This is a genomic window from Pseudomonas sp. GW821-FHT07G06 (genome assembly GCF_058986625.1).
In genome coordinates this window covers 1-83,684 of sequence record NZ_JBYSVW010000019.1, presented here as the reverse complement: position 1 = coordinate 83,684, position 83,684 = coordinate 1, and the positions used below count along the sequence as shown (strand labels likewise).

75 protein-coding genes are annotated in these 83,684 nt (G+C 60.6%); 22 read left to right on the top strand and 53 right to left on the bottom strand.

The window, feature by feature from the left end:
* Positions 1-223 precede the first annotated feature (223 nt).
* The 3 genes from nhaB to AC3WJW_RS25725 all read right to left on the bottom strand — a co-directional run bounded on the left by nhaB (position 224) and on the right by AC3WJW_RS25725 (position 3,646).
* Positions 224-1,726: a sodium/proton antiporter NhaB gene (gene nhaB / locus AC3WJW_RS25735; protein WP_493727926.1), complete on the bottom strand. Its 1,503-nt coding sequence runs from the start codon at positions 1,724-1,726 to the stop codon at positions 224-226.
* Positions 1,727-1,804: 78 nt separating this feature from the next.
* Entirely contained in the window at positions 1,805-3,094 is a 1,290-nt protein-coding gene (locus AC3WJW_RS25730) for an NHL repeat-containing protein (RefSeq protein ID WP_493727925.1), read from the bottom strand.
* A gap of 285 nt (positions 3,095-3,379) precedes the next feature.
* Positions 3,380-3,646 carry a hypothetical protein gene (locus tag AC3WJW_RS25725; protein ID WP_493727924.1) on the bottom strand — a complete coding sequence of 89 codons (267 nt, stop codon included), beginning with the start codon at positions 3,644-3,646 and terminating at the stop codon, positions 3,380-3,382.
* A gap of 342 nt (positions 3,647-3,988) precedes the next feature.
* Between AC3WJW_RS25725 and AC3WJW_RS25720 the strand changes: the two genes are divergently transcribed.
* Entirely contained in the window at positions 3,989-5,314 is a 1,326-nt protein-coding gene (locus AC3WJW_RS25720; RefSeq protein WP_493727923.1) for a sigma-54 dependent transcriptional regulator, read from the top strand.
* Positions 5,315-5,754: 440 nt separating this feature from the next.
* On the opposite strand, the gene fapF is transcribed toward AC3WJW_RS25720, so the two are convergent.
* From fapF to pnuC, 8 genes are all read right to left on the bottom strand, one after another.
* Positions 5,755-7,062 carry a fibril amyloid transporter FapF gene (fapF, locus tag AC3WJW_RS25715; RefSeq protein WP_493727922.1) on the bottom strand — a complete coding sequence of 436 codons (1,308 nt, stop codon included), beginning with the start codon at positions 7,060-7,062 and terminating at the stop codon, positions 5,755-5,757.
* Between the two features lie 45 nt (positions 7,063-7,107).
* Positions 7,108-7,869, bottom strand: a complete 762-nt coding sequence (gene fapE / locus AC3WJW_RS25710; RefSeq protein ID WP_493727921.1) for a fibril amyloid subunit FapE — start codon at positions 7,867-7,869, stop codon at positions 7,108-7,110.
* Between the two features lie 26 nt (positions 7,870-7,895).
* A complete protein-coding gene (fapD, locus tag AC3WJW_RS25705) occupies positions 7,896-8,576 on the bottom strand; it encodes a fibril amyloid maturation endopeptidase FapD (RefSeq protein ID WP_493727920.1) in 681 nt (226 codons plus the stop codon).
* A gap of 63 nt (positions 8,577-8,639) precedes the next feature.
* Entirely contained in the window at positions 8,640-9,467 is an 828-nt protein-coding gene (gene fapC, locus AC3WJW_RS25700) for an amyloid-like fimbrin subunit FapC (RefSeq protein WP_493727919.1), read from the bottom strand.
* Between the two features lie 64 nt (positions 9,468-9,531).
* Positions 9,532-10,146: a fibril amyloid subunit FapB gene (gene fapB, locus AC3WJW_RS25695; protein WP_493727918.1), complete on the bottom strand. Its 615-nt coding sequence runs from the start codon at positions 10,144-10,146 to the stop codon at positions 9,532-9,534.
* A 1-nt stretch (position 10,147) separates the two neighbouring features.
* Positions 10,148-10,594, bottom strand: coding sequence for a functional amyloid chaperone FapA (gene fapA, locus AC3WJW_RS25690; RefSeq protein ID WP_493727917.1), 447 nt, complete (start codon positions 10,592-10,594; stop codon positions 10,148-10,150).
* A gap of 346 nt (positions 10,595-10,940) precedes the next feature.
* A complete protein-coding gene (locus tag AC3WJW_RS25685; RefSeq protein WP_493727916.1) occupies positions 10,941-11,465 on the bottom strand; it encodes an AAA family ATPase in 525 nt (174 codons plus the stop codon).
* On the bottom strand, positions 11,462-12,025 hold the full coding sequence (gene pnuC / locus AC3WJW_RS25680) for a nicotinamide riboside transporter PnuC (RefSeq protein WP_493727915.1): 564 nt from the start codon (positions 12,023-12,025) through the stop codon (positions 11,462-11,464). The genes AC3WJW_RS25685 and pnuC overlap by 4 nt, the downstream gene beginning before the upstream one ends.
* A gap of 233 nt (positions 12,026-12,258) precedes the next feature.
* Here pnuC and AC3WJW_RS25675 point away from each other — a divergent pair, with 233 nt between their 5' ends.
* On the top strand, positions 12,259-13,089 hold the full coding sequence (locus tag AC3WJW_RS25675) for an undecaprenyl-diphosphate phosphatase (protein WP_116580419.1): 831 nt from the start codon (positions 12,259-12,261) through the stop codon (positions 13,087-13,089).
* Positions 13,086-13,514: a DUF1294 domain-containing protein gene (locus AC3WJW_RS25670; protein ID WP_493727914.1), complete on the top strand. Its 429-nt coding sequence runs from the start codon at positions 13,086-13,088 to the stop codon at positions 13,512-13,514. Before AC3WJW_RS25675 ends, AC3WJW_RS25670 begins: the two co-directional genes overlap by 4 nt.
* Positions 13,515-13,525: 11 nt before the next feature.
* On the opposite strand, the gene AC3WJW_RS25665 is transcribed toward AC3WJW_RS25670, so the two are convergent.
* Complete coding sequence (locus tag AC3WJW_RS25665; RefSeq protein WP_102700747.1) at positions 13,526-13,885, bottom strand: MmcQ/YjbR family DNA-binding protein; 360 nt, start codon at positions 13,883-13,885, stop codon at positions 13,526-13,528.
* On the bottom strand, positions 13,882-14,790 hold the full coding sequence (locus tag AC3WJW_RS25660) for a LysR substrate-binding domain-containing protein (protein WP_104447225.1): 909 nt from the start codon (positions 14,788-14,790) through the stop codon (positions 13,882-13,884). Before AC3WJW_RS25660 ends, AC3WJW_RS25665 begins: the two co-directional genes overlap by 4 nt.
* Before the next feature lie 131 nt (positions 14,791-14,921).
* Here AC3WJW_RS25660 and AC3WJW_RS25655 point away from each other — a divergent pair, with 131 nt between their 5' ends.
* Together AC3WJW_RS25655 and AC3WJW_RS25650 are read left to right on the top strand one after the other, a co-directional pair.
* The gene (locus AC3WJW_RS25655) at positions 14,922-15,533 is read left to right on the top strand and encodes an FMN-dependent NADH-azoreductase (protein ID WP_493727913.1); all 612 of its coding nucleotides are present in this window, start codon (positions 14,922-14,924) and stop codon (positions 15,531-15,533) included.
* A 169-nt stretch (positions 15,534-15,702) separates the two neighbouring features.
* Positions 15,703-16,740 carry an alpha/beta hydrolase family protein gene (locus tag AC3WJW_RS25650; protein ID WP_218499987.1) on the top strand — a complete coding sequence of 346 codons (1,038 nt, stop codon included), beginning with the start codon at positions 15,703-15,705 and terminating at the stop codon, positions 16,738-16,740.
* An 84-nt stretch (positions 16,741-16,824) separates the two neighbouring features.
* Here the strand turns inward: AC3WJW_RS25650 and AC3WJW_RS25645 are convergent, their stop codons facing one another.
* Both AC3WJW_RS25645 and AC3WJW_RS25640 read right to left on the bottom strand, forming a co-directional pair.
* The gene (locus AC3WJW_RS25645) at positions 16,825-18,012 is read right to left on the bottom strand and encodes an MFS transporter (protein WP_493727912.1); all 1,188 of its coding nucleotides are present in this window, start codon (positions 18,010-18,012) and stop codon (positions 16,825-16,827) included.
* Between the two features lie 229 nt (positions 18,013-18,241).
* Positions 18,242-19,828, bottom strand: coding sequence for an ABC-F family ATPase (locus tag AC3WJW_RS25640; protein WP_033044478.1), 1,587 nt, complete (start codon positions 19,826-19,828; stop codon positions 18,242-18,244).
* Positions 19,829-20,316: 488 nt separating this feature from the next.
* Here AC3WJW_RS25640 and lpxO point away from each other — a divergent pair, with 488 nt between their 5' ends.
* On the top strand, positions 20,317-21,216 hold the full coding sequence (lpxO, locus tag AC3WJW_RS25635; RefSeq protein WP_493727911.1) for a lipid A hydroxylase LpxO: 900 nt from the start codon (positions 20,317-20,319) through the stop codon (positions 21,214-21,216).
* 129 nt (positions 21,217-21,345) lie between these two features.
* Here lpxO and ku read toward each other — a convergent pair whose 3' ends face one another.
* Positions 21,346-22,197: a non-homologous end joining protein Ku gene (ku, locus tag AC3WJW_RS25630; RefSeq protein ID WP_493727910.1), complete on the bottom strand. Its 852-nt coding sequence runs from the start codon at positions 22,195-22,197 to the stop codon at positions 21,346-21,348.
* 193 nt (positions 22,198-22,390) lie between these two features.
* Between ku and AC3WJW_RS25625 the strand changes: the two genes are divergently transcribed.
* Entirely contained in the window at positions 22,391-22,738 is a 348-nt protein-coding gene (locus AC3WJW_RS25625) for a hypothetical protein (RefSeq protein WP_493727909.1), read from the top strand.
* 65 nt (positions 22,739-22,803) lie between these two features.
* Positions 22,804-23,955 (top strand): PQQ-dependent sugar dehydrogenase, encoded by a 1,152-nt coding sequence (locus tag AC3WJW_RS25620; RefSeq protein WP_493727908.1) that lies wholly within the window; start codon positions 22,804-22,806, stop codon positions 23,953-23,955.
* Between the two features lie 101 nt (positions 23,956-24,056).
* Here the strand turns inward: AC3WJW_RS25620 and AC3WJW_RS25615 are convergent, their stop codons facing one another.
* Complete coding sequence (locus tag AC3WJW_RS25615) at positions 24,057-25,154, bottom strand: GNAT family N-acetyltransferase/peptidase C39 family protein (RefSeq protein ID WP_493727907.1); 1,098 nt, start codon at positions 25,152-25,154, stop codon at positions 24,057-24,059.
* Positions 25,155-25,247: 93 nt separating this feature from the next.
* On the opposite strand from AC3WJW_RS25615, the gene AC3WJW_RS25610 reads away from it, so the two are divergent.
* Both AC3WJW_RS25610 and AC3WJW_RS25605 read left to right on the top strand, forming a co-directional pair.
* Entirely contained in the window at positions 25,248-26,834 is a 1,587-nt protein-coding gene (locus tag AC3WJW_RS25610; protein ID WP_493727906.1) for a RimK family ATP-grasp domain-containing protein, read from the top strand.
* A 7-nt stretch (positions 26,835-26,841) separates the two neighbouring features.
* Positions 26,842-27,765: a magnesium transporter CorA family protein gene (locus AC3WJW_RS25605; RefSeq protein WP_493727905.1), complete on the top strand. Its 924-nt coding sequence runs from the start codon at positions 26,842-26,844 to the stop codon at positions 27,763-27,765.
* A 75-nt stretch (positions 27,766-27,840) separates the two neighbouring features.
* On the opposite strand, the gene AC3WJW_RS25600 is transcribed toward AC3WJW_RS25605, so the two are convergent.
* Positions 27,841-28,176, bottom strand: coding sequence for a DUF2834 domain-containing protein (locus AC3WJW_RS25600; protein WP_493727904.1), 336 nt, complete (start codon positions 28,174-28,176; stop codon positions 27,841-27,843).
* A gap of 247 nt (positions 28,177-28,423) precedes the next feature.
* Between AC3WJW_RS25600 and ilvA the strand changes: the two genes are divergently transcribed.
* Entirely contained in the window at positions 28,424-29,437 is a 1,014-nt protein-coding gene (gene ilvA / locus AC3WJW_RS25595) for a threonine ammonia-lyase, biosynthetic (protein ID WP_493727903.1), read from the top strand.
* A 31-nt stretch (positions 29,438-29,468) separates the two neighbouring features.
* On the opposite strand, the gene eco is transcribed toward ilvA, so the two are convergent.
* A complete protein-coding gene (gene eco / locus AC3WJW_RS25590) occupies positions 29,469-29,951 on the bottom strand; it encodes a serine protease inhibitor ecotin (RefSeq protein ID WP_493727902.1) in 483 nt (160 codons plus the stop codon).
* Between the two features lie 293 nt (positions 29,952-30,244).
* Between eco and AC3WJW_RS25585 the strand changes: the two genes are divergently transcribed.
* Positions 30,245-30,511, top strand: coding sequence for a DUF1652 domain-containing protein (locus AC3WJW_RS25585; protein ID WP_493727901.1), 267 nt, complete (start codon positions 30,245-30,247; stop codon positions 30,509-30,511).
* Here AC3WJW_RS25585 and AC3WJW_RS25580 read toward each other — a convergent pair.
* The 12 genes from AC3WJW_RS25580 to AC3WJW_RS25525 form a co-directional block, all read right to left on the bottom strand.
* Positions 30,508-30,903: a hypothetical protein gene (locus AC3WJW_RS25580; RefSeq protein WP_095966704.1), complete on the bottom strand. Its 396-nt coding sequence runs from the start codon at positions 30,901-30,903 to the stop codon at positions 30,508-30,510. The genes AC3WJW_RS25585 and AC3WJW_RS25580 overlap by 4 nt on opposite strands.
* 91 nt (positions 30,904-30,994) lie before the next feature.
* Positions 30,995-31,261, bottom strand: a complete 267-nt coding sequence (locus AC3WJW_RS25575) for a DUF2790 domain-containing protein (protein WP_493727900.1) — start codon at positions 31,259-31,261, stop codon at positions 30,995-30,997.
* Positions 31,262-31,533: 272 nt separating this feature from the next.
* Positions 31,534-32,478: a carbohydrate kinase family protein gene (locus tag AC3WJW_RS25570; protein WP_493727899.1), complete on the bottom strand. Its 945-nt coding sequence runs from the start codon at positions 32,476-32,478 to the stop codon at positions 31,534-31,536.
* Between the two features lie 13 nt (positions 32,479-32,491).
* Positions 32,492-33,988: a xylulokinase gene (xylB, locus tag AC3WJW_RS25565; RefSeq protein ID WP_493727898.1), complete on the bottom strand. Its 1,497-nt coding sequence runs from the start codon at positions 33,986-33,988 to the stop codon at positions 32,492-32,494.
* Between the two features lie 146 nt (positions 33,989-34,134).
* Positions 34,135-35,607 (bottom strand): mannitol dehydrogenase family protein, encoded by a 1,473-nt coding sequence (locus tag AC3WJW_RS25560; protein ID WP_493727897.1) that lies wholly within the window; start codon positions 35,605-35,607, stop codon positions 34,135-34,137.
* 16 nt (positions 35,608-35,623) lie between these two features.
* Complete coding sequence (locus AC3WJW_RS25555) at positions 35,624-36,727, bottom strand: ABC transporter ATP-binding protein (RefSeq protein ID WP_493727896.1); 1,104 nt, start codon at positions 36,725-36,727, stop codon at positions 35,624-35,626.
* Between the two features lie 130 nt (positions 36,728-36,857).
* On the bottom strand, positions 36,858-37,688 hold the full coding sequence (locus tag AC3WJW_RS25550) for a carbohydrate ABC transporter permease (RefSeq protein WP_493727895.1): 831 nt from the start codon (positions 37,686-37,688) through the stop codon (positions 36,858-36,860).
* An 8-nt stretch (positions 37,689-37,696) separates the two neighbouring features.
* Positions 37,697-38,623, bottom strand: coding sequence for a carbohydrate ABC transporter permease (locus AC3WJW_RS25545; protein ID WP_493727894.1), 927 nt, complete (start codon positions 38,621-38,623; stop codon positions 37,697-37,699).
* 151 nt (positions 38,624-38,774) lie between these two features.
* Complete coding sequence (locus AC3WJW_RS25540; protein WP_493727893.1) at positions 38,775-40,085, bottom strand: ABC transporter substrate-binding protein; 1,311 nt, start codon at positions 40,083-40,085, stop codon at positions 38,775-38,777.
* A gap of 306 nt (positions 40,086-40,391) precedes the next feature.
* Positions 40,392-41,297, bottom strand: a complete 906-nt coding sequence (locus tag AC3WJW_RS25535) for a helix-turn-helix domain-containing protein (protein WP_493727892.1) — start codon at positions 41,295-41,297, stop codon at positions 40,392-40,394.
* A 145-nt stretch (positions 41,298-41,442) separates the two neighbouring features.
* Positions 41,443-42,744, bottom strand: a complete 1,302-nt coding sequence (locus AC3WJW_RS25530; protein ID WP_493727891.1) for a glycosyltransferase — start codon at positions 42,742-42,744, stop codon at positions 41,443-41,445.
* A 74-nt stretch (positions 42,745-42,818) separates the two neighbouring features.
* The gene (locus AC3WJW_RS25525) at positions 42,819-43,181 is read right to left on the bottom strand and encodes a response regulator (RefSeq protein ID WP_493727890.1); all 363 of its coding nucleotides are present in this window, start codon (positions 43,179-43,181) and stop codon (positions 42,819-42,821) included.
* Positions 43,182-43,438: 257 nt separating this feature from the next.
* On the opposite strand from AC3WJW_RS25525, the gene AC3WJW_RS25520 reads away from it, so the two are divergent.
* The 5 genes from AC3WJW_RS25520 to AC3WJW_RS25500 all read left to right on the top strand — a co-directional run bounded on the left by AC3WJW_RS25520 (position 43,439) and on the right by AC3WJW_RS25500 (position 49,983).
* The gene (locus AC3WJW_RS25520; RefSeq protein WP_493727889.1) at positions 43,439-46,930 is read left to right on the top strand and encodes a response regulator; all 3,492 of its coding nucleotides are present in this window, start codon (positions 43,439-43,441) and stop codon (positions 46,928-46,930) included.
* Positions 46,930-47,763, top strand: a complete 834-nt coding sequence (locus AC3WJW_RS25515; RefSeq protein ID WP_493727888.1) for a CheR family methyltransferase — start codon at positions 46,930-46,932, stop codon at positions 47,761-47,763. The genes AC3WJW_RS25520 and AC3WJW_RS25515 overlap by 1 nt, the downstream gene beginning before the upstream one ends.
* On the top strand, positions 47,760-48,353 hold the full coding sequence (locus AC3WJW_RS25510) for a chemotaxis protein CheB (RefSeq protein WP_493727887.1): 594 nt from the start codon (positions 47,760-47,762) through the stop codon (positions 48,351-48,353). Before AC3WJW_RS25515 ends, AC3WJW_RS25510 begins: the two co-directional genes overlap by 4 nt.
* On the top strand, positions 48,347-49,528 hold the full coding sequence (locus tag AC3WJW_RS25505; RefSeq protein ID WP_102701662.1) for a hybrid sensor histidine kinase/response regulator: 1,182 nt from the start codon (positions 48,347-48,349) through the stop codon (positions 49,526-49,528). Before AC3WJW_RS25510 ends, AC3WJW_RS25505 begins: the two co-directional genes overlap by 7 nt.
* 77 nt (positions 49,529-49,605) lie before the next feature.
* Positions 49,606-49,983, top strand: a complete 378-nt coding sequence (locus AC3WJW_RS25500) for a response regulator (RefSeq protein WP_007970583.1) — start codon at positions 49,606-49,608, stop codon at positions 49,981-49,983.
* A 4-nt stretch (positions 49,984-49,987) separates the two neighbouring features.
* On the opposite strand, the gene AC3WJW_RS25495 is transcribed toward AC3WJW_RS25500, so the two are convergent.
* The 3 genes from AC3WJW_RS25495 to AC3WJW_RS25485 all read right to left on the bottom strand — a co-directional run bounded on the left by AC3WJW_RS25495 (position 49,988) and on the right by AC3WJW_RS25485 (position 54,404).
* Entirely contained in the window at positions 49,988-51,658 is a 1,671-nt protein-coding gene (locus AC3WJW_RS25495; RefSeq protein ID WP_493727886.1) for a response regulator, read from the bottom strand.
* A complete protein-coding gene (locus AC3WJW_RS25490) occupies positions 51,655-53,157 on the bottom strand; it encodes an ATPase domain-containing protein (protein WP_493727885.1) in 1,503 nt (500 codons plus the stop codon). Before AC3WJW_RS25490 ends, AC3WJW_RS25495 begins: the two co-directional genes overlap by 4 nt.
* A 191-nt stretch (positions 53,158-53,348) precedes the next feature.
* Entirely contained in the window at positions 53,349-54,404 is a 1,056-nt protein-coding gene (locus tag AC3WJW_RS25485; RefSeq protein ID WP_493727884.1) for a tetratricopeptide repeat protein, read from the bottom strand.
* Positions 54,405-54,619: 215 nt separating this feature from the next.
* Here AC3WJW_RS25485 and AC3WJW_RS25480 point away from each other — a divergent pair, with 215 nt between their 5' ends.
* The 3 genes from AC3WJW_RS25480 to AC3WJW_RS25470 are packed head-to-tail and all read left to right on the top strand — an operon-like array spanning position 54,620 to position 57,900.
* A complete protein-coding gene (locus tag AC3WJW_RS25480) occupies positions 54,620-56,755 on the top strand; it encodes an FUSC family protein (RefSeq protein ID WP_493727883.1) in 2,136 nt (711 codons plus the stop codon).
* Positions 56,745-56,945 (top strand): DUF1656 domain-containing protein, encoded by a 201-nt coding sequence (locus tag AC3WJW_RS25475; RefSeq protein ID WP_015095039.1) that lies wholly within the window; start codon positions 56,745-56,747, stop codon positions 56,943-56,945. The genes AC3WJW_RS25480 and AC3WJW_RS25475 overlap by 11 nt, the downstream gene beginning before the upstream one ends.
* A gap of 4 nt (positions 56,946-56,949) precedes the next feature.
* Entirely contained in the window at positions 56,950-57,900 is a 951-nt protein-coding gene (locus tag AC3WJW_RS25470) for an HlyD family secretion protein (protein ID WP_493727882.1), read from the top strand.
* Between the two features lie 190 nt (positions 57,901-58,090).
* Here the strand turns inward: AC3WJW_RS25470 and AC3WJW_RS25465 are convergent, their stop codons facing one another.
* The 3 genes from AC3WJW_RS25465 to mexE are packed head-to-tail and all read right to left on the bottom strand — an operon-like array spanning position 58,091 to position 63,957.
* A complete protein-coding gene (locus AC3WJW_RS25465) occupies positions 58,091-59,512 on the bottom strand; it encodes an efflux transporter outer membrane subunit (RefSeq protein ID WP_041474859.1) in 1,422 nt (473 codons plus the stop codon).
* On the bottom strand, positions 59,512-62,691 hold the full coding sequence (locus tag AC3WJW_RS25460) for an efflux RND transporter permease subunit (RefSeq protein WP_493727881.1): 3,180 nt from the start codon (positions 62,689-62,691) through the stop codon (positions 59,512-59,514). Before AC3WJW_RS25460 ends, AC3WJW_RS25465 begins: the two co-directional genes overlap by 1 nt.
* 12 nt (positions 62,692-62,703) lie before the next feature.
* The gene (mexE, locus tag AC3WJW_RS25455) at positions 62,704-63,957 is read right to left on the bottom strand and encodes a multidrug efflux RND transporter periplasmic adaptor subunit MexE (RefSeq protein WP_007970593.1); all 1,254 of its coding nucleotides are present in this window, start codon (positions 63,955-63,957) and stop codon (positions 62,704-62,706) included.
* Between the two features lie 437 nt (positions 63,958-64,394).
* On the opposite strand from mexE, the gene AC3WJW_RS25450 reads away from it, so the two are divergent.
* A complete protein-coding gene (locus AC3WJW_RS25450; protein ID WP_493727880.1) occupies positions 64,395-65,402 on the top strand; it encodes an Ldh family oxidoreductase in 1,008 nt (335 codons plus the stop codon).
* 124 nt (positions 65,403-65,526) lie between these two features.
* Here AC3WJW_RS25450 and AC3WJW_RS25445 read toward each other — a convergent pair whose 3' ends face one another.
* The 16 genes from AC3WJW_RS25445 to AC3WJW_RS25370 form a co-directional block, all read right to left on the bottom strand.
* Complete coding sequence (locus AC3WJW_RS25445) at positions 65,527-67,107, bottom strand: aldehyde dehydrogenase (NADP(+)) (protein WP_493727879.1); 1,581 nt, start codon at positions 67,105-67,107, stop codon at positions 65,527-65,529.
* A gap of 154 nt (positions 67,108-67,261) precedes the next feature.
* The gene (abaF, locus tag AC3WJW_RS25440) at positions 67,262-68,656 is read right to left on the bottom strand and encodes a fosfomycin efflux MFS transporter AbaF (protein WP_493727878.1); all 1,395 of its coding nucleotides are present in this window, start codon (positions 68,654-68,656) and stop codon (positions 67,262-67,264) included.
* 72 nt (positions 68,657-68,728) lie between these two features.
* Positions 68,729-69,646: a dihydrodipicolinate synthase family protein gene (locus AC3WJW_RS25435; RefSeq protein ID WP_095966736.1), complete on the bottom strand. Its 918-nt coding sequence runs from the start codon at positions 69,644-69,646 to the stop codon at positions 68,729-68,731.
* Between the two features lie 125 nt (positions 69,647-69,771).
* Complete coding sequence (locus AC3WJW_RS25430; RefSeq protein WP_008018645.1) at positions 69,772-70,800, bottom strand: trans-3-hydroxy-L-proline dehydratase; 1,029 nt, start codon at positions 70,798-70,800, stop codon at positions 69,772-69,774.
* Between the two features lie 116 nt (positions 70,801-70,916).
* Positions 70,917-71,639, bottom strand: a complete 723-nt coding sequence (locus tag AC3WJW_RS25425; RefSeq protein WP_047530195.1) for an amino acid ABC transporter ATP-binding protein — start codon at positions 71,637-71,639, stop codon at positions 70,917-70,919.
* On the bottom strand, positions 71,632-72,282 hold the full coding sequence (locus AC3WJW_RS25420) for an amino acid ABC transporter permease (RefSeq protein WP_007997727.1): 651 nt from the start codon (positions 72,280-72,282) through the stop codon (positions 71,632-71,634). The genes AC3WJW_RS25425 and AC3WJW_RS25420 overlap by 8 nt, the downstream gene beginning before the upstream one ends.
* 10 nt (positions 72,283-72,292) lie before the next feature.
* On the bottom strand, positions 72,293-72,958 hold the full coding sequence (locus tag AC3WJW_RS25415; RefSeq protein WP_007997725.1) for an amino acid ABC transporter permease: 666 nt from the start codon (positions 72,956-72,958) through the stop codon (positions 72,293-72,295).
* Complete coding sequence (gene lhpI / locus AC3WJW_RS25410) at positions 72,951-74,729, bottom strand: cis-3-hydroxy-L-proline dehydratase (protein WP_493727877.1); 1,779 nt, start codon at positions 74,727-74,729, stop codon at positions 72,951-72,953. The genes AC3WJW_RS25415 and lhpI overlap by 8 nt, the downstream gene beginning before the upstream one ends.
* 10 nt (positions 74,730-74,739) lie before the next feature.
* Positions 74,740-75,558, bottom strand: coding sequence for an ABC transporter substrate-binding protein (locus tag AC3WJW_RS25405; protein WP_126045791.1), 819 nt, complete (start codon positions 75,556-75,558; stop codon positions 74,740-74,742).
* A gap of 407 nt (positions 75,559-75,965) precedes the next feature.
* A complete protein-coding gene (locus AC3WJW_RS25400) occupies positions 75,966-76,715 on the bottom strand; it encodes an AraC family transcriptional regulator (RefSeq protein ID WP_102701648.1) in 750 nt (249 codons plus the stop codon).
* 74 nt (positions 76,716-76,789) lie between these two features.
* Complete coding sequence (locus tag AC3WJW_RS25395; protein ID WP_493727876.1) at positions 76,790-78,046, bottom strand: FAD-dependent oxidoreductase; 1,257 nt, start codon at positions 78,044-78,046, stop codon at positions 76,790-76,792.
* On the bottom strand, positions 78,043-78,279 hold the full coding sequence (locus tag AC3WJW_RS25390; protein ID WP_493727875.1) for a 2Fe-2S iron-sulfur cluster-binding protein: 237 nt from the start codon (positions 78,277-78,279) through the stop codon (positions 78,043-78,045). Before AC3WJW_RS25390 ends, AC3WJW_RS25395 begins: the two co-directional genes overlap by 4 nt.
* Entirely contained in the window at positions 78,272-79,387 is a 1,116-nt protein-coding gene (locus AC3WJW_RS25385) for an NAD(P)/FAD-dependent oxidoreductase (RefSeq protein ID WP_493727874.1), read from the bottom strand. Before AC3WJW_RS25385 ends, AC3WJW_RS25390 begins: the two co-directional genes overlap by 8 nt.
* Positions 79,384-80,316 (bottom strand): 4-hydroxyproline epimerase, encoded by a 933-nt coding sequence (locus tag AC3WJW_RS25380; RefSeq protein ID WP_493727873.1) that lies wholly within the window; start codon positions 80,314-80,316, stop codon positions 79,384-79,386. The genes AC3WJW_RS25385 and AC3WJW_RS25380 overlap by 4 nt, the downstream gene beginning before the upstream one ends.
* Positions 80,317-80,430: 114 nt before the next feature.
* Positions 80,431-81,114: a GntR family transcriptional regulator gene (locus AC3WJW_RS25375; protein WP_095966743.1), complete on the bottom strand. Its 684-nt coding sequence runs from the start codon at positions 81,112-81,114 to the stop codon at positions 80,431-80,433.
* A 150-nt stretch (positions 81,115-81,264) separates the two neighbouring features.
* Positions 81,265-82,179, bottom strand: coding sequence for a LysR family transcriptional regulator (locus AC3WJW_RS25370; RefSeq protein ID WP_053160139.1), 915 nt, complete (start codon positions 82,177-82,179; stop codon positions 81,265-81,267).
* 268 nt (positions 82,180-82,447) lie between these two features.
* Here AC3WJW_RS25370 and AC3WJW_RS25365 point away from each other — a divergent pair, with 268 nt between their 5' ends.
* A complete protein-coding gene (locus AC3WJW_RS25365; protein WP_493727872.1) occupies positions 82,448-83,470 on the top strand; it encodes a zinc-dependent alcohol dehydrogenase family protein in 1,023 nt (340 codons plus the stop codon).
* Positions 83,471-83,684 lie beyond the last annotated feature (214 nt).

Genomic DNA, 83,684 nt, shown 5'->3' with positions numbered 1-83,684 from the left:
ATAGCGGTCTGTCAGGCACTTGGATGTGAATGTGCCGCCGCCATCGCGAGCAGGCTCGCTCCCACAGGGTTGGGGGGCTACAGCCAGTAGCTCACCGCATACTGTCTGGCACCGCCTCGGATAATGTGGGAGCGAGCTTGCTCGCGATAGCGGTCTGTCAGGCACTTGGATGTGAATGTGCCGCCGCCATCGCGAGCAGGCTCGCTCCCACAGGGTTGGGGGGTTACAGCCAGTAGCTCACCGCATACCACCCGAGCAAGCCCATGACCACGGTGTACGGCAACGCCATCCAGACCATCCGCCCGTAAGACAGGCGCACCAGCGGGGCGATCGCCGAGGTCAGCAAGAACAGAAACGCCGCCTGGCCGTTGGGCGTCGCCACGCTCGGCAGGTTGGTGCCGGTGTTGATCGCAATGGCCAGCGTCTCGAAATGTTCACGGGTCATCTCACCCGCCATGAATGCGCGCTTCACTTCGGTGATGTAAATGGTCGCGACGAACACGTTGTCACTGATGGCTGACAGCAGCCCGTTGGCAATGAACAGCATGCCCGGCTGTTGGTCCGCCGGCAGCGCCAGTACCCAGTGGATCAACGGCGAGAACAATTGCTGGTCATGAATCACTGCGACCACGGCGAAAAACACCACCAACAAGGCGGTAAACGGCATGGCGTCCTTGAACGCGGTGCCGAGGCGGTGTTCGTCGGTGATGCCGGTAAACGCAGTAATCAACACGATCACCATCAAGCCGATCAAGCCCACTTCGGCGATGTGAAACGCCAGCCCGGCGATCAGAATCAATGCGGCAGCGCCTTGTACCAGAAGCGCTGCGCGTTGGCGGGCGGTGCGCTCGGCATTGTCTTCGGCGGCGTAGTTGGCCAGCACCGCACGGACGTTATCCGGCAGCAGCGTGCCGTATCCGAACCAGCGCAGCTTTTCCAGCAGGACGCATGTCACCAGGCCTGCAAGCAGTACCGGCAGGGATACCGGCGCAACCTTGGTGAAGAATTCGGAGAAATGCCAACCCATTTCATGGCCGATCAACAGGTTCTGTGGCTCGCCGACCAGCGTACACACACCGCCCAGTGCGGTGCCCACGGCACCGTGCATCAGCAGGCTGCGCAGAAAGGCGCGGAACTGTTCGAGATCGCCCTGATGCAGGGTCGGCAGATGTTTGTCGTCGCTGTACTCGCTGTCCTGGCGCGGATCGTTACCCGAGGCGACGCGGTGATACACCGAGTAAAAGCCTACGGCGGCACTGATGATCACGGCGGTCACGGTCAAGGCATCGAGGAACGCCGACAGAAAGGCCGACAAGAAGCAGAACATCAAGGCCAGCGCGGCCTTGGAGCGAACCCCCAACAGCAGGCGGGAGAACAGGTACAGCAGCAAGTCCTTCATGAAGTAGATACCGGCCACCATGAACATCAGCAGCAGGATCACCGGGAAGTTGTGCAGCAACTCGTCATACAGCGCCTGGGGCGTGGTCATCTTCAGCAGCAGGGCTTCGACCAGCAACAGGCCGCCGGGCATCAGCGGATAACACTTGAGCGCCATGGCCAGGGTGAAGATGAACTCCAGCACCAGCAGCCAGCCGGCCGCCACCGGACCTGCGGTCCACAGGACCAGGGCATTGAGAATCAGAAAGCCGACGATGCAGGCCTTGTACCAACGGGGCGAATGCCCGAGAAAGTTGTGCGCGAACGCCTGGGCCATTGAACCGGACATCGGCTGCTCCTTGTTTTAAGAAGCGCGCAACTTGCCGCAAGCGGGGGAGAAGATCAAGCGCAGGAAAAATGCACGTGCCTACCCCAGATAGCGAGTGATGACCGCCCTGTAGTTTCCATGCAGTGAATAGCCGCCGACGACGATGTTTCCATCAGCCTGTGCCGCGACACAGGTGGCGGTATCCAGGCTCGGGCCGAGGCGGGTACGTGTATAGCCGCTGCCTTGGCCGAAACGGCGATCGGGAAGGCCGTCGGGCAGGTATCGCCCGACAATGAAGTCTGCTTCGATGCCGCCGATGGTTGCGCCCGCCGTCAGCACACCGCCATCGGGCTGTAACTGTGCGGTATTCCACTGGCAGCCGCTGTGGCCAATGACCAGGCGTTGCGGCTGGCCGCCGTTGCAGTGGTTGTCGGGGCGGCCGTTGCTGTGCATCTTGAACGTCAGGCAGTGCATCGGCTCGCGACTGCTGCCAAAACACAAGACGTCGCCATTGATTTGCTGGACCACCTGACTGACTTGGGCGCCATGCCCCTGCGCCTTGAACGTCAGGAATCCGTCCACGGCGAAACTGTCGTCGAGGCGGCCGTCGGCGTGGTAGCGCGCCAGCAAGCCTTCTTCAGGAAAGTTTATCGATCCGCCCACCAGAATCCGACCGTCACCTTGTATCGTCAGGCTGCTGAGCCAGGTATTCATCAGCAGGTGCCGGACCACCACAAAGCCACGGCCATTGAATGAGCAGTCCAGCGAGCCTTCGACATCCAGCCGTATCAACAGGCCCACGTGATCGGCCAGTTCGAAGTGATGGTTGGCCAGGATCAGGATCCGGCCGTCTTGCTGTACGCCCACATCGCAGGCTTCAGCGCCCGGCACACCTGGAGGCAGCCAGATATCGCGCACACCCTGGGACAGACCGCCAGGCAAGCGCACGACGCGGCGGCCATTGTCGCCAAAGCCTTGAACCAGGCGACCCTCCTGATCGAGCAATGCCAGGCCCGGGAGCGTACGGTGTGCGTTATCGTATTGCAGGCCGGCCAACAGGATATTGCCGTCGGGCATGACCAGGACCTTGGCGCCCATGGCTTCGAACCCGGGTTCGAATTGCCCGATGACGCTGCCTTGCCTGCCGAACGCCAGGTCTGCCGAACCATCCTCCAGCAAACGGGCCAGGCCAAAGTGGCTGCCATCGGCCATGGTGACCTTTGCTGCCACCAGCATACGGCCCCGGGCATCGATTGCGACGTCGTTGGCCATGCTGGAAAGGCTGTCGGCGAAATACACCTGGGTTTTGCCGTTGCCTGCAAACGTCGTATCTAGAGTGCCGGCAGTGTTCCGGACGGCGGAGCAGGCAATGGCGGACTGGATTGACATGAACCGCATCTCCTTGCGAGTCGTCCTGATCCAGAAGTTTGGTGGCGACTTTATAAGGAGAATATTCAATCCCTGAATGGGGAGACGCACAACTGTAAGAACTAACAGACGGAGAGTCGCTGTGTGCCACAACAGTGTCTTTTCGAACCAATGGCAAGCCTGCAAAGTATCAGGCGCACAAAAAGTTCAAACTAACGGGGCAATGAGTGCGTATGGGCGAGAACCATCAGCCCAACTAAAAGGCGGGGAAGGGCGCGGATTACCCCGGGGTAATCCGCAAAACGATTAGTGCGGCATCGACCACGACTGCAGTGCGTAACCTTCCTCGCTCAATTCGGCGCGGGCCTGTTCCAGCAGCAGTTCGAGTTGTGCAGGATCGGAATAAGCGCTGCTTGGGATCTGCTTGCGGCCAATGCTGGTGCTGGTGCGGTCGATAACGGTCAGGCTGAGTTCGCCATTACCGTCTTGTGGAGCCCAGGCCACGCATTTGAATGGTTTAAATGCGCGGTCGGCAATCAAAAGTGCTTCGTTGATACGGAGCGGGGCGTTCATAGGGTCTTCTCTCTGTGTGCCCAATCAAGTGATGTGCCGTCGGTTGGGCTTACCGTTCGGCTGGTTACTTGTACTGATGCCCGCAACCGGGGTTCGGGTCACACACAATCAGAAGAAATTTCGACTTTATTTCACAGGCTCAAGAATTAACCCGGCATTGAAAGCTGAATGAAAGAAAAGAGTCGATAGGTAACTATCAAACTCGCTTCTTATAACTGGATGTATCGCAATCCTATAGTCAAACGGTACAAGGAGCTGTCAAGTTCTTGCTAATGTTACAGTCAGGTCCGCCAAATGATTGTTTTTAATAAATTTTCTAATTTTTGGCGCCAAGGAACAGTCATGAGCGATGTGCCAGCTTCACGACGTCTATTAGTGGTGGACCCCTGTGACGATTGCTATCGTCTGCTCCCTGGATTGCGCGCTATCGGTTGGGATGTTGACAGCTGCACGCTGGAGCACGCCGCTGACCGAACCTGTGACGTGGGCTTGATACGCCTGCAGCCGTATCACCTTGAGCACCCGGAGCCCGTCAAGGAATTGATCGGCCGCAGTGGCGCAGAGTGGATAGCCGTACTCAATCAGGAAGTGCTGCGACTGAAAAATGTCGGCGACTTTGTCTGTGAGTGGTTTTTTGATTTTCATACCTTGCCGTTCGATGTGTCCAGGGTCCAGGTTACGCTGGGCCGGGCATTTGGCATGGTGCGGTTGCGTGGGCAGGGTACAGTGCATGTCGACCAGCCTGAGCACGAATTGCTCGGTGACAGCAAACCTGTGCGTGAACTGCGAAAACTGTTGAGCAAACTCGCTCCGACCGAGTCTCCGGTATTGATTCGCGGTGAAAGCGGCACTGGCAAGGAATTGGTCGCACGAACCCTGCATCGCCTGTCCCAGCGCCACAGCAAACCCTTTATCGCAATCAATTGTGGTGCGATTCCCGAACACTTGATCCAGTCCGAATTGTTTGGCCATGAGAAAGGTGCATTTACCGGCGCACATCAACGCAAGGTCGGACGAATAGAAGCCGCTAACGGTGGCACCCTGTTTCTCGACGAGATCGGTGACCTGCCACTGGAGTTGCAGGCCAATCTGCTACGGTTTCTCCAGGAAAAACACATCGAGCGGGTGGGCGGCAGTCAGCCGATTCCGGTCGATGTGCGGGTGCTGGCGGCGACGAATGTCGACCTTGAAGCCGCTATCGCCAAGAAACGCTTTCGTGAAGACTTGTATTACCGCCTGAACGTACTGCAAGTGCTGACCGTTCCGCTGCGCGAGCGCCATGGCGACTTGTCGATGCTGGCCAACCACTTCTCCCATTTCTACAGCCGTGAAACCGGACGTCGCCCCCGCAGTTTCAGCGAAGACGCCTTGATTGCCATGGGCAAACACGACTGGCCAGGCAATGTGCGTGAACTGGCCAATCGCGTTCGTCGCGGACTGGTATTGGCCGAAGGCCGGCAGATCGAGGCCCGCGACCTGGGGTTGATCAGTCAACACGCGATTGCCGCGCCGATGGGCACCCTCGAAGAATACAAGACCCGGGCCGAACGCCAGGCGTTGTGCGATGTATTGAATCGCCACAGCGATAACCTGAGTGTCGCCGCCAAAGTATTGGGCGTGTCGCGTCCGACGTTCTACCGGTTGCTGCACAAGCATCAGATTCGTTGAATTCCTGCTTCAAACAAAAAGACCGCTGCAATGAAAATTGCGGGCGCGGCGCGTTTGAGTCCATCGCCAGCAAGCCTTTGTAGGAGCTGGCCTGCCAGCGATGGTCGTTAACGATCGCGCGTGTGACCTGGATAAACGCGGCGCACTTGAATCCATCGCCAGCAGGCTGGCTCCTACAGTTTCGGCGTGGGCATGGTCCCCTGTAGGAGCTGGCGCAGCCTGCGATCTTTTGGCGGTTTCGGAATTTGCTTGAGATCAAAAGATCGCAGCCTGCGGCAGCTCCTACAGACACATCCGATACCTTGTGGAGCTGGCTTGCCAGCGATGGTCGTTAACGATAACGCGTGTGACCTGGATGAACGCGGCGCACTCGGGTCCATCGCCAGCAGGCTGGTTCCTACAGTTTCCCGGGATTGCGTGAAGAGCTTTTTTGGTTCGAGTCAGAAGTAGTAAGGGAATTTCAGGCTGAACTGGAAGTCCGGGGCGTCGTCCGTCATGCCAATGGACAGGTTGGGTACGATGGTCAGGCTGTTGGTGGCCGCAATGGTCATGCCGATGTTGAAGTAACCGGCGTTGGCATCGCTGGACACCACCGATTGCCAATCCCCGCCATCTTCCTTGAGCTTGCTTTTGCGTTGCACCAGGTCAGAGACCGAGAACGACATGCTCATCTTTTCGTTCAAGGCGAACGCAATGCCGGCGCCAATCTGGAAACTGTCGCCAATGCGTACTTTGCCCGGCGTCTCGAGCGCCGGGTTGGAGCTGATGTCGTCGAAAGACTCTTCCAGGTTGTGCGTGTACGACAGGCTGCCGAACAGCACTGCCGGATCGAAGGTCTTGACCAGAGAGATCCCCGGCGTAATCGACCAGACGCCGTTACCGGTAGGCAAGGATTCAGGCACGGCCAGGTTGGAGTTGGCGTCCACCCGAACCAGCTTGATGCCGAACGGGTCTTTGCCGGTCGGTGCCTTGACGCGCAAGGTCACCACGGCATCCGGCGTGTTGGCCGACTCGTCGAGGAATTTGTAGGCGATACCGAAGTTGACGTCGCCAATGGTCGGGTCTTCCTTGACGGTGTCTTCGGTGGTGACGTTGGCGGCGCCGCTATTGCCGCCACCGGACTGGTACGTGGACTGGCGGTAGACCACCGGCACGTTCAGGTCGAACTGCCAGCGATTGTTGAAGTTGTAGCGGCCGGTGAGGTCCAGCGTCCAGGTGTCGGCCTTGATCCGGTCCAGGTTGATGGCACCGAGAAAGATCGAGTCCAGGGCGAGAAAACCGTTGAGGACCAGTTGGCGGGTATCGTACCGGGAGTAGGTTATCCCGGTTTCGACGCTGAACTTGCCACCGCCGAAGAACCCGCTGGCCTCGTCATACAGGTTTGAAACGCTTTGCGCCGGTTGTGAGTCATCGGCCAGCGATTGTCCATACGAACTGCCGCTGCCTCCGGCGGCCCCCCCTGAAGCCGCTGCGGCACCGGTGCCGGTGGCGACGTCTGGATTGCCCTTCAGGTCCGCTGGCGACTTGGCCAGGCGTTTGGGTGGGGGTGGAGCGGGCTGTTCTTCGACCTGGCGGACCCGTTGCTCAAGAACCGCCAGGGCTTTTTGCTGGACTTCGTATCGTTGTTTCAACTCCAGAAGCTCTCGTTTGAGAGCCTCCAGTTCCGGGTCAGGTGCTGCCTGCACCATCGCCACCGGGAGTAGAGAGCACAAGCCTATAACTACACGCAGTGATACCGATCGGTACATGAAAAAGCCGTCCATTTGTGCCCAATGGTCGTGACTTAGCGTAGCTCAATACCCCAAGGTCCGTAATGCGGTGAGTTGGTTCAGGTTGTAGCCCAATGCACCAGCACTCGGGCTTTTATTGTCGAGCACGACGTTGAGTCGAGTCATGTTGTTGACCACATTGCTGCTGCCCAGCAACCGGGTGTCTTGCAGTAACCCGCCTTGGGCGACTTGCTGCAGGCTTGAGCCCTGGTTGTTGTTGGCGGTAATGGCCACCTGAACACCGCCGCCGGTCGCGGACACGGCGACACTGCCTGCAGCATTGCTGCCGGTGATGGTTTGACCGGCTGTCAGCGCCTGGCCCCGGCTCGGCACCGGCGCAGGGGCCGTGCTGGCCTCTTTGACGTTGATGGCGATCCTGTTGTTTGAACGGTTGTCATCGCCCGCAGCCCGTGTGACCTGGGTGATGCCCTGAGAGGTGCTCAACCCGGCGCCACCCGTTACACGACCGGTACCCGAGTTGGGCGAATCGCCTTTACCGCTGTGTTTGATGGTTGAAACGTAGAACTCGGGCTTGACCGTTTCGGCTTGAAGACGCATTGAGGTGGTTGCCCCGATCAGATCACCACTGGCGTTGCGCCAGGTACTGCTCATGACAACACCGAAGCTGATGACCCGCCCCGGCATCACATACCGGCCACGCATCTCGGCCAGTTCCTGGTCCTTGATTTCGATGGGTCTGAACTCATCAGCAAAACCTGAAGTGGTCGCTGCCAGACAGGCAGTGACCACCCAATACGAGGTTTTCATTTGCTGCTCCCGGAGCATCCTGCCCCCAGTTATCTTATTGGCGATTAAAAGAAGTCGCTCTGTATGAAACCAAATTCCATCAATTCAGCATCTTTGACCGGGTTGAAATTATCCATCTTGTTTTTGGCAGTCAGCGGTTCCGGTGGACTGCGTAACGCATTGGTTTTGTCGTAACCGGGACCGATGATGGCGAAGACAATGCCATTCCAGCCTTTGACAAAGTCATCATGGGAGTAGCGTTTGTGACCGAGTACCGGGTCGCCGATGTAGACCCAGTTCTTGTCCGCCCGCTGCAACACCACGAAGTGCTTGTAGCCGCGAATTTCCATCAGTACTACCACCGGAATCGTCACGGCATCGAGTCTTTCAGGCGGGATCTTGTAGCCCCGGGCGCGCATGCCGATGCTTTCTATGTAGCGCTTCATGTCCAACATGGAAAACCCCTGGGTACGGACCAGGTCCTGGTCGGCGAAGACCAGCATGCCCTTGATGATGTGCTCCTCATCGACGTCGAGCCAATAGGCCTGGCGCAGTATCGTTGCCAGCGCGGCGGCGCCGCAGCTGAAGTCGGTTTTCTGTTCGACGATGTCGCTGAACTTGCGCTCACGCAAACTCTGTACGTGCTTGTACACCAGCACGCCGCCCGGCAGGGCGGCAACCGGCATCTGTGCAGCCTGGGTCAGGCCAGACAGGCACAGCAGGGCGAAAAGGGCCGTCTTACGCATGGGCGATACGCCTTCAGACCGAGAAAAAGCGCCGTCGCCGAGGCTCTTTCATGGCGGTTGCGATTAGGGACATGATTTGCAGCCTGCGGCGATGGACAGCGAGTTGCTTTGCTGGTTGCCGACGCCGGACGATACGTTGGCTCCGCCATTGCCGGAGAAGTTGTTCATCGAGTTCGTGATCGAAGCATTGTTGGTTACAGGAGGTCTCCAGCCTTCCGGCGTCATCACTTGTTGAGTGGTTATGCCGGACAGGCCGAGTACACCCACGGGCACGAACTCGGTCCTGGCGTTGTTGCTGACGTGCAGCCCGGACGTGCTTTGGTTCGCCGCCGCCGCGGCGACTGCTACACGGCCGCCGGAAACGGCAATCGCCAGGTTGTTTTTCTGTTGGTTGAAGTCGCCGGTGGTGACGTTGATGCCGATGTTGCCGGAACCGCTGTTGCCCGCGTTATTGAGCGATGTGTTGTTGGTGTTGGAATGGTTCCTGGCGGTGTTGCCAGTGCTCCTCTGAGTCGCGCTGGAAACCGTAACGGCGGAGCCGAAGATGAAGGCTTCGTCAGCCGTGGCAAGGGCGGCGGCGTTGTCTTGCTGGTTGCCGTTGCCGGCTGCAACGTTGGCGCCCATGTTGCCGTTGGAGTTGTTCAGGGAGTTATCGATTCTGGCGTCGTTTTGGGTGCCCCGGTTCACTACCCCGCTGTCACTGCTTTCCTGCGAGTCCAGTACGGCGGCCCCGGCGCCTGAGGTAATCTGCAGAATCTGATCCAGCGACGGGCCATCAGGCGGTTGGTTGCTGCCCTGTCCATTGCCCTGCACGGGATCAGCCTGGGCTGCAAATGCCATCACCGCTGCCAGGGCGAAAGCCAGTGGTTTGAGAGCAGTTGTCGGGTTCATGGTGATTCTCCGTGCTCATTAGTTGTTCAAGTGTTGGTACTTCCCCATTCGCACTGTATCGGGGTCAGTCAGAGACCCGGATACTCAGGGTGTTAGCCATTCGGTTCCCCACCCCGGCACTCTGGTTCACCTGGATCACGCCCCGGCTGCCGGTGAAGGCCTGGTCGCTTGTCACGACCTGGCGACTGCCGTTTGGGGTGCCAGCTGCTCCCGAGTTCGGTAGCAACGCCACGTTCTGTTGAGAAAGAGCACTGTCGTCGATGGCTTGCGGTGCAGCGCCGATGCTGATGCGCAGGGCGTTGGCCATCTGGTTGTTCGCCCCGGCACTCTGGTTGACGCCCAGTACGCCGCTGCCATTGCTGAAAGAGGTGCCGCCGATAGTGGCCGTCGCATCCATCGACGCATTGGCGGGCGTGGTGATTCTTTGCCTGACGCTGGTGGTCGCACCGGCTTCGGTACCAATGGCGATCGCGCGGACGTTGGCCTGCTGCTGTTGATCGCCGGCCGCCTGGTTGACGCTGAAGTTGCCTCGGTATTGGGTACCGGAATCCTGGAGGGTGGCGTTGTTCACCGAACTGACGCCCGAATCGGCCATCACGCTGGTGCCGCCGAGCAGGGCAAGTAGCAGGGCAAATAACTGGGCAGTTAACAGGGCAGGTAAAAAAAGGGAACGATCCATGTCATTGCCCCCCCGCCATTCTGCTCAGTGGGCTGAGGCCGGAGCTCATGGCGCGGTTGATGGTTCCGGAAATGGCGCCGCCACTGCCACCCCCGTGGCCGACGGACATGCCGGGTAAACCGTTGGGGTTGGTGATGACATTCAGGCCGTGCATGCTGCCCGGGTTTTGCCCGAAGCTGTTATGAGGGGTTGTTCCGGTGGTTACCCCGGCGATATCGGCGTCGCTGAGTTCGCCGGTGACGCGGGCAGAAGGGTTGGCACTGATGGTGGCCGGGTTTGGATCCCTGCCGCCGCTGCGACCGATGAGCGTTGAGTGAACGGTACGATCAAGCACGATGACACCGTTGCCTTCGGCTTGAACGTTGAAACTGAGAAATGTGCCGGCAGCGCTCGCGATCAGCAGGAGGCACATCAAGCCTTTTTTTTTGAATATCTCCACGACATTCATTCCTTCATTTGTAAGCTGGCCCCGGTCAGCTGTGGGAGGAATAGAGCGAAAGCTGTGCCGCCTTTTGAATATCAAGTTGATTCAATGGCTTACAGACTTGGATCGGGAACCTTTTGTCGAGGGTGTACCAACGGTGAGACAAAACTCTGCGCAGGCAGCCCGTAATTGCGGACCAACCCCTCTGGAACAAGGGTTCTAGCGTCGTTGTAACAGCACCTTGACACATCCGGTGAGCAAACGATGCGGGGCGTTGAAATGGGTGGTTTCAGGCAGGGAGGGTGTTTCAGGATCGGACACTTTCCCCCCCGCAGCAGGGGGAGGATGGGGAAATTGCCCCAAACGGCGGTCAGGCGCCGAGCAATCGGGTCACGGCGTCCAGTGCCTGGATTCGGCGTTCTGCCCAATCTCCGTGCAGCACTTGAACTGGTTGTGCGTGGCGTTCGAGCCAGGCCAGGGTCTGCTCGAAAAATGCCTGGCGCTCACTCAATCGGGGCTGGCAACGCTGGCCGTCATCCGTCCAGTCGACGTGCTCCGGCGACAACAGCAGGTGCAAGTCGTAATGCCGGGCCAGTAGTGCTGGTTCAATCCAGGCGGGGCAATCGCCGAACAGGGTCTGGCTCCAGAGGATATTGCTCAGCAGGTGCGTGTCGAGGATGAGCAAAGGTGGTTGTTGCGCCCGCGCCTGGTCTTCCCATGCCAGTTGACCGCGGGCAATGGGCGTAATGTCGGCCAACGTGGTGTCCCGCGGATTCTGCTCGATGAACCAGCGCACGTATTCGTCAACCAGCATCCCGCCGAAACGCTGTTGCAACTCGGCCGCCAGCCAGCTTTTACCGCTGGATTCAGGGCCTGTGAGGACCAGGACTTTCATGCGCGCAATGCCGGATCGGCACGCCATTCGCGCCAGCCCTGTACGGCGATGACGGCGAACAACCCGTACAGGGTGGCGGTCAGGTACAGGCCTTTATAGACGAACAACCCGACGAATATCACATCCAGGGCGATCCACAACGGCCAGCACTGGACACGTTTTTGCGCCATCCAGACCTGCGCCACCAGGCTGAACCCGGTCAGCGCCGCATCAAGCCAGGGTTGTGCAGCGTCGGTCCAGTGGGCCATGGCCGCTCCCAGCAACAGACTGCCGACTGCACCAATGGCCAGGCTCAACACCACGGTTCGAGCGTCGAGGCGACTGACTTCGCGGCCATGGGTCGTGTCGCCAACCCGTGTCCACTGCCACCAGCCGTAAAGCTGCAAGGCGGCATAGACGACTTGCAGCAGCATGTCGGAATACAGCTTCACCTCAAAAAAGATCCAACTGTAGAGCAGCACCATGACCAGGCCGATAGGCCAGCACCAGGGATTCTGTTTGACCGTCAGCCAGACGGCAATGACACCGAGGGCGGCGGCAAACAGTTCAAGCCCGGACATGGAGATACCTTGGGGAAATCGAAGAGGGGCGGATTGTAACCGCCGATCGGACTTGTCTGATAGGATTTCGCCCCCCGCACGGGTAAAGCGGGTTCAAGTTGGTTTTTTCACGGGATTTTAACGGTCCTGTGGTGATCCTTGATGCGCGGGACCTCAGCGACGCTGAGCGCAATGAAAGCATTTGAAAAAATATCAACGGGGCATGCCGGCGTGCATAGCCTTTTGGGGGATTGATGGATCTTTGGACCGCCTTTCAGGCATTGATTCTTGGGGTTGTAGAAGGGCTGACCGAGTTCCTGCCCATTTCCAGTACCGGCCACCAGATCATCGTGGCCGACTTGCTCGGCTTCGGGGGCGAGCGGGCAATGGCGTTCAACATCATCATTCAGCTGGGTGCCATCCTGGCGGTGGTGTGGGAATTTCGACGCAAGATCCTTGACGTGGTCATCGGTCTGCCAACCCAGCCGGGTGCCCGGCGGTTTACCGCAAACCTGTTGATCGCGTTCCTGCCGGCCGTGGTGTTGGGCGTGATCTTCGCCGACCTGATCCACCATTACCTGTTCAATCCGATCACCGTGGCAACGGCGCTGGTCGTGGGCGGGATCATCATGTTGTGGGCCGAGCGCCGCCAGCATGAAGTACACGCCGAATCCGTGGATGACATCACCTGGAAAGATGCCTTGAAAGTCGGCCTGGCCCAATGCCTGGCGATGATTCCGGGCACTTCGCGTTCGGGCTCGACGATCATCGGCGGTCTGCTGTTCGGCCTGTCGCGCAAGACCGCTACCGAGTTCTCGTTCTTCCTGGCGATGCCCACCATGGTCGGCGCAGCGGTGTACTCGGGCTACAAGTACCGTGAACTGTTTGTCCCGGCGGATTTCCCGGTGTTCGCCATCGGCTTCGTCACCGCGTTCATTTTTGCGATGATTGCGGTCCGCGGGCTGCTCAAGTTCATCGCCAACCACAGCTATGCGGCGTTTGCCTGGTATCGCATTGTGTTCGGCCTGATCATCCTGGCGACCTGGCAGTTCGGCTGGGTCGACTGGAGCGCGGCCAAGCCGTGAGTGACTCGAGCTCGCGCAACAACCCCGGACGCCCGTCCGGGGGACAGATCCGCCATTCACGGCTGAAGTGGATGGTGTTTGCAATCCTGTGCGCGTTGCCGCTGTCGGGTTCGCTGTCGTCATGGCTGCACGGGGAGTCGCTGATTCCCCTCGCGGCCTACGGCATCGTCAGCGTCGTGACGTTTTTCCTGTACTGGAGCGACAAGCGCAAGGCGCGCGCCGAGCAATGGCGTACGCCGGAAAACGTCTTGCATGCGCTGGAGCTCGCCGGCGGTTGGCCCGGTGCGTTGCTGGCCCAGCAGGCGTTTCGCCACAAAACCCGCAAAGTCTCGTACCAGTTGGTGTTCTGGATCATCGTGCTATTGCACCAGGTGTTCTGGATCGATTACCTGTTTCTCGGCGCACATGTGTTCGCCTTGACCTGATAAACAAAGCCCTACAGTAACAGTCCGACTTGAGTGCGCTTGGGCAGTCTGCTCACCACCAATTGGTGGGAGCGCTGCAGCAAGCCCTGCAGTTCTTCGCTGCCGAGCGGGTAGGGCGTTTGCATGATGATCCACTGGGCCCGGGCCAGATACGGCGCCGGGTGAATGCCCGGGCGGTCGCAGTGACCGAGAAACAGGTCCTTGTCGACCTTGAAGGCCAGAGAATCACCCCTCAGGCCCTGCAAGGCGAACATCTTGTTCCCGGCAATCGAAAACACCCGCACGCCTCCCCATTTATAATCTTCCCGTGCACCGGGCAGGGCGAGGCAGAACTTCGCGACGTCCTCTTCGCTCATCCGTCCAGCTTTCATAACAATCGTTCCCCACAGGCATTGAAGGATTCGACCAGGTGATCAATCCAGGCGCGTACCGCCGGCATCACTCCGCGTCGATGAGGATAGACCGCCTGCAGCCAGCCACCGGGCAGCGACCACTCGGGCAACAACTGCACCAGTGAGCCGTTTTCCAGTTCCTGCTCGCAATACATCATGGGCAGCATCGTAAAGCCGAGACCAGAGAGGGTGCTGGCCTTGCGCACGATAAAGTCATCGATGCCCAGCCGGGCCTCGAGCGCCAGTTCACAGCTCTTGCCTTTTTGATCCAGCAGGCGGATGTGCACCATGCGGTCGGCTTCCAGTGCGCCGAGCACCGGCAGGCTTTTCAGATCTTCGGGGTGATTGATCTCACGCCCCGCGAGGAAACCGGGGCTGGCGACCATCAGCATCTGCGCCTGACGCAGGCGGCGGGTGACCAGCAGCGGGTCTTCGTCGCCCAGTTCCCGCACACGCAGGGCAACGTCAATGCCTTCGTTCACCAGGTCAACCCGGCGGTTAAGCAGCATGACCTCCAACTGGACCTGCGGAAAGCGTTCGAGAAAGTCGCTGATCACCCCCGGTAATATTTCGTGGGCCAACCCGACCGGGCAGGACACCCGCAAACGCCCTCGGGGTTCACTGGACATGCTGGCCACGGCCTCGTCGGCCATTTCCGCTTCCAGCAGCATCGCCTGGCAGTGCCTGAGGTAGCGTTCACCCACGGCGGTCAGTTTCAGCTGTCGGGTGGTGCGTTGCAGCAAGCGTGCACCCAGGCGCTCTTCCAGTTCGGCGATACGCCGCGACAGTCGGGACTTGGGGATCCCCAGCAAGCGTCCGGCTGCCGCGAATCCCCCGGCTTCCACGACTTTGGCGAAGTAATACAGGTCGTTGAGGTCTTGCATGATGTGAATCCGATTGTTCTATCTGTGAGACGAACTATCGCATTGTTGCCGACTAATCAGCTATTGGTTTCGTCTGTAGGATTAGTCCCATCAGATCGCCCTTGTGGGCGATCCTCACTTGGAGATCCCACATGAAACTGCTGCATATCGATTCGAGCATCCTGGGCGACAACTCGGCTTCCCGTCAGTTGAGCGGTGAAGTCGTCAAGGCCTGGCAAACCGCCGAGCCGACCGCCGTAGTGACCTACCGCGACCTGGCCGCTGACGCTATCAGCCATTTCTCTTCCACTACCCTGGTCGCCGCCGGCACCACCGCTGAACTGCGCAACGCCGCACAACAGCACGAAGCCGAACTGAGCGCCTCGACCCTGGCCGAATTCCTGGCCGCCGATGCCGTGGTGATTGCCGCACCGATGTACAACTTCACCATCCCGACTCAGTTGAAGGCCTGGATCGATCGCATCGCTGTAGCCGGCCAGACCTTCCGCTACACCGAAGCCGGCCCTGAAGGCCTGTGCGGCGGCAAGAAAGTGGTGATCGTTTCGACTTCCGGCGGCATGCACGCCGGCCAGGCAACCGGTGTTGCCCACGAGGAATACTTGAAGTTGCTGTTCGGTTTCATCGGTATCACCGACATCGAAATCGTCCGCGCCGAAGGCCTGGCTTACGGTGATGACGTCCGCAGCAAAGCAATGAGCGCTGCTCATGCGCAAATCAGCGAGCAGTTGTTCGCCGCCGCGTAAGGCTTGCGTAAAAGTTGGCAACCGTTCAGGTAAAGCCCAAAAAACTCTGTATTCTGGTTTACGCAAGTACCAGCTACGGAGTTTTTTGTTTCTGGTCGTTTCAGGATGTGGCCCGACTTATGCAGTCCAGGGTGTACGTCTCAAGTCCGGTAACAAGGTGGGGCATCCCATGGTGCGTCTTTGTGCAACTTTGCTGATTTGCCTGCTCAGCAGCCTGAATACAGTGCACGCCGCGCCTGCACCGCATCCGCACTGGAGCGTCGGCTTCCACGAGATGACTTTTCTTGACCCACTGGACCTGCAGCCGATGCGCGCCATCGCCTTCTATCCCTCCAGTGATTGGGAGCACACCAGTAAACTCGAGGGTTACACCGTCGAAGCCGGGGAGGACACCAAGGTCGCGATAGGCCGGTTCCCGATGCTGATGCTGTCCCATGGCAACACCGGAACCCCCCTGGCCTTGCACGACCTCGCCACCTCGCTGGCACGCAAAGGTTTCGTCGTGGTGGCGGTGATCCACCCCGGTGACAACTCCAGGGACCACAGCCGCCTCGGTACTTTGAGTAACCTGTACGGCCGGCCGATCCAGATTTCCGAAGCCATCACGGCCACCCTGGGCGACCGCATGCTGTCCCCCTTCGTCAACGCCGATCAGGTCGGTGTCATTGGTTATTCGGCCGGTGGCGAGACCGCATTGATTCTGTCCGGCGCCACGCCGGACCTGGATCGCCTGCGCCGTTATTGCCAGGAGCGTCCGGACGACCGCGACGCCTGCAACACTCAGGGTGAATTGATTGTCGACCGCGACGACTTGCAACCGGTGGCGGACCCACGGGTGCACGCCTTGATGCTGATGGCGCCGCTGAGCCTGAAGTTCGGTCGCCACACCCTGGCCGATGTGCACGTGCCGGTGCTGCTTTACAGCGGCGATGGCGACAAGCTGGTGGCAGTCGACAAGAACGCCGCGGCGCTGGCGCGCAAGTTGCCGACGGCGCCTGACTTCAAGTTACTGGCGGGAGCAGGGCACTTCGTCTTCATGGCGCCGTGCAATGACGAGCAGATCGCGATCATGCCCGCGCTGTGTACCGATGCCGATGGCGTCGATCGGCAAGACATTCACCGCAATCTGATCTCTGAAGCCGGGAGTTTCTTCTCGCGCACCCTGGGCAGGGCGACCCGGGCGGGGATGCAGACCGCCGATCAATAGATCCCTTTGTAGGAGCTGCCGCAGGCTGCGATCTTTTGATCTTGAAGTCAAAAGATCGCAGCCTGCGGCAGCTCCTACAGAGGTTCAAGCCATGGCGCGGTGTTTCAATAGCAGCGTCAGTCCCAGGCCTGTCACCGACAACAGCGCCGCACTGAAGAAAATCCACGAATACCCCATGTTCAATGCGATCGCGCCCATCAGCGGGCCGGCAATCGCCAGCGCCAGGTCGAAAAACACCGCATAGGCACTCAGTCCCGCCCCCCGGCTGGAATTGGGCACCTGTTTGATGGCCTCGACGCCCAGCGCCGGGTACACCAGCGACAGGCCGAAGCCGGTCAGGCCGGCGCCAATCAGTGCGTACCCGGTCGACGGTGCCAGCCACAGCAGCACCAGGCCCACTGTCTCGATGCACATGCAGGCAATGGCGGAGGTGAACCCGCCGAACCGGTTGATGGCGGAAATGAACAGCAGCCGCGACAGAATGAAACAGACTCCGAACACGGTCAGGCAATAGGCGGCACCGGTCCAGCCGCGATTGACGTAATACAGGGTGATAAAAGTCGTCAGGGTGCCGTAGCCAATGGAAGCCAGGCTCAGGCTCGCGCCAAACGGTGCAATGCGCCCGAACACCGCCCAAAACGGCAAGCGTTCACCGCGTACCACCGGTACCGAGGGCTTGTTGCGTATCAGCAGCAGTGCAGCCAGGGCCAGCAGCGACAGGGCGATGCCCAGACTGGCGAAACCGAGTTGTTGCACCATGACCACGCCCAGCGGCGCACCAATGGCAATCGCCCCATAGGACGCGATGCCGTTCCAGGAAATCGACCGCGCGGTGTGCTCGGCGCCCACCTGACCCATGCACCAACTGATGGTGCCGACGCCGATCAAGCCTTGGGCAATGCCCAGCAACAAGCGCCCGGCGATCAGGATCAGCAGGCTGAGCAACGGCAAATCTTGCAACAGCGTCGACAGCAGCGTCAGCACGCCACTGAGCACAATCCCGGACAAGCCATAGATGATCGCCCGCTTGGTGCCGACGCTGTCCGACATGCGCCCGGCCATGGGGCGACTGAGCAGGGTGGCGAGGTATTGCGAGCCGATGGTCAGCCCGGCCACGATGGCGCTGAACCCCAGTTGCTCGTGGACATAACCCGGCAATACCGCAATCGGCAAACCGATGCAGAGGAAGGCAATAAAGGTATAGAACACGATGGAGACGATCTGCAGGGTGATCGCCATGGAGCTTTGCGGGGACACTTGCTGCACAGACATGAGGGCTCTTCGCGGGCGGCGGTGGGAGAGCTGCATCATGGCGCGGCGGTGGGATAAAAGGAAGCAGGCTAACGATTAAAAGATCGCAGCCTTCGGCAGCTCCTACATTTGACGGCGTACACCCTGTAGGAGCTGCCGAAGGCTGCGATCTTTTGATCTTCAAAAAAACAAAAAGCCCCGTCACAAAGGACAGGGCTTTTCACTTACAGCTAAAGGCTTTTGGTAGCCCTTAGAACACCACACCCTGACTGCGCAGGTAGTCATCATAGGTGCCGCTGAAGTCGGTCACGCCGTTCGGGCTCAACTCGATGATGCGGGTGGCCAGGGACGATACGAACTCACGGTCGTGGCTGACGAAGATCAGCGTGCCCGGGTAGTTTTCCAGCGCCAGGTTCAGCGCCTCGATGGATTCCATGTCCAGGTGGTTGGTCGGTTCGTCCATCACCAGAACGTTCGGCTTTTGCAGGATCAGCTTGCCGAACAGCATGCGGCCTTGCTCACCACCGGAAATGACCTTGACCGACTTGAGGATCTCGTCGTTGGAGAACAGCATGCGACCCAAAGTGCCGCGAATGATCTGCTCGCCCTGGGTCCACTGGCCCATCCAGTCGAACAGGCTGACGTCGTCTTCGAAGTCATGGGCGTGGTCCTGGGCGTAGTAGCCCAGCTCCGCGCTTTCGGTCCACTTCACGGAACCGGCGTCCGGGGTCAGCTCACCCATCAAGGTACGCAGCAGGGTGGTCTTGCCGATACCGTTCGGGCCGATGATCGCCACGCGCTCGCCGGCTTCGACGGTGAAGCTGAAGTTCTTGAACAGGGTCTTGCCGTCGAAGCCCTTGGACATCTGCTCGATGGTCACGGCCTGGCGGTGCAGTTTCTTGGTCTGTTCGAAGCGGATGAACGGGCTCACGCGGCTCGATGGCTTGACTTCGGCCAGCTGGATCTTGTCGATCTGCTTGGCGCGGGAAGTGGCTTGCTTGGCTTTCGAGGCGTTGGCCGAGAAGCGGCTGACGAACGTTTGCAGTTCGGCGATCTGGGCTTTCTTCTTGGCGTTGTCCGACAGCAATTGCTCGCGGGACTGGGTCGCCGCGGTCATGTACTCGTCGTAGTTGCCCGGGAACAGGCGCAGCTCGCCATAGTCCAGGTCGGCCATGTGGGTGCAGACGCTGTTGAGGAAGTGACGGTCGTGGGAAATGATGATCATGGTGCTGTTACGCACGGTGAGAATCGATTCCAGCCAGCGAATGGTGTTGATGTCCAGGTGGTTGGTCGGTTCGTCGAGCAACAGCACTTCCGGATCGGAGAACAGCGCCTGGGCCAGCAATACGCGCAGCTTCCAGCCCGGAGCCACTTCGGACATCGGACCAAAATGCTGTTCTAGGGGAATACCCAGGCCCAGCAGCAGTTCACCGGCGCGGGATTCGGCGGTGTAGCCGTCCATTTCAGCGAATTCGGTTTCCAGCTCGGCCACGGCCATGCCGTCTTCTTCGCTCATTTCCGGCAGCGAATAGATGCGGTCGCGCTCGGCCTTGACCTTCCACAGCTCTTCGTGACCCATGATCACGGTGTCGATCACGGTGAATTCTTCGTAGGCGAACTGGTCCTGGCGCAATTTACCCAGGCGCACGTTCGGCTCCAGCATGACCTGGCCGCCGGACGGCTCGAGGTCGCCGCCGAGGATCTTCATGAAGGTCGACTTGCCGCAACCGTTGGCGCCGATCAGGCCGTAACGGTTGCCACCGTTGAACTTGACCGAAACGTTTTCGAAGAGCGGCTTGGCGCCGAACTGCATCGTGATGTTAGCTGTAGAAATCAAAGGTTTTTCCTGCGAAGCATTCAGAGTAGCTAGGGTTGCGGCAGTACCGGTTCAGTACCCGTTTCCACTGTCCGGACCGCGGGACATTCATCCCGGTCGGCAGTGGAAGTTCCATCTGGCATTAAGTGGACAGCAGCATGTGGCGCGCCTGGCCCGAGTCGACGTGCGCTGAAAGGGGATTTTCCCGCTTTCAACCTGGGGGCGCGTAAAGTTTGGCGGCGATTGTACTGGTCTGGCTCTTTAAACGATAGGGCGTTGAGGCCGCAGTGACGTTTCGGCGGATTTTGTAGACAGTTTTTCACAGTTACAGGTTAACTATTGGTTACAAACTGTGGCTAAAATGCCATCCGTCGGCTGAGCGCCGATCGTCGGCGTAGCTCGATGGCACTACAGGGCCGCTGTTTCGTTTTCAGCCGCTGCACAAGACCCGGGGACCGGCATGCCGGTAAAGGGCGCAGTTTGTTTTCTTCTGACGTGTGACGATTTCCGTGAAACTGATCATTGCCGTTATCTACGTTGTCTCTATTGCGTATGTCCACCTGCGTGGCCAGGTGCGCCATAAGCTGGGCCGCCAGTTGAGTGATCACTCGACGTTTCTGGCGCCGATCAATTGCTTTCTTTATCTGTTTTCGAAAATCCCCAACAGACCCTATCTCGACCCGGCCGACTTTCCCGACCTGAGCCCGCTGCAGGCGCATTGGGAAGAAATTCGCGCCGAAGGCCAGAATTTGCTTCGGGCCGGCGAGATCAAGCGTTCGGACCAATTCGATGACGTCGGTTTCAACTCGTTTTTCAAGACCGGCTGGAAGCGCTTCTATCTCAAGTGGTACGGCGACAGCCATCCATCGGCCATGAAGCTCTGCCCGCGCACCACCGAGCTGGTGCAGGGCATTGGTTCGATCAAGGCGGCAATGTTCGCCGAGTTGCCACCGGGGTCCAGACTGGTGCGCCACCGCGACCCGTATGCCGGTTCGTACCGTTATCACCTGGGGCTCGAAACCCCCAACGCCGAGGGTTGCTACATCAATGTCGATGGCCAGGACTACCATTGGCGCGATGGCGAAGCGGTGATGTTCGATGAGACCTACATTCATTACGCGGAAAACACCACGCAGCAGAACCGCATCATTTTGTTCTGCGACGTCGAGCGGCCGATGAAATACAGGTGGGCAGCGGCATTCAATCGCTGGTTCAGTCGCCATGTCATGTCGGCGGCGGGTGCGCCCAACGAGGCGGGCGACAGGACCGGTGGCCTCAACCGCCTGTTTGGCAAGATCTACAAGGTTCGCCTGCACGGCAAGCAACTGAAAAAACGCAACCGCAAGCTTTACTACCTCGAAAAGTGGTCGATCTTCGCCGGGTTGCTGGTGGTCATCATTCTGATCTGATTGTTTCGTTCAGGCGCAACACGCCTTCGCGAACGGTGTAAGGCACGATCTGCCTTACTGCGAAAATCCTTGTGGGAGCGGGCTTGCTCCGGGCGGCGTTCCGACGAAGAGGCCGGGACATCCAGCCAATCACTTGCTGGCTTTCTTCTTCGCGGCCGGTTTGCTGCTCGCTTTCGGTTTTGCCGTTGTACCCTTGCTGCCCAGGCTACGCTTGAGCAGCTCGGTCAGGTCAATGACATCTGCCGTTTTACGTAGCTCTTCACCCGAGGCGGTCTCGACGTCTTCAATCTTGCCTTCATGGGCCTTCTTGTCCACCAGGGCCATGATCTTGTCCTCGAAACCATCCCGATAGTCTTGCGGCGACCACTGGGCGCTCATGTCCTCCACCAGGCGCCTGGCCATGTCCAGTTCGCCCTTGGCCAGTTCCGGCCGGGTCACTTCGCTGCCCAGCGCCAACTCATCGAGGCTTCGGACTTCCGCCGGCCAGCGCAGCATCACCAGCACCAGCGCCGACTCCAGGGGCATCAGCGCGGCCAGGTGCTGGCGGGTATGCAGTACCACATGGGCGAGGGCGACCTTGCCGGTTTTGCTCAGGGTTTCGCGCAGCAGGGCATAGACCTTGCCGCCGCGCTTGTCGGGCGCCAGGTAGTAAGGCGTGTCGATGTTCTGCAAGGGAATCTGCTCGCCGTCGACAAAGGAAAAAATGTCGATGGTCTGGGTCGAGAGCGGGTGAGCGCTGCGGATCTCCTCCTCACTGAGCACCACGTACCGACCCTTTTCGTATTGCACGCCCTTGACGATGTGCTCCTTGGTGACTTCCTTGCCCGTGACCTTGTTGACACGCTTATAGCCCACCGGGTCCATGCTGCGGCTGTCGAGCCAGTCGAAATCGACGCCCTGGGAAGACGTTGCCGAGACCAGCGCCACGGGGATATGCACCAGTCCGAAGCTGATTGCGCCTTTCCAGATTGCCCGTGCCATGGTCGTCTACTCGCGAGTGATGTTCAGGTGACCTGCGGCCTCGAGCAAAAGTTTCCGTGGCCTGTGTGGCCGTTCCTTTAATCGGATCAACGTCGTGTTACATCTTGCCGGGGAGGTTTTTGTTAACAAATACGAACCCCGGGCGTAGCGTGATATCGAAGTCCTTATCCACGTGACGTAGCGAGGCACCCCCATGAACCGATACGTGTCTGGCGCCCTTGCGCTGGCCCTGAGTGCCGTACTGGGCCCAATGGTCGAGGCCGACACCTCTGCTTCGTTGCGCATGGCCCAGAACCTGCCGGGCAGCACCAACAACAATCCTTACAGCAGCCCGATCAACCGGGCCAACCCCAACAGCATGCAAGGCACCCGACCCAGTGCCCCGGCCATTCGCGGGCCCAATACCGTGCCGGTCCCGCGCCCGCCGACACTGGACAACGGCGGCATCGGTAATCGCTACCCCGAGCGGAGCGTTCCCGCCAGCCCACCGACATTCATTCCCAATCCTGCGCCGCGAGACACCGGCACCGGCAACCGTTGAGTGGCCGGCATGACCTGTGCCCAGGGTTTTTTCCAGGCCTCATGATCATCAGAAAAGGAGTCTGCATGTTGCGCAAAAACTCATTGGCAATCCTCTGTGCCAGCGTATTGATCGCCGCCACTGTCCCTGTGCTTGCCGCGCCCCCCCAGACGATGAAAAGCGAAGAGGGCACACTCGAGGTGACCCCCGTCGTGACGGGGCTGGAGCACCCTTGGGCGCTGGCATTCCTGCCGGATGGTAAAAGCATGCTGGTCACCGAGCGGCCCGGCAACCTGCGGCTGATCACCGCCGACGGCAAGCTGTCGGCACCGCTCAATGGCGTACCAACGGTCTGGGCCAAGGGGCAGGGCGGCTTGCTGGATGTCGCGCTGTCACCCGATTTCAAACAGGACCGGATGGTCTATCTGTCCTATGCCGAAGGGGGTGGAGAGGACAATAAAGCCGGTACTGCGGTGGGGCGCGGCCGGCTCTCCGACGATCTGACGGCGATCAAGGATTTCCGGGTGATCCTGCGCCAGGAACCCAAGCTCTCGGAAGGCAACCATTTTGGATCGCGGCTGGTGTTCGATCGCGACGGCTATCTGTTCGTGACGCTGGGGGAAAACAACGAACGCCCGACCGCCCAGGACCTCGACAAGCTGCAAGGCAAGGTGGTGCGAATCTACCCGGACGGCACGGTGCCCAAGGACAACCCCTTTGTCGGCCAAGCCAACGTGCGCCCGGAAATCTGGTCCTACGGCCAGCGCAACCCGCAAGGCGCGGCGCTCAACCCGTGGAACGGCACGCTGTGGGAAAACGAGCACGGCCCTCTGGGCGGCGATGAAATCAACATCATCGAGCGTGGCAGGAATTACGGCTGGCCGCTGGCGACCCATGGCATCAACTACTCCGGTAAACCGATTCCCGAAGCCAGGGGGGAAACCGTTGAAGGCACCGTTGCCCCGAACCATGTCTGGGAGAAGTCCCCGGGCCTGAGCGGCATGGCGTTCTACGATGCCGATCGGTTCAAGGCCTGGCAAGGCAACGTGTTTATCGGCGCGTTGGTCAGCCAGGAGCTGATTCGTCTCGAGTTCAACGGCGACAAGGTGGTGCACGAGGAGCGCTTGCTCGGGGCGTTGAGAAAGCGCATTCGCGATGTGCGGCAGGGGCCGGATGGGTATTTGTATGTGTTGACCGATGAAGAGGATGGTGAATTGTATAAAGTCGGATTGAAGTGAAGTTCACACGCCGCCTTCGCGAGCAAGCCCGCTCCCACAGGGGAATGCATTTCAAGTGTGGGAGCGCGAAGGCGGTGTGAGAACCACCACAGATGCAGCGACTACTTCTTTCCATACACAATCACAGCCGCCCTCAATTTGTCCCGGCCAAAGCTGCACATCTTCTCGAACTCCCCATGGCTGACCGGCAGGTGCTGGCAGTCCATGGCCTGGCGATGCTGGCTGTGGTCCACATCGGGATCGTGCAGATAGACAAATTCTTCATCGCAATCGGTCACTATCACCCAGTGCGGCGATTTGGAGCGGGTCAGGCGATAGCTGCTGATCAGCACCAACGGTTGCCCGCCATGCTCCAGCAGTTGCGCAAGATTCAGTGAGCCGCCGATCTCGCACACGACGTCGCTGGCAAGCAACTGCGCGGTGAACTCTTCGTGCACCAGGCGCATTACGTCTTTTTTATGCTCATCCCGCACCCCGTCAAGGAACAACGGCCCGGCCTTGCTCAGTTGCAGGCGCACCCGAAACTCGCGGCGCCAGGCCGCCAATGCCAGGCCTTGCGGGCTGCAACCACCGTGGCCGGAGGTCATGAACACGGTGGTTGCCTCGCGCCAGATTTGCAGTTCTTCACGCCGCTCCGGCAAACGCCCCGGCTGCAACGCGCCCATGGCCATGAGCAGGCAGGCCGGACCGCAGGTGAAATCGGTGGTCTGCGCGTAGTAGGGCACTTGAATGTTGCGTGATTCGCGGTGCTGGAGGATGCGTTTTTCCAGGCGCAGCGCATCGGCGTGGTCCTGATAGTAGTCGTGGACCAGGGCAAAGCGCCGGTACCCGTTACGTTCATACAGGGCAATCGCCGCCGGATTGTCGATACGCACCTCCAGACGCAAATAGGCGCAATCGTGTTCCAGGGCAATGGCTTCGGTGCGATCGAGCAGTTGCTTGCCCAGGCCATTGCCCCGCGCCTGTGCCGCGATGGCTATCGAATAGAGACGCGCCAGCGACGTACCGCGGTGGAAAAGCACCAGGGCGTAACCCAGCAGATGCTCGCCGCGCTGGGCCACGAGTAGTTGCCCGTTGGCGCGGCTGATCATCCATTGAAAGCTGCGGCTGTTGAGCCGGTCGGTGGTAAAGCATTGCTCTTCAAGTTGCAGCAGTGCGGGTAAGTCCTCTATTACCGCTAAACGAAAAACTGTATTCATAATGACCGCCGTAAAAGTTGCGTAACGAAACGGGACTTTCGAAAAAGTTCGTGCTTAATAGGAAAGGTCTTGTTCTCCAACGGATCAATCACTATGTCAGCGGTACAAGGTCATTGGCGCGAAGTATCCGAGCAAACTTTGCCGACGGCAATCACTTCGGCAACTTATTTAAATGACTCCAATAAAACTTCCAGTCAGTTGATTATCATCGTCGAACGCAAGGAAGACTGGGCCTCCTATTTTCCCAGCGAGGACATCGTCACGGCCCAGGAGTATCTGGAACAAACCCGCGACAATGGGCAGGGCAAGCGCGTGCAGGTCATCAACCTGTGCCGCAGCTACAAGTACCTGGGGCACGGTTACTACTGTTCGCTGCTGGCTGAAGCCCGTGGACACAAGGTGATTCCGTCGGTGCGAACCATCAGCGAACTGACCCGCAAATCCCTTTATGGCCTGGCGCTTGACGACCTGGATAAAACCCTGGAAAAAGCCCTCAGTCATCACGCTTACAGTGACACCGAAGGGTTTACCCTGACGTTGTATTTCGGCAAGACCAATATCGAACCTTTGCAGGATCTGGCCAGGCAATTATTTGAAGTGTTTGCCTGTCCGATCTTGTTAGTTGAATTCCGCCGAACTAACGGCTGGCATATCGAAGGCATCAAGTCGGGGGCGTTGCACAAGTTGCGGGAGGATCAGGAAGATCAATTTGCCCACTCCCTCGACAGTTTCAGCCGCAAGATCTGGCGCCTGCCGCGCTCACGACGGCTGGCCCGCTACGACCTGGCCATCCTGCACGATCCTCAGGAAGCCCTGCCGCCGTCGAATGCCAGGGCGCTGGACAACTTCGTCCGGGTCGGCAGGACCCTGGGCATCGACGTCGAACTGATCGAGCGCAGGGACTATGCGCGGATCGCCGAATACGACGGCCTGCTGATCCGCGAGACCACCAGCGTCGACAACCATACTTATCGCTTTGCCAAGAAAGCCGAGAGCGAAGGGCTGGTGGTGATGGACGATCCGACGTCGATCCTGCGCTGCACCAACAAGGTGTATCTGACCGACCTGCTCAAGAGTCATCAATTGGGCATGCCCGCCACTGAAATCCTCTACAAGGAGCGACCGGAAGACTTTGAACGGGTGGGCGAACGACTGGGCTTTCCGCTGGTGTTGAAGATCCCCGACGGTTGTTTCTCCCGGGGCGTGATCAAGGTCGAGAGCCAGCAGGCGTTGCTCGAAGCCACCGCCGAACTGTTCGAACACTCGGTGCTGTTGCTGGCCCAGGAGTTCTTCTACACCGAGTACGACTGGCGCATCGGTGTACTCAACCGTAAACCGATCTTTGCCTGCCAGTACTTCATGTCCAAGGGGCACTGGCAAATCTACAACCACAAGGCCAAGGGCCAGGACATCAACGGTGAATGCCGCACCCTGGCGGTTCACGAAGCGCCGCGTGCGGTGGTGGAACTGGCGGTGAAGACGGCCAACCTGATCGGCGATGGCCTCTACGGGGTCGACCTCAAACAGTCCGGCGACAAAGTGGTGGTGATCGAGGTCAACGACAACCCGAACATGGACGCCGGCATCGAAGACGCCTACCTGCAGGACGATCTGTATTCACTGGTGCTGGAGGAGTTCGTTCGGCGCCTGGAGCTTAAACGTCGCGGCCAGGCCTGGTGATGCAGCGATGATCAAGAGTTTTCAGTTGAGCGGTGGAACGCTGCAGGCCGTCGAGCGACTGGATGCCGAGGTGATGCTGTTCAGTGACCCCGATGCGGCCGAGCGCGACCTGCTGCACCGTCATTTCAAACTCGACGAACACGCCTTGGCCTCGGCGCTGGACCCGGACGAGGTGTCGCGCATCGAATTCCATCCCGACAACCTGTTCCTGATCTGGAAGCGTCCGGACAGTTACTCCGGCGCCGACAACCTGGGGTTCCAGGTGTCGTCCTGTGGCCTGCTGTTTTCTCCGGGGCGCTTGCTGGTGATCGCCACCGATGACGCACCGCTCAACGGGCTCGGCAAGCGCCAGGCGCTCGACACGCCACTGGATGTCCTGCTCGATCTGCTGTTCAACAACATCCACCACTATCTGGGGCACTTGAAGGTGATCAAGCTGATCGCCCGGGAATTGCAGCAGAAATTCAACGCCTCGATGCAGAATCAGCACCTGATCCAGATGTTCAACCTCAGCGAAAGCCTGATCTATTACATCAATGCGATTCACAGCAATGGCGCGGTCCTGAACCGACTGCGAAATCATGCGCAAAAGCAGGGCTTCAACGCCGAGGCCATCAGCCTGATCGATGACCTGATCATCGAAAACAACCAGTGTTACAAGCAGGCGGAAATCTATTCGACGGTGTTCTCCGGCCTCATCGACGCCCGGGGCAACCTGATGAACAACAGCATGAACAACCTGCTGCGCAAGCTGACGTTGATCAACGTGGTGTTTTTGCCGTTGAACCTGATTGCGAGCATCGGCGGTATGTCCGAGTTCAGCATGATGACGGCGGGGACACCGTGGTGGGTTTCCTACCCCTTGCTGCTGTCGACGATGATGATCGGGGCGGGGGCGATGGTGGTGGGGCTCAAGCGGTTGGCGAAGTGAGGGCGGTGCAGGTCAATCCCTGTGGGAGCGAGCCTGCTCGCGAAAGCAATATCAGCTTCACCGCAGGGGGCCGGGTCAGATTTGCCGAGTCGCGGCCGCCAATCTCTTACGATCCTGAACCCCGCGCACCACCAGATACAACAATGGACCAACCGACACAAACACAGCGGTGATCAATAGATAAGGCACCACCGCAACCGCCGACAGCCCGCGCTTTCGCGCATCCCGGTACATCCAGATACCCGCCAGCGTCGCCAGCAAGTAAAGATCGATCACCACTTGCGCAGTATCGGGACGTGACATCAGGCTGATGCCGAAGTCGATCAGCGATTGTTCGGCCTGGAGCATCACCGAAAGGGTATAGCCGGCAAAGGCGATCAGGGCGATAAGGGGCAGGGCAATGGCATTCATGTGTTCCTTCCTTGGGCAATGACTGGAATCGGCAGCCTAGAGGGATCTGCACAAATTTGCCATTGACTTGCCATCAACGCCCGGCTAATTTCGAGCCATGACTTCCACCGTATTGCGCTGCCAGCCAAGCATTATTACCGCCATTCCTCATTTGGCGGGCTAGCTCACGACTGCAGCACCCAACCCGCCCTCGAGGCGGGTTTTTACTTTCTGTCTCCCGGGCCCCGATCAATGTCAGGAGACGACCATGAGTTTTACAACCGACCAGCAAGCCTTGCTTGAACGCTACGTCAAAAAAATCCTTGCCGCGCCGGTGTATGAACTGGCGGTGCGCACGCCGTTGCAAGCGGCCCCGGCCTTGTCCGAGGCACTGGGCAACCAGATCCTGCTCAAGCGCGAAGACCTGCAACCGACCTTTTCCTTCAAGATCCGCGGCGCCTACAACAAGCTGGTGCAACTGAGCGAAGCGCAAAAAGCTCGCGGCGTGGTCACCGCTTCTGCCGGCAATCATGCGCAGGGTGTGGCGCTGGCGGCTCGGGAGTTGGGAATCAGCGCCACCATCGTAATGCCTTGCACGACGCCGCAATTGAAGGTGATCGGGGTTCGTAGCCGGGGCGCCGATGCGATATTGCATGGCGAGAGTTTTCCGTTTGCACTGGCCTATGCACTGGCGTTGGCCGGGGAAAGCGGTCGCACCTTTGTATCGCCCTTTGACGATCCGGATGTGATCGCGGGCCAAGGCACGGTGGCCATGGAAATCCTGCGTCAGCATCAAGGTCCGCTGGATGCGATCTTCGTGCCGGTGGGTGGCGGGGGGCTGATCGCCGGCATCGCCGCTTACATCAAATACTTGCAGCCGCAGGTGCGCATCGTTGGCGTCGAGTCGGAGCATTCGGCGTGCCTGCAAGCCGCGTTGCTGGCCGGTGAGCGAGTGATCCTGCCCAGGGTCGGGACCTTTGCCGATGGGGTGGCGGTGGCGCAGATCGGCGCTTACGGTTTTGAGGTCTGCCGGTTTTGCGTTGATGAGGTGGTGACGGTCAGCAATGACGAGCTTTGCGCCGCCATCAAGAATATCTACGACGATACCCGCTCGATCACCGAACCTTCCGGTGCGCTGGCCGTGGCCGGAATCAAGCAGTACGTGGCACGCAGCGGGGTCCGCGGCCAGACGCTGGTCGCCATCGACTCCGGTGCCAACATCAATTTTGACAGCCTGGGGCATGTGGCCGAGCGCGCCGCGTTGAGCCGCGCGCCGGCATGACCCGGGTGCAGGCCAACAGCAGATGCCCGGGTTATTCCTGAATGGCCTTCTCGACCTTGTTCGACGCCGACCAGATTCGGTAGCGCACTTCGATGTCCTTGGGCACATACAGCACGAGCGGCAGCTTGCTGTTGTAACGCAGCAGGAAGCCGTCACCGACCACCGGCACAAAATCCTGTTTGCTCGTGCCGTCCGGGCAGGCCATCAGCGTACTCATCGGGCCAATGACTTTTTCCAGGCGATAGAAAGGGTAGCCCCAACCCTCGAGGTTTTTCTCTTCGAGAATGCCGCCCAGACGAGGGCGGTTGCAATCTACGGTCATGGTTTTGCCGGCCAGGATCTCGACCTGGAAGTCGTCTTCCCGGGGCTGTGGCGCGAGGTGAATCACTTGGCGGGTAAAACCGCTCCCGGCTTTCGGATAGGGCGCGGTGTCTTCGAGTTTGGCGGCGTGCGCCATACCGGCAACCCCCAGTGCGAACAGCGCTGTGCAGGCGTTAACAGTCAAAGAATTCATGATGCCTCCTTGCTTGAAGTGAAGGGCGGCATTTTCACTGTCGTGTGCAGCGAATGCAAACCCGCGGCGCCCAACGTGCAAATTGCAGGGGCGCCAGGGGTGTACAATGCAAACTGCACGGCAGGTTTTACAGGTGACAGGCCTAAACCCTTGAATTGCCGATGAACTGCGCTCCGAGATCCGGGGTATGTTTTATGCTGTAGCTGTCCTTGAAGCTTGCCGAGCTTTTATATGAGAGCGCATACGAGCGAGCGTTGATGTTGATTGGCAGTCTCACAAAGGAGAAGGTCGCCATGTTTCTTTCTGCCTTGGAACTTCGCAATATCATCGAAGCCAGCTTTTTACCCAAACGTTGCGAGTGCACGTTGTCACCGGATCTGTCGATGACCGTGAAGATCTATGCCGACGGGCAAACCGATCAGCTCGATCTGATGGTCACCGGCATCGATGCCTCCGGACTCAATGGTTGTCGGGAAATAAACGAGTTGATCGCCCAACTGCGTTCCAGACAGCATCACGTAGAAGTCGAGCCACACTCGATGCTGGGCAGGGCGCTTTAACCTGCAGTTTCGAGTTCCACCGACACGCGCCGGGTCTGGAAGAACGCCAGGCCCAGCGCCAGTTCAAGCCCGACAGCCAGCAACATGCCCGGCCCGACATGGCCGGCGAGCCATTCGGCAAAACCCAGCACGGCCAATCCCCAGCAGCCGACGACGAAGCCGAGGCTCAGCGCATTGCGGGTTGCACAAGGGGGCGCGTTGCGAACCAGGTAAGAGATCACGCTAAACGCTGCGAACAGCACGGCGGTGCGGCGCGCGACCAATCCGGCCACGAATGAAAATTCGATCCCCCACAGCGACAGTAGCCACTGAGGTGCCAAACCCCAGACAAGGCTCAGCAAAAGACATAAGGCGGCGGTAAACATCGACAACGTGCGAAACGAAAACTGCATGGCCAATCCTTGCGGGCAGTGAGGGAGGCGCTAGAGCATAGCGCCGCAGCCCTCAAAGGAATACTGCCTGGTGTCAAATCAGACGTTTCGGTCAGCCTTGGTTCTCGCAGGCGTCGGAAAGTTTACGGTAGGTGATTTCTGCGGGTTTTCCCGTTTCATCGAGGTACTTCATGTCGGCCTTCACCACCTTGCACTCCAAGGTGTCTGGCTCGGTCAGTGAAATCACTTTGCTGACATGCAATGGCATGCCGTAGTGGTAGGGCACGGCCTGAGAAGTAGCGGTGTCATTGGCCTGGGCCAGGCCGGCAAACGCGGTGCAGGCGAAGGCGGCGGTAACCAGCAAGGTGCGAGTGTTCATCAGCGATCTCCAGTGCGTACGGGAAGTCAGTTCGATGTGTGGCTTGTCGAACCTGCCGCACCGGGCGTCAGAACAGTCTGAGGGCGTGCGGTCCAGTGAAGTGTTGGACCGCACGGTTAAACGAGGGTTAACCCGGCTGAACGCCGCCTGTCGCGAAGGCGCGATCCTGTGTATCAGTTAAGACCATCGAGCGCCTGATAGAAAGTCATCGCGAGCAAGCTCGCTCCCACAACCCTGTGGGAGCGAGCCTGCTCGCGAAGGGGCCCTCAAATTCAGTGCAGATTCAACTGCTCCCGATAAGGCAGATCCGGCCCGGTCTTGCTGCACGTCAACGCCGCCGCCTGCACCGCGAACTTCAGCATGCCGTCGATCTGTTCGCGGCCAAGTTGCTTTACACCCTCCACCGAATCCAGTTGCTGCTCGGTCAACCAGGCAATCAACGCCGCTTGAAAGGTATCCCCTGCGCCCACGGTGTCGGCGATTTTTACCGCGCAGGCCGGAGCCGACCAAGAGCCGTGAACCCGGCTGAACACGGTCGCGCCTTCGCCGCCCCGGGTCAGGAACACCAGCTGGCAGCGATGCTGCATCCAGCCCTCGATCACTTGCGCCGGGTCCTGGCCTGGGTACAACAGATGCAGGTCCTCGTCGCTGACCTTGATCAGGTCGGCCAATTCCACCAGGGTTGCGATCCGGTTACGCCACCGTTCAATGTCCGGTTCCGGGTTCAGGCGCACGTTCGGGTCGAGGCTGATCAGGCGTTTGCCGCTTTCCCGGCGCACCAATGCCAACAGGGTGTCGGCAACCGGCTGCACCACCAGGGAAAACGATCCGATATGCAGGCCGCGCACTTCAGGCCCGAGTGCCGGCAGGTGCTCCGGCTGCAACTGTCGATCGGCGCAGCCTTCGCCACGGAAGCTGTATTGCGGCGAGCCATTGGCGCCTACGGCGACCATCGCCAGGGTGGTCGGCGCGCCGAAATCCAGCAGGAAGTCCTGGCGCACACCTTCATCCTGCAGGACCTGCAACAGACGCCGGCCCAGGTAGTCGGTGGACAACCCGGCCAACAGCGCCGAATCCACGCCCAACCGGCGCAATCCCACGGCCACGTTGAACGGCGAGCCACCGGCGATGGCTTTGAAATTCACTTTGGACGCCAGACCGCTGGCGTCGTCCTCACTGAAAAAATCGAACAGCGCTTCGCCACACACCAGGTACATAGTTGTTCACTCTTCAAAGGGTTGCGACATGCTGTCGATAACGTTCATAAGCCTGCTGACTGGCACTTACATTGTCGGCGACCGGCAGGGTTTCACTGGTCGGGTCGAGCTTCACGCAGCGCTCGCACAGGTCTGCCAGGCTGAGTTCGTTCCCGTTTGTCCAGGATACGCACCAAGCCGCCTGGATCGCCGCACCCAGGGCCGCGGCCTCGCTTTGTTCAGTGCAGATCACCGGGGTATTCATGGTATCGGCGACGATCTGCCGCCACACCGCGCTTTTCGAACCACCACCGATCAGCCGAATGCTGCGGCTTTGTAAGCCATTGTGGCGTAGCAGGTCCAGTCCGTAACGCAAACCGAATGTCGTGCCTTCGACGACCGCGCGGCACAGGTTGGCCCGGGTCAGGTTGCTCATGGTCAGGCCCGACAGGCTGCCGCTGGCATGGGGCAGGGCGGGCACCCGCTCGCCGTTGAAGAACGGCAACATGCTCACGCCTTCGGCACCGATGGGCGCTTTGGCAACCAGAGCGTTGAACTGATCGATATCGAGGTCCAGCAGGTCGCGAATCAGGCCGGTGGCATTGGTCAGGTTCATGGTGCAGATCAATGGCAGCCAGCCGCCGCTGGAAGAACAGAACGTGGCGACTGCGGAATCCGGGGCGACGTTCGGCCGGTCGGCATAGGCGTACACCGTGCCTGACGAGCCGAGGCTCATGGTGATTGCGCCGGGCTGGATATTGCCGGTGCCGATGGCCCCCATCATGTTGTCGCCGCCGCCACTGGACACCCATGCCCGCGGGTTGATGCCCAGGTGTTCGGCAATGTCCGGCAGAATCGTGCCAACCGCCTGGTTCGCATCGATCAGTTCGGGTAGCGCCGCTTGCAGGCGTCCGCTGGGGTCGATGTCGCGCAACAACTGCACATCCCACTGCCGGGTACGCACATTGAAGTACCCGGTGCCCGAGGCATCACCGTATTCGCTGCAACTGCGGCCGGTGAGCCAATGGTTGAGGTAGTCGTGGGGCAGCAGGATACGGGCGATCCGGGAAAACACTTCGGGATGCTGCTCTTTGGTCCAGAGCAGTTTGGATAGGGTATAGCCCGGCGCGATGACCACGCCGAGGCGCTCCAGCGAAACCTTTTCGCCGCCGAGGTGGGCCAGGAGACGGTCATTCTCCGGCGTGGTTTCGGTGTCGCACCAGAGCTTGGCCGGACGCAGCACCTGGCCCTGATCGTCGAGCAGCACCAGGCCATGCTGCTGGCCGGAAACGCCAATGCCGAGAATCGACTGGCCATCGACCCTGGCCGCGAGCAATGCGCGGCGGGTGGCGGTGGCGAAGGCTTCCAGCCACTGCTGGGTGTCCTGTTCGCGGCGGCCATTGGCCGCGCTGATCAGGCTGTGGCTGGCCGCTCCCTGGCCGAGCACTTCACCACTGACCGCGTCGAGGATGATGGCCTTGGTGCCCTGGGTGCCGCAGTCGATGCCGAGGAAGAGTTGTTGGGTTGTCATGCAAGATCCTTCGATATCAGTAGACCCTCTTCGCGAGCAGGCTCGCTCCCACATGGATATCCGTCGAGCACAACATGTGTGTCCACTGAAGATCTCCTGTGGGAGCGAGCCTGCTCGCGAAGACGGCAGTTGTCACACCACCGTCCTTACGCCAACACCCGCTCCAGCGTCCGCGACACCCCCACCTCACGCAAACTGTTGCAGCACCACTCGAACGCCGCGACAAACTCCGCCGAGCGGGGTATCGCCGTACCGAAGATCTCCTCGACCGCCAGCAAGCGCTGGGTGATCAGCACATCATCGGCCACCAGCGCCTGGCAGAACTCGGCACGAGGATCGGGAATGCTGTACGTGTCGCCATGTTCATCCACGCCCTTCAGATACAAGGCCCACGCCGCCACCACCAAGGCCGCACGTTTGGTCTCGCGGCCATCGGCGATCAGGCGGTTGATGGTCGGCACGGTGAATTTCGGAAACTTCGACGAACCGTCCGAACACACCCGTTCAAGCTGGTCGGCAATCGCCTGATTGGAGAAGCGCGCCACCAGGGTGTTTTTGTACTCGGTCAGGTCGATTCCCGGCACCGGGGCCAGTTGCGGCGTCACGTCCAGGTCCATGTAGGCGCGCATATAGCGCACGAAGAGCGGGTCGTTCATGGTCTCGTGGACGAAACGGTAACCCTTCAGGAATCCCAGGTAGGTCAGCGCCAGATGGCTGCCGTTGAGCAGCTTGATCTTCATGTCTTCGTAGGGCGTGATGTCGTCGGTGAATTGCACGCCGACCTTTTCCCAGGCCGGGCGACCGTTGACGAATTTGTCTTCCAGCACCCATTGCACGAAGGGTTCGCAGACCACCGGCCAGGCATCGTCCACCCCGTGCCGGTCCGCCAGTTGCAGGCGGTGTCGGGTGCTGGTCATCGGCGTGATGCGGTCGACCATGGCGTTGGGGAAACTGACGTTGGCGCCGATCCAGTCGCGCAGGGGGCTGTCGTGCAAGGCGGCGAAGGCCAGCAGGGCCTTGCGGGTGACGGCGCCATTGTGCGGCAGGTTATCGCAGGACATCAGGGTGAAGGCCGCTGTGCCGGCGGCGCGGCGCCTGGCCAGTGCGGCACAGAGCAAGCCGAACACGGTCGTTGGCGTGTCGGGGTGCGCGAGGTCATGCTGGATCTGCGGCAAGTGCGCCATGAACTCACCGGTGCTGTCGTCGATGCAGTAACCGCCTTCGGTGATGGTCAGCGAGACGATGCGGATCTCGGGACTGGCCAGTTTGTCGATCAACGCCCGGGTGTCGTCTTCGGCCAGCAGCATGTCGCGGATGGCCCCGATCACCCGCACTTCGGTGTCGTCGCCATCGCCGAGCTCGAACAGGGTGAACAGGTAGTCCTGATTCTTGAGATCGTCACGGGCGCGGCGGTCCTCGGCACGCAGGCCGACGCCGCAAATGGCCCAGTCCAGGCCTTCTCCGGTGTTCATCAGCGCATCGGTGTAAAACGCCTGGTGGGCGCGATGGAAACCGCCGACGCCGATGTGCGCAATGCCCTGACGGGTATCGCCCAACGCGTAGGCGGGCAGGGCCACACCGGGTGCGAGGCGGTTGAGGTTCTGTTTATTGAGTTTCATCACAGTCTCTCTGGGATCAGGCGGCAACGCGCAACGGGCGGGGCAACGCCATGCCGTCGGCATCGAATAAATGGCAGTGTTGCGCGTCCAGGTGCAGGCTCAGGGTTTCGCCGTAGCGGCTGGCCAGGTCGCCGCGAACGCGCATGGTCAGGGCTTCGCCGGAAGAAGTCCGGACGTGGCAGAACGTGTCGCTGCCCAGGCGTTCGCTGACATCGGCGGTGACCTGCAAGGTGCAGTCGCCGGGCTTTGCCAGTTCCAGGTGTTCCGGGCGAATGCCCAGGGTCACTGCGCTGCCGACGCTCAGACGGGATCCGCTCAAGGGCAGGCTGATGCGGGTGCCGGCGTCCAGTTGCACTTCGCAGCCCTGGCTGTCGACGCGGGTGACCTTGCCCTTGAGGAAGCCCATTTTCGGCGTGCCCAGGAAGCCGGCGACGAACAGGTTGGCGGGCTGGTGGTAGAGATCCAGCGGCGAACCGACTTGCTCGATCTTGCCGCCATTGAGCACAACTACTTTGTCGGCCATGGTCATGGCTTCGACCTGGTCATGGGTGACGTAGATCATCGTCGCTTGCAGGTCTTTGTGCAGGCGCAGCAATTCCAGGCGCATCTGCACGCGCAGGGCGGCGTCGAGGTTGGACAGCGGTTCGTCGAACAGGAAGATTTTCGGGTTGCGCACGATGGCCCGGCCAATCGCCACGCGCTGGCGCTGGCCGCCGGACAGTTGCTTGGGCTTGCGTTCCAGCATCGGCCCCAGTTCGAGGATGCGCGCCGCTTCGCTGACCTTTTTCTCCACTTCGGCTTTGGCCACGCCGGCCAGGTCGAGAGCGAACGACATGTTCTTGCGTACGCTCATGTGCGGGTACAGGGCGTAGGTCTGGAACACCATCGCCAGGTCGCGCTTGGCCGGGCTCACTTCGGTGATGTCGCGGCCATCGAGTTCGATGGTGCCGCCGCTGACTTCTTCGAGCCCGGCGATCAGGCGCAGCAGCGTGGATTTGCCGCAGCCCGACGGGCCGACGAAGACCACGAATTCCTTGTCGTTCACTTCGAGGTCAATGCCCTTGATGATGGAGAAACCTTCGAAGCCTTTTTGCAGATTCTTGATTTTCAGGTTGGCCATGGTGGTGGGCCTCCGGTTGTTGTTCTTTAAGATCAAAAGATCGCAGCCTGCGGCAGCTCCTACACAGAGCCCCCAGGCAACGCGACTCCCCTGTAGGAGCTGCCGAAGGCTGCGATCTTTTGCTTCTGATTCATTTCACAGCGCCGAACGACAGGCCGCGGACCAACTGTTTCTGACTGATCCAGCCGAAGATCAGGATCGGCGCACAGGCCAGGGTCGAGACCGCCGACAACTTGGCCCAGAACAGCCCTTCGGGGCTCGAATACGAAGCGATCAAGGCGGTCAGTGGCGCGGCTTTCGACGAGGTCAGGTTCAGCGACCAGAAGGCCTCGTTCCAGCACAGGATCAGCGACAGCAGCACCGTGGACGCCAGGCCACCCTTGGCGATCGGCAGCAATACCCGAAGCATCTCCTGGACCAGCGTTGCGCCATCCAGCCGCGCGGCTTCAAGGATGTCTCGGGGGATGTCCTTGAAGTAGGTGTAAACCATCCAGACCACGATCGGCAGGTTGATCAGCGTGTAGATGACGATCAGCGCGATCCGCGTGTCGAGCAGGCCGAAACTCTTGGCCAGCAGGTAGATCGGCATCAGCACGCCCACCGGCGGCAGCATCTTGGTCGAGAGCATCCACAGCAGCGTGCCTCTGGTGCGCCGGGTTTCGTAGAACGCCATCGAGTAGGCCGCCGGCACCGCGATCAGCAGGCACAGGGCCGTGGCGCTGAAGGAAATCACCACCGAGTTCCAGGCGAAGCTGAAGTAATCGCTGCGCTCGTTGATGTGCAGGTAGTTCTCCAGCGTCGGCGTGAAGATGAACTGTGGCGGCGTGGCGAAGGCCTCGATTTCGGTCTTGAAACTGGTCATTACCATCCAGAAGATCGGGAAGAAAATCAGGATCGCGATGGCCCAGGCCAACGTACCGAGCAACAGGCTTTGCAAACGACGGGATTGTTGAAGAGTCATGGCAGGCCTCAGGCTTTGTCGGTCAGGTTTTTGCCGATCATCCGCACCAGAATGATCGCCGCGATGTTGGCGATGACCACCGCGATCAAGCCGCCCGCCGAGGCCATGCCGACGTCGAACTGGACCAGCGCCTGGTTGTAGATCAGGTAGGCGAGGTTGGTCGAGGCGTAGCCGGGGCCGCCGTTGGTGGTGGTGAAGATTTCGGCGAACACCGAGAGCAGGAAGATGGTTTCGATCATCACCACCACCGCAATCGGTCTTGCCAGGTGCGGCAGGGTCAGGTGCCAGAAGATCGCGATGGGACCGGCACCGTCCAGGCGTGCGGCCTCTTTCTGTTCCTGGTCGAGGGACTGCATCGCGGTCATCAGGATCAGGATGGCGAACGGCAGCCATTGCCACGAGACAATGATGATGATCGACAGCAACGGGTAGTGCGCCAGCCAGTCCACCGGTTGTGCGCCGAACAGTTTCCAGACGTAGGCGAGGATCCCCGACACCGGGTGGAAAATCAGGTTCTTCCAGATCAGCGCGCCGACCGTGGGCATGATGAAAAACGGCGAGATCAGCATCACCCGCACGATGCCGCGACCGAAAAACTCACTGGCCTCCAGCAGTGCACTGATCAGCACACCGAACACCACGCTGATCAACAGTACGCTGCCCACCAGCAACAGGGTGTTGGTGGCGCCGGGCAGGAAGCCTGAATCGGTGAGGAAGTAGGTGAAGTTCTCCAGCCCGACGAACGCGTTCTCGCCGGGGTCGAGCAGGTTGTAGCGAATCGTCGAGAAGTAGAGGGTCATGCCCAGCGGCACGATCATCCACAACAGCAGCAGTGCCACCGAAGGGCTGACCAGAAACCAGCCGGGATTGGCCACGCGGCTTTTGCGCTGCGGCTGGGCAATGTCCATGTGAGCTTTGGCAGTTGAAATATTCATGGCGTTAAACCGTTTGGGTACAGGCAATGAAGTTCAACTGTGGGAGCGAGCCTGCTCGCGAATGCAATGTTTGAGTCACGAAAATGCGTCGGCTGTACCGGCCTCTTCGCGAGCAGGCTCGCTCCCACAGAAGGCGAGAGCGGGTTTTGGGTTACTTGGGATACCCGGCGCGCTTCATTTCGCGCTCGGTGGTTTGCTGGGCCGCCGCCAATGCCTGGTCGACCGTGGTCTGGCCGATCAGCGCCGCAGAGAAGGATTTGCCGACCTGGGTACCAATGCCCTGGAACTCGGGAATGGTCACCAGCTGGATGCCGATATAAGGCACCGGTTTCAGCGTCGGCTTACCCGGGTCCGCGGCCTTGAGCGATTCGAGCGTCACCCTGGCGAACGGTGCGGCACTCATGTATGCCTCGCTGTAGGTCGAGGCCCGGGTGCCCGGCGGAACGTTGGCGATGCCGTCTTTTTCCGCGACCAGTGCGCTGTATTCCCGGGAAGTGGCCCAGGCGCTGAAGGTTTTCGCCGCGTCCTTGGCCTTGGAACTGGTCGGAATGGCCAGCGCCCAGGAGTACAACCAGGCCGAACCCTTGTCCGTGACCTGATGCGGCGCATAGGTGAAACCGACGTGATCGGCGACCTTGCTCTGGGTCTTGTCGGTGACGAACGAGCCGGCGACGCTGGCATCGACCCAGATCGCGCATTTGCCGCTGTTGAACAGCGCCAGGTTTTCGTTGAAACCGTTGCTCGATGCACCCGGCGGACCGGATTTCTTCATGGTATCGACGTAGAAGTTCAGCGCATTCTTCCACTCGGGCCCATTGAATTCCGGCTGCCAATTTTCGTCGAACCAGCGCGCGCCATAGGCGTTGGCGACGGTGGTGACCAGCGCCATGTTCTCGCCCCAGCCGGCCTTGCCCCGCAGGCAGATGCCGTACTGTTCCTGGTCCGGTTTGTTGAGTTTGGCGGCGAACTCACCGATCTGCTCCCAGGTCGGGCGCTCGGGCATGCTCAGGCCGGCGTCCTTGAACAGGTCGGTGCGGTAATAGGTGATCGAGCTTTCGGCGTAGAACGGCAGGGCGTACAGCGAGCCTTTGACCGACAAGCCTTCGCGCACCGACGGGAACACGTCGTCCAGGGCATAGCTGGCCGGCAAATCCTTCATCGGCTCCAGCCAGCCCTTGGCGCCCCAAAGTGCCGCTTCGTACATGCCGATGGTCAGCACGTCGAATTGCCCGCCCTGGGTGGCGATGTCGGTGGTCAGGCGCTGGCGCAGGACGTTTTCCTCGAGTACCACCCAATTGAGCTTGATGTCCGGGTGCTCGGCCTCGAAGGTTTTCGAGAGCTTTTGCATGCGGATCATGTCGCTGTTGTTGACGGTAGCGATGGTCAGGGTCTGGGCGCCAAGGCTGACGCTGCTGAGGGTCATGCAGGTGAGGGCAAGCAGGGCTTTTACCGAAGGTTGCATCGTGCACTCCTTTTCTGCACCCGGCGGGTTACAGAAGGACAGTTATTGTTTTTGTGTCTTCCGAAGGCAGGAAGAATGTGCACTGATTACAACCTTCATTGGAGGGCGAGACAAATCATCCATCGCACTTCAACTGATACTTTTTTGCACTGATATTTTTGACTGTAAACGCAGGGAAGGGCTTTTCAGCAATGGGGTGGCATTGAATCTGTACAGGTTTCATGGTTTTAAAATCAAAAGATCGCAGCCTTCGGCAGCTCCTACAGGAGGGTGTAGGAGCTGCCGAAGGCTGCGATTTTTTGATTTTTACCCGAGGTTTTGCTCGGTGAGACGCTGCACCACCAACCGCCGATAATGCGAAGGCGTCATGCCCTTGAGCTGCTGGAAGCGCCGGTTGAAGTTGGAAATGTTGTTGAAACCGGACTCGAAGCACACGTCCGTGACCGGTTTGTCGCCATCGGCCAGCAACTCGCAGGACTTGCTGATGCGCAGGCGATTGACGAACTCGATGAAGTTGCGCCCTGTGGCCTGCTTGAATACCCGGCTGAAATACGTGGGTTTCATGCCCAGATGCTCGGCGACTTCCTCCAGCGTCAAGTCCCGGGCGTAATGGGCGAAAATGTAATCCACCGCGCGGTTGGTGCGATCGATGTTGTGCTCATCGGCCAGTTGTGGGGTCGTTGCGCCAGAGAGCAATTGGTAGTCGTCGGTGGCCGCAAGCAACTCCAGCAGAATGAAAAAGTGCCCGAGCCGGGTCATGCCGCTGGTATCGGCGATGCGCTGCATCAACTGCATGGCCTGGGCGATGGTGTGCTTGCAGCGAAATTCGATGCCGTACTGCGCGCGCTCCAGCAAGGGAGCCAGGGTCTTGAGCTCGGCGAACACTTGATAGCCGCTGTCGAACAACTCGTCGGTGAAGTTGACCAGCATGTCGCGCTTGGGCACCACTTCGTCCTCGGCCACCTGGCTGATCCAGTTGTGGGGCAGGTTGGGGCCCGTCAGGAACAGGGATTGCGGATAGAAGTTGCCGATGTAATCGCCAATGAACACCTTGCCGGAACTGGCGACGATCAGGTGTAACTCGTATTCCTTGTGGAAATGCCAGCGCACCAGCGGACAGGGAAAACCATGCTGGCGGTAAATGATGGACAAGCCATTGTGGTCGTCCATCAACTCATAGGAAGGATCGGTGACTCTGGCGGTACGGGTCATGTCAGGGTGCTTATGTTGTTATCCCGTCCGGATCATGCCTGCTGCCGGGTGAGTAACGCTACTACCGCCTGTGTGCCTGACCATGCAAGGCGTGGCCGTAAACCGCTTTCATGCCGGTCGCGTTCCAGCATGGCAACGGCGGTAACTATGCATCGTGATTCAGTTGGTTCTTCGCCTCTATCCATTGCGCCATGTATTGAGTGCTCTTGTGCTGATGATGACGCAGCATGCTGCCGGTAAAGTTGTCTCGCCTGATGTTGGCCAGATCCCGTTGGCAATCGACCAGCCGCTGGATCAAGGCCGGGCCATGAACGGATCTGCGGTAGCGACTGGCAAGCAGGGTTTGCGCGTGCGCCTGGGCATCGAGCCAGCGCGTCTTGTCGTTGTGCAGTTGCACGGCCTGATCGGCGAACTCGCGTGCCGAACGGGTCACTGCACCGGGCCACGCTTGTTCGCCATGCATCGCTTCAGCACCGACGGGCGTTGTCACATTCGGTGTGCCACAGAGCATCGCATCGACAATCTTGCCTTTGATTCCGGCGCCAAAACGCAGCGGCGCCATACAGACCCGTGTCGCCGACATGACTTGCAGGGCGTCCTGCGCCCAGTTCATCACATGAAAACCCTGGGCCGGGTTATGCAGGGCGGTCGCCTTGGGGGGTGTATAGGCACCGTAGATATGCAATTGGGCGCCGGGCAATTGCTCGCGAATCAGCGGCCAGATAGCGGTTTTCAACCAGAGCACCGCATCCCAGTTGGGCGCATGGCGAAAATTGCCGATATGAAGAAAGTGTGCCCGGTCTTCGAACGTTACCGGTGTACGGGTCGGTAGTTCGACCATCAATGGGCACCAGTGCAGCAAGTTGCGTGGAATTCTGAACTGCTCGACCAGCAATTCGATTTCCACTTCCGAAACCATCAGCGTCAGATCACAACGATAAAACGAGGCGATCTCGCGCTTCGCCAGATCGGTATTGGCCATGTGTTCAAACTCTTCACGCGACGCCGGGGCGAACAGGTCGCTGAAGTCATTGTTGTCTTCACTGGCCTTCAAGCGCTCCTTGAGGCGTTGGTGCCGACCCTGCCTGAGGCTTTGCAAGTCGCAACTTTCCAGCACGCGCAACGCATCGGGACAATACTTCTCGACCCGCCAACCGAACTGTTCCTCCATCATGAATTGATCGAACAACACGATGTCCGGCGCCAGTTCACTGATGAACGTGTCGAAACTGCTGTTGTTCAGCTCGATGGGTACTTCACGAATACCCAGCGCCGTCAGGTCTGCGCGCTGTTCGCCGAAACCGGCCGGGCTGCTGAAGGTGATATCCCAGCCTTGCTGCAGGAAAACCTCGAGAATCTGCATGACATGCCCGCTGGCCGCGGAAGAGCGGGGCTCGGGCCAGACGTAACCAATGACCAGGACTTTGGTTGCGCGGGGCTCAATCATGTACGGAATTTCCTTGAAGCGAAGACAGGGCAGGGACGAAAACGGCGCGCATTAAACCACAGTGGACCGCGAGGTCACCCAAGAATGCCTTTGACCTTGTCGCGCAACTGATCAATGGAGAAGGGTTTGCCGATCACGTGCATGTCGGCGGGCACGTCGATGCTTTCGGCATAACCGCTGGCAAACAGGATGGGCAGGTCGGGGCGTATCGTGCGGGCGAGGACGGCCAGTTCGCGGCCATCCATGATCGGCAGGCCGACATCCGTCATCATCAGGTCAATGTGTTGGTTCGAGTCCTTGAGCGTCTCCAGCGCCTGTTCGCTGCCATCGGCTTCCAGCACCTTGTACTCCAGCTCCTCCAGTACGTCGACAATCAGCATGCGCACGATGGCATCGTCTTCGACGACGAGGATGGTGGAGGCGTTGGCGGATGACATAGTGGACTTCCTGAAAAGATTGGCATTGCCGGTCGCTGGAAATCACCGGCCTCTTGCATCAGTAAGTGGCAGCTCCAGACAAGTTCCCGAGGCGACGCAAAAAAAGCAGGCGACGCAGGTCGGCAAGGATAACCCGCCGTTTAGCGTGGGCGCAGCGGAATGTAGGACTATGCGCGAAAACATGTCAGAAAAATGGATCAATGTGCCAGTTTTGGGGCAAACTCCTTGCATTCTGACAGTTCGACAAGGCCTGCCCCATGACCTCCGCGTCCTCGGTTGATGAGCAACGATTTCGTAAACTCCTGAGCCGCAACATCAGCCTGCCGTTGGGTCTGGGCCTTATCAGCGCGGTGTTCTTCGTTTCGCTGATCACCTATCTGCTGTCGACGATCCAGTGGGTGGAACACACCGACCGGGTGATCAATAACGCCAATGAAGCGGTCAAGCTGACCGTGGACCTGGAAACCGGGATGCGCGGTTTCCTGCTCAGTGGCGACGAGCATTTCCTCGATCCCTACGAAACCGCCAAGCCGCGGATTGCCGTGGCCCTCAACACCCTGCTCGAGCTGACCGCCGACAACCCGGTGCAGACCGACCGCTTGCTGCGGTTGCAGGCGTTGCAACAGGAGTGGGCCAGCTATGCGCAATCGATGATCGATTTGCAGCGCAGCAGCGGTGATTATCGCTCGGTGGTAAAGGCCGGGCGCGGTAAACGCCTGACCGATGAAATTCGCAAGCAGTTCGAGGAGGTGATCGACACCGAACAACAGTTGCGCACCACGCGCAATGATGAGGTGCGGCGCACCACGGTCTGGAGCATCAGCCTCTATCTGTTGTTCATCGCCGGCGTCAGTGGTTTGCTGGCGTATGTCGGGCGTCGCGATTTGCTCAGCCTTTCACAAAGCTACAGCGTCAATCTCGCAGCCCAGCAAGCCAGTGCCCAGCGCCTGGAGCAACAGGCCTGGCTGCGCAACGGCCAGACCGAGCTCGCCGAGCAGGTGCTGGGGCAGTTGAGCCTGAACCTGCTGGGTCGAAACATCCTGCAGTTTTGCGCGCAGTACCTCGGTACCGCCGTGGCGGCGATCTATGTTCGGGAAGACCACGGCGGTCTCAGACGCATCGCCAGCTACGGTTTTTCCCGCGAACAGGAAGAGCGCGATCAGCAGATTTACAGCGATGAAGGCATTGTCGGTCAGGTGGCGCAGCAGGCGCGGCTGATTCGCCTGGACGAGGTGCCGGGGGATTATTTCAAGGTCAGCTCCGGCCTCGGTGACGGATTGCCGCGCAGTGTGCTGGTGGTGCCGACCAGCGACGACGACCGGGTCAATGGCGTGATCGAGTTGGGTTTCCTGCGTCCGCTGGATGACCGCGATGTCGCGTTGCTGGAGTTGATTGCCGGCAACATCGGCACGTCCATCGAGGCCGCACGCTATCGCCAGCGCTTGCAGGAAGTGCTGGCTGAAACCCAGCAGCTCAATGAAGAGTTGCAGGTGCAGCAGGAAGAGCTCAAGACCGCCAACGAAGAGCTCGAAGAACAGTCGCGGGTGCTCAAGGAGTCCCAGGCGCACCTGGAAACCCAGCAGGTGGAGCTGGAGCAGACCAACGAACAACTCGCCGAGCAGGCAGAAGTGCTGGCCGAGCAACGCGACGCCATGGACCTGAAGAACTCCGAACTCAATCAGGCGCAGATCCAGCTCGAAGAGCGCGCGCTGGAATTGCAGCGTTCGAGCAAGTACAAGTCCGAATTCCTTGCCAACATGTCCCACGAGCTGCGCACGCCGCTCAACAGCTCGTTGATCCTGGCCAAGCTGCTGGCGGAAAACCCGGAAGAAAACCTCACGGCCGAGCAAGTGAAGTTCGCCGAGTCGATCTACTCCGCCGGCAATGACTTGCTCAACCTGATCAACGACATTCTGGACATTTCCAAAGTCGAGGCCGGCAAGCTGGAAATCCGTCCGGAGAACACCAGCGTGGCACGCCTGGTCGATGGCCTGCGCGGCCTGTTCCAGCCATTGGCCGCGGACAAGCAGCTGGATTTCCAGGTGGATTTGCTGGACGGCGCGCCGCCGATGCTGTTCACCGACCGCCAGCGCCTGGAGCAGGTGCTCAAGAACCTGTTGTCCAACGCCGTGAAGTTCACTGAAAGCGGCAGCGTCAGCCTGTCCGTCGCCGCGGCGCCAAATGACGGCATCGCGTTCAGCATCCGCGATTCCGGGATCGGCATCGAGGCGGATCAGCACGACAGCATTTTCGAAGCCTTCCGTCAGGCCGATGGCACCACCAATCGGCGTTACGGCGGCACCGGGCTGGGCTTGTCGATCTCCCGTGATCTGGCTGCGTTGCTCGGCGGTTCCATCAGCGTGACCAGCAAACCGGGGCAGGGCAGTGTGTTCACCCTGGTCTTGCCGCAGCAGTACGTGGAACCGGGCGAAGTGCCTGTCGAACCGATGCGGGCCGTTGCGGTGGCGGCTGCACCGGATGCAGTGCCGCCCACGTTGTCGCCATTGGTGGCCGAAGTCGACATTGCGCGTTTCGACGACGACCGCCACAAGGGGCCGTTCACCAGCCGCTGCATTCTGGTGGTGGAGGACGAGCCGAACTTTGCGCACATCCTCTACGACCTTGCCCATGAGCTGGGTTATCAATGCCTGGTGGCCCATGGCGCCGACGAAGGCTACGACCTGGCCAAGGCGTTCATCCCCGACGCGATCCTGCTGGACATGCGGCTTCCGGATCATTCCGGCCTGACCGTGCTGCAACGCCTGAAGGAACACGCCGAAACCCGGCACATCCCGGTGCATGTGATTTCGGTCGAAGACCGGGTCGAAGCGGCGATGCACATGGGCGCCATCGGCTATGCGGTCAAGCCCACCACCCGTGAGGAGCTCAAGGACGTATTTGCGCGCCTGGAGGCCAAGCTGACCCAGAAGGTCAAACGTGTGCTGCTGGTCGAGGACGACGACTTGCAGCGCGACAGCATTGCCCGCCTGATCGGCGACGATGACATAGAAATCACCGCCGTTGGCCTGGCGCAGGAGGCACTGGACCTGCTGCGCACGTCGGTCTTCGATTGCATGATCATCGACCTCAAGCTGCCTGACATGCTCGGCAACGACTTGCTCAAGCGCATGTCCACCGAAGACATCTGCTCCTTTCCGCCCGTCATTGTCTATACCGGGCGCAACCTGACCCGCGATGAAGAGGCTGAACTGCGCAAGTATTCGCGTTCGATCATCATCAAGGGCGCGCGCTCGCCGGAGCGGCTGCTGGACGAGGTGACACTTTTTCTGCACAAAGTCGAATCACGGTTGTCCCATGACCGGCAGAAGATGCTCAAGGTCGCCCGCAGTCGCGACCGCGTCTTCGAAGGCCGCAAGGTGCTGCTGGTGGATGATGATGTGCGCAACATTTTCGCCCTCACCAGCGCGCTGGAGCAAAAGGGCGCAGTCGTGGTCATTGGTCGCAACGGCCGGGAAGCGATTGAACGACTCAATGAAGTGGAGGACATCGATCTGGTGTTGATGGATGTGATGATGCCGGAGATGGATGGCTTTGAAGCCACCGTTGAAATCCGCAAGGTTCCGCGTTGGCGCAAATTGCCGATCATCGCGGTGACGGCCAAGGCCATGAAGGACGATCAGGAGCGCTGCCTGCAAGCCGGCGCCAACGATTACCTGGCCAAGCCCATCGACCTGGACCGCCTGTTTTCGCTGATTCGCGTGTGGTTACCGAAGATGGAACGCATCTAGTGGAGCGCCAATTATCCGTGGAGCGCAGCAGCGAAATCGAATTGCGCTTGTTGATCGAGGCGATTTACCTCAAGTACAGCTACGATTTTCGCGATTACTCCGGCGCGTCGATCAAGCGGCGGGTCAACCATGCCTTGAGTCAGTTCGAGTGCCAGACCATCTCGGCGTTGCAGGAAAAGGTCCTGCACGATCCGGCCGCTTTCATGCAATTGCTGCAATTGCTGACCATCCCGGTCAGCGAGATGTTTCGTGACCCCTCGCACTTCCTGGCCATCCGCAAGGAAGTGGTACCGCTGCTGCGAACCTACCCCTCGATCAAGATCTGGATCGCCGGATGCAGCACCGGGGAAGAGGTGTATTCGATGGCCATCCTGTTGCGCGAAGAGGGCTTGCTCGACCGTACCATCATCTACGCGACCGACATCAATCCGCGCTCTCTGGAAAAAGCCAAGCAAGGGATTTTCTCGATGGAGAACGTCCGCGCCTACACTGCTAATTACCAGCAGGCCGGTGGCCAGTGTTCGTTTGCCGACTACTATACGGCGGCCTATGGGTACGCGATTTTCGACAAGACACTGCGCGAGAACGTGACCTTCGCCGATCACAGCCTGGCGACGGACAGTGTGTTCTCCGAAACTCAATTAATTTCATGTCGTAACGTATTGATTTATTTCAATAAAAAACTCCAGGATCGAGCCTTCGGACTGTTTCATGAGTCCCTCTGCCATCGCGGATTCCTGGTGTTGGGCAGCAAGGAAACCCCGGATTTCTCGGCTTTTGGCGATGAATTCGAGCCGCTGGTCAAACAGGAACGGATCTATCGAAAAACATGAACAGTGCAACGAACCTGCCAGCTATCGAAGCGATCGTGATCGGTGCCTCCGCCGGTGGCGTCGAGGCGCTGTTGAACATCCTCGGCCCCCTGCGCGAAGGTTATGCGTTGCCGATCATTGTCGTGCTGCACCTGCCGGACGAACGCCGCAGCCAGTTGGCGGATGTGTTTGCCCGCCGGGTTGCCATGCCGGTGCTGGAGGCGTGCGACAAGACCGCGGTCGAGGCCGGCACGCTGTATTTCGCCGCGCCCGGTTATCACCTGTCGGTGGAGCGGGACCGCAGCTTTTCCCTGAGCCTGGAGCCTCGAGTGCATCATTCGCGACCCGCCATCGATTACCTGTTCGAGTCGGCTGCCGATGCCTATGGCACCGGGCTCGCTGCAGTCTTGCTCACAGGCGCCAACCGCGACGGCGCGCGCGGGCTGGCCCAGGTCAAACAGCGCGGTGGCATCACCATCGTGCAAGACCCGCAAGAAGCTCAGGTCGCCACCATGCCCCAGGCTGCGCTGGATATGCACCGGCCAGACCACATACTTTCAGTACGCGGCATCGGCCGTCTGCTTGTCGAGATGGAACGAATCGCATGCTGAGTAATATCCAGGCCAAACTGCTGATCGTGGACGATCTGCCGGAAAATCTGCTGGCGCTTGAAGCGCTGATCAAGCGTGAGGACCGGATTGTGTACAAGGCGCTGTCCGCCGACGAAGCCTTGTCACTGCTGTTGCAGCACGAATTCGCCATGGCCATCCTCGATGTGCAGATGCCGGGCATGAATGGCTTCGAGCTGGCCGAGTTGATGCGCGGCACCGAAAAAACCAAGAACATCCCGATCGTTTTCGTCAGCGCCGCCGGGCGTGAAATGAACTACGCCTTCAAGGGCTACGAAAGCGGTGCCGTGGACTTCCTGCACAAGCCGCTGGACATCCATGCGGTCAAGAGCAAGGTCAATGTGTTTGTCGACCTGTATCGCCAGAGCAAGGCGATGAAGGAGCAAGTGCTGGCCCTTGAGCAAAGCCGTCGCGAACAGGAAGCCCTGCTCGAGCAACTGCAGAACACCCAGCTGGAACTGCAGCAGGCGGTGCGCATGCGCGATGACTTCATGTCCATCGTCGCCCACGAAGTGCGTACGCCGCTCAACGGCCTGATCCTTGAAACCCAGCTGCGCAAGATGCACCTGGCCCGGGACAACGCCGCCGCCTTCACCCTGGACAAGATGCACGCCATGGTCGACCGCGACGAGCGGCAGATCAAAAGCCTCATTCGCTTGATCGAGGATATGCTCGATGTCTCGCGCATTCGCACCGGCAAGCTGTCGATCCGGCCGACACGGTTCGATCTTTCGACCCTGGTTCGCGATTTGCTGCACAACTTTTCCCGGCAGATCGACGCCGCCGAGACGTCGGTCACCCTCGATGCCGAGCAACCGGTAATCGGAAACTGGGATGAATTTCGTATTGAGCAGGTCATATCCAATCTGTTGACCAATGCCTTGCGCTACGGAGCCAAGAGCCCGGTCACGGTGAAGGTATACAGTGAAGGAGGCCAGGCGCTGGTAGACGTGCGCGACCAAGGGATCGGGATCAGCGAAGAAAACCAGACGCGCATATTCCAGCAGTTCGAGCGCGTATCGGCCAGGCAGGCCGTCGCCGGACTGGGCCTGGGATTGTTTATTTCAGAACAGATCGTGACCGCCCATGGCGGTACAATCACCGTCCAGAGCCGGATTGGCGAGGGCGCCTTGTTTCGCGTTTGTCTGCCGCTTTAGGAAAACAGCCAGATAAACGCAACCTCTGATCGACCCCACGGTCGTATCAGCAGCAATTGACCGAACAAAGGCTTCCCATGAGCGAAGATGCACAAGACGTAGTACTCGTTGTCGAGGACGATCCCTCGATTCTGATGGTGCTGTCCGCTTATCTGTCGGGCGAGGGTTATCGCGTATTGCAGGCCGAAAACGGCGAACAGGCGTTTGAAATCCTGGCAAGCAAACCCCACCTGGACATGATGATCACCGACTTCCGCCTGCCCGGTGGAATCTCCGGCGTGCAGATCGCCGAACCCGCCGTGAAGCTGCGACCGGAACTCAAGGTGATCTTCATCAGCGGCTATGCCCAGGAAATCCGTGAGACCGACAGCCCGATCACGCGCAAGGCGCCGATCCTGGACAAACCATTCGATCTGGATAAATTGCAGGAACTGATGCAGGACATGCTTTCGTAAGCATTCAGGCGCTGATCATCTCCCGCACCTTCGCCGTCAACAGGTCGAAGGTGAACGGCTTGGTGATCATCTGCATGCCCGGATCGAGGAACCCGCCGCGCACGGCGGCGTGCTCGGCGTAGCCGGTGATGAACAGTACCCTGAGATCAGGCCGCAGTTGCCGGCCGATTTCCGCCAGTTGCCGGCCATTCATGCCGGGCAGGCCGACATCGCTGATCAGCAGGTCGATGCGCTGAGCCGAATCGAGTATCGGCATCGCGCTATCGCCATCACAGGCTTCGACGAAGGCATAACCCAGATCGCTCAACACCGTGCTGACCAGCACCCGCACCGCCGGATCGTCCTCGACGATCAATACCGTCTCGCCATTGTTGGCGAAGGGCGAGTGTCCGACATTGACCGGATGCTCCTGAGGCAGGTCCCCCCCAAAGCGTGGCAGAAACAGGCTCACCGTGGTGCCTTCGCCCACGACGCTGTGGATGACGACATGACCGCCTGACTGCTTGCTGAATCCATAGATCATGGACAAGCCCAGCCCGGTGCCCTGGCCGATGGGCTTGGTGGTGAAGAACGGGTCGAAGGCGCGGTTGACGATGCTTTGCGCCATGCCGCAACCGGTGTCGGTGACGCTGAGCACCACGTAATCACCGGCATCGAGATTGCTCTGGGACTGGGCAAAGTCCTCGTCAAGGTGCCGGTTCGAGGTAGAGACCACCAGCCTGCCGCCATTGGGCATGGCGTCGCGGGCGTTGATCACCAGGTTGAGCAGGGCGCTTTCCAGTTGATTGGGGTCGGCTTCGGCCACCCACAGTTGCTCATCGAGTTGCATGTCCAGGCGAATGCTTTCGTTGATGCTGCGTTGCAGCAGTTCATCCATGGAGATCACCAGGGCGTTCATCTCCACGGGTTTGGAGTCCAGCGACTGGCGGCGGGAAAACGCCAGCAGGCGGTGAGTCAGGGCCGCCGCGCGGTTGGCCGAGGTCACCCCCAGGTCGATCAGGCTGTCCAGATCTTCGGTACGCCCCCGGGCCAGGCGTCGACGCAACAATTCCAGGCTGCCGATGATGCCGGTCAGCATGTTGTTGAAGTCATGGGCGATGCCGCCGGTGAGCTGGCCGACGGCTTCCATTTTCTGCGACTGGCGCAACGCCTCTTCGTTGTGACGCAGTTGCGCGGTGCGCTCTTCCACCTGCTGCTCAAGGGTTTCGAGGGTGTTTTGCAGGCGCAATTCACTTTGGCTCAGGTCGATCAGCCGATCCCTGGCCTCGTACTGTCGTCGCCGTCCGCGCAAGGCGGTGGTGACCAGACTGATCAGTGTGATCGGGTGAAAGGGCCGTTCGAGGAAGGTGACATTGCCCAATTGCGGGCCGAAACGGGATGCCGGATTCTGTTGCGGGCCACCATGGTGCGTCATCAACACGATCGGCAGGTCCGACCACGCGGGCTGCTGTTCAATCAGCCGGATCAGCGGTTCGAGATCACTGCCCAGCAGCGCTTCGCTGGAAATCAGCAGCAGGCCGGCACCGAGTTCCAACTCGGCGCACAGTCCGGGCAGGTCCTGGCTGATCACCCCGTGAAACCCGGCTTCGTTGAGCATCATCAAGGCAATCTGGCTGTCACGCCCTCGCGGCGCAAGGATGAGGGTGCGCTCGGGTGTCGCCAGCACCGTAGTCACCGGATATCTTCCGCAAGCAAGGGGTTGCTGGCCCCGAGATAGGTGGGCACCCCGCGCAGTACGCCCTGGAAGGCTTCCAGCGGTTCACCGATGGTCATGCCCTGGGCGCTGATGCGGTATTCACGGATGGTCGATTCATGGCTGCCGGTGCGTTTCTTGATGATCGAAATGGCCCGGCGTACCTTGCCCAGGGCCTCGAAGTAACGCAGCAGGATCACCGTATCGGCCAGGTAGGTGATGTCGACCGGGGCCTGCATGTCGCCGACCAGGCCATGCTGGGCAACCGTCATGAAGGTCGCGGCGCCTTTTCGATTGAGGTACAGCAACAACTCGTGCATGTGCAGCACCAGGGCGTTCTCTTCCGGCATTGCCGCCTGATAGCCATTGATGCTGTCGATCACCACGGTTTTGATATTGCCTTCGTCGACACAGCGCCGGACCCGGTGGGAGAACTCGCCGGGAGACAGTTCGGCGGCGTCCACCTGTTCGACCAGCAAATTGCCGCTGTCTTGCAGGGCCTGCAAATCGATACCGATGTTCTTCATGCGCTCGTACAGCAACCCCAGCTCTTCATCGAAGATGAACAACGCGGCTTTTTCACCCCGGGCCACCGCCGCGGCGGCGAACACCATGGAGATCAGCGATTTGCCGGTCCCGGCCGGACCGAGAATCAAGGTGCTGGACCCGGTTTCGATACCGCCGCCCAGCAGCGCATCCATTTCCCGGATGCCACTGGTCAATTGCTGGCGCAGGTATTGGCCGCGATGTTCGGCGGCCACCAGACGCGGAAATACATGCACGCCGTCGCTGGCGATGGTGAAGTCATGAAAGCCGCCCCGGTATTTCTGGCCGCGGTACTTCACCACGCGCACACGCCGTCGCTCGGCACCGTAATTGGGCGTCAACTCTTCCAGGCGAATCACGCCGTGGGCGACGCTGTGCACGGTCTTGTCCAGTGACTCGGTGGTCAGGTCGTCGAGCAGCAAGACCGTGGCGTCATAACGCACGAAATAATGTTTGATGGCGAGAATCTGCCGGCGATAGCGCAGCGAGCTTTGTGCCAGCAGACGAATTTCGGAAAGGCTGTCCAGGACGACGCGGGTCGGTTTGACCCGTTCGACCACTTCGAAAATCTGGCGGGTGGCCTCGCCCAGTTCAAGGTCGGAGGAATAAAGCAGCGTCTGCTGCTGTTCGGCATTGAGCAGGTTTTCCGGAGGCGTCAGCTCGAAGATGTGGACGTTGTCGTCCATCTCCCAACCATGGGACAAGGCCCCCTGGCGCAGTTCGCGTTCGGTTTCAGACAGCGTGATGTACAACGAGCGCTCGCCGGCTTGCGCGCCGGCCAACAGGAAGTGCAGCGCCACGGTGGTCTTGCCGGTTCCCGGCTCGCCTTCCAGTAGAAACACATGACCGCGGGACAGTCCTCCATCGAGGATATCGTCCAGGCCTTCGATACCGGTGGCCGCCTTGGTACTGTTCAATTCGTTGGTTAGAGACAAATAAGTGTCCTCTCATGGCCAGGAGCAATGAGGCAGCCACTTCGAAGTGCCGCAACGGGCTGCCTTTTCACTTGACCCCTGGCCCGGGCGAGCGTTCAACCTTTTTAACGCAAAAGATCGCAGCCTTCGGCAGCTCCTACAGAGTGACGTATTCACATGTAGGAGCTGCCGAAGGCTGCGATCTTTTGCTTCTAGAGCCCCTGCTGCAACGACGGATCATCAGGGTTCATCTGTTCGAGCTGGGCCGTCAGGATCTGCACGTTTTGCAGCTGCCCGCTTTCCTTCCAGTAGTTGATCAGCAGCACCCGTGCCTTGCGATCGTTCGGATGGCGCTGAACGATTTCCTGCAACTGAATCTGCGCCGCTTCGAGTTCCTGCTCACCGCGCAGCGTGGTGGCCAGATCGTAGCGGTAATCCCGGTTATCGGGCTCAAGCTCGACGGCCTTGGACAGGCCGAGCAGGGCGAATTCGCTTTGGTCGTGATGCAGTAGCCAGAGCCCCAGGGCATGTTGCAGATAGGCCGAGTTGGGCTGTGCCTGCAGTTGCCTGGCCAATAGCTGCCGGGCAGCGTCGTTCTGGCCCTGCTTGTCCAGCACTTCGATTTGCAGCACCAGCGCCGGCAGATTGTCCGGCGCCAGGCGCAGGGTGTTGTCCAGCGCCTGTTGCGCTTGCTTGAGTTCGGCGTTGTGCAGGTGCAGGCGGGCCAGCTGGTATTGGTTTTCGGCGCTTTGCGGTTCGCTCTTGAGCACCAGCTCCCAGGCATCGATGGCTTGCTCCAGCGGCCCGAAATACAAGCCGAGTTCATCCGGGGACAACCCCAGCAGCGCATTGATTGCCGCCAGTCGCACGTTCTGTTCGCCGTCATCGAGCAATGGCCCCAGCAAAAGACTGCGCTGGCCGTTCGGTACCAGGGCGCTGATGCTCCTGATCGCGGCGATGCGCACTTCGGGCGACTCGTTCTGCAGGTCGGCATCCGCCAGTTTCAGGGCCACCGAGCTTGGATAATTGGGCAGCTCGGCATGCAGCCAGACACGGCGCTTGGGGGACAGGTCCGGACGCCCCAACTGCTGATAGAGCACCCGCGCGGCACCGGGTTGACCACCCCGGGCCGCTGCCAGCGCTTCGCTGTAACCGTGCTTGATGGCTTCGGGAACCACCGGGGTGGTATCGCGTAGGGAAAACCATGCAAGGCCGATGACGAGCAGGGCGAAGAGGCTGATAAACAGATAGCGGCGGGACTGGGGCATGCAGGAATCCGGAAGCTGGCGAACTTTTGCAAAGACGCCAGCTTCGGTCAGGCCAGGCCTTGAGTCAAACCTTGACGACGTTCACTGACGATTCAAACCGCGGAAAAGCCCTCCCGCCGGCAATCAACGGGCCTGCAAGCGGCGTCGCCAGCAAAACCTCTCGAGGCACCGCCACAGTGACTACGCTTGCTGGAGGTGTGTCGACGGGTGTTCCCATGCAAGCGTTGTTGCAGTACTTCAAGGCCATGCTCAACCCCGGGCCCGGGGTGTTGCTGTTTGCCCTGCGAACCATCGCGGCGGGGCTATTGACCCTGTACCTGGCGTTTTTGTTCGATCTGGACCAGCCCAAGTGGTCGATCATGGCCGTGGTCATCATCAGCCAGCCACTGGGTGGCATGGTGCTGGCCCGCAGTTTTGGCCAGGTGATCGGCACCACGTCGGGCGCGGCCGTGGCGGTGTTGATCATGGCGATCTTTCCCCAGGCTCCGCTGCCGTTCATCACTACCCTGGCATTGTGGCTGGCGCTGTGCACCGCTGGTGGCACGCTGTTGCGCTACACCAGTTCCGGGGCATTCGTGCTCAGTGGCTACACTGCCGTGGTCATCGCGTTGCTGGCGATTCCCAATCAGGATGGCACCTTTTTGCTGGCGGTGACGCGCCTCACCGAAACCTTGCTGGCCGTCGCCTGCGTGTGCGTGGTCAGCCTGCTCACCGCCAGGCCGGAAACCGTGGCCCGTGACTACTTCGCCCGGATCGACCAGATCACCCGGTTGCTGGCCACCCATGCCAGCGCCGTCCTGCGGACCGAAGAGAGCGAAGCCGATTTCCAGCAGCGGCAAATGCAGCTGTTGGGCCAGATCAGCGGTCTGGAGGGTGTACGTCGGCACATGTACTTCGATGCGCCGCGGTTGCGCAGTGCCAACGGCCTGGTGCAACTATTGGGCAACGAACTGGTGTTGTTGACAGCGCGGCTGACAGCCCTGCGCCACCAGCGGCTGTTGTTGACCGAGCGCTGGGAGGGCGAGTTGCCCGAGGAAATTCAACGGATACGCGCCGAAGAACTGGCCTTTCTCGATGAGCTGGCGCGGGAGGGGCGTTCGCTGTCCAGTGAACAGCGCCATCATTTCACGTCGTTGCAACAACGCTTCGATGAGCTGGCCTACAGAGCCGAACAATTGACCGAGCCGTTGCCGGCCACCTTGCGCTCGCTGGCCTGGTCGTTGCGCTGGGAACAGGCGCGTCTGCTGCAACAGCTGGAGCAGATTCTGGAATTGAGCGATGCAATCCAGAGTGGGCGACCCGCCAGCAGTGTGTTTCGCGGGCGGGAAAACCCGTTGCATCTGGACTTTACCCTGGCGACCATGAATGCCGTCCGGGCTTTTTCCGCGCTGTTGATTGCCGGCCTGATCTGGATCGAAACCGGCTGGGACGGCGCGCGAGGCGGAATGGTGCTGGTGGGAGTCCTTTGCTCGTTGATGTCGACGTTTCCACGGCCGCTGCTGGCCGTTCAAAGCTATGCGAGGGGATTCGGGCTGGCATTGGTGGTCTCGGCGCTCCTGCAGTTCATGTTCGTGCCGATGATCAGCAATTTCGAGATGCTTGCCTTGCTGTTGGCGCCCTTGCTCTATGCCGTTGCGGTGGGGCTGGCCAGTCCGGCCACGACAGGCACCGGCATTGGTCTGGGGCTCACGACCTTTCTGCTGCTCGGCCCGTTGAACGTGGGGATCGGTCAAAACACCGCGATCCAGTGGTTCGAATTTGCCGGGGCCTATACCTGCGCGACCGTGCTGGCGTTGAGCGTCTATGCGCTGATCTTTCCGTTCAGGCCGGATTTGCGCATGAGGCGGCTCCATAAAGAGAACTGCGAGCAGGTGTATGCCTTGCTGAAAACCGCGCCGACCGATGAACAGCAGTTTGCTTTCGAGAGCCGCATGGTTGATCGCCTGACCATGATGCTGGGGCTGCTGCCGGCAACGCAGGAGCCACAATCCCATGAGCGCTTTCAAGTCAGCCTGGCCTGCATGGCGCTGGGGATTGCCATGAACCAGCTCAGGCAGCAGGGGCAGAACAACGCACTGTTGAGTCCGGATCTGCAAAATCGCCTGTTTTCCACCGTCCGGGAAACGGGCAGGCTGGTCGCCGGCCGGCCCGGCGTCGAAGTGACACGAGTGCTCGATAGCCTGCATGCCCTGGGCGACGAACTGGATGCCCTGCATACCGATGTCCATGAGCGCCTGTGGTCGGTGTTCCGTATGCGCGTGGCGCTGTTGATCGTGGTGTCGTTCGTCGAGCGATATCGCGGCTACTTTCAACCCTCCGGCATTGAAGGAGACCCTGTCCTTGCCCATTGATCTGGAAGTGGGTGGCGCCTATCTGCCCCCGATTGCCCAGGCGTTGCTGCTGGGTTTGCCGATTTTCCTGCTGCTGGACTGGGTGCTGCGGCGCCTCGGGGTGCTGCAGTTCGTCTGGCATGAGGCCTTGTTCGAAGGCGCGTTGTACGTCTGCGTCTGCGCCACCTTGATACTGGTGATGGGAGTCTGATGCCTTGAAGAACATCCTTCCCCGACTCACGACGCTGGCGGTGGTACTGCTGGCCTTGATCCTGGGCTGGTTCGCCTGGGAGCATTACACCCGCGCCCCCTGGACCCGGGATGCCCGGGTGCGTGCCGATGTGGTGACCCTGTCCGCCGATGTCTCGGGGCGAATCGTCAGCCTGGCCGTGCAGGACAACCAACATGTGAACAAGGGCCAGGCGCTGCTGGAGATCGATCCGGCGCGTTACACACTGGCGGTGGAGCATGCCAAGCGTGCCGTCGAGGTGTCGAAAGCTTCGCTCGGGCAGGCCCAGGCGTCCATTACCGCCAGCGAGGCCTTGCTCAAACAGCGTCAGAGCGAAGAGCAACGGCGGCGCACGCTCAAGGATCGTTCGGCGATTTCCGGCGAAGAGTGGGAAAAAGCCAACACCGATGTGTCGGTGGCCCAGGCTGATCTGCTGCGAAATCAGGCCAACCTGGTGTTGGCCCAGGCCAACGTGCAACTGGCCATCGCGGCCTTGACCCAATCGGAGCTCGATCTGCAGCGTACCCACGTCGTCTCGCCGGTGACCGGCTTTGTCACCAATCTGCTGACCCGGGAGGGCGACTATGCCTCGGCCGGTGGTCCGTTGCTGGCGCTGGTGGACAGCGATTCGTTCTATGTCAGCGGTTACTTTGAAGAAACCAAGTTGCCGCGGATCGGCGAGGGTGACCGGGTCAGGATCGAGTTGATGAGTGGCGAAACCTTCGGCGGCAAAGTGCAGAGCATTGCCTTTGCCATTGCCGACCGGGAAAACCTGCCGGGCGGTCGCCTGTTGGCCAACATCAATCCCAGTTACACCTGGATCAAACTGGCGCAGAGGGTGCCAGTGCGGATCGAGATCGATGCCGACTATGCCGGTAAAGACAAACTCAGGGCGGGGACCACGGCCACCGTAACCGTCCAGGAAACCCACCGCTAAACCCTGTAGGAGCTGCCGAAGGCTGCGATCTTTTGATCTTGATCTTCGCAAAAGGTCAAAAGATCGCAGCCTTCGGCAGCTCCTACAAGGATTTGTGCTTCGGGCAAAAAAAGCCCCGCGACCGAATGAGACGCAGGGCAAAGGAATTGGTTGGTTGCGGCCAACCAAAGGAGCGCTTTAAAACATCGGGTTAATTGCTGGCGACCGTCTCGGGCTGCCAGCCGCCACCGAGGGCCTTGTAGATCGCGACGATGCCGCGATACAGGTCGACTTCAGCCTGGGCCTGGGTGTCCTCGGCCGCCAGGCGTTCACGCTGGGCGTCGAGCAGCACGAGGAAATCGGCGGTGCCTTCGCGGTAGCGAATCTCGGCGAGATCGGCTGCGGAACGACTGGACTCGCTCTGGCGAATCAGCGAAATCAGGCGCTGTTGGCGTTTGCCGTAGTCGCTGAAGGCGTTTTCCGATTCTTCCAGGGCCAGCAACACTTGCTGCTCGTAAGTCGCCAGGGCGCCTTCGGCATCGGCGTCGGCGGCGCGCAAACGGGCGCGCACGCTGCCCAGGTCAAACGCTGCCCAGGTGATGCTCGGGCCGAGCGCCCAGGCGTTGGCCGCCGAGGAACCGATTTGCGAACCACGCCCGGCGGTGAAACCAAGGAAGCCGCTGAGACTGACTTGCGGGAACAGGTCGGCCTTGGCCACGCCGATCCGCGCCGTGGCCGACGCCAATTGGCGCTCGGCACTGCGAATGTCCGGGCGACGTTGCAGCAGTTCACCCGGATTACCGATCGGCAAGGCCTTGGCAATCGCCGGCAAGTCTTTCGGGCTCAAGTCCACGGTCAACTTGTCCGGACGCTCGCCCAGCAGCGTGGCGATACGGTTCTTCTCCCGAACCTGCTCGGCTTGCAATTGCGGCACGCTGGCCTCGACCGACGCCAGGCGGGCATCGGCACGTTCCACATCGAGCTGATCGCCGACGCCGGCATCCCGCAGGTTGATGGTGATCTTGCGCGACTCCTGCTGGTTCTCCAGGTTGGCCAGGGCGATCTTTTCCCGCAGTTGCGCGCCGCGCAGTTGACCGTAGGCATCCACCAGTTCGGCAATCATGCTCACCTGCAGCTGGTACAGATCGGCTTCAAGCGACTGTTGCTCGGCATTCGCCGATTCCAGGTTGCGCTGGATACGGCCAAACAGATCGATCTCCCAGGCCATGTCCAGGCCCAGGTCGTAGCGTTCGCTGTTGACCCGGTCGGTGGTCTGGCCCGGAATCTGCCCCTTGCCCAAGTCACTGCTGACACGGCTGGTGACGACCGGCAAGTTGTCGTTACTGATGTCATCGCGGATGGCCCGTGCGGCTTTCCAGCGGGCAAAAGCGACGCGCAAATCACGGTTGCCCTTGAGTGATTGCGTCACCAACTGATTGAGGGTCGGGTCTTCGAACTGCTGCCACCAGATGCCTTCGAAACGCGAACGGTCAAAGTTCTTCTGGCCGGCGGCGCCATCGGTGGCGGCCGTGATGTTGGCCGCCTCGGTGTTGGGCGTCTGGTAATCCGGACCCACGGCACAGGCACTCAAGGCCAGCACCAGCAGGCTCGGCAGGAAGGCTTTCAAACTCATCAGTGCGACTCCAGCTTCAGGGCGACCTTGGCGGCTTTGCGCGCCTGGCCACGCTCGACAAAGTTACGAATCAATACGTAGAACACTGGCGTCAGCAACAGACCGAAGAAGGTCACCCCGAGCATCCCGGAGAACACCGCCACACCCATGGCGTGACGCATTTCGGCACCGGCACCGCTGGAGAACACCAACGGCACAACACCCATGATGAACGCGAAGGAGGTCATCAGGATCGGCCGCAGACGCAGACGGCAAGCTTCCAGTACCGCGGCCAGCGGGTTGAGGCCCTCCAGCTGTTTGTCCTTGGCGAACTCGACGATCAGGATCGCGTTCTTGCACGCCAGGCCCACCAGTACGATCAGGCCGATCTGGGTGAAGATGTTGTTGTCACCGCCGGAGGCGATCACACCGGTGATGGCCGACAGCAGGGTCATCGGTACGATCAGGATCACCGCCAGTGGCAGGCTCCAGCTTTCGTACTGGGCCGCCAATACCAGGAACGCCAGCAGGACGCAGAGCGGGAACACGAACAGCGCGGTGTTGCCGGACAGAATCTGCTGGTAGGTCAGGTCGGTCCATTCGTAGGTCATGCCGTTCGGCAGTTCTTCCTTGAGCAGTTTCTCGATGGCTTTTTCGGCCTGGCCGGAGCTGTAGCCGGGGGCTGCCGCACCGTTGATTTCAGCGGTGATGAAGCCGTTGTAGTGCATCACGCGGTCGGGGCCCGAGGTGTCGCTGACCTTGATGAAGGTCGCCAGCGGGATCATCTCGCCTTTGTTGTTACGCACTTTCAATTGGCCGATCTGGTCGGATTCGAGGCGGAACTGCTGTTCAGCCTGAACGTTGACCTGATAGGTGCGCCCGAAGCGGTTGAAGTCGTTGGCATACAGCGAACCCAGGTAGATCTGCAGGGTGTCGAAGATGTCGCTGACGGCGACGCCGTGGGTCTTGGCCTTTTCCCGGTCGATGGCGGCATCGACCTGCGGCACGTTGACCGTGTAGCTGGTGAACAGGCCGGCCAGTTCCGGCACGCTATGGCTCTTGGCGATGATGTTCATGGTTTCCTTGTACAGCTCTTCATAGCCCAGGTTGCCCCGGTCTTCGATCTGCAGGCGGAAACCACCAATGGTGCCCAGGCCTTGCACCGGCGGCGGCGGGAAGATCGCCATGTAAGCTTCCTGGATGTTCGCGTACTGGCCGTTCAAGGCACCGGCAATCGCACCGGCGGACATGCTCGGGTCTTTACGTTCGTCGAACGGTTTGAGGGTCACGAACACGATGCCGGCGTTCGGGCTGTTGGTGAAACCGTTGATCGACAGGCCAGGGAAGGCCACCGCGCTTTCCACGCCAGGCTGCTTCAGCGCCAGGTCGGACATGCGCTTGATTACGTCTTCGGTGCGGTCCAGGCTCGAGGCATCCGGCAATTGCGCGAAGGCCACCAGGTATTGCTTGTCCTGGCCGGGTACGAAACCGGTCGGGGTGCTGGAGAAACCGAAGAAGGTCAGGACCATCAGGCCGGCGTACAGCAGCAGGGCGATGCCGCTTGAGCGGATCACACGGGCAACGGTGCCGACATAACCATGGCTGGCCTTTTCAAAGAAACGGTTGAATGGACGGAACAGCCAGCCGCCAAACATCTTGTCCAGCACCCTGGAGAAACGGTCTTTCGGTGCGTCATGGCCCTTGAGCAACACAGCAGCCAGCGCCGGCGACAGGGTCAGGGAGTTGAAGGCCGAGATCACCGTGGAAATCGCAATGGTCAGGGCAAACTGCTTGTAGAACTGCCCGGTCAGCCCGGAGATGAACGCCGCCGGAACGAACACCGCACACAGCACCAGCGCCGTGGCAATGATCGGGCCGGTCACTTCACGCATGGCGCGTTTGGTGGCTTCCACCGGGGTCAATCCGAGTTCGATGTTCCGTTCGACGTTCTCCACCACCACGATGGCGTCGTCGACCACGATACCGATGGCCAATACCAGGCCGAACAGCGACAGGGCGTTTAGCGAGAAGCCGAACAGGTGCATCACGGCAAAGGTACCGATCAGCGAAACCGGCACGGCCACCAGCGGAATGATCGAGGCGCGCCAGGTCTGCAGGAACAGGATCACCACCAGTACCACGAGGATCAGTGCTTCGAAGAGGGTGTGAACCACCGCCTCGATGGAGCCGCGCACGAAGATCGTCGGGTCATAGACGATGCTGAAGTCCATGCCTTCGGGGAAGCTCTTCTTCAGTTCGGCCATTTTCGCCCGGACTTCGTTGGAGATCTCGATGGCGTTGGAGCCTGGGCGCTGGAAGATCGGGATCGCCACCGCCGGCTGATTGTTCAGCAGCGAACGCAGGGCGTACTGGCTGGAACCCAGCTCGACGCGAGCGATGTCCTTGAGACGGGTGATTTCACCGTTTTCGCCAGAGCGAATGATGATGTTCTCGAACTCTTCCTCACTGACCAGACGGCCCTGCGTGTTGACCGACAGCTGGAAGCTTTGCGCATTCGGGGCAGGGGGAGCGCCCAATGCACCGGCGGCCACCTGGCGGTTCTGCTCACGAATGGCGGTGACCACGTCAGTGGCGGTCAGGTTGCGCGAAGCGGTCTTGTTCGGGTCGAGCCAGACCCGCAGCGAGTAGTCGCCCATGCCAAACAGTTGTACGTCACCGACACCGCCCAACCGCGCCAGCTCATCCTTGATGTTGAGGATCGCGTAGTTGGACAGGTAGAGCATGTCGTAGCGTTTGTCCGGCGAGGTCAAGTGCACCACCATCGTCAGGTCGGGCGATGCCTTGTCCACGGTGATACCGATGCGCGTCACTTCCTCGGGAAGTTTCGGTTCGGTCCGGGTCACACGGTTCTGCACCTGCACCTGCGCGTTGTCCAGATCGGTACCCAGGGCAAAGGTGATGGTCAGGGTGATCTTGCCGTCGGCGGTCGACTGCGAGGACATGTACAGCATGTTCTCGACGCCGGTGATGGCTTGCTCCAGCGGAGCGGCCACGGTTTCACCGATGACCTTGGGGTTGGCACCGGGGAAGTTGGCGCGCACCACCACGGTCGGCGGCACGACTTCCGGGTATTCGCTGATCGGCAACTGGAACAGCGAGATCGCACCGGCGATCAGGATCAGCAGCGACAGCACCGCTGCGAAGATCGGCCGCGAAATGAAGAATTGGGAAAAATTCATCGTAAAAATCCCTTAACCGCGTGGGGTCGTGGCAGCCAGTTTCACAACCGTGCCCGGCGCGACCTTGGCAGGCGCGACTTGGGGCAGGTTGCTGGCTTCCAGCGCTTGGCGTTGTTGTGCGAGTGCCGCGAGGGTTTGTTCGCTGGCCATCGGAATCACTTCAGGGGTGACCGGTGAGCCGGGACGTACCCGTTGCAGGCCCTTGACGATGATGGTGTCGTCCTTGTTCAGGCCGCTGCGCACGATGCGCAAGCCTTCGATCTTCGGCCCCAGTTCCACCGCGCGGTAGGCGGTCTTGTTGTCGCCGTCCATCACGATCACGAACTTCTTGCCCAGGTCGGTACCGACCGCTTCATCGTTGATCAGCATGGCGCTGTAGGTACCGCTGCCCACCAGTTTCAGGCGTGCATACAGGCCGGGGGTGTAGCTGCCATCGCTGTTGTCGAACACGGCGCGGCCACGGATGGTGCCGGTCTTCGGGTTGACCTGGTTGTCGACGAAGTTCATCACGCCTTGGTGCGGGTTGCCGTCCTCGTTGGACAGGCCCATGTAAACCGGTGTGGTGGCGCCGCGTTTGCCCTGGCGAGCAAGCTCGGTGTACTTGAGGAACACACGCTCGTCCGCGTCGAAGTAGGCGTAGACCTTGTCGGTGGAGACCACGCTGGTCAGCGGCGTGGTGTCGGCGGTCACCAGGTTGCCGGCGGTGATTTCCGCACGGCTGACACGGCCGCTGATCGGTGCGGTGACGCGGGTGAAACTCAGGTTGAGCTTGGCCAGGTCGAGCTGTGCCTGAAGCGCACCGACGGCGGCGCGGGCTTCCTGGGCGGCACTGGTGCGCGAATCGGCCAGCTCGGCGGAAATGGCGTTGCTGGTGCGCAGGCGCTCACCGCGCTGGGCTTCGTTTTCACTGCGGGTGGCATTGGCGCGCGATTGTGCAACCAGGGCTTCGAGGCGGCGGACCTCAGCCTGGAACGGACGCGGGTCAATCTGGAACAGCAGGTCGCCTTTCTTGACCAGGGCGCCTTCAGTGAACGCCACTTCATCGATCTGGCCGGAGACCCGAGGACGAATCTCGACCGTTTCCGGCGCTTCCAGGCGCCCGGTGAATTCGTCCCACTCGTTGACCGGTTGTTCCAGCACCTTGGCCACGCTGACCTTGGCTGCTGGCATCGTGGCGGCGGTTTCCGGGGCCTTGCCGCAAGCGCTGATCACCACGACGGCCAACAAAGCCAACGGGAAGCGCAAATGTTTGAATGACTGTTCCATGGATGCATCCGCCAATGTGTTGAGATTGGCGAATGATGCGCGGCGGGTTTGTATCTCACGAATCGAATGGGGCGAAGGTAACTATCATTCGGAATGATATAAGGCCCTAGCCAGCCCTCTAGATTGCGCCTTTGATTAATCGGCGATCAATTGGATTGATGACAATTGTGTGTTGCATTGGATGCAATAGTCCATCGCGAGCAAGCTCGCTCCCACATGGGTTCTGTGGTGTACATGATCCCCTGTGGGAGCGAGCTTGCTCGCGAAGAGGCCAGCAGCCTTCTACACAATCAGAATCAGGGACCCGTCATCAGCCATTGGTTTAAAGGGGGCGAGCTGCCTGCGCTGTGCCAATTTCGTCACCGCCAATGCCCAAACCCATCAAGCCATGACGCCTCGGATAGGCCATTCTGACCGGTCTGTCCAAGGAGATGACCATGATCCGACTGACCCTGATCGAAGCCCATGAGTTGGCTGAATCGATCTTGTTGCACAACGGTTTTAATCTGGCCCATGCACAAGCGGTGGCGGCGACGGTGGTTGTTGGCGAACGTGATGGCTGTGCTTCCCACGGTTTGTACCGGATTCTGGGGTGTGTGAACTCCCTGCGGGCCGGCAAGGTGTCAGCCGATGCCGAGCCACAGGTGATCGACCAGGCGCCGGCGATTGTGCGGGTGGATGCTGGCGGTGGGTTTTCGCAGTTGGCGTTTCAGGCGGGGCTCCCGATGCTGGCGCAGAAAACCCGGGCCAACGGCATTGCGGCGTTGGCAATCAACCGCTGTGTACATTTCTCGGCGCTGTGGGTGGAGATCGAGCAGCTGACGGCTGCCGGTCTGGTGGCGCTGGCGTGTAATCCGAGCCACGCCTGGGTGGCGCCGGCTGGAGGACGACTGCCGGTGTTCGGCACCAATCCCATTGCCTTCGGTTGGCCGCGTGCGGGGCAAGATCCGTTTGTGTTCGACTTCGCCACCAGCGCGATCGCCCGTGGTGATATCGAACTGCACCGGCGTGCCGGCAAGGCGATTCCCGAAGGTTGGGGCGTGGACGCCCAAGGCCAGCCGAGCACCGACGCCAACGTGGTGCTGGATGGCGGCGCGATGCTGACGTTCGGCGGGCACAAGGGTTCGGCGCTGGCGGCCATGGTGGAGTTGATTGCCGGGCCGCTGATCGGTGACCTGACCAGTGCCGAGTCGTTGGCTTACGACGGGGGCAGCAAGTCGTCGCCGTATCATGGCGAGTTGATCATCGCCCTGGACCCTCGGCGCTTTCTGGGGGACGCCACTGAAGAGCATTTGGCCCGGGCCGAAACGTTGTTCCAGGGCATTGAAGGGCAGGGCGCACGCTTGCCGTCGCAACGACGATACGCGGCGCGGGCACGCAGCCTGGTGGAAGGCGTGCAAATTCCCGAGGCGCTGTACAACGACCTCAAGGCCTTGCTCGCCTGATTGAATCAAAGTGCTCAATCCTGTGGGAGCGAGCCTGCTCGCGATGAGGGCATCAGATTCAACATTTTCGTCGACTGACACACCGCTTTCGCGAGTAGGCTCGCTCCCACAGGAGGTCGTGTTGTTAAACCGGCTCGCGTTGGCTGCTGCCGTCCACCAGCCGTGCAATCCCCAGTGGGTTGGCGTTTTTCAAGGCGTCGGGTAGCAAGGCGTCCGGACAGTTCTGGTAGCACACCGGCCGCAGGAATCGCTCGATGGCCAGGCTGCCAACCGACGTGCCACGGGCGTCGGAGGTTGCAGGGTAAGGCCCGCCATGGACCATGGCATCGCAAACTTCGACCCCGGTGGGGTAACCGTTGAACAATACCCGGCCGACTTTTTGTTCCAGCAGTATCAGCAGGTCCGCATGGGTCTGAAGATCCGATGCTTCGCCAATCAATGTCGCGGTCAGTTGCCCGTGCAAACTGTTCAACGCCTGCCGCAGCTCAACCTTGTCCGCCACTTCAACGACAATGGTGGTCGGCCCGAACACTTCTTCCTGTAGCAGCGGATCCCCATTGAGCAGTAGGCTGACGTCGGCCTTGAACAGTTGCGGCCATGCCTGATGTCCCTGCTGGTCGTGGCCCGCCAGGTGCGTCACGCCCGGATGCTCGAGCAAGGCTCGCACCCCTTTTTCATAGCTGCCGAGGGTGCCAGCATTGAGCATGGTTTGCGCCGGTTGTTCGGCCATCAGGTTGCTTAATCGCGCAGTGAACGCCGTCCATTCAGGGGTGCGAATACCAATGACCAACCCCGGATTGGTGCAGAACTGCCCGCAACCCTGGACCACCGATGCCACCAGCTCACCGGCGATTTTCTCGCCCCGCGCGCGCAAGGCTTCGGGCAATACCAACACTGGATTGATGCTGCTCATCTCGGCGAACACCGGGATGGGTTGTTGCCGTGCAGCGGCCATGTCGCAAAGGGCACGGCCACCTTTGAGCGAACCGGTGAAACCGACGGCCTGAATCGCCGGGTGCCTGACCAGCGCTTCACCGACACCAGCGCCGTAGATCATGTTGAACACACCCTTGGGCATGTCGGTCTGCTTGGCGGCGCGCAGGATCGCATTGGCCACGCATTCGGCGGTTGCCATGTGCCCGCTGTGGGCCTTGAACACCACCGGGCAACCGGCGGCCAGGGCCGCGGCGGTATCGCCGCCAGCAGTCGAAAAGGCCAACGGAAAATTGCTGGCGCCGAACACTGCCACCGGGCCGACGCCGATCCGGTACTGGCGCAGGTCAACCCGTGGCAGCGGCTGACGCTCCGGCAGGGCACGGTCGATGCGCGCGCTATAGAAATCGCCCCGACGCAGGACCTGAGCGAACAGACGCATCTGGCCGCTGGTGCGGCCGCGCTCGCCCTGAATCCGGGCGCTGGGCAGGGCGGTCTCGCGCGTCACCAGAGCAACGAACTCGTCATCCAGGGCATCCAGTTGCGCGGCGATGGCTTCAAGGAATTGCGCCCGGCGCGTCGCCGGCAAATTACGAAAGGCTGGATAGGCGGCCGCAGCGGCCTGGACGGCCGCGTCGACTTCTTGCGCGGTGGCTTGCACGAAAGAGTAGGGCAGTGCTTCGCCGGTGCTGGCGTCATGGCTGTTCAGGATGATGCCGCCGACGGCGCTGCGCGCTCCGCCGATATAGTTGTGGCCAAGGATCTCAGACATCAAAAAAGCTCCTGTCGAAAAAATGGGGTAGCAACACAAAACCTCTGTGGGAGCGAGCTTGCTCGCGATGGTTTCAAAGGCACCGCGTTTATCCAGGATCAGCGCGGTATCGTTAACGTCCATCGCGAGCAGGCTCGCTCCCACAGGGATTTACTCAGGCCAGAGAATCGGCCCGGCGTGGGCTAGTCGAGGCTGGGTCCAGCGCAGCAACCCGCGCCGCCGACTCCGCATCCACCTGGCGCAATGACTTGCCACGGGTCTCGCGGGTCAGGCCGACAGCCACCACGGAAATCAGTGCGGCGCCCACCAGATACCAGGCGATCGGAGTCGAGCTTTGGTACTTGTTGAGCAAGGTGATGGCGATCAGCGGTGCCAGGGAACCGGCGAAGATCGGCGCCACCTGGTAGCACAGGGACAGAGCGGTGTAGCGAACGTGGGTCGGGAACAGTTCAGCCATCAGCGCCGAGTAAGGCGCATAAGTCATCGACTCGATGGCCAGGCCAAGGGTGATGGCGGCCATGATCAGCCAGTTGTTGCCGGTGTCCATCATCGGGAAACCGATGAAACCCCAGAATGCTGTGAGCACCGCGCCGGTCAGGTACACCGGCTTGCGCCCGACGATGTCCGACAGATAGCCCATCAGGGGAATCAGGAAAAAGTGCACCAGGTGCGCGCCGAACATCAGCAGCAGAATTTGCGAAGTGTCCTTGTGCACCACCAGTTTCAGATAGGTAATCGAGAACGTCACTACGGTGTAGTAGAGGATGTTCTCGGCAAAGCGAGCGCCGATTCCCACCAGCACCGAACGCCAGTGATGGCGCAGCACTTCCACCACACCGAGCTGTTGCTGTTTGGTCTGGGCCTGACGGGCCTGGGCTTCCTTGAAGATCGGCGCGTCATCGACGCTGGTGCGAATCCAGTAACCGATCAACACGACTACCGCCGAGAACCAGAACGCCACGCGCCAGCCCCAGGCAAGGAACTGTTGCTCAGACAGGTTCGACGACAACAGCAGCAGGGCGAGCGTGGCCACCAGGTTGCCGGCCGGCACCCCGGCTTGCGGCCAACTGGCCCAGAAGCCCCGACGATTGTCCGGGCAGTGTTCGGACACCAGCAGAATCGCGCCGCCCCATTCGCCACCGAAAGCGAAGCCCTGGATCAACCGCAACAGCACCAGTAGCACCGGCGCTGCGTAACCGATCTGGTCGAAGCCAGGCAGGCAACCCATCAGGAAGGTGGTGATGCCGACCACTACCAGGCTCAGTTGCAGCAGGCGTTTGCGGCCGAATTTGTCACCGTAGTGACCGAATACCAAACCGCCCAACGGTCGGGCGAGAAAACCGACCGCGTACAAGGCGAAGGCGGCGATGATGCCGTCGATGGGGCTGTCGGTCTGGCGGAAGAACAGCTTGCCAAAAACCAATGCCGAGGCGGTGCCGTAGAGAAAGAATTCATACCATTCGGCGACGGTGCCAGCCATGGCGGCGGCCACCACGCGTTTGAGTCCCGAGGGTGTGGTTGCGCTTTGCGTGTGTTGAGGATTCGACATGCTGACGTACCTTGTTGAGACGCAAAAAACGGGCAGCCGGGCGGGGCCAGTAAAGGCCCGCCCGGCAATCACTCAGAGACCGACGTCCGGCAGTTCCGGGCGGTTGGCCAACGCCTTGGCCATGATCTGCTCGACGAATACGCGGTCGGCTTCCGGCAGGGCCAGGCGTGGCGGACGGGTCAAGGCGCTGCCGCGACCGGCAATGGCTTCACACAGTTTGATGCACTGCACCAGGTCGGCACGGGCATCGAGGTGCAGGATCGGCATCAGCCATTCGTAGATCGGCATGGCTTCGGCGAAACGACCGGCCTTGGCCAGGCGGAAGATGGTTTCGCCTTCTTTCGGGAACACGTTGGACATGCCCGAGACCCAACCTTCGGCACCCACGGCGATGCTCTCCAGCACCACGTCGTCGAGGCCGGCAAACAACACGAAACGGTCACCGACTTCGTTGCGCACGTCGATGAAGCGACGGGTGTCGCCGGAAGAGTCCTTGAAGCACACCACGTTGTCGCAGTCGGCCAGGGAAATCAGGATGTCCGGGGTGACGTCGTTCTTATAGATAGGCGGGTTGTTGTAGACCATCAGCGGCACGTCGGCGTTTTTCGCCACGTAGCGGTAATGCTCGGCGGTTTCGAACGGCTTGGAACCGTAGACCAGCGCCGGCATCAGCATCACGCCATCGACGCCGACCCGGCGTACGGCATTGGCGACCTTGGCCGCTTGTAGGCTGGTGAACTCGGCAACGCCGCAAATCACCGGTACGCGACCACGGGCGGCATCGACAGCGACCTCAGTCACGGCGATTTTCTCTTCGGCGGTCAGCGAGGTGTTTTCACCCACCGAGCCGCAGACCACCAGGCCCGACACGCCGTCGCGGATCACGTTGGAAATCACCTGATGGGTTTTTTCCAGGTTGATGGAGAAGTCATCGTTGAATTGAGTGGTCACCGCTGGGAAGACGCCACTCCAGTTAATGCGCTTGCTCATTGTTGCCTCCGGTTCGTTAATTGTATTTCGTATACGATATTTAAAATGACGATGCTCGGCTAGTGCTTTTTTTGGTTTTCAGGGGTTTTTACTGGCCGTTGGTCTGGGGGGCAGGGATTGCGTGATCAGGCGCCGGGCCAGGTGTCGGACAGGCGATAGCCTTGTGGCCACGGATCGCTTGGGTCGAGCAGCAATTGATGGGTGCCGGTGATCCACGCCCGGCCGGAAATGCACGGGTAAATCGCGGCGCGGCCGGCAACTTCGGTCAGCGAATCAATGCGGCAGTGGAACTCCGAGCCGATAATCGAACGGCCGACAAAGCGCTCGCCAACCTGCATCAAGCCTTTGGCCTGCAACACCGCCATTCGCGCCGAGCAACCCGTGCCGGTGGGGGAGCGGTCGATCTTGCCCGGTTGAATCACCACCGCATTGGCGCCGGTGGCGATGCCGTTCTCATGGACGATGGGCGCGGCGATCTGGCAGAAGGAAATGTGCGACCACTCGGGATTCAGCGGATGCACGAAGCCCAGTTGCTCGTTGGCCGCTCGAGTGATTTTCAGCCCGACCGCGACCAGATCGGCCGCTTCATCCGGGCGGATGGAGAAACCCAGGCCTTTGGCATCGGCAATCACAAAGCTGTCGCCACCATAAGCGGTGTCAACCTTCAGCGAGCCGATGCCTTCGACTTCAATCCACGCATCCAGCCGATCAGCGAAGGACGGTACGTTTTTCACTTCCACCCGTTGCACCTTGCCATCCCGGCAGTCGGCCACGGCTTCGATCAGGCCGCCGGGCGCTTCCAGCACCAGGCGGGTTTGCGGCTCGGTCATGGGCAGGATGCCGCTGTCGAGCAATACGGTGGCGACGCACAACGAGTTGGAGCCGGACATCGGCGGGGTGTCCGCCGGTTCCATGATGATCCAGGCCATCTGCGCCCGTGGGTCCTTGGCCGGGACCAGCAGGTTGACGTGGCGGAACACGCCGCCGCGGGGTTCGTTGAGGACGAAGTTGCGCAGGGTTTCGTCCCGGGCGATCCAGCGCGACTGTTCCCACACGGTGGCGCCGGGCGGCGGGGCGACACCGCCGACGATCACGTCGCCGACTTCGCCTTCGGCGTGGCAGCTGACTACATGAATGACTTTCGATGAGCGCATGGCTTGCTCCTTGTTTTGTCTGTGAAGGCCTAATCGCGAGCAAGCTCGCTCCCACAGGAATGAGTGGTGTACACAAAACCTGTGGGAGCGGGCTTGCTCGCGAAGGGGGCCAGTCGCTATTTCACCGATTTCAGAAACGCTGCAGTCTCCGCATGCACCGGATTGCCAATCACCTGATCCGGCGAACCAATCTCATGCACCAGGCCATTGCGGAAGAACGCCACACGGTCGGACACGTCCCGGGCAAAGCGGATTTCGTGGGTCACCAACACCATGGTCATGCCGTCTTCGGCGAGCATGCGCATGGTGTCCAGCACTTCACCGACCAACTGCGGGTCGAGGGCCGAGGTAGCTTCGTCAAACAGCATGTAGTCCGGTGACATGGCCAGGGCACGGGCGATGGCCATGCGTTGTTGCTGGCCACCGGACAGCTTGCCAGGGAAAGTCTTGAGCTTGTCGCCCAGGCCGACGTGGGTCAGTTGCTTCACCGCTAGCTCTTCAGCTTCAGCCTTGCTTTTGCCCAGCACTTTGCGCGGCGCGAGCATGACGTTTTCCAGCACCGTCAGGTGCGGGAAGGCATTCCATTGCTGGAACACAATGCCGATTTTCTGCCGCAGGCGATTAAGGTCGGTGGCGCTGTGATGGACCTCGACGCCGTCAACGCGGATGTTGCCTTTCTGGATCGGTTCCAGCCCATTGATACACATCAGCAAGGTCGATTTGCCGGAGCCGGAGCCGCCGATGATCGACACCACTTCGCCCTTGTTCACCGTCAGGTTGACGCCCTTGACCACCTCGAGGTTGCCGAAGGATTTATGTACGTTGTCGATCTCAATCATTTTCTTGCCACCTTCTTTCCAGACGAGCGCCCAGGCGTGCGACCACCAGGCTCATGACGTAGTAGATAAGGCCCGCGATGCACAGCACCAGCAACGGTTCCTGGATGCGGGTGACGATGGTTTGCGAGGCGCGCAGCAGTTCGACGATGCCGATCCACATCACCAGGGCGGTGTCTTTCATTACGCCGAGCACCAGGTTCAGCCAGCCGGGGAACGCTACCCGGGTGGCCATCGGCAGGACGATCCAGCGCAAGTCCTGCAAGAAGCTCAGCCCCAGCGAACGGCTGGCCCGGCGCACGGTGAACGGCACCGCCAGCACGCCGGCCCGCACGATCTCGGTGAAGTACGCCGCAGCGTAAACCCCCAACACAATGCAGCCGACGCTGAAGGCGCTGATGTTCAAACCGATGATGCTTTTGAGTGAGTTGAACAGTACGAACTGGATCAGCAACGGCACGCTGCGAAACACGTCCAGCACCCAGGCCAACGGCTGGCTGGCCCGTGGCAACAAGGCCCGCAGCAGGCCGAAGAACAACCCGGCCAAGGAGCCGAGAATGATCGACCAGAACGTCAGTTGCATCGTGACCCACGCACCGTTGAGCAGGAACATCAGGTCATTCGAGGAAAAATCGGTGGAAAACATGGACAGCTCCTCAGTAACGGAACAACCGCCAGGCCATCAGCCGGGCTGCCGCGACGATCGCCTTGGCAATCAAGTAATACAGCACCGCTGCGATGGCGAAATACTCGAAGGTGCGGAAGGTTTTGACGTTGTATTCCTGGGTCACACCGGTCAGGTCATTGTTTAGTCCGACGATCACCCCCAGCGACGTCATCAACACCGCCCAGACCATCTGATTGGTCAGCGGGTAGAACACGATCCGCAGCAGTTGCGGGACGATGATCATGCGGTAGGCCTGGAAGGCACTCATGCCGAGGGAACGCGCCGCACGCACCTGCGTGTCAGGCACGGCCTTGAGGCCGCCGCGAAAGTTCTCCGCCAGATACCCGGCATTGTTGAAGGTGATCCCGGCCAGCAGGGCGAACCAGGAACTGACGTGCAGGTTCAGCGAGCCGAGGCCGAAGTAGAGGATGTAGATCTGGAACAGCGACGGGGTGTTGCGGGCAATCGATACCCAACCGTTGCCGAACCCGCGCAGTAACGGGTGTTTGGCCTCGCGCATCACCGTCAGGGCCAGGGCGATCAGCACGCCGAAGATCATCGACAGCGCGGCGGTTTCGAAGGTGACGATGGCACCGGCAAGCATGTCCGGCAAGGCGCGCAGGGCGGAGCGCCATTGGAAGCTGTAGTCAAACATGCGCAGGGCTCTCCAGTTGGGCAGCAGGTTGTAGCCAGGCCGGCAAACGTCCGCTGGCCGTTGCGGTGCAGGCCGCGTCGACGCATTCGGCAAGGCTGGCGAAGTGCACCTTGCGGCCGACCAGGCCCGGTGCGTAGTGGGCGTATTTGCCCGAGTTGGTCATCAGGTTTTTAGCCGCCAGGGGGATTACGGGTTCGCCGAGCATGCACCAGCAGGTGTCGGTGACCAGGGTCGCGCCAAACGCTTCGATCACGGCGATGTGCCCGGCCTCGCGGGCCTGCTCCAACACGGCACGGCCGCAGGTGATGGCAAGCACCACATCCGGGTGTCTTTGTCGTCCCCGGCACAGGCGTGCCAGGTGAGCGAACTCGCTGAGGGAAAAGTGCGGGTTACCCAGCGACACCACATCCACCCGGTTATCGCGAGCACTGTTGAGTTCGCGCCAACTCGGCAGCAGGTCCTTCAGGCGGATTTTTTCCACGGCAATGGAAATGTCCGCATCCAGCACCTGCGCCGGGTCAATGGCCTCCGGCGTGACCCCGGCGATGTGGAACAGTGGCGCCGCAGAGGTGGTGGCGAAGGCCGCGCCAAAGGCTTTGAGGTCGTCCAGGCTCGGCTTGCGTTTTTCCAGCCCCAGCACCAGCGGCACGCGACTGCCGGCCAGGGCACCAATGTAGTAACCCAGCAGCGGGTAGAAGGCATCGTCCAGTTCACCGAGGACAGGCAACTCGATCTGCAACCGAGCCTTGCGTGGCGCGTCCAGGTGGCAGCCGATCAGCGGGGCACGACCGGTGAGGGCGATGCAGATGTCCAGGTAATCCGGGTATTTCAGGGTGCGTGCACCGAGCACGCTGTTGGCGTAGACCACTGCGTTGGATTCCGCCCAGACGATTTGCTCGCCAGCCTTCGGTGCAGTGTCGAGCAGGTACGGCGCGCAGGTGAAACTGAGCTGTGCGCCCATCGCCATATAGGCATCGCCCAAGGCACTGGCCGGTTCACCCAGTGCTGGGTCGATACCCAGTTCGCGCCAACGGCGCTGGTCGACGGAAATTGAATTGAGGGTGGTGGGCACTCGCACTTTTGCTCCCCATTGCACCAGCTGCCCGGCAAAGCGCAGGCTCGCAGGTCCCGTGTAAATGCAGCCGTCGATGTGTGCTTGAGTGACATCCACCAAGTGGTCGGCACCCTGCAATTCGGCCATGCGCAGGACGATCTGCATGGCCATTTGCGCGGCCTTGCCATGCCGGCCATCGAGCAGCGCCCGATCGTGCTCGGTGAGCCTGATCGAGGCGGTGCTGGCAGTGTCTGGTAATGGGCTGTCGAGCGCCTGCCAGGCGTCGCCCGGCAGGTGATCGAACAGGCTCAGCGTTGCATTTTCGACCCGGGCGAAGGCCTGGCCGCGCAAGGCGGCGAAGGCCTCCCGACCGATGCACAGCACCGGCAGGGAACGGGCGAAAATGGTCTGCGCCACCAGCACGCCCAAGGTCAGGATCTCGTCGGCTTCGGCCAGCACCAATGCCGCCGGTGCATGGCCGTTGCTGATCAGTTCCATCAACACGCTGCTGCCGGTGCACGAGCCACGACCGCTGGGAATCGCCAGCACGCGGCCGGCCAGGTGTTGGCCGCTGAGCGGGTGATGGCGGTCGATGACTTCACCCGTGCAGGGATCGACTCCGCCCCAGAAACTCAAGCCGACATCGGCGAACAGCAGGGCGCCTTGCGCAGCACCCGTCACCAGGCTGCGCCCGGTCAGAGACATTGGCCTAGGCATGCCGGACATCTCAGTAGTAGACCTGAGGCACGGTCAGGTTGGTCGGCGAGATCTCGGTGCCGACCCATTTAACGAACAGCTCCTGGTAGCGACCGGTGCGCACCTGTTGGTTGACGAACAGGTTGAGGTAGTTGAGCAGGCCGTACTCGCTGCGCTTGGCGCCCAGGGACACGTAGTCGATGACGTACGGGGCGTTACCGGCGACTTTCAGGTTTTTGTATTTGCCCGACTTGAGGGTGGCGGCGGCCACGGTGTTGGTGACCACGGTGGCATCGATGTGGCCTTGGGTGACGGCCAGCAGGGTATCGTTTTGCGACTGGTAGGCTCGGAAACTGCCCGAGCCCCAGTTCTTCACGTCTTTCTCCAGGGCGATGGCCTCATAGGTGCCGCTGGTGTTGCCCACTGCTTTGCCCTTGAGGTCGTCGAAGTCGTTGATGCCGGTGTCGTCGCGGGTCAGCACCACCATCTGGAAGGCAAAGTAGGGCACGGTGAGGCCAACGGTCTTGGCGCGTTCGAGGGTGTCGGAGGTGGACGCGACGATCACGTCAGCCCGGCCGGAGACCAGTGCCGGAATGCGATCCGGGAACGGCGTTTCCACCACCTCGGCCTCGACCCCGAGGATCTTCGCCAGGTCGCGGCAATAGTCCACATCGAAGCCGGCCGGCGAGTTGCTGGCATCGCGAAAGCCCATGGGCGGGAAGTCCAGGGTCACGGCGCAGCGCAGCTTGCCCGAACCGATGATGTCGTCGAGCTTGTCGGCCTGGGCAGTGGCGATAAAGGAGGTACTGAGAACAGCGCTGAGGGCTACGGCAAATGCGGGGTTTTTCATAGAGGCCTCGTTGACGTGAAGTGCTGTTGAATATCGTATTGGGGATTTCGTATACGATATTAACAATAGCAATCAGCGTGCCTATTTCCAGTCCGAGGGGTGAATTAGTTGTCAGGCCTTGGCGTAGAGGTTTTGTAGCAGTGCAACCCGAGGCACGGTGACGCCAAGGTATCGGGGGCAGGTGTTACATATGGGAGCAGCGGTAGCGCAGGCGCCCCTTTAAGGAACACCTGCAGGTGAGAGATGCGTGCCTGCTTATCGGTTCATTGCAGGTTTTGTGGTGGATGGGCGGGCCTCATCGCGAGCAAGCTCGCTCCCACAATTGACCGCGTGCGCAAGGTAAATGCGATCCCCTGTGTGCGAGCTTGCTCGCGATGAGGCCCGGAAGAACACTCTTCATCACCCGCCTAACGCTGGTTATCGCGATACTGACTCGGCGACAAACTGGTCAGCGCCCGAAACTGCCGGCTGAAGGCACTGTGGTCGGTGTAACCACAGCGCAAGGCAATCTCGGTAATCGGCAACTCGGTGTGCAGTAACAACCGCGAACCTTCTTCCAGGCGCGCCTTGTGAATCATTTGCCGTGGGGTGAGCTGGAACACCCGTTTGCAGTGCCGCTCCAATTGCGCCACGGAATAGCCAGCGATGGCGGTCAGTTCGGCGAGGCTGATGGAGCGGGCGAAGTGGCGGCGGATATGGGCATCCACGGCGGCGAGTTTCTGGAAAGCCGGATGGTTCGACTGCGGTGATTGCAGGTCGCGGGAGATACCGGCCAGGCCCACGATCCGACCCTGTTCATCCTTCAACGCGAGTTTGTGGGTCAGGCACCAGATCGGCTGATTGCCATAATACAAATGCAACTCCAGCTGATCGGCCAGTTGGCGACCACTGGACAGCACTCGCCGATCCTGCTCGGTGTACAGCGGACCGAAGCGTTCCGGGAAGACCATTTCGGCGGTGCGCCCCAGCAGCTCGTCCCTGTGTTTGAAACCACAACGCCGGGCCAGGGTCTGGTTGACGAAGGCGTAGCGGGCCTCGCAGTCCTTGATGAAAAACACCACGTCCGACAAGGTATCGAGCAACGGCGCAATGGGCTGAAGGCTGTTCAGCAGCGTCGGCAGGTCGCAAGGTTTGAAGGTGGTGAGCGATGGATACATGGCGCCGGGAGTCTGAGGGTGACCCCCGGGATCATAGAGACTCGGCAGCGTGGCCGAAACCCCAGGCGTGGTCATCACGCCGGCGGGGTATCGTCCAGGGACATCAAGGTTTCGATCCGCGCCGGGCTGAAGGGTGGGCGCGGTGCCGAGGGCTGCCAACCAAACAAATGCTGCACTGCGCCGCCACACACCCGGCCCTGGCAGGCGCCCATGCCACAGCGACTGGCGAGTTTGGCTTCGCGCCAGTCAGAGTGACCGGCCAATGCCGCGTAGGGCACGTCTTCGCAGCGGCAAACCAGGGTGTCGGGCTGGGCCAGGGACTTGAGTCGCGGGTCGAGGGCGAACGCGCTGTTCAGCGCCTTGGCAAAACCCTGCCAGCGCGCCCGGCGCGGCCACAATTGCCTGGCGGCTTGCAGATTGCCGACCGCAGCGTGGCCGGCAATCGCACCTTCCACCAAGGCCAGCTCACTGCCGCCGAACCCTGTGCATTCGCCCGCCGCATAATGATCGGCGCGGTTGCTGGCCTGCCAGGCATCCACCGCGATGGCTTGATCTTCGATGGCACAACCCAGAGCCTGGCCCAACTGGATGTTCGGAATCAACCCGAATCCACAGGCCAGCCGATCACATTCCAACTCAACGATGTTGCCTTGTTGTTGCAGGCGCACGCCTTCCACTCGGTCGGTGCCAAGCGCCGCCAATACGTGGGTGGCAGTGCGGTAGCGGTGGTCGAACAGGCTGAACGATTGCAGCCATTTGCCGGGCCAGCGCGGCAGTTGCGCGGCGAAACCGGCGAGGGCGCTGCGGCTGGCTTGTTCGGCGATGCGTTGCACTTGCGCGCCAAGCTGTTTGGCGGTGGCGGCACTGGCCAGTAACAGCGGGCCGCTGCCGGCGATCACCACGCGCTCGTTCTGCACCGGCAAACCAGCCTTGATCAGTGCCTGCAAACCACCCGCACCGGTGACACCCGACAGGGTCCAGCCGGGGAAGGGCAGCAGCAATTCACGGGCGCCGGTGCACAGAATCAGTTTGTCGTAGCTGATCAGCCAGCCATGGTTGTCATCTTCCACCAGCAGTTGTTTCGCGCCGGGGGCGGCGATCACCCGAGTACCGGCGTGATGGCGGATGTTGTTGCACGACGCCAGACGCTCGCGCAGGCGCCGGGCCTGACCGGGCACGTTGGCTTGAGGTCCGTCGCGCCAGATTTGCCCGCCCGGCAGCGGGTTGTCGTCGAGCATGACAATGCGGGCGCCGCTGGGGGCGGCGGCAAGGGCGGCGCTCATCCCGGCAGGGCCCGCGCCAATGATCAACAGATCAGCATATTCATTCATGTGCGAGTCTCCACCTGCATGCCGTCACGGCACAGGGTCTGGCAAGCCAGGCGACGCCGGCCATCGATGGTCACCCGGCATTCCTGGCAAATGCCCATGCCGCACAGCGGCGCACGGCGCTGACCGCTGACCGAGGTGCGCGTGCAGCCGTCACTGGCCAGCGCCAGGGCAGCGGCGACGCTGGTGCCTTCGGCGACTTTCAGGGCGTGGCCGTCCAGCAACAATTCAGGCATAGACCGGTTCTCCGAGAAAACGCTGGGGCAGATAAGGTTGTGCGGCCAATGGCGGGGTTTCGTTGAACAGTTGCGCCACCAGTAAATCGGCGGTGCCGGGGGCGGTGGTTACGCCCAGTCCTTCGTGACCGACTGCCAGCCACAAGCCTTGACGTTGTGGATGTTGGCCCACCAGCGGCAAGCCGTCGGGGCTGGCGGCGCGAAAACCGGTCCAGGCACGGATGCCATTGAGCCGGGCCAGCCCCGGCATGTACTCGGCGGCACGCTTGAGCATCTTCGCGAGCATCCAGCCTTCGACCTGCGGGTCGGTGGTTGCGAATTGCCGCGAGGCGCCGATGAACAGTTGCCCGGTGGGGCGCGGCTGGATATTGCAGGCGGTCGACGGCCCCGTGGCGTTGTGGGCACTGGTGACGTAACCCAGTTCAACCAGGGTATGGGTGACGCTGCCGGGGTAGCGGTCAGTGATCAGCAAGTGGCCTTTTTTCGGCTCGATGGGCAATTCCGGGCACAGCTCGTTGGCTTGAATACCGTTGGCCAATACCACGGCATCGGCACTCAACCAACGACCATCATCGAGGCAGACGCGGTTGCCATCGACCGCACTGACCCGTGCCCGGCGCTGGCGGATGTTCGGTGTTTCGAGCATCCATCCGGCCGTCGCCGGGGCGTAAAGAATGCCGTCGCCATTGATCAGCAAGCCGCCTTCCAGTCCTTCGCGCAGTTCCGGTTCGCGCTGGCGCAGGGCATTGGCGCCGATCAGTTCGCAAGCCACGCCCTGGGCTTGCAGGTTCAGGAATTTGCTGTGGGCCACCGCCATTTCTTCGGCATTGGCCGCCAGCCACAGCGTGCCGTTGCAGCGGTAGGCACAGCTGTCGGGCAGGTCCGCGCCCAGTTCGCGCCAGCGCTGCAACGAATATTGACTCAGGGCCAGTTCGGCGGGGTTGTCGTCGAGTACCAGCAAGTGGCCCATGCCGGCGGCCGTGGCCCCGTGCAGGCCAGCGTCCAGTACCAGCACCTGCAAGCCGCGACGGGCCAGCGCCTGGGCACAGGCGGCGCCGATAATGCCGGCGCCGATCACGATCACATCGGCCACCTGGCCCTCGTTCATGGACGAATGCCCCAGGCGAACGGATCGTCCTGTTCGATGATCAGGCTCGCCTCGGCACTGATGAACGCGCGACCACGAATGGTCGGCACGATGCGCTCACCCTGCAGTTCGTAGGAACCCTCGAACTCGCTGCCGATGACGCTGGCCTGGCGCCAGATCTGCCCCGGTTGCAACTTGTCGTCGGCCGCCAGGCATGCCAGTTTGGCACTGGTGCCGGTGCCGCAGGGCGAACGGTCATAGGCTTTGCCGGGGCAGAGCACGAAGTTGCGGCTGTCGGCGTGATCGTCATCGGCGAACAACTCGACGTGATCGATCAAGCCGCCGTCTTCACCGCGAATGCCTTGGGCTTCCAGTGCCTGCTGCACGGCGAAGGTGTAAGCGGTCAGCGCTTCGAGGTTGTCGCCGGCCACCCGCAGGCCGTGCTCGGCGACCAGGAAAAACCAGTTGCCGCCCCAAGCGATATCACCGACCACTTGGCCGATGCCCGGCACCTGCACCGCCAGCGCCTTGCGATAACGGTAGGCCGGCACGTTGCGCACACTCACCGAATGGTCTTCGTGCAGGGTTGCCTGCACCGTGCCCACCGGCGTTTCGATGCTGTGCACGCCGGGGCCGATCCTGCCCAGGTGCGCTAACGAAGCCACCAGGCCGATGGTGCCGTGGCCGCACATGCCCAGATAACCGGTGTTGTTGAAGAAAATCACCCCGGCACAGGCGCCAGGGTCCACCGGCGTGCAGAGCAGGGCGCCCACCAGTACGTCACTGCCCCGTGGTTCCAGCATACAGGCGGCGCGCCATTGATCATGCTGTTCGGCTAATACCTTGCGCCGTTCGGCCATGCTGCCGGTGCCCAGGTCAGGAAAGCCGGCGGTCACCAGGCGGGTCGGTTCGCCGCCGGTGTGGGAGTCGATCACTGAGATGCGTTTCATGGGAGGGCCACGTCCATTCGGTTGAGTGAACGCAAGAGTGGCCCGTGCGGCGAGGTGTCGGCTTGATGGATTTAGTCTGTGTCGATGACGAAATCGGCACAGCATCCACAGCGGTCAGTGGGGGTGGGGCAGGTGCTCGAACAGGGTCGTGCAGACGCCGGCAATGTGCTCGTCCAGAAGCTTCACCGCCAGTTCCACATCCCCGGCGCGGCAGGCCGCCAGAATCTCGCGGTGTTCGTGATCGGCCCGTTCCTTACCGGCCGACAAGCTCATCTGCATGCGTAGATAACGCTCCAGCTTGTCGTTGACCGAACGGATCAGACTCACCAGAAACGGTCGCTGCGCAGGCTCGTACAGGCAGGAGTGCAGCTCCCAGTTGAGCTCGGCCCAGCGCCCCACGTCGTCCTCGCCGATGAACTCCTGACAGATGCGCTCGGCACGGGCGAAGGTCTCTTCGGTCATGTTCGGAATGGCCAGGCGCAGAATCTTGTCCTCCAGCAACATCCGCACTTCGAACATCTGCGCCAGCTCCGCATCGGAAACCCGCGTGACCATCGCCCCGCGATTGCGCTGGAACATCACCAACCCTTCGGCCTCCAGGCGCTTGAGGGCTTCGCGCACCGGGATCTTGCTGACATTGAACTGGCGGGCGATGTCGTCCTGGCGGATCGGCTCATCCTCGGCAAAATGCCCGGCGACTATCGCATCCCGCAGATGGCGGGTGATGATTTCCGAAGTCGAAGGCGTGTTACCAAGGTCGGGTGCGTTGAGTTTGGGTAGGTTCACGGCGGCGGTCATTTGGAGTGAGATAGCGCTAGGGTATACGAAATTCTTTTGCTGATCTTCCCCGGTTCGACGTCGGTGCGCCCGATGCCGGTCATGCCACTCGCTACAACAAAACGGGCGCCAGTCAGGGCGCCCGCTTTCATTCAGGCTTGCGCCGCCTTCTCAGAGACTATCCGGATCCCCGAAAAACATCTGAATCCGCGACCGCAACCAGCGCTCCCCCGGATCATTGTCCTGCGACCCGCGCCACGCCATGTGCAATTCAAAGCTGCGCACCGGCAACGGCGGATCTTCCGCGCGCACACCGCCTGCGGCCGTCAGCGCATCGGCCGTGTAGTCCGGCACGGTTGCGACGATGTCAGTGCCGGCCAGCAAGGTGCTCAAGCCATTGAACTGCGGCACCGCGAGCACCACATGACGTTTGCGCCCGAGCTTTTCCAGTTCTTCATCTATAAAGCCGCTGAGGTCGCCGGCGAACGACACCAGTGCATGGGGGCGCGCGCAGTAATCATCCAGGCTCAACGGCCCCGGCACGGTGTCGGCGCGCAACAGCTTGGGCTGGCTGCGGCGCAGGACCTTGCGCTTGGCGTTGGCCGGCAGGTCGGTGGTGTAGCTGACGCCGATGGAGATCTCGCCGGAGGCCAGCAATCCCGGCATCAGGATGTAGTTGACCCGACGCACCACCAGCACGATCCCTGGCGATTCGGCGCGCAGGCGCTTGAGCAGCATGGGCAGCAAGGCGAATTCGACGTCGTCCGAAAGGCCGATGCGGAACACGGCGGTACTTGTGGCAGGATCGAACTCGGCCGCACGGCTGACCGCGGTGGAAATCGAATCCAGTGCCGGCGAGAGCAGGGCGAAGATCTCGATCGCCCGGGCGGACGGCTCCATGCTGCGGCCGGTACGCACAAACAACGGGTCATCGAACAACCCGCGCAGGCGCGAGAGCGCCGCACTGATGGCGGGCTGGCCGAGGAAGAGTTTTTCCGCAGCACGGGTCACGCTGCGTTCGTGCATCAATGTTTCAAAAACGATCAACAGGTTCAGGTCGACACGACGCAGGTCATTACGATTCATCTGGAGTCCTGGCAGAGTCAGCAAACTTGACGTGGGCGGCCATATGAGAACAATGGCCAGCAGGAATATTACGGGGAAAGGCTGGTACTCTGCACCGGGTAATTCAGATTTCCTGCAAAGGTGGCTTCGGTTCTTGCGGCATTTGACAATGTCGCCGCCGCTGCGGAATCAATGACAGGCATGTCGACTATTAATACCCACTGATAGTGTTGGGTTGAAAGCCCAGCTAGAGTTCATGGCATTAGAGGTTCATTTGGCGAGGTTTGCGATGTCCCGCACGATCCGTTTTCACAAGTTTGGTCCAGCCGAGGTGCTCAAATGCGAAGAGCATGCGGCGGCTCTGCCTGCACCGGGCGAAGTGCAGGTGCGCGTCGAGGCGATTGGCATCAGTTGGTATGACACGCTCTGGCGCCAGAACCTGGCGTCGTCCCACGCCCGTCTGCCTTCGGGCCTTGGCCAGGAAATGGCCGGTATCGTCACGGCTGTCGGTGAGGGTGTGGATGACTTGGCGATAGGTGACAAGGTCGCCAGTTTCCCGGCCCAAAGCCCGAACGACTATCCGGTCTATGGAGAACTGATTGTCCTGCCGCGCTCGTCGCTGACCCGTTACCCGGACGTACTGAGCCCGATCGAAGCCAGCGTGCATTACACGCCTCTGCTGGTCGCCTATTTTGCTTATGCCGACCTGGCACGGGTCAAACCCGGGCAGTTCGCCCTGGTGACCGACGCCAGCCATTGCGCCGGACCTTCGTTCGTACAACTGGGCAAGGCCATGGGTGTTCGAGTGATTGCCGCAACCAAGTCAGCAGAAGAGCGTGAGTATCTGTTGTCGCTGGGTGCCGAAAAAGTCATCGTTACCGAGGAAGAAGATCTGCTGATACGGATCAACAAGATCACCGATAACCGCGGTGTGGATGTGGTCTTCGATGGTTTGGGCGGTCCTCAGATGTCGTTGCTGGGCGATGTGCTGGCGCCTCGCGGCAGCCTGGTGCTGTACGGCCTGCAAGGCGGCAACCAGACGCCATTCCCGGCCTGCGCGGCGTTCCAGAAGAACATTCAGTTCTTCGTGCACTGCATCGGCAACTTCACCGGCAAGCCGGAACTGGGCATCATCCAGGACCAGGTCGCACTGCAACGTGCCTTGCGCGACATCAACCAGTTGACCGCTGACCGCGTGCTGCTGCCGCTCAAGACCCGGGTCTTCCCGTTTGCCGAGGTGGTCGAAGCTCACCGCTACATGGACGAATGCCCTTGTCGCGAGCGGGTCGCCCTGCAGGTCGAGCCGACGTAACACTTACAACAAGCCGATGCAAAAGTCCCCAAGAGTCCGTGCCCACACGGACTCTTTCGTTTGTGCCCCCCCCCAAAAAAAAAAGGTTCATCACGCAATCCCGGGGGAACACAGATAAAAAAAATATCTGTAGGAGCTGCCGAAGGCTGCGATCTTTTGATCTTCAGCAATCTCCAGATCGCAAAAGCAAGATCAAAAGATCGCAGCCTTCGGC

What these genes read in the sequence shown, in the direction of transcription:
- AC3WJW_RS25625 (WP_493727909.1), top strand. Translation starts at nt 22,391, where the DNA reads ATGAACCGATACGTGTCTGGCGCCCTTGCGCTGGCCCTGAGTGCCGTA.
- AC3WJW_RS25395 (WP_493727876.1), bottom strand. Translation starts at nt 78,046, where the DNA reads ATGAATGAATATGCTGATCTGTTGATCATTGGCGCGGGCCCTGCCGGG.
- AC3WJW_RS25500 (WP_007970583.1), top strand. Translation starts at nt 49,606, where the DNA reads ATGAGCGAAGATGCACAAGACGTAGTACTCGTTGTCGAGGACGATCCC.
- AC3WJW_RS25530 (WP_493727891.1), bottom strand. Translation starts at nt 42,744, where the DNA reads ATGATTGAGCCCCGCGCAACCAAAGTCCTGGTCATTGGTTACGTCTGG.
- AC3WJW_RS25375 (WP_095966743.1), bottom strand. Translation starts at nt 81,114, where the DNA reads ATGACCGCCGCCGTGAACCTACCCAAACTCAACGCACCCGACCTTGGT.
- AC3WJW_RS25485 (WP_493727884.1), bottom strand. Translation starts at nt 54,404, where the DNA reads ATGCCCCAGTCCCGCCGCTATCTGTTTATCAGCCTCTTCGCCCTGCTC.
- AC3WJW_RS25675 (WP_116580419.1), top strand. Translation starts at nt 12,259, where the DNA reads ATGGATCTTTGGACCGCCTTTCAGGCATTGATTCTTGGGGTTGTAGAA.
- nhaB (WP_493727926.1), bottom strand. Translation starts at nt 1,726, where the DNA reads ATGTCCGGTTCAATGGCCCAGGCGTTCGCGCACAACTTTCTCGGGCAT.
- AC3WJW_RS25405 (WP_126045791.1), bottom strand. Translation starts at nt 75,558, where the DNA reads ATGAAAAACCCCGCATTTGCCGTAGCCCTCAGCGCTGTTCTCAGTACC.
- AC3WJW_RS25600 (WP_493727904.1), bottom strand. Translation starts at nt 28,176, where the DNA reads ATGAATGCCATTGCCCTGCCCCTTATCGCCCTGATCGCCTTTGCCGGC.
- fapE (WP_493727921.1), bottom strand. Translation starts at nt 7,869, where the DNA reads ATGCTCCGGGAGCAGCAAATGAAAACCTCGTATTGGGTGGTCACTGCC.
- AC3WJW_RS25570 (WP_493727899.1), bottom strand. Translation starts at nt 32,478, where the DNA reads ATGTACCTGGTGTGTGGCGAAGCGCTGTTCGATTTTTTCAGTGAGGAC.
- AC3WJW_RS25645 (WP_493727912.1), bottom strand. Translation starts at nt 18,012, where the DNA reads ATGTCTGTGCAGCAAGTGTCCCCGCAAAGCTCCATGGCGATCACCCTG.
- AC3WJW_RS25720 (WP_493727923.1), top strand. Translation starts at nt 3,989, where the DNA reads ATGAGCGATGTGCCAGCTTCACGACGTCTATTAGTGGTGGACCCCTGT.
- AC3WJW_RS25605 (WP_493727905.1), top strand. Translation starts at nt 26,842, where the DNA reads ATGATCAAGAGTTTTCAGTTGAGCGGTGGAACGCTGCAGGCCGTCGAG.
- AC3WJW_RS25390 (WP_493727875.1), bottom strand. Translation starts at nt 78,279, where the DNA reads ATGCCTGAATTGTTGCTGGACGGCCACGCCCTGAAAGTCGCCGAAGGC.
- AC3WJW_RS25520 (WP_493727889.1), top strand. Translation starts at nt 43,439, where the DNA reads ATGACCTCCGCGTCCTCGGTTGATGAGCAACGATTTCGTAAACTCCTG.
- AC3WJW_RS25505 (WP_102701662.1), top strand. Translation starts at nt 48,347, where the DNA reads ATGCTGAGTAATATCCAGGCCAAACTGCTGATCGTGGACGATCTGCCG.
- AC3WJW_RS25540 (WP_493727893.1), bottom strand. Translation starts at nt 40,085, where the DNA reads ATGCAACCTTCGGTAAAAGCCCTGCTTGCCCTCACCTGCATGACCCTC.
- AC3WJW_RS25610 (WP_493727906.1), top strand. Translation starts at nt 25,248, where the DNA reads ATGTCAGCGGTACAAGGTCATTGGCGCGAAGTATCCGAGCAAACTTTG.
- AC3WJW_RS25535 (WP_493727892.1), bottom strand. Translation starts at nt 41,297, where the DNA reads ATGACCCGTACCGCCAGAGTCACCGATCCTTCCTATGAGTTGATGGAC.
- AC3WJW_RS25615 (WP_493727907.1), bottom strand. Translation starts at nt 25,154, where the DNA reads ATGAATACAGTTTTTCGTTTAGCGGTAATAGAGGACTTACCCGCACTG.
- AC3WJW_RS25560 (WP_493727897.1), bottom strand. Translation starts at nt 35,607, where the DNA reads ATGAAACTCAATAAACAGAACCTCAACCGCCTCGCACCCGGTGTGGCC.
- AC3WJW_RS25365 (WP_493727872.1), top strand. Translation starts at nt 82,448, where the DNA reads ATGTCCCGCACGATCCGTTTTCACAAGTTTGGTCCAGCCGAGGTGCTC.
- AC3WJW_RS25730 (WP_493727925.1), bottom strand. Translation starts at nt 3,094, where the DNA reads ATGTCAATCCAGTCCGCCATTGCCTGCTCCGCCGTCCGGAACACTGCC.
- fapC (WP_493727919.1), bottom strand. Translation starts at nt 9,467, where the DNA reads ATGAACCCGACAACTGCTCTCAAACCACTGGCTTTCGCCCTGGCAGCG.
- AC3WJW_RS25525 (WP_493727890.1), bottom strand. Translation starts at nt 43,181, where the DNA reads ATGTCATCCGCCAACGCCTCCACCATCCTCGTCGTCGAAGACGATGCC.
- AC3WJW_RS25430 (WP_008018645.1), bottom strand. Translation starts at nt 70,800, where the DNA reads ATGCGCTCATCGAAAGTCATTCATGTAGTCAGCTGCCACGCCGAAGGC.
- fapD (WP_493727920.1), bottom strand. Translation starts at nt 8,576, where the DNA reads ATGCGTAAGACGGCCCTTTTCGCCCTGCTGTGCCTGTCTGGCCTGACC.
- AC3WJW_RS25445 (WP_493727879.1), bottom strand. Translation starts at nt 67,107, where the DNA reads ATGTCTGAGATCCTTGGCCACAACTATATCGGCGGAGCGCGCAGCGCC.
- mexE (WP_007970593.1), bottom strand. Translation starts at nt 63,957, where the DNA reads ATGGAACAGTCATTCAAACATTTGCGCTTCCCGTTGGCTTTGTTGGCC.
- AC3WJW_RS25685 (WP_493727916.1), bottom strand. Translation starts at nt 11,465, where the DNA reads ATGAAAGTCCTGGTCCTCACAGGCCCTGAATCCAGCGGTAAAAGCTGG.
- AC3WJW_RS25550 (WP_493727895.1), bottom strand. Translation starts at nt 37,688, where the DNA reads ATGACTCTTCAACAATCCCGTCGTTTGCAAAGCCTGTTGCTCGGTACG.
- xylB (WP_493727898.1), bottom strand. Translation starts at nt 33,988, where the DNA reads ATGACAACCCAACAACTCTTCCTCGGCATCGACTGCGGCACCCAGGGC.
- AC3WJW_RS25665 (WP_102700747.1), bottom strand. Translation starts at nt 13,885, where the DNA reads ATGAAAGCTGGACGGATGAGCGAAGAGGACGTCGCGAAGTTCTGCCTC.
- ku (WP_493727910.1), bottom strand. Translation starts at nt 22,197, where the DNA reads ATGGCACGGGCAATCTGGAAAGGCGCAATCAGCTTCGGACTGGTGCAT.
- AC3WJW_RS25480 (WP_493727883.1), top strand. Translation starts at nt 54,620, where the DNA reads ATGCAAGCGTTGTTGCAGTACTTCAAGGCCATGCTCAACCCCGGGCCC.
- abaF (WP_493727878.1), bottom strand. Translation starts at nt 68,656, where the DNA reads ATGTCGAATCCTCAACACACGCAAAGCGCAACCACACCCTCGGGACTC.
- ilvA (WP_493727903.1), top strand. Translation starts at nt 28,424, where the DNA reads ATGAGTTTTACAACCGACCAGCAAGCCTTGCTTGAACGCTACGTCAAA.
- AC3WJW_RS25385 (WP_493727874.1), bottom strand. Translation starts at nt 79,387, where the DNA reads ATGAACGAGGGCCAGGTGGCCGATGTGATCGTGATCGGCGCCGGCATT.
- fapB (WP_493727918.1), bottom strand. Translation starts at nt 10,146, where the DNA reads ATGGATCGTTCCCTTTTTTTACCTGCCCTGTTAACTGCCCAGTTATTT.
- AC3WJW_RS25400 (WP_102701648.1), bottom strand. Translation starts at nt 76,715, where the DNA reads ATGTATCCATCGCTCACCACCTTCAAACCTTGCGACCTGCCGACGCTG.
- pnuC (WP_493727915.1), bottom strand. Translation starts at nt 12,025, where the DNA reads ATGTCCGGGCTTGAACTGTTTGCCGCCGCCCTCGGTGTCATTGCCGTC.
- eco (WP_493727902.1), bottom strand. Translation starts at nt 29,951, where the DNA reads ATGAATTCTTTGACTGTTAACGCCTGCACAGCGCTGTTCGCACTGGGG.
- AC3WJW_RS25510 (WP_493727887.1), top strand. Translation starts at nt 47,760, where the DNA reads ATGAACAGTGCAACGAACCTGCCAGCTATCGAAGCGATCGTGATCGGT.
- AC3WJW_RS25555 (WP_493727896.1), bottom strand. Translation starts at nt 36,727, where the DNA reads ATGGCCAACCTGAAAATCAAGAATCTGCAAAAAGGCTTCGAAGGTTTC.
- fapA (WP_493727917.1), bottom strand. Translation starts at nt 10,594, where the DNA reads ATGAATGTCGTGGAGATATTCAAAAAAAAAGGCTTGATGTGCCTCCTG.
- AC3WJW_RS25620 (WP_493727908.1), top strand. Translation starts at nt 22,804, where the DNA reads ATGTTGCGCAAAAACTCATTGGCAATCCTCTGTGCCAGCGTATTGATC.
- AC3WJW_RS25415 (WP_007997725.1), bottom strand. Translation starts at nt 72,958, where the DNA reads ATGTTTGACTACAGCTTCCAATGGCGCTCCGCCCTGCGCGCCTTGCCG.
- AC3WJW_RS25655 (WP_493727913.1), top strand. Translation starts at nt 14,922, where the DNA reads ATGAAACTGCTGCATATCGATTCGAGCATCCTGGGCGACAACTCGGCT.
- AC3WJW_RS25580 (WP_095966704.1), bottom strand. Translation starts at nt 30,903, where the DNA reads ATGCAGTTTTCGTTTCGCACGTTGTCGATGTTTACCGCCGCCTTATGT.
- AC3WJW_RS25650 (WP_218499987.1), top strand. Translation starts at nt 15,703, where the DNA reads ATGGTGCGTCTTTGTGCAACTTTGCTGATTTGCCTGCTCAGCAGCCTG.
- fapF (WP_493727922.1), bottom strand. Translation starts at nt 7,062, where the DNA reads ATGTACCGATCGGTATCACTGCGTGTAGTTATAGGCTTGTGCTCTCTA.
- AC3WJW_RS25660 (WP_104447225.1), bottom strand. Translation starts at nt 14,790, where the DNA reads ATGCAAGACCTCAACGACCTGTATTACTTCGCCAAAGTCGTGGAAGCC.
- AC3WJW_RS25545 (WP_493727894.1), bottom strand. Translation starts at nt 38,623, where the DNA reads ATGAATATTTCAACTGCCAAAGCTCACATGGACATTGCCCAGCCGCAG.
- AC3WJW_RS25370 (WP_053160139.1), bottom strand. Translation starts at nt 82,179, where the DNA reads ATGAATCGTAATGACCTGCGTCGTGTCGACCTGAACCTGTTGATCGTT.
- AC3WJW_RS25420 (WP_007997727.1), bottom strand. Translation starts at nt 72,282, where the DNA reads ATGTTTTCCACCGATTTTTCCTCGAATGACCTGATGTTCCTGCTCAAC.
- AC3WJW_RS25425 (WP_047530195.1), bottom strand. Translation starts at nt 71,639, where the DNA reads ATGATTGAGATCGACAACGTACATAAATCCTTCGGCAACCTCGAGGTG.
- AC3WJW_RS25450 (WP_493727880.1), top strand. Translation starts at nt 64,395, where the DNA reads ATGATCCGACTGACCCTGATCGAAGCCCATGAGTTGGCTGAATCGATC.
- AC3WJW_RS25585 (WP_493727901.1), top strand. Translation starts at nt 30,245, where the DNA reads ATGTTTCTTTCTGCCTTGGAACTTCGCAATATCATCGAAGCCAGCTTT.
- AC3WJW_RS25575 (WP_493727900.1), bottom strand. Translation starts at nt 31,261, where the DNA reads ATGAACACTCGCACCTTGCTGGTTACCGCCGCCTTCGCCTGCACCGCG.
- lhpI (WP_493727877.1), bottom strand. Translation starts at nt 74,729, where the DNA reads ATGCCTAGGCCAATGTCTCTGACCGGGCGCAGCCTGGTGACGGGTGCT.
- AC3WJW_RS25380 (WP_493727873.1), bottom strand. Translation starts at nt 80,316, where the DNA reads ATGAAACGCATCTCAGTGATCGACTCCCACACCGGCGGCGAACCGACC.
- AC3WJW_RS25725 (WP_493727924.1), bottom strand. Translation starts at nt 3,646, where the DNA reads ATGAACGCCCCGCTCCGTATCAACGAAGCACTTTTGATTGCCGACCGC.
- AC3WJW_RS25465 (WP_041474859.1), bottom strand. Translation starts at nt 59,512, where the DNA reads ATGAGTTTGAAAGCCTTCCTGCCGAGCCTGCTGGTGCTGGCCTTGAGT.
- AC3WJW_RS25460 (WP_493727881.1), bottom strand. Translation starts at nt 62,691, where the DNA reads ATGAATTTTTCCCAATTCTTCATTTCGCGGCCGATCTTCGCAGCGGTG.
- AC3WJW_RS25435 (WP_095966736.1), bottom strand. Translation starts at nt 69,646, where the DNA reads ATGAGCAAGCGCATTAACTGGAGTGGCGTCTTCCCAGCGGTGACCACT.